At 58.0% G+C, this 112,733-nt stretch carries 106 protein-coding genes, 2 tRNA genes and 1 pseudogene (2 of these 109 cut by a window edge); 58 read left to right on the forward strand and 51 right to left on the reverse strand.

Going from position 1 to position 112,733, the window contains the following annotated elements; all coding sequences use genetic code 11:
* A protein-coding gene (locus BUB72_RS14360) for an FAD-binding oxidoreductase (RefSeq protein ID WP_073145097.1) crosses the window boundary here: on the reverse strand, positions 1–941 show its 5' portion. Its footprint begins 475 nt before the window's first position; the window shows 941 of its 1,416 coding nt (coding positions 1–941); it begins with the start codon at positions 939–941; the stop codon falls past the left edge of the window.
* Positions 942–1,052: 111 nt separating this feature from the next.
* Here BUB72_RS14360 and BUB72_RS14365 point away from each other — a divergent pair.
* Positions 1,053–1,129 (forward strand) — tRNA-Met (locus BUB72_RS14365).
* A gap of 47 nt (positions 1,130–1,176) precedes the next feature.
* Here the strand turns inward: BUB72_RS14365 and BUB72_RS14370 are convergent.
* Both BUB72_RS14370 and BUB72_RS14375 read right to left on the reverse strand, forming a co-directional pair.
* Complete coding sequence (locus BUB72_RS14370) at positions 1,177–2,028, reverse strand: SMP-30/gluconolactonase/LRE family protein (RefSeq protein ID WP_073145100.1); 852 nt, start codon at positions 2,026–2,028, stop codon at positions 1,177–1,179.
* Between the two features lie 58 nt (positions 2,029–2,086).
* Positions 2,087–2,995: a 2-dehydro-3-deoxygalactonokinase gene (locus BUB72_RS14375; RefSeq protein ID WP_073145103.1), complete on the reverse strand. Its 909-nt coding sequence runs from the start codon at positions 2,993–2,995 to the stop codon at positions 2,087–2,089.
* A gap of 203 nt (positions 2,996–3,198) precedes the next feature.
* On the opposite strand from BUB72_RS14375, the gene BUB72_RS14380 reads away from it, so the two are divergent.
* The 8 genes from BUB72_RS14380 (at position 3,199) to BUB72_RS14415 (ending at position 12,158) form a co-directional block, all read left to right on the forward strand.
* Positions 3,199–4,170, forward strand: coding sequence for an aldose epimerase family protein (locus BUB72_RS14380; RefSeq protein ID WP_073145105.1), 972 nt, complete (start codon positions 3,199–3,201; stop codon positions 4,168–4,170).
* A gap of 6 nt (positions 4,171–4,176) precedes the next feature.
* A complete protein-coding gene (locus tag BUB72_RS14385; RefSeq protein WP_073145107.1) occupies positions 4,177–5,619 on the forward strand; it encodes an NAD-dependent succinate-semialdehyde dehydrogenase in 1,443 nt (480 codons plus the stop codon).
* A 60-nt stretch (positions 5,620–5,679) separates the two neighbouring features.
* Complete coding sequence (locus BUB72_RS14390; RefSeq protein ID WP_073145109.1) at positions 5,680–6,663, forward strand: membrane dipeptidase; 984 nt, start codon at positions 5,680–5,682, stop codon at positions 6,661–6,663.
* The gene (locus tag BUB72_RS14395; protein ID WP_073145112.1) at positions 6,660–8,303 is read left to right on the forward strand and encodes a hypothetical protein; all 1,644 of its coding nucleotides are present in this window, start codon (positions 6,660–6,662) and stop codon (positions 8,301–8,303) included. Before BUB72_RS14390 ends, BUB72_RS14395 begins: the two co-directional genes overlap by 4 nt.
* Positions 8,300–8,893: a hypothetical protein gene (locus BUB72_RS14400; RefSeq protein ID WP_073145114.1), complete on the forward strand. Its 594-nt coding sequence runs from the start codon at positions 8,300–8,302 to the stop codon at positions 8,891–8,893. The genes BUB72_RS14395 and BUB72_RS14400 overlap by 4 nt, the downstream gene beginning before the upstream one ends.
* 117 nt (positions 8,894–9,010) lie before the next feature.
* The gene (gene hisD, locus BUB72_RS14405) at positions 9,011–10,318 is read left to right on the forward strand and encodes a histidinol dehydrogenase (protein WP_073145116.1); all 1,308 of its coding nucleotides are present in this window, start codon (positions 9,011–9,013) and stop codon (positions 10,316–10,318) included.
* A gap of 281 nt (positions 10,319–10,599) precedes the next feature.
* Positions 10,600–11,397, forward strand: a complete 798-nt coding sequence (locus tag BUB72_RS14410) for a CDP-alcohol phosphatidyltransferase family protein (protein ID WP_073145118.1) — start codon at positions 10,600–10,602, stop codon at positions 11,395–11,397.
* 68 nt (positions 11,398–11,465) lie between these two features.
* A complete protein-coding gene (locus tag BUB72_RS14415) occupies positions 11,466–12,158 on the forward strand; it encodes a phosphatidylserine decarboxylase (RefSeq protein WP_139250693.1) in 693 nt (230 codons plus the stop codon).
* 68 nt (positions 12,159–12,226) lie between these two features.
* Here BUB72_RS14415 and BUB72_RS14420 read toward each other — a convergent pair whose 3' ends face one another.
* The 6 genes from BUB72_RS14420 to pdxR all read right to left on the reverse strand — a co-directional run bounded on the left by BUB72_RS14420 (position 12,227) and on the right by pdxR (position 21,224).
* Positions 12,227–13,102, reverse strand: coding sequence for a dimethyl sulfoxide reductase anchor subunit family protein (locus BUB72_RS14420; protein ID WP_073145123.1), 876 nt, complete (start codon positions 13,100–13,102; stop codon positions 12,227–12,229).
* A complete protein-coding gene (locus BUB72_RS14425; RefSeq protein WP_073145125.1) occupies positions 13,102–13,845 on the reverse strand; it encodes a 4Fe-4S dicluster domain-containing protein in 744 nt (247 codons plus the stop codon). The genes BUB72_RS14420 and BUB72_RS14425 overlap by 1 nt, the downstream gene beginning before the upstream one ends.
* A gap of 82 nt (positions 13,846–13,927) precedes the next feature.
* Positions 13,928–16,744 carry a molybdopterin oxidoreductase family protein gene (locus BUB72_RS14430; protein WP_073145127.1) on the reverse strand — a complete coding sequence of 939 codons (2,817 nt, stop codon included), beginning with the start codon at positions 16,742–16,744 and terminating at the stop codon, positions 13,928–13,930.
* 13 nt (positions 16,745–16,757) lie between these two features.
* Positions 16,758–17,705, reverse strand: a complete 948-nt coding sequence (locus tag BUB72_RS14435; RefSeq protein ID WP_073145129.1) for a phosphate acyltransferase — start codon at positions 17,703–17,705, stop codon at positions 16,758–16,760.
* Between the two features lie 87 nt (positions 17,706–17,792).
* Entirely contained in the window at positions 17,793–19,562 is a 1,770-nt protein-coding gene (xsc, locus tag BUB72_RS14440) for a sulfoacetaldehyde acetyltransferase (protein WP_073145131.1), read from the reverse strand.
* Between the two features lie 198 nt (positions 19,563–19,760).
* Positions 19,761–21,224: a MocR-like pyridoxine biosynthesis transcription factor PdxR gene (gene pdxR, locus BUB72_RS14445; RefSeq protein WP_073145134.1), complete on the reverse strand. Its 1,464-nt coding sequence runs from the start codon at positions 21,222–21,224 to the stop codon at positions 19,761–19,763.
* A gap of 991 nt (positions 21,225–22,215) precedes the next feature.
* Between pdxR and glgB the strand changes: the two genes are divergently transcribed.
* From glgB to BUB72_RS14475, 6 genes are read left to right on the forward strand one after another with little or no spacing between them, the layout of a single operon-like run.
* On the forward strand, positions 22,216–24,417 hold the full coding sequence (gene glgB / locus BUB72_RS14450) for a 1,4-alpha-glucan branching protein GlgB (protein ID WP_073145136.1): 2,202 nt from the start codon (positions 22,216–22,218) through the stop codon (positions 24,415–24,417).
* Between the two features lie 24 nt (positions 24,418–24,441).
* Entirely contained in the window at positions 24,442–25,698 is a 1,257-nt protein-coding gene (glgC, locus tag BUB72_RS14455; RefSeq protein ID WP_073145138.1) for a glucose-1-phosphate adenylyltransferase, read from the forward strand.
* Positions 25,695–27,113, forward strand: coding sequence for a glycogen synthase GlgA (glgA, locus tag BUB72_RS14460; RefSeq protein ID WP_073145170.1), 1,419 nt, complete (start codon positions 25,695–25,697; stop codon positions 27,111–27,113). Before glgC ends, glgA begins: the two co-directional genes overlap by 4 nt.
* The gene (gene glgX, locus BUB72_RS14465; protein WP_073145179.1) at positions 27,110–29,191 is read left to right on the forward strand and encodes a glycogen debranching protein GlgX; all 2,082 of its coding nucleotides are present in this window, start codon (positions 27,110–27,112) and stop codon (positions 29,189–29,191) included. The genes glgA and glgX overlap by 4 nt, the downstream gene beginning before the upstream one ends.
* A gap of 26 nt (positions 29,192–29,217) precedes the next feature.
* Positions 29,218–30,849, forward strand: a complete 1,632-nt coding sequence (locus BUB72_RS14470; protein WP_073145181.1) for an alpha-D-glucose phosphate-specific phosphoglucomutase — start codon at positions 29,218–29,220, stop codon at positions 30,847–30,849.
* A gap of 48 nt (positions 30,850–30,897) precedes the next feature.
* Positions 30,898–33,282 carry a glycogen/starch/alpha-glucan phosphorylase gene (locus BUB72_RS14475; RefSeq protein ID WP_175549172.1) on the forward strand — a complete coding sequence of 795 codons (2,385 nt, stop codon included), beginning with the start codon at positions 30,898–30,900 and terminating at the stop codon, positions 33,280–33,282.
* On the opposite strand, the gene BUB72_RS14480 is transcribed toward BUB72_RS14475, so the two are convergent.
* The 8 genes from BUB72_RS14480 to BUB72_RS14515 all read right to left on the reverse strand — a co-directional run bounded on the left by BUB72_RS14480 (position 33,279) and on the right by BUB72_RS14515 (position 40,655).
* Positions 33,279–34,895 (reverse strand): alpha-glucosidase, encoded by a 1,617-nt coding sequence (locus tag BUB72_RS14480; RefSeq protein WP_073145186.1) that lies wholly within the window; start codon positions 34,893–34,895, stop codon positions 33,279–33,281. The genes BUB72_RS14475 and BUB72_RS14480 overlap by 4 nt on opposite strands.
* A gap of 978 nt (positions 34,896–35,873) precedes the next feature.
* On the reverse strand, positions 35,874–36,509 hold the full coding sequence (gene ureG, locus BUB72_RS14485; RefSeq protein ID WP_073145188.1) for an urease accessory protein UreG: 636 nt from the start codon (positions 36,507–36,509) through the stop codon (positions 35,874–35,876).
* On the reverse strand, positions 36,506–37,174 hold the full coding sequence (locus tag BUB72_RS14490; protein WP_245814864.1) for an urease accessory protein UreF: 669 nt from the start codon (positions 37,172–37,174) through the stop codon (positions 36,506–36,508). The genes ureG and BUB72_RS14490 overlap by 4 nt, the downstream gene beginning before the upstream one ends.
* A complete protein-coding gene (locus tag BUB72_RS14495; protein WP_073145190.1) occupies positions 37,143–37,616 on the reverse strand; it encodes an urease accessory protein UreE in 474 nt (157 codons plus the stop codon). Before BUB72_RS14495 ends, BUB72_RS14490 begins: the two co-directional genes overlap by 32 nt.
* Positions 37,617–37,626: 10 nt before the next feature.
* Positions 37,627–39,336, reverse strand: coding sequence for an urease subunit alpha (gene ureC / locus BUB72_RS14500; RefSeq protein WP_073145192.1), 1,710 nt, complete (start codon positions 39,334–39,336; stop codon positions 37,627–37,629).
* Positions 39,336–39,641 carry an urease subunit beta gene (locus BUB72_RS14505; RefSeq protein WP_073145194.1) on the reverse strand — a complete coding sequence of 102 codons (306 nt, stop codon included), beginning with the start codon at positions 39,639–39,641 and terminating at the stop codon, positions 39,336–39,338. Before BUB72_RS14505 ends, ureC begins: the two co-directional genes overlap by 1 nt.
* Before the next feature lie 9 nt (positions 39,642–39,650).
* Positions 39,651–39,953: an urease subunit gamma gene (locus tag BUB72_RS14510; RefSeq protein ID WP_073145196.1), complete on the reverse strand. Its 303-nt coding sequence runs from the start codon at positions 39,951–39,953 to the stop codon at positions 39,651–39,653.
* A 3-nt stretch (positions 39,954–39,956) separates the two neighbouring features.
* Positions 39,957–40,655 carry an urease accessory protein UreD gene (locus BUB72_RS14515; RefSeq protein ID WP_245814866.1) on the reverse strand — a complete coding sequence of 233 codons (699 nt, stop codon included), beginning with the start codon at positions 40,653–40,655 and terminating at the stop codon, positions 39,957–39,959.
* Between the two features lie 535 nt (positions 40,656–41,190).
* Between BUB72_RS14515 and urtA the strand changes: the two genes are divergently transcribed.
* From urtA to urtE, 5 genes are all read left to right on the forward strand, one after another.
* Complete coding sequence (urtA, locus tag BUB72_RS14520) at positions 41,191–42,465, forward strand: urea ABC transporter substrate-binding protein (protein ID WP_073145198.1); 1,275 nt, start codon at positions 41,191–41,193, stop codon at positions 42,463–42,465.
* A gap of 66 nt (positions 42,466–42,531) precedes the next feature.
* Positions 42,532–44,487: an urea ABC transporter permease subunit UrtB gene (gene urtB / locus BUB72_RS14525; protein ID WP_073145200.1), complete on the forward strand. Its 1,956-nt coding sequence runs from the start codon at positions 42,532–42,534 to the stop codon at positions 44,485–44,487.
* A gap of 4 nt (positions 44,488–44,491) precedes the next feature.
* Positions 44,492–45,667 (forward strand): urea ABC transporter permease subunit UrtC, encoded by a 1,176-nt coding sequence (urtC, locus tag BUB72_RS14530; RefSeq protein ID WP_073145202.1) that lies wholly within the window; start codon positions 44,492–44,494, stop codon positions 45,665–45,667.
* Complete coding sequence (urtD, locus tag BUB72_RS14535) at positions 45,664–46,404, forward strand: urea ABC transporter ATP-binding protein UrtD (RefSeq protein WP_073145204.1); 741 nt, start codon at positions 45,664–45,666, stop codon at positions 46,402–46,404. Before urtC ends, urtD begins: the two co-directional genes overlap by 4 nt.
* A gap of 3 nt (positions 46,405–46,407) precedes the next feature.
* On the forward strand, positions 46,408–47,103 hold the full coding sequence (gene urtE / locus BUB72_RS14540; protein ID WP_073145206.1) for an urea ABC transporter ATP-binding subunit UrtE: 696 nt from the start codon (positions 46,408–46,410) through the stop codon (positions 47,101–47,103).
* Between the two features lie 566 nt (positions 47,104–47,669).
* On the opposite strand, the gene BUB72_RS14545 is transcribed toward urtE, so the two are convergent.
* The gene (locus BUB72_RS14545; protein ID WP_073145208.1) at positions 47,670–49,082 is read right to left on the reverse strand and encodes an aminotransferase family protein; all 1,413 of its coding nucleotides are present in this window, start codon (positions 49,080–49,082) and stop codon (positions 47,670–47,672) included.
* Between the two features lie 501 nt (positions 49,083–49,583).
* Here BUB72_RS14545 and BUB72_RS14550 point away from each other — a divergent pair.
* The 5 genes from BUB72_RS14550 to BUB72_RS14570 all read left to right on the forward strand — a co-directional run bounded on the left by BUB72_RS14550 (position 49,584) and on the right by BUB72_RS14570 (position 55,082).
* Complete coding sequence (locus tag BUB72_RS14550) at positions 49,584–50,588, forward strand: taurine ABC transporter substrate-binding protein (protein ID WP_073145210.1); 1,005 nt, start codon at positions 49,584–49,586, stop codon at positions 50,586–50,588.
* A 78-nt stretch (positions 50,589–50,666) separates the two neighbouring features.
* A complete protein-coding gene (locus BUB72_RS14555) occupies positions 50,667–51,473 on the forward strand; it encodes a taurine ABC transporter ATP-binding protein (RefSeq protein WP_073145212.1) in 807 nt (268 codons plus the stop codon).
* Positions 51,470–52,735, forward strand: a complete 1,266-nt coding sequence (locus BUB72_RS14560) for an ABC transporter permease (RefSeq protein WP_073145214.1) — start codon at positions 51,470–51,472, stop codon at positions 52,733–52,735. The genes BUB72_RS14555 and BUB72_RS14560 overlap by 4 nt, the downstream gene beginning before the upstream one ends.
* Positions 52,736–52,816: 81 nt before the next feature.
* A complete protein-coding gene (locus BUB72_RS14565; protein WP_073145216.1) occupies positions 52,817–54,220 on the forward strand; it encodes an L-serine ammonia-lyase in 1,404 nt (467 codons plus the stop codon).
* 31 nt (positions 54,221–54,251) lie between these two features.
* Positions 54,252–55,082: an NAD-dependent epimerase/dehydratase family protein gene (locus tag BUB72_RS14570; protein WP_073145219.1), complete on the forward strand. Its 831-nt coding sequence runs from the start codon at positions 54,252–54,254 to the stop codon at positions 55,080–55,082.
* A 7-nt stretch (positions 55,083–55,089) separates the two neighbouring features.
* Here the strand turns inward: BUB72_RS14570 and BUB72_RS14575 are convergent, their stop codons facing one another.
* Positions 55,090–55,848 (reverse strand): DeoR/GlpR family DNA-binding transcription regulator, encoded by a 759-nt coding sequence (locus BUB72_RS14575; protein ID WP_073145221.1) that lies wholly within the window; start codon positions 55,846–55,848, stop codon positions 55,090–55,092.
* A 94-nt stretch (positions 55,849–55,942) separates the two neighbouring features.
* On the opposite strand from BUB72_RS14575, the gene glpD reads away from it, so the two are divergent.
* Positions 55,943–57,511, forward strand: coding sequence for a glycerol-3-phosphate dehydrogenase (glpD, locus tag BUB72_RS14580; RefSeq protein ID WP_073145224.1), 1,569 nt, complete (start codon positions 55,943–55,945; stop codon positions 57,509–57,511).
* Entirely contained in the window at positions 57,511–58,995 is a 1,485-nt protein-coding gene (gene glpK / locus BUB72_RS14585; protein ID WP_073145227.1) for a glycerol kinase GlpK, read from the forward strand. The genes glpD and glpK overlap by 1 nt, the downstream gene beginning before the upstream one ends.
* 6 nt (positions 58,996–59,001) lie before the next feature.
* Here glpK and BUB72_RS14590 read toward each other — a convergent pair whose 3' ends face one another.
* On the reverse strand, positions 59,002–59,568 hold the full coding sequence (locus BUB72_RS14590; protein WP_073145230.1) for a gamma-glutamylcyclotransferase family protein: 567 nt from the start codon (positions 59,566–59,568) through the stop codon (positions 59,002–59,004).
* A gap of 95 nt (positions 59,569–59,663) precedes the next feature.
* On the opposite strand from BUB72_RS14590, the gene BUB72_RS14595 reads away from it, so the two are divergent.
* The gene (locus tag BUB72_RS14595; RefSeq protein ID WP_073145481.1) at positions 59,664–59,867 is read left to right on the forward strand and encodes a dodecin family protein; all 204 of its coding nucleotides are present in this window, start codon (positions 59,664–59,666) and stop codon (positions 59,865–59,867) included.
* Here the strand turns inward: BUB72_RS14595 and BUB72_RS14600 are convergent.
* A complete protein-coding gene (locus BUB72_RS14600) occupies positions 59,864–61,030 on the reverse strand; it encodes a geranylgeranyl reductase family protein (RefSeq protein WP_073145233.1) in 1,167 nt (388 codons plus the stop codon). The genes BUB72_RS14595 and BUB72_RS14600 overlap by 4 nt on opposite strands.
* Positions 61,031–61,145: 115 nt before the next feature.
* On the opposite strand from BUB72_RS14600, the gene BUB72_RS14605 reads away from it, so the two are divergent.
* Positions 61,146–61,661, forward strand: coding sequence for a PhnA domain-containing protein (locus tag BUB72_RS14605; RefSeq protein WP_083588685.1), 516 nt, complete (start codon positions 61,146–61,148; stop codon positions 61,659–61,661).
* Between the two features lie 65 nt (positions 61,662–61,726).
* Here the strand turns inward: BUB72_RS14605 and BUB72_RS14610 are convergent, their stop codons facing one another.
* Entirely contained in the window at positions 61,727–61,933 is a 207-nt protein-coding gene (locus BUB72_RS14610) for a cold-shock protein (protein WP_021101227.1), read from the reverse strand.
* A gap of 165 nt (positions 61,934–62,098) precedes the next feature.
* Entirely contained in the window at positions 62,099–62,329 is a 231-nt protein-coding gene (locus tag BUB72_RS14615; RefSeq protein ID WP_073145237.1) for an HP1242/YdcH family protein, read from the reverse strand.
* Between the two features lie 452 nt (positions 62,330–62,781).
* On the opposite strand from BUB72_RS14615, the gene BUB72_RS18655 reads away from it, so the two are divergent.
* Complete coding sequence (locus BUB72_RS18655; protein ID WP_139250694.1) at positions 62,782–62,967, forward strand: hypothetical protein; 186 nt, start codon at positions 62,782–62,784, stop codon at positions 62,965–62,967.
* A gap of 238 nt (positions 62,968–63,205) precedes the next feature.
* Positions 63,206–63,607, forward strand: coding sequence for a BrnA antitoxin family protein (locus BUB72_RS14625; RefSeq protein ID WP_073145241.1), 402 nt, complete (start codon positions 63,206–63,208; stop codon positions 63,605–63,607).
* Positions 63,608–63,716: 109 nt separating this feature from the next.
* Here BUB72_RS14625 and BUB72_RS14630 read toward each other — a convergent pair whose 3' ends face one another.
* From BUB72_RS14630 to ettA, 3 genes are read right to left on the reverse strand one after another with little or no spacing between them, the layout of a single operon-like run.
* Positions 63,717–64,577 (reverse strand): tetratricopeptide repeat protein, encoded by an 861-nt coding sequence (locus BUB72_RS14630; protein WP_175549173.1) that lies wholly within the window; start codon positions 64,575–64,577, stop codon positions 63,717–63,719.
* Positions 64,578–64,579: 2 nt separating this feature from the next.
* Positions 64,580–65,092 carry a hypothetical protein gene (locus BUB72_RS14635; protein WP_073145244.1) on the reverse strand — a complete coding sequence of 171 codons (513 nt, stop codon included), beginning with the start codon at positions 65,090–65,092 and terminating at the stop codon, positions 64,580–64,582.
* A 53-nt stretch (positions 65,093–65,145) separates the two neighbouring features.
* A complete protein-coding gene (gene ettA / locus BUB72_RS14640) occupies positions 65,146–66,801 on the reverse strand; it encodes an energy-dependent translational throttle protein EttA (RefSeq protein WP_073145246.1) in 1,656 nt (551 codons plus the stop codon).
* 156 nt (positions 66,802–66,957) lie between these two features.
* Between ettA and mgrA the strand changes: the two genes are divergently transcribed.
* The gene (gene mgrA / locus BUB72_RS14645; RefSeq protein WP_073145482.1) at positions 66,958–67,989 is read left to right on the forward strand and encodes an L-glyceraldehyde 3-phosphate reductase; all 1,032 of its coding nucleotides are present in this window, start codon (positions 66,958–66,960) and stop codon (positions 67,987–67,989) included.
* Between the two features lie 4 nt (positions 67,990–67,993).
* The gene (locus tag BUB72_RS14650; protein ID WP_073145248.1) at positions 67,994–68,596 is read left to right on the forward strand and encodes a nicotinate-nucleotide adenylyltransferase; all 603 of its coding nucleotides are present in this window, start codon (positions 67,994–67,996) and stop codon (positions 68,594–68,596) included.
* Here BUB72_RS14650 and BUB72_RS14655 read toward each other — a convergent pair.
* On the reverse strand, positions 68,568–69,425 hold the full coding sequence (locus BUB72_RS14655) for a DMT family transporter (RefSeq protein ID WP_073145484.1): 858 nt from the start codon (positions 69,423–69,425) through the stop codon (positions 68,568–68,570). The two genes, BUB72_RS14650 and BUB72_RS14655, sit on opposite strands and share 29 nt — an antisense overlap.
* 82 nt (positions 69,426–69,507) lie before the next feature.
* On the opposite strand from BUB72_RS14655, the gene dacB reads away from it, so the two are divergent.
* A complete protein-coding gene (gene dacB / locus BUB72_RS14660) occupies positions 69,508–70,977 on the forward strand; it encodes a D-alanyl-D-alanine carboxypeptidase/D-alanyl-D-alanine endopeptidase (protein ID WP_342742168.1) in 1,470 nt (489 codons plus the stop codon).
* On the opposite strand, the gene BUB72_RS14665 is transcribed toward dacB, so the two are convergent.
* Complete coding sequence (locus BUB72_RS14665; protein WP_073145252.1) at positions 70,974–71,396, reverse strand: tellurite resistance TerB family protein; 423 nt, start codon at positions 71,394–71,396, stop codon at positions 70,974–70,976. The two genes, dacB and BUB72_RS14665, sit on opposite strands and share 4 nt — an antisense overlap.
* Positions 71,397–71,517: 121 nt before the next feature.
* On the opposite strand from BUB72_RS14665, the gene BUB72_RS14670 reads away from it, so the two are divergent.
* From BUB72_RS14670 to BUB72_RS14685, 4 genes are all read left to right on the forward strand, one after another.
* Positions 71,518–73,095: a lysine--tRNA ligase gene (locus tag BUB72_RS14670; protein WP_073145254.1), complete on the forward strand. Its 1,578-nt coding sequence runs from the start codon at positions 71,518–71,520 to the stop codon at positions 73,093–73,095.
* 61 nt (positions 73,096–73,156) lie between these two features.
* Positions 73,157–73,561 (forward strand): DUF4864 domain-containing protein, encoded by a 405-nt coding sequence (locus tag BUB72_RS14675; protein ID WP_073145256.1) that lies wholly within the window; start codon positions 73,157–73,159, stop codon positions 73,559–73,561.
* Positions 73,562–73,755: 194 nt separating this feature from the next.
* Positions 73,756–76,047, forward strand: coding sequence for a glycosyl hydrolase family 28-related protein (locus BUB72_RS14680; RefSeq protein ID WP_073145258.1), 2,292 nt, complete (start codon positions 73,756–73,758; stop codon positions 76,045–76,047).
* A gap of 120 nt (positions 76,048–76,167) precedes the next feature.
* Positions 76,168–76,575 carry a universal stress protein gene (locus BUB72_RS14685; RefSeq protein WP_073145260.1) on the forward strand — a complete coding sequence of 136 codons (408 nt, stop codon included), beginning with the start codon at positions 76,168–76,170 and terminating at the stop codon, positions 76,573–76,575.
* Between the two features lie 33 nt (positions 76,576–76,608).
* Here the strand turns inward: BUB72_RS14685 and BUB72_RS14690 are convergent, their stop codons facing one another.
* A complete protein-coding gene (locus tag BUB72_RS14690) occupies positions 76,609–76,938 on the reverse strand; it encodes a hypothetical protein (protein WP_073145262.1) in 330 nt (109 codons plus the stop codon).
* Positions 76,939–77,035: 97 nt separating this feature from the next.
* On the opposite strand from BUB72_RS14690, the gene BUB72_RS14695 reads away from it, so the two are divergent.
* Positions 77,036–77,353 (forward strand): antibiotic biosynthesis monooxygenase family protein, encoded by a 318-nt coding sequence (locus tag BUB72_RS14695; RefSeq protein ID WP_073145264.1) that lies wholly within the window; start codon positions 77,036–77,038, stop codon positions 77,351–77,353.
* A gap of 20 nt (positions 77,354–77,373) precedes the next feature.
* Here the strand turns inward: BUB72_RS14695 and BUB72_RS14700 are convergent, their stop codons facing one another.
* Complete coding sequence (locus tag BUB72_RS14700; RefSeq protein WP_073145267.1) at positions 77,374–77,712, reverse strand: hypothetical protein; 339 nt, start codon at positions 77,710–77,712, stop codon at positions 77,374–77,376.
* Between the two features lie 101 nt (positions 77,713–77,813).
* Between BUB72_RS14700 and BUB72_RS14705 the strand changes: the two are divergent.
* A pseudogene (locus BUB72_RS14705) lies at positions 77,814–77,912 on the forward strand (antibiotic biosynthesis monooxygenase family protein); the annotation flags it as partial.
* A gap of 117 nt (positions 77,913–78,029) precedes the next feature.
* Here the strand turns inward: BUB72_RS14705 and BUB72_RS14710 are convergent.
* Positions 78,030–78,800, reverse strand: a complete 771-nt coding sequence (locus BUB72_RS14710) for a hypothetical protein (RefSeq protein ID WP_073145269.1) — start codon at positions 78,798–78,800, stop codon at positions 78,030–78,032.
* Between the two features lie 2 nt (positions 78,801–78,802).
* Positions 78,803–81,010, reverse strand: coding sequence for an excinuclease ABC subunit UvrB (uvrB, locus tag BUB72_RS14715; RefSeq protein ID WP_073145486.1), 2,208 nt, complete (start codon positions 81,008–81,010; stop codon positions 78,803–78,805).
* A gap of 130 nt (positions 81,011–81,140) precedes the next feature.
* On the opposite strand from uvrB, the gene BUB72_RS14720 reads away from it, so the two are divergent.
* A complete protein-coding gene (locus BUB72_RS14720; RefSeq protein ID WP_073145272.1) occupies positions 81,141–81,452 on the forward strand; it encodes an ETC complex I subunit in 312 nt (103 codons plus the stop codon).
* On the opposite strand, the gene BUB72_RS14725 is transcribed toward BUB72_RS14720, so the two are convergent.
* The 5 genes from BUB72_RS14725 to BUB72_RS14745 all read right to left on the reverse strand — a co-directional run bounded on the left by BUB72_RS14725 (position 81,449) and on the right by BUB72_RS14745 (position 84,864).
* Positions 81,449–82,408 (reverse strand): phosphatidate cytidylyltransferase, encoded by a 960-nt coding sequence (locus tag BUB72_RS14725; RefSeq protein ID WP_342742169.1) that lies wholly within the window; start codon positions 82,406–82,408, stop codon positions 81,449–81,451. The two genes, BUB72_RS14720 and BUB72_RS14725, sit on opposite strands and share 4 nt — an antisense overlap.
* Positions 82,408–83,046, reverse strand: a complete 639-nt coding sequence (locus tag BUB72_RS14730) for a lysophospholipid acyltransferase family protein (protein WP_073145274.1) — start codon at positions 83,044–83,046, stop codon at positions 82,408–82,410. The genes BUB72_RS14725 and BUB72_RS14730 overlap by 1 nt, the downstream gene beginning before the upstream one ends.
* A 109-nt stretch (positions 83,047–83,155) precedes the next feature.
* Positions 83,156–83,443 carry a hypothetical protein gene (locus BUB72_RS14735; protein WP_073145277.1) on the reverse strand — a complete coding sequence of 96 codons (288 nt, stop codon included), beginning with the start codon at positions 83,441–83,443 and terminating at the stop codon, positions 83,156–83,158.
* A 39-nt stretch (positions 83,444–83,482) separates the two neighbouring features.
* On the reverse strand, positions 83,483–84,160 hold the full coding sequence (locus tag BUB72_RS14740; protein ID WP_073145279.1) for a PspA/IM30 family protein: 678 nt from the start codon (positions 84,158–84,160) through the stop codon (positions 83,483–83,485).
* A gap of 95 nt (positions 84,161–84,255) precedes the next feature.
* Entirely contained in the window at positions 84,256–84,864 is a 609-nt protein-coding gene (locus BUB72_RS14745; RefSeq protein ID WP_073145282.1) for a TetR/AcrR family transcriptional regulator, read from the reverse strand.
* Positions 84,865–84,958: 94 nt separating this feature from the next.
* Between BUB72_RS14745 and BUB72_RS14750 the strand changes: the two genes are divergently transcribed.
* Positions 84,959–85,035, forward strand: a tRNA-Arg gene (locus BUB72_RS14750).
* A 13-nt stretch (positions 85,036–85,048) separates the two neighbouring features.
* Here BUB72_RS14750 and BUB72_RS14755 read toward each other — a convergent pair.
* Genes BUB72_RS14755 through BUB72_RS14765 form a run of 3 tightly spaced genes read right to left on the reverse strand, consistent with a single transcriptional unit; the run spans position 85,049 to position 87,979 of the window.
* On the reverse strand, positions 85,049–86,305 hold the full coding sequence (locus BUB72_RS14755; RefSeq protein ID WP_073145284.1) for a phospholipase effector Tle1 domain-containing protein: 1,257 nt from the start codon (positions 86,303–86,305) through the stop codon (positions 85,049–85,051).
* Positions 86,306–86,315: 10 nt separating this feature from the next.
* The gene (locus BUB72_RS18875; RefSeq protein ID WP_175549174.1) at positions 86,316–86,975 is read right to left on the reverse strand and encodes a hypothetical protein; all 660 of its coding nucleotides are present in this window, start codon (positions 86,973–86,975) and stop codon (positions 86,316–86,318) included.
* A complete protein-coding gene (locus BUB72_RS14765; protein WP_217653864.1) occupies positions 86,972–87,979 on the reverse strand; it encodes a DUF4123 domain-containing protein in 1,008 nt (335 codons plus the stop codon). Before BUB72_RS14765 ends, BUB72_RS18875 begins: the two co-directional genes overlap by 4 nt.
* Before the next feature lie 446 nt (positions 87,980–88,425).
* On the opposite strand from BUB72_RS14765, the gene BUB72_RS14770 reads away from it, so the two are divergent.
* From BUB72_RS14770 to BUB72_RS14780, 3 genes are all read left to right on the forward strand, one after another.
* Positions 88,426–89,472, forward strand: coding sequence for a TRAP transporter substrate-binding protein (locus tag BUB72_RS14770; RefSeq protein ID WP_073145290.1), 1,047 nt, complete (start codon positions 88,426–88,428; stop codon positions 89,470–89,472).
* Between the two features lie 94 nt (positions 89,473–89,566).
* Entirely contained in the window at positions 89,567–90,361 is a 795-nt protein-coding gene (locus BUB72_RS14775) for a TRAP transporter small permease subunit (RefSeq protein ID WP_073145293.1), read from the forward strand.
* A gap of 4 nt (positions 90,362–90,365) precedes the next feature.
* Positions 90,366–91,811: a TRAP transporter large permease gene (locus BUB72_RS14780; RefSeq protein ID WP_175549175.1), complete on the forward strand. Its 1,446-nt coding sequence runs from the start codon at positions 90,366–90,368 to the stop codon at positions 91,809–91,811.
* Positions 91,812–91,840: 29 nt separating this feature from the next.
* On the opposite strand, the gene BUB72_RS14785 is transcribed toward BUB72_RS14780, so the two are convergent.
* The 3 genes from BUB72_RS14785 to irrA are packed head-to-tail and all read right to left on the reverse strand — an operon-like array spanning position 91,841 to position 93,852.
* Positions 91,841–92,752 carry a nickel/cobalt transporter gene (locus BUB72_RS14785; protein WP_073145295.1) on the reverse strand — a complete coding sequence of 304 codons (912 nt, stop codon included), beginning with the start codon at positions 92,750–92,752 and terminating at the stop codon, positions 91,841–91,843.
* On the reverse strand, positions 92,737–93,408 hold the full coding sequence (locus tag BUB72_RS14790) for a DUF1007 family protein (RefSeq protein ID WP_083588687.1): 672 nt from the start codon (positions 93,406–93,408) through the stop codon (positions 92,737–92,739). Before BUB72_RS14790 ends, BUB72_RS14785 begins: the two co-directional genes overlap by 16 nt.
* A gap of 27 nt (positions 93,409–93,435) precedes the next feature.
* The gene (gene irrA, locus BUB72_RS14795) at positions 93,436–93,852 is read right to left on the reverse strand and encodes an iron response transcriptional regulator IrrA (RefSeq protein ID WP_073145298.1); all 417 of its coding nucleotides are present in this window, start codon (positions 93,850–93,852) and stop codon (positions 93,436–93,438) included.
* Positions 93,853–94,013: 161 nt separating this feature from the next.
* Between irrA and fabA the strand changes: the two genes are divergently transcribed.
* The 8 genes from fabA (at position 94,014) to BUB72_RS14835 (ending at position 101,176) form a co-directional block, all read left to right on the forward strand.
* Entirely contained in the window at positions 94,014–94,523 is a 510-nt protein-coding gene (gene fabA / locus BUB72_RS14800; RefSeq protein ID WP_073145299.1) for a bifunctional 3-hydroxydecanoyl-ACP dehydratase/trans-2-decenoyl-ACP isomerase, read from the forward strand.
* Between the two features lie 21 nt (positions 94,524–94,544).
* Positions 94,545–95,774, forward strand: coding sequence for a beta-ketoacyl-ACP synthase I (gene fabB, locus BUB72_RS14805; RefSeq protein ID WP_073145301.1), 1,230 nt, complete (start codon positions 94,545–94,547; stop codon positions 95,772–95,774).
* Positions 95,775–95,777: 3 nt separating this feature from the next.
* On the forward strand, positions 95,778–96,566 hold the full coding sequence (locus BUB72_RS14810) for an enoyl-ACP reductase FabI (protein ID WP_073145303.1): 789 nt from the start codon (positions 95,778–95,780) through the stop codon (positions 96,564–96,566).
* 102 nt (positions 96,567–96,668) lie between these two features.
* Positions 96,669–97,451: a metalloprotease gene (locus BUB72_RS14815; protein ID WP_073145494.1), complete on the forward strand. Its 783-nt coding sequence runs from the start codon at positions 96,669–96,671 to the stop codon at positions 97,449–97,451.
* A 56-nt stretch (positions 97,452–97,507) separates the two neighbouring features.
* Complete coding sequence (locus BUB72_RS14820; protein WP_073145306.1) at positions 97,508–98,194, forward strand: haloacid dehalogenase type II; 687 nt, start codon at positions 97,508–97,510, stop codon at positions 98,192–98,194.
* Positions 98,191–99,012, forward strand: a complete 822-nt coding sequence (locus BUB72_RS14825; RefSeq protein WP_073145308.1) for an alpha/beta fold hydrolase — start codon at positions 98,191–98,193, stop codon at positions 99,010–99,012. The genes BUB72_RS14820 and BUB72_RS14825 overlap by 4 nt, the downstream gene beginning before the upstream one ends.
* Entirely contained in the window at positions 99,009–99,989 is a 981-nt protein-coding gene (locus tag BUB72_RS14830; RefSeq protein WP_073145310.1) for a threonine ammonia-lyase, read from the forward strand. Before BUB72_RS14825 ends, BUB72_RS14830 begins: the two co-directional genes overlap by 4 nt.
* Positions 99,986–101,176 (forward strand): endonuclease/exonuclease/phosphatase family protein, encoded by a 1,191-nt coding sequence (locus BUB72_RS14835; protein ID WP_073145313.1) that lies wholly within the window; start codon positions 99,986–99,988, stop codon positions 101,174–101,176. The genes BUB72_RS14830 and BUB72_RS14835 overlap by 4 nt, the downstream gene beginning before the upstream one ends.
* Here the strand turns inward: BUB72_RS14835 and BUB72_RS14840 are convergent.
* Positions 101,145–102,365 carry a TCR/Tet family MFS transporter gene (locus BUB72_RS14840; RefSeq protein WP_073145315.1) on the reverse strand — a complete coding sequence of 407 codons (1,221 nt, stop codon included), beginning with the start codon at positions 102,363–102,365 and terminating at the stop codon, positions 101,145–101,147. The genes BUB72_RS14835 and BUB72_RS14840 overlap by 32 nt on opposite strands.
* 39 nt (positions 102,366–102,404) lie before the next feature.
* A complete protein-coding gene (gene pcaD, locus BUB72_RS14845; RefSeq protein WP_073145317.1) occupies positions 102,405–103,190 on the reverse strand; it encodes a 3-oxoadipate enol-lactonase in 786 nt (261 codons plus the stop codon).
* Between the two features lie 128 nt (positions 103,191–103,318).
* Between pcaD and BUB72_RS14850 the strand changes: the two genes are divergently transcribed.
* Positions 103,319–104,407: an alcohol dehydrogenase catalytic domain-containing protein gene (locus tag BUB72_RS14850; protein WP_073145497.1), complete on the forward strand. Its 1,089-nt coding sequence runs from the start codon at positions 103,319–103,321 to the stop codon at positions 104,405–104,407.
* Positions 104,404–105,633 (forward strand): mandelate racemase/muconate lactonizing enzyme family protein, encoded by a 1,230-nt coding sequence (locus BUB72_RS14855; protein WP_073145318.1) that lies wholly within the window; start codon positions 104,404–104,406, stop codon positions 105,631–105,633. The genes BUB72_RS14850 and BUB72_RS14855 overlap by 4 nt, the downstream gene beginning before the upstream one ends.
* On the opposite strand, the gene BUB72_RS14860 is transcribed toward BUB72_RS14855, so the two are convergent.
* From BUB72_RS14860 to BUB72_RS14880, 5 genes are all read right to left on the reverse strand, one after another.
* The gene (locus BUB72_RS14860; RefSeq protein WP_073145319.1) at positions 105,623–106,393 is read right to left on the reverse strand and encodes a FadR/GntR family transcriptional regulator; all 771 of its coding nucleotides are present in this window, start codon (positions 106,391–106,393) and stop codon (positions 105,623–105,625) included. The two genes, BUB72_RS14855 and BUB72_RS14860, sit on opposite strands and share 11 nt — an antisense overlap.
* Positions 106,394–106,495: 102 nt before the next feature.
* A complete protein-coding gene (locus BUB72_RS14865) occupies positions 106,496–107,140 on the reverse strand; it encodes a YiaD family glycine zipper/OmpA-like lipoprotein (protein WP_073145321.1) in 645 nt (214 codons plus the stop codon).
* Between the two features lie 125 nt (positions 107,141–107,265).
* A complete protein-coding gene (locus tag BUB72_RS14870) occupies positions 107,266–107,898 on the reverse strand; it encodes a YiaD family glycine zipper/OmpA-like lipoprotein (RefSeq protein ID WP_073145323.1) in 633 nt (210 codons plus the stop codon).
* 160 nt (positions 107,899–108,058) lie between these two features.
* Positions 108,059–108,946, reverse strand: a complete 888-nt coding sequence (locus BUB72_RS14875; protein WP_073145325.1) for a methylated-DNA--[protein]-cysteine S-methyltransferase — start codon at positions 108,944–108,946, stop codon at positions 108,059–108,061.
* A gap of 70 nt (positions 108,947–109,016) precedes the next feature.
* Entirely contained in the window at positions 109,017–109,688 is a 672-nt protein-coding gene (locus BUB72_RS14880) for a Hint domain-containing protein (RefSeq protein ID WP_073145327.1), read from the reverse strand.
* 140 nt (positions 109,689–109,828) lie between these two features.
* Here BUB72_RS14880 and nth point away from each other — a divergent pair, with 140 nt between their 5' ends.
* The 3 genes from nth to BUB72_RS14895 are packed head-to-tail and all read left to right on the forward strand — an operon-like array spanning position 109,829 to position 112,398.
* Positions 109,829–110,485 carry an endonuclease III gene (nth, locus tag BUB72_RS14885; protein ID WP_073145329.1) on the forward strand — a complete coding sequence of 219 codons (657 nt, stop codon included), beginning with the start codon at positions 109,829–109,831 and terminating at the stop codon, positions 110,483–110,485.
* The gene (locus tag BUB72_RS14890) at positions 110,478–111,479 is read left to right on the forward strand and encodes an adenosine kinase (RefSeq protein ID WP_073145331.1); all 1,002 of its coding nucleotides are present in this window, start codon (positions 110,478–110,480) and stop codon (positions 111,477–111,479) included. The genes nth and BUB72_RS14890 overlap by 8 nt, the downstream gene beginning before the upstream one ends.
* A 52-nt stretch (positions 111,480–111,531) precedes the next feature.
* Positions 111,532–112,398, forward strand: a complete 867-nt coding sequence (locus tag BUB72_RS14895) for an urea carboxylase-associated family protein (protein WP_073145334.1) — start codon at positions 111,532–111,534, stop codon at positions 112,396–112,398.
* A 62-nt stretch (positions 112,399–112,460) separates the two neighbouring features.
* Here the strand turns inward: BUB72_RS14895 and BUB72_RS14900 are convergent, their stop codons facing one another.
* A protein-coding gene (locus tag BUB72_RS14900; RefSeq protein WP_073145336.1) for a sulfotransferase family protein crosses the window boundary here: on the reverse strand, positions 112,461–112,733 show its end. 546 nt of this gene lie beyond the right edge of the window; the window shows 273 of its 819 coding nt (coding positions 547–819); its start codon lies off the right edge, out of view; its stop codon occupies positions 112,461–112,463.

Genomic DNA, 112,733 nt, shown 5'->3' on the forward strand with positions numbered 1-112,733 from the left:
CGACCGTCTTCCATCATTTGCCCCAAGGTGTCTTCTAACAATGTGACTAGCGGGATCGTGCCGTCGGGTTGCAGGTCGGTCAGGTTTGGAGCGGTTGCGCCGACCTCGACCATGATGTTGATGTCGTGCTTGTCCTCAAACGGCGCGCGGGCTTTCGGGAACATGGTCAGGTGGTCAGCGACATACAACGCATCCATGTACTCGAACGCTTCGACAAGGCCACCGGTGGCGGCTTGTAGATCGTTGAGCAGTCTGAGCGCGTCTGAAAAGGCGGGAACCGCGACCATTGCGGTGGCGTATGCACGTGGTTTCGGGAACAGTTTCAAAACGGCAGAGGTGATGAGCCCAAGCGTACCTTCCGCGCCGATCATCAGGTTTTTCAGATCATAGCCGGAGTTGTCTTTGTGCAGCTCGCTCATAAGGTTCATAATCTGGCCGTCGGGCAACACGACCTCCAAGCCAAGGCACAAGCCGCGCGTCGAGCCGTAGCGCACCACGTTGGACCCGCCGGCATTGGTGCTAAGCGCCCCGCCGATCATCGCGGAGCCTTTTGCACCGAAAGTCAGCGGAAACACGAGATCATGCGCGTCGGCAGCATCGTGAATCGAGGAAAGCACGGCGCCCGCGCCAACAATCGCGATACGGGCATCGGGGCGGATATCGCGGATATCGTTCATGCGCTCCATAGAGATCATAACGGCGTCTTTGCCGTAAGTGCCGCCAGCAAGAGAGGTATTGCCTGAAACAGGAACGATCGCGGTTTTTGCGGCGGCGCAGATTTTAACGATGTCGCTGACTTCTTGGGTGGAGGCAGGGCGCACCACGGCAATCGGCGTGGCCTGATATTTGCCTGTCCAGTCGTGGTCATACTTGGCGGTTTCGATATCGGTCAAAACGTGGTTGTCACCTACGATTTCGCGCAATTGGGTCAGCAGTGTCATGGGTTCCTCCGTCTTCGGTGAGAAGTTCCTCTGCGCTGGCGGTGTTGGCAAGCCCCAAACCATCGATTCCCGCTTGACCCCGTCGCCGCGTTTTCATATCCCCCGCCCAGCGGCGTTATAGCTCAGTTGGTTAGAGCGAACGACTCATAATCGTTAGGTCCCTGGTTCAAGTCCAGGTAACGCCACCAAATAAGCCCGCGGATGCATGGATGCTTTCGCGGGTTTTTTGTTGCGGCTAAAGGATGATCCGTGGCGCGGGAAGCCCGCTTAGATCTGTTTTGACTGCAAACGTCTTGCCCGCATCCGGCTGGGCCTGCCGTTTTGCCGCAGATAGGCCCTGTTGTGCAGACGTCGCAAACAACGTGGCCATATCCGGACCACCCAAGGCGGGACAGGTTATGTGGTCTGTGGGCATGTCATAGCTGTCTTGGAAGTCGCCGAACTTATTGTACCGCGCGACACGGGCCGCCCCCCACAAGGCGATAAGAACGTCGCCATCCGCAGTGGTGACGGCCCCGTCGGGGTTCAACCCGTCCTTACTTAGGTCAAGGAACAACTGAGGCGCCGCGCGCGGCCACCCTTTTGCGTCCAAAGGGACGCTCATAACGCGGGAATAGTAGGTGTCGGTGAAATACGCGACGGTGCCATCGGGCGAAAAGCAGATGGCGTTGGAAATGGTGATCGGCGCGAACAGGCGGCGCAACTCGCCTTTGTAAAAGCGGTAGATTGCGCCGGATTCCAGTTCGGCCTGCTTGCCCATGGTGCCGATCCAGAAGCCTCCTTGTAGGTCCGCACGCCCGTCATTCGAACGGGTGGCTGGATTGTCGGCTTCCAGATCGCAAAGCTTCGTTTTGACATGTGTTCCAAGATCGAAACTGAACAAGGCGGTTTCGCTGGCGATGAAGAGCAGTGTTTCGCTGATCCATCCGATGGCGGAGATATGTTCGTCGAACATCCATTCGGTGCCGTCATCACACAGCAGCCGACGCCCCATAATATCGCACCAGAAAAGCTTGTTCAGTTCGGGATGCCAGAAAGCTCCCTCGCCCAATATGCAGGCGCGCTCATCGTGGACTTTTGCACTCATACTCATACCGCATCATATTTTGCGACCTTGGTGGCCGTGGTTGCTTACTTGCTCGCGCCTAGCACGTGAGCTCATTGTAGGCCGCTGTGAGCCCTCGGAGGGTCGTTGCGTCCGCATCATGTACCGATGGTTCGACGCCTTGCGCCATGAGCGCCTTTTTGTAGAGCGTGTTCAACGCTGGCGTCCCGATCAATGCCACAGGCTGACCCAGCCAGTAGGGCCGCGCCGCCGCCAGCTCCAACCCCATCAAAACGCCAGACAGGCGTGCGCGTGAAACCGCAGGGTCCGCCCCGTGCAAAAGATCGACGGCGCGAATTTTGAACAACTGGGTTGCAACGGCTTCCGGCCGGCTGATTGTATCTGCGATAGCGCCTGCGAATGCCTCTTGGTCAAGTGCGCTGCCTTCACCGATAGAATGGCGCAACACGGAGTCCCTTCCCAGAAGATCGAAGAGTTCTCCGGTCATGAAGGTCTGGAAGGAGACCACTTCGCCCGCGCTAATATGAGCCCACTTTGTGTGCGTTCCGGGAAGGCACAGGATGCCGTCAAAATCCGGCGCATCAGCCAGATAGCCCGCAATTTGGGTTTCCTCACCTCGCATGACATCTGCCGAGCGTTCTTGCTTGAGACCGGGAAGAATATGCATGGCGATGCGACTGTCTTTGCAAGGCGCAGCATGCGATTGCCCGAGCGGTGTCGTCGGAACAGCGCGATAAGGTGCTTCTGCCCAGCCTTGTCGTGACCCCACCATGCCGCACGCAATCACCGGTGTGGTATCACGCCCCAACCATGGCGCGATATGAGACAGCAGCGTGACCTCAAACTCGTCAGGCGCGAGGTCCGACATGCCATGTTCAGACCCGTTCCGGGCCAAAACTTCGCCATCCGAAGTCATAGCCCAAACCCGCAGGTTGGACGTGCCCCAATCGACTGCAATCCAGTCGGGATATGTGAGTTGGCTCGTCATGTGGCGGTTACTAGCACACTCTTGCCTGTGACCAAGCCCCGAGCGACACCAAACTGCGTGGTTATACTTAGCCAGAATTTGATCAATCCAGATCAGAACTGTTCTTGCAGGATGGCGATTGGTCAGGTTGTGTGTGCTGGGGCAGTCTTCGCAGCCCCTGAAGCCACAATGATTGTCGGAGTCACGCTTTGATTTTTGGAGAAATGCCAGATGGCAGCGCGGTTCTAAAGCACCGGATTTCGGGCGGCGGGCTTGTGGCCGATGTGCTGTCCTTTGGGGCGGTGTTGCAAAACTTGAGGTTAGACGGGCACGAAGCGCCGCTTGTGCTGGGGTTCGAGACCTTTGCACCATATCTGACTGATAGCCCCTATTTCGGGGCGATCGTAGGTCGATGCGCCAATCGCATCGGAAACGGGGCATTCGAGATTGACGGAACGCCTTTTCAGGTGGACCGAAACTTTAAGGCCCAACACCACCTGCATGGCGGGTCGGCGGGCGTTGGCAAGCGCAATTGGACGGTAGAGCATGTCGAAGCGGACCGTGTAACCCTGCGGATTGATTTGGCAGATGGCGAAATGGGCTATCCGGGAAACATGGTGGCGCGGTGCACCTACGCCTGTTTGGCGGGAGGAGTTTTCGATATGAGAATCGAAGCTGAAACAGATGCCCCGACCTTGTGCAATTTCGCGCATCACAGCTATTGGAACTTGGATGGCGGGCAGGATACGCGCGACCATGTCCTGCAAGTCGACGCCGACCGCATGACAGTCGTGGATGACGGCTTTATCCCGACCGGTGAAAGTCGCGATGTGTCGGGAACGCGATACGATTTTCGCACTGAACGACCGATCCATGACAAGGTGTTTATCGACCACAACCTGTGCCTGTCTGATGAACGGCAAGCAATTCGCCGTATCGGGTCGCTCAGGTCGCTTGCGTCGGGCGTGTCGATGGAGATGCGCTCGACGGAGCCGGGGCTGCACGTGTATGATGGCTTCAAGTTGTCGGTGAGACCGACGGGGCTTGGGGAGCGCGTATACGGTGCCAATTCCGGCGTAGCGCTGGAGCCGCAGATTTGGCCCGACGCAATCAATCACGAAGGGTTTCCCAACGCAGTGTTGCGTCCGGGGGAAACCTACAAACAACACGCGCAATTCGCATTTACCAAGGGGTGATCCGCTATGAGCTATAAGAAATACATGAAAGAGGCCAACTTCATCGGTGGTGAATGGATCGGTGCGGACAGCGGTGACACCATCGACGTGACCAACCCCGCAACGGGTGAAGTTATCGGCACCGTGCCTGCGTGCGGGGACGTGGAAACGCGCCGCGCCATCGACGCCGCCGCGGCTGCGTTTGACGGACTGGCTGGCATGGCCCTGATGGAGCGCGTCGGAATGCTGTGGAAGCTGCACGACGCCTTGATGGACAACCAGAAAACGCTGGCCGAGTTGCTGACCGTCGAGATGGGTAAACCACTGGCCGAGGCCATGGGTGAGATCGGCATCGGGGCGCAATATGTGCGTTGGTTTGCGGAGGAGGTCCGGCGCGCCAAGGGCGAGATTGTTCCAGCGCCGACGAATGGACGGCGCTTTTTGGTGACCAACCACCCGATTGGTGTCGTCGGTATGATTACGCCGTGGAATTTCCCGTCCTCAATGCTGGCGCGCAAGATCGCACCGGCACTGGCAGTAGGATGTACTGTGGTGGCAAAACCTGCAACCGCGACACCATATAGCGGGTTGGCTTGGGGCGCGTTGGCCGAAGAGGCCGGTTATCCCAAGGGTTCCGTCAATATCGTGACGGGGTCCGCGCGCAAGATTGGCGGCGCGATTATGGACGACCCGCGTGTGCGGAAGGTGACGTTCACAGGCTCGACCGAGGTTGGCAAAGAACTGATCCGCCAATCGGCGGATACGGTGAAGAAAGTTTCGATGGAGCTGGGTGGCAACGCGCCGTTCCTGGTCTTTGACGACGCGGATGTGGATGCGGCGGTGACGGGTGCGATGGTGTCCAAGTTCCGCAACTCTGGCCAAACCTGTGTCTGCGCGAACCGCATCTATGTGCAGTCGGGGGTCTATGACGAGTTCGTCTCAAAGCTGAAAACAGCCGTCGAAAAAATGAAAGTCGGCGATGGTCGGGAAGATGGCGTTGAGCAAGGGCCATTGATCGACATGGATGCGGTCGAAAAGGTCGAGGAATTCATCGCGGATGCGGCAGCCAAAGGTGGCAAGATTGTTACCGGCGGCGCGCGTCATGGAAACGGGCATAGCTTCTTCGAGCCGACAATTGTGACCGACGCCACGCAGGACATGAAATTCGCCAAAGAAGAAATCTTCGGGCCACTCGCGCCTGTGTTCCGCTTTACGGACGAAGATGACGCGATTGCGTGGGCCAATGATACCGATTTCGGATTGGCCTCTTACGCATATACGCGTGACGTCGGGCGGATTTTCAAGCTGAACGAGAAGCTGCAATATGGCATGATCGGCATCAACTCCGGCCTGATTACCACGGTTGAAGCGCCGTTCGGCGGGGTGAAAGAAAGCGGCCTTGGGAAAGAGGGTGGCAGCCAAGGGCTCGCCGACTATCAAGACGTTAAATACACGGCAGTCGACTTCTGAACAGGGGCGCTTCGGCGCCCTTTTTCTTGCGTTTGATTAGCTTTCTGGCAGGGTGAAGGTATGAAACCAGCTGTTATTGACAACCTGCAATATGTGAACTGGTCCGAGACCGCGTTTCGCCAGCTTCGGATCGGTGGCGTCGACGCTATCCATGTCACCATCGCCTATCACGAGAGCTTCCGCGAGGCCGTTTTGAACGTCTCGCGATGGAACCGTTGGTTCGAGCAATATCCTGATCTGATCGTGCGCGGTACGTCGGGGGATTGCGTGCGCAAGGCCATCGAGACGGGTCGCACGGCGGTGTTTTTCGGGTTTCAAAACCCGTCCCCGATTGAAGATGATATCGGGCTGATCGAGGTTTGGCACCAGCTTGGCATCCGGTTCATGCAACTGACCTACAACAACCAGTCGCTGCTCGCGACGGGGTGTTATGAGGACGACGACACCGGACTGACCCGCTTCGGGCGGCAAGCGGTAGACGAGATGAACCGCGTGGGCTTGGTAATTGATATGAGCCATTCCGGCGACCGCTCGACGCTTGAAGCGATAGAGCATTCCAGCCGGCCAATCGCGATCACCCATGCCAATCCGAAATGGTGGCATAATGCGTTGCGCAACAAGTCGGACGAGGTGCTGAAAGCGCTGACAGGGTCCGGCGGGATGCTTGGGTTTTCGATGTATCCGCATCACTTGAAAGATGGAACAGACTGCACCCTCGACAGCTTTTGCGAGATGATCGCCGAAGCCGCCACGCGCTACGGCGTGGAAAATCTGGGGATCGGGTCGGATCTGTGCCAAGATCAACCCGACAGCATTGTAACTTGGATGCGCAACGGTCGGTGGTCCAAGCAAATGGATTACGGCGAGGGGTCCGCCGATCAGGCGGGCTTCCCCCCTCAACCGGATTGGTTTGTCGACAATCGTGATATGCCAAACCTCAGTGCCGGACTGCTCGCAACGGGGTTTTCCCAGACCGAAGTTGACGCGATTATGGGGGAGAACTGGTTGCGGTTTTATGATCAATCCTTCGGAGGTGCGGAATGACAATAGCCCTGCCACCACAAGAGCCGCTCCGCAGCCCTGACGAGGTGATGCGGCTGGAACGCATGGGCTCGATGTTCCCCACGCGATTGAGCTTTTTACGTTCGCTGACCAGACGGCTGAGTGCCGACCAGGCCGTGGTGACGCGCCCCGTTTGGCAGATCAACAAGGACGGGTTCGGTCATGCCGTCTATTCGCTTGAACTGGGCGGACACGTTTATTCCCTAATCGCGTTTTCCAACGAGTTGGACGCCGATCAACGGACGGACCGCGTTATCGCGCAGGCTTGGGATGCGGCATTCGTTTTGTATGATGGTGTGCCGGATGCCGCTGAAATCGAGCGCTTGAGGGAGAACGCTCCAAAACAGGAAGCCGGACGGTTCACCGAACGGGACTTGGTCCTGAGCCGTGCAAACAAGTCGGTGCGGTTGTTTGCCGAGGTGACCAAGGCCCTGCGCGAAGGCCGTCAGCCTGACGCGAAGATGATCGGCGACATCGGGTACCTGATGCGCACGACAGCCGTGTATGGAAATGGCAAGTTTGGCATAGCGGATCGGGATGTAATTGCCGACCGGCCGGGATTGGAGGGTCCGTTCGCCGCGGAAATGCTCACGGTTTGGCTGATCCGCGGCTTCACGCATGATCTTGTGGAACATGTCGGCGGCGCTGAACTTGACCGCGGGTTGAAACGGCACTTGGGGATTGGAAACTCTACCGGCCTTGGAATGGCACCCTTCCTGGTGTCCCATCCGGAATTGCTGAACAACTGGATGATGGTGCGCGAGACCGCTTTGGCGCGGGTGCGTGCCGTGCCAATGCTAACACAGCCGCAACGCGAGAGGCTTCAACAGCTTGCCGCCCGCGCGACACAGCACCTGAGCCAATGGGATGTGCTCGACAGCGCGCAGCAAGCGCGCATCGAGCAGCTTCGACAGGATTGGGCGGACTTGGTGCCGCAGTTGCCTGAGTTGTTGGGCCAACCAAAACCGCTGGATCAGCTGGTTCGTGTGTCCCAAGTGTTTACGCTGGAGTGTCAGGAACTGGTTGTGTCCCTCGTGATCGAGCCGTTCGGCGATCTGCTTGATGGTTTGACGGAATGTATGGGCACCGCGGCCAGCGCACCGCTTGATCCGCGCACCGACGTTGCTGACTTGCGGATGGCACTCCAGCGCGACTGCGCTTGGGCTTTGGAATACGACTTCGGCGACCCTCAAGAGGATGCCCAGTTTTGGTATGTCAGCGAGGAGAAGCAAGAGCCGCGCTTGGGGTCCAGATACGAGGAACCCGGCGGCGAGCTCGAAAGCCCGCTGGATATTGCCCGCCAGATGCAGGGTCTAGCGCGTGATCTGATTGGGGCCACTGGTGATCTGGCCGCATTCCTGCGGGCGTTTCCGCAACATCGGAACGCAGCGTGTCGGGTCCAGCGGTTGGCGACATACCCCTATGCCGAAATACGCGAGAACCTGATCTGCGACCGCTGCAAACCGATTGATATGCTGCGCTGTAAGCTGGCGTTCTTTGGGGCGGCGAAATTTGATCCCAAATCGGACAGGTGGACCCGTATTACATTGGCACAGGGCGCGCCGTTGCATGACGAACTGGACGACGCGGATGATTGGTGGATGCCGGTTTTCAAGCAATGAGTTGGATTGACGCTTTCCTGGATGACGGTCCGGACTATCCGGCAGAACGACGTTCTGTCGCGGAAGTGCAGGCGTTGCTGCTGAAAGCGGGTTTGGGGGCAAAGCTCCCGTTGGGCCATTCTCAGGACGTCTCCGGCATGGCAGCGCTGTTGATGAGTGACCCGAAACTTTTTGCGATGGCTGCGGCGGCGCTGGAAGGTCCGCATGCCCCAGTGCGGTGTGAAGGTACGGCGGAGCATATGGTGATCGACGACGCGCGTATCGCGATGGCGGGGCCGGCATTGGCCGATGCTTTTATTTGCGGGGCTAAACGCGTGGTGCTGCACGATCTGGACTGGCCGCAACTGCTATGGCCGGTCTTGGTAAGAACAGAACAGGTGTACGGGATTTTGCTGGCTATTGATCGCCCGGATGCGCGGACGATTATGGTCTCGTCGGCGAGGCATGGGCTAAAGCCTCTCGGCCCTCCTCAGCCGGTTCCCCTGTTGCCGTTGGCGCGGTTGCAGGAACTGGCGGCGAAGACCTTCGTGCCTTCCTCCGAGGCATCTCGGCAGTCTGGTGCAGGGGCAGGGCTGCAAGACAACGACTAGCAGAAATCATACCTTCGGGTTTCCTGAAAGTGCCGCCAAGACCCCGAATATGATTTGCGCCATCCGCCCGCGTACAACATGCCTTTTACACAAGGCTGTAACAGTGAGGACGTTCTGATGAAGCATCTCAAGACCCCGCAAGTCGACAAGCTGGACTCGGATCGCAAGACCCGCGCGATTGTTGAAGGCATGCTCGCGAACATCCGTGAGAACGGTGAAGAGGCCGTGCGCGGTTACGCCAAGGATCTGGATGGCTGGACGCAGGACTTTGCGTTGTCGGACGAGAAGAAGGCGAAGCTGATTGCCCAAGTTTCCGATCAGGCAAAAGAGGACATCCAGTTCGCCCATACCCAGATCAAGCGCTTTGCCAAAGCACAGCGCGAAAGCCTCACGGATTTTCAAATCGAAACCGAGCCGGGGGTGACTCTTGGCCAGCGCTGCGTGCCTGTGGATTGCGCAGGCTGTTACGTGCCGGGCGGTCGCTATGCCCACGTGGCCTCCGCGTTGATGAGCGTTGCGACGGCCCGTGCGGCTGGCGTTCCGTTCGTCGTTGCGGCGTCACCGCCGCGTGGCGATGCGATTGACCCTGCCGTGGCCTATGCAATGGACCTTGCTGGCGCTGACGTCATTCTGGAGATGGGAGGCGTGCAGGCCGTTGCGTCTATGGCGATGGGACTGTTTGGTGCGAAACCAGCCGATATTTTGGTCGGCCCCGGCAACGCGTTTGTGGCCGAGGCTAAGTTGCAGCTGTTCGGTGGCGTTGGCATCGACCTGTTCGCAGGCCCCACCGAAAGCGCCGTTATTGCCGATACGACGGCTGACCCGATGACGGTAGCAATTGATTTGTTGTCACAGGCAGAGCACGGCACGACCTCGCCCGTTTGGTTGTTCACAACGTCGTCCGAGCTGGCCGAAACGGTTAACCGTATTCTTCCGATCATCGCGAAGGACTGGCCTACTGGCGAGGTCGCGGCGGAGGCTTGGGCCAACCACGGCGAAATCGTAATTTGCGACGATCGCGAGCAAATGGCCGAGGTGTCGGATAGATACGCGTGCGAACATTTGCAGGTTCAGGCCGAAGACCTTGAGTGGTGGAAAACCCGTTTACGCAACTACGGGTCGTTGTTTCTGGGCGAGGGGTCCACGGTGACCCATGGCGACAAATGCTCTGGCACCAACCACATTTTGCCGACCCGTCAGGCTGCGCGGTATACGGGGGGCTTGAACGTGATGAAGTTCCTGAAAATCCTGACTTGGCAGGAAATCCAGACAGACGCGGACCCGATGATGTCTTCGGTTGCCTCTCGCCTGTCGCGCACCGAAGGCATGGACGCCCATGCGCGGGCCTGCGACTGGCGCTTGCAGAAGTTCGGCAAAAAAGACGATTGGGGCTTTGAAGTCGCGCATCAGGAACGCATCGAGTAGGCTAGTTTCAAACACGATCCGTTCGGCATTAGATAATTGGCAATACATGTCGAATTATCTGTCCCGATCGGCCAGTTCCTTTTATTGGTCGCCGTTGAAGCCTAGAACGCTACCATTGCGTGTCATGTCGATTACTTCAATCCGGACTGGGCGGGGTTTGCTCGAAGTGCTAAAGACCTAAGGTCCTTGGCCGTGATTTGCATATCGCAGGGTGGAGGCGGCTTGTCGCTCTGGGTGTGACAAGGCACGGAATTGGGCATTGAGCCGTAAGGGTTAAGAATTTGGCTGACTTCAAGACAGACAAAAGCGAGCAAAAAAACACTCCGGTTGCACCATTGGCACCAGAGCGTCGCATCAAGTTGCGCCATATCGTGCCGAGCCTCGTCACGGTGTTTGCAATTTGCGCGGGCTTAACCTCGCTGCGAATGAGCATCGAAGGCAATATTCCGGCAGCGTTGTATCTGATCATGCTTGCCGTGTTTCTGGATGCGGCCGATGGCAAAATCGCAAGATATCTGGACACTGCCAGCCCCTTCGGCGCGGAGCTGGACACGCTCGCGGACTTTTTCAACTTTGGTATTGCGCCGGGTTTATTGATATACAACGCTTTTTACCACGCGTCGGAGTATCAAAATCTGGGCTGGCTGAGCTGTCTTGTTCTGGCGATTTGCTGCGCTTTGCGCCTTGCACGGTTCAATGTGGGCCTCTCCGTGCCACCGAAAGCAGGGCAACGCGATTACTTCACAGGCGTCCCTGCGCCGGCTCTGGCTTCACTGGCATTGATGCCCGTGTTCTTAAGCCTCGTAGGGTGGAGCAATCTGGGCAATCATTCGCATATTATCGCCGTCTACGAGATCGCAATCGCCCTGCTGGCCGTTAGCATGATCCCGACATTCTCGATCAAGCACGCGTCGGTGAACCGGAATCACCTACCTATGATCGCTATCGGGTCGGCAATCGTGGTGATCTGCTTGATGGTATATCCGTGGCACACCTTTATCTTTGCGAACCTGATGTATCTCGGCTCGCTGCCGGTTTCCTACATGCGAGAGCGCGAAACCCGATTGGCTGAAGGCTAGGCGCACTTGCCCTGCAACAGCTTTGCTGTCACTGAGCGTGCCAGCTTTGTTATGGACAGGACATACCTATGAACATGCTTAAGATTGTGGCGGTGCCAATGCATCCAGAAGGCCGCAAGTTTGTCGCGATTTTCGCTGGCATCGCTGTGCTGCTTGGGCTGATTTGGCAGCCCCTTTTCTGGCTGGGGCTCGGTGCCACGGTGTGGTGCTACTATTTCTTCCGCAATCCGGTGCGTACAGTGCCGCAACGCGCGGGCTTGATCCTGTCGCCGGCGGATGGCGTCGTGTCTTTGATTTCCGAAGTGGCCCCGCCGCCCGAACTTGGTCTTGGCGATGCTCCGGTCTATCGCGTGTCGGTGTTCATGAACGTGTTCAACTGCCACGTGAACCGCTCCCCGATGGATGGGACGATCACCCAGATTGTTTACCACGAAGGCAAGTTCGTGAACGCCTCTTTGGATAAGGCGAGCGAGCACAACGAGCGCAACGGGTTGGCCATCGAGTCCCCTGACGGCCACCGCATTGGGGTCGTCCAGATTGCTGGTTTAGTGGCGCGTCGTATCGTGTGCTTTGTCAAAACTGGCGACGCCCTAAAGGCGGGCGAGGTCTTTGGCCTTATCCGTTTTGGCAGCCGTTTGGACGTGTATTTGCCAGCAGGTATCCTGCCAGCGGTTTCGGTCGGGACAACTGCTGTTGCTGGTGAAACAACGTTGGCGGACCTGCATGCGGAACAGAAGGCGGTGCAAAGCGTCGACATCTAATCTTCGACTGCTGAAATCAAAAAGGCCCCGCCGTGATTGGCGGGGCCTTTTGCATTGAGGGGTTTGGCTTAGCGCTGACCGTAGTAAAGACCCACGGTGTGTTCGGCCTCCGCGAAGAAAAGCCAGCGAAGGATCAATGCGCCCCCGATGTGCAGCAGCAACGCCAGTAGCGATATCAGGTGATAGAACGGCGGCAGCACCAGCAGCAGGTAGGGCAGCAGCGACAGGCATAACACACCAATGATGCGCAGGGTGCGGGCGTGCTTGCGACCGACCACATGGACCATTTCCTTCATCAGGTAATTCTTGGAGCTATGCGGTGCTTCGAACATGCGGATCTTGCCCATGCTCCCCAATCCGGTAGCGGTCTCGATGGTGGAGCCGGAGGCCGAGAACAGCTTGTCGCCGATGATCCAATACACACATTGAAACACGCCAAGGAGCAGTAGCATGGGGGCCGCGATCGACGTCTGGCCCGCCAGAAATGCGCCACCCGTCAATGCGTATAAGATGAACAACACTGGTGTCGTCCAATGGCTCCAACGCGGCACGGTGGTGATCTGGGTGTAGATCATCGAGGTGCCGAACACGGTTGCAAGGCTTAGGGCCGCGCCGACCAGTCCAAGCAGGGTCCAGCGGGTGTCGAGGAAGACCACACCAATGGCATAGATCCCCATGACAGTCAGGGCCGCCACGGCCAAACACCCTTCGCGCGACAACCAGCTGCTGCGCCACTGCGAGAACGCTTTCAGCGCCCTTTGTGGGTTGCCGAGGTGGAAGGTCGAGGAGACCAAGCCACCGACTGCGAACACATAGGCGATGAGGAAGAAGATGAATGCGGTGAAGCCCGAATAGTCAGGTTTGCCGAAGCCAAGGAATGTCAGCAGGCCAAAGCCCAGCCCAGAGAAAACGGTGAAGAAGATAATGGATGGAGCGGGATGCATCAGCCGATCCTTTCGAGCGTTTTATCGAGCCAGCCAAGGAAACCCTGCGGCTCCTCCGCGACGGTCTCGAGGAAGGGGGCGAGGATGTCGATCTGGTCATCCTTGGGGCGCGGCGGAAGGTATTTGTTGACGGGTTTGGTCCCAAGCTCTGGCATCAGGTCCATGCCACCGCGTTCGGCCACCAGTTTGGACACGTCGGAGGTCTCGTCGCCCAGATCACCAAAGTGCCGTGCACCCGACGGGCAAGTGCGCACGCAGGCGGGCTCGCGGTCGATTTCCGGCAGGTTTTCGTTGTAGATACGGTCGACGCAGAGGGTGCATTTCTTCATCACTCCTTCGGCCTGATCCATCTCCCGCGCGCCATAGGGGCAGGCCCATGCGCACAGGCCGCAGCCGATGCAGTCGGACTCGTTCACCAGCACGATCCCGTCTTCCACACGCTTATAGGACGCCCCTGTGGGGCAGACGGTGACGCAGGGTGCATCTTCGCAATGCAGGCAGGATTTGGGGAAGTGGACCGTCATCGCGGCGCCTTCATCCGGCGTCACCTCGTAGGAGTGCACACGGTTCAGGAAGGTGCCGGACGGGTCCGCGCCATAGGGGTTTTGATCCGACAATGGCGCGCCGTAGTTTTCGGTGTTCCAGCCTTTGCAAGAGATCACGCAAGCATGGCAGCCGACGCAGGTGTCGAGGTCGATCACAAGCCCCAGCTTCTTTTCGGTGTGGGTCGGGAGTTGGGTCATTTCAGGCCCTTTTCGGCTGTCGGCAATGCGTCGGCATTGCGTCGGATTTCTGTATGGCACCTAAAACGATCAGGAATAGAGGTCATTTCCCCACCTTCCATGCCAGTTTCGACGGCCCTGTGCCGACTGGCGAATTCTGCGCCTCGACCTCTGGTTGCGACTGGTTGTGCGCGGGAGGTGCCGCTTTGGAGATGCGGACCTTCAAGTCGAACCAAGCGGCTTGGCCGGTGATCGGGTCGGAGTTGGCCCAGCGGAGACCGTCGCCTTTGGGAGGCAGCAGCTCGTGGATCAGGTGGTTGAGCAGGAAGCCTTTGGTGGCCTCCGGCGCGTCCTGTTCCAAGGCCCACGCGCCTTTGCGTTTGCCGATGGCGTTCCACGTCCAGACCGTGCTGTCGTTCAACGCTTTTTGCAACGCGACGGGGACGGTGATCTCGCCATGGGGGGAGGTGACGCGCGCCCAGTCGCCTTCCTTGAAGTTGTTGTCGTCCCAGATTTTCTGAGGAACGTAGAGCGGGTTGTGGCCATGGATCTGGCGCAGCCAAGCGTTTTGGCTGCCCCAAGAGTGGTACATCGCCATCGGGCGCTGGGTCAGGGCGGTGATGGGGTATTCGTCGGCCTTGTTCTCGTCCTCGTTCGAATACCAGATCGGTAGTGGGTCCATCGTTTGCTTGATCCGCTCGCGCAGGTGCTCTGGCGGCTGGCGGGTGCCGTGGCCTTCGGCGGCCAGCTGGAATTTGCGCATCGGCTCGACATAGAGGTTGAACAGGTAGGGCATGGTTTTATCAAAGAAGGACTTCTTCACGGCCCAGTCTTGATAGTTCATGTTCCACGGCTTGTAGAAAGCCGCGTCCTCGGGGACGTGCTCCATCCAGAAGCCGCCGTTTTCGATGTAGCGGTCAAGTTGGTCAGGATTGCTATCGCCTCGCCCGTGATCGTCACCGTCACCACGGAAGCCCGCCAGAGGGCCGACGCCGGGGCGGCGGATGTGGTTGGTGATGTAGTCGGCGTAGTCTTTGTATTTCTGGGAGCCGTCCTCGTTGACGAAACCCGGCAAGCCAAGACGCCCGCCAAGATCGCAAAGTGCCGATTGGAAGCCTTTGACGTCGCGGTCAGGCTCGACCACAGGCCAACGGATTGCGTCGGCGACGGCATCTGCCTCGCAGATCGGGCGATCCAGAAGGCTGATGCAGTCGTGGCGTTCAAGGTATGTGGTGTCGGGCAGGATCAGGTCGGCATAGGCCACCATTTCCGAGCTATAGGCGTCGGAATAGATGATGTTCGGGATCACGTAGTTCCCGTCGCTGTCTTGGTCGGTCAGCATCTCGATCACGCCGCGCGTGTTCATCGAGGAGTTCCACGACATGTTGGCCATATACATGAACAGCGTGTCGATCTTGTACGGGTTACCCGCGTGGGCGTTGGAGATGACCATATGCATCATACCGTGGCTCGACATCGGGTTTTCCCATGTGAAGGCCTTATCGATGCGAGCGGGGGTGCCGTCTTCTTTGAGACACAGGTCGTCGGGGCCGTGGGTGAAACCCAAGTGCGGGCCGTCGAGGGCTTGGCCGGGTGTGACGCCGTAATGCGGCTTCGGGTGGGCTTCCGGTGGCTTGGGGTAGGGCGGCTTGAAGCGCATGCCGCCGGGGGTCTCGACGCTGCCAAGGATGATCTGCAACACATGCAGCGCACGGCAGGTTTGGAAGCCGTTGGCGTGGGCGGAGATACCGCGCATGGCGTGGAAGGACACTGGACGCCCGACCATTTTGGTGTGTTTGTGGCCGCGGAAGTCGGTCCATTCGCGGTCCAGCTCGATGGATTGGTTGAACGCCACATCGGCAAGTTCCGCCGCGATGCGCTTGATGCGGTCGGCTGAAATGCCCGTGCGTTCGGCCACGGCTTCGGGGGCGTATTGCGGGTCGAGATATTTCTCGGCCATGTGTTGGAAGACCGAGCGGTGGCTGATGCCTGCGTCGCGCAGGGAGCCTGCCAGATCGGGTTTCACACCCTTGGCGTCGAAGGCCGCAGGCTTGCCGGTGGCGCGGTCCATCACCATCAGCCTGTTGTCTTTGTCGCGCAGGAGCAGGCCGAAATCCTCGGATTTCTCATCGCCATTCACCAGCACGGGCGCGTTGGTGAATTGCGCCAGATAGTCGAGGTCGAGCTTTCCGGCTTTGAACAGCTCATGGACCATGGACAGGATGAACAGCCCGTCTGTGCCGGGTGTGATGCCAACCCATTCGTCTGCAATGGCGTTGTAGCCGGAGCGGATGGGGTTCACGCCATAGACCTTGGCGCCGCGTGCCTTGACCTTGCCCAGACCCATTTTGATCGGGTTGCTGTCATGGTCTTCGGCGACGCCAAAGATCATAACCATTTTGGTGCGGTCCCAGTCGGGCTGGCCAAACTCCCAGAACGCGCCGCCCATGGTGTAGATGCCAGCGGCGGCCATGTTGACCGAGCAGAAGCCGCCATGTGCCGCGTAGTTCGGCGTGCCGAAACCTTGCGCCCAAAGCGAGGTGAAGCTTTGCGACTGGTCGCGGCCGGTGAAGAAGGCCAGCTTTTCGGGGGCGGACTCCCGGATCGGCTTCAGGATGCCCGTCGCGATGTCATAGGCTTCGTCCCACGTGATTGTCTCGAACTCGCCGGAGCCGCGCGGGCCTGTGCGTTTCATTGGGGCGGTCAGGCGGGATGGCGCGTTGTGCTGCATGATGCCCGCGCTGCCCTTGGCGCATAGAACGCCTTGGTTCACGGGGTGGTCGCGGTTGCCCTCGATATAGGCAACCTTGCCGTCCTTCATGTGCACGTCGATCCCGCAGCGGCAGGCACACATGTAGCAAGTTGTTTTGCGGATTTCGTCGCTGACCTTGGGGGAGAGGTCGATCACGGGTTGGTTCATGGGAAGACTCCGGTCAGCTGTTTTTGTTGGCGGCGTTGACGATCGCCGCGAGGCAGCAGGATGCCATGCGGGCAGCAGGCGGGTCGGCGCGAGAGGTCAGAAGGACGGGGACTTTGGCCCCCATGACGATACCCGCAGCACATCCACCCGAGAGATACACGAGCGATTTGAACAGGGAGTTGCCCGATACGATGTCCGGCACGATGATGGCATCCGCCTGACCAGCGACGGGATCGGCGGTCAGTTTTTTGGTGGCAACGGCGGCGGGGGACAGGATCAGGTCGAGCGCCAGCGGGCCGGAGAAGTCTGCGGTTTTGATCTCGGACTTGGCCCAAGTTTCCAATTCATCCGCCTCGACCGAGGAGGGGACGGCCGGCAGCACACTTTCGGTTGCGGACAGGAAGGCGACCTTGGGGCGATCGGTTCCAAGCATCTGGAGCAGTTTGACCACTTCGCGGGTGGCGTCTTTGCGGGTCTCAAGGTTCGGGGAGACGTTTACCGCCGCGTCCGAAATGGAGATCGACTTGCCACCATCAGGGTGGGTGATGTGGAAGATGTGCACCAGACGGTTGCCCGTCCGCAGCCCTGCATCACGCGCCAAGGCGGCGCGCATGAAGGTGTCGGAGTGCAGCTGGCCTTTCATCATCACGTCGGCGCGGCCCTCGCCGCAGGCCATGGCAGCGGCTTGGCCGCTTTCCTGCTCGCCGGTCGCTTCGATCAGTTGGAATTGCGAGATGTCCCAGCCCAGCCTTTCGGCCTCGGCCTCGATCATCGCGCGCTCACCGGTGAAGACCGGCTCCATGATGTTTGCCTCGGTGGCGTCACGGGCGGCTTCCATCGGCAGGGGCGCGCCAGCGCGGGCGATTGCAACGCGCGGGGTCGCGGCTTTCTGCGCCATGTCCAGAAGCCAGCTTGGGCATACGGCGTCGCGTTGGGATAGGAATGGATTGTCGGTGGTCATTGCGGTCTCTCCCAAAACGCGGCCTGTTCACCACGAAACCCGCCCCAATTTCTTGGGGCGGGTAAGGTTCGTAGTATGGCGCGAGAATTACTCGGCGGCCATATCCGATGCAGCTACACCAGCAACCGCAACAGGTTTCTTCATTGCGTCACGGCGGAACGGCTCTCCCAGTTCCTGGTTTAATAGAACCTCGATGAACGTGGTGACGTTGTCTTCCATTTGACCCTTGATCGCTGTGTTCAGCGCTTCGGTCAACTCTTCCATGGTGGCGACTTGAACACCTTTCAAACCACATGCGTCAGCGATTTTCGCGTAAGAGACGTTGTCGTTCAACTCGGTGCCAACAAAGTTGTCGTCATACCACAAGGTGGTGTTCCGCTTCTCGGCGCCCCACTGATAGTTGCGGAAAATGACCATGGTCATTGCAGGCCAGTCGCCGCGGCCAACGGAGACCATTTCGTTCATCGAAATACCGAACGCGCCGTCACCGGCGAAGCCGACAACCGGAACATCGGGGCGACCGATTTTTGCGCCAGTGATGGCAGGAAAGCCGTAGCCGCATGGGCCGAACAGGCCGGGGGCCAGATATTTGCGGCCTTCCTCAAATGACGGGTAAGCATTGCCGATTGCGCAGTTGTTGCCGATGTCCGACGAAATGATGGCATTCTTCGGCAGAGCAGCTTGAATGGCGCGCCAAGCCTGACGAGGTGCCATTTTTTGCGGCTCACGGGTGCGTGCACGCTCGTTCCATGTGGTGCCCGGATCGTCGTTCTCATGGTCAAGAGAGGTGAGTTCCTGCGCCCAAGCGGATTTGGTCTGTGCAATCAGGTTCTTGCGATCCGCGCGGCCAGCGTCGCCTGCGCTGTCTTTCAGACGATCAAGGATGCCTTCGGCCACTTTTTTGGCGTCTCCGACAATTCCGACGGTCACTTTCTTGGTCAGACCGATGCGGTCGGGGTTCAAATCAACCTGAATGACCTTCGCCTCTGTGGGCCAATAGTCGATGCCGTAGCCGGGCAAAGTGGAGAACGGGTTCAGACGCGTGCCAAGTGCCAGCACGACGTCCGCCTTGGAGATCAACTCCATGGCGGCTTTCGAGCCGTTGTACCCTAGTGGGCCTGCGAACAGCGGGTGATTGCCCGGGAAAGCATCGTTGTGTTGGTAACCAACGCAAACGGGCGCATCGAGTTTTTCCGCCAGCTTCATTGAAGCATCAATACCGCCTGCCAGCACAACGCCAGCGCCGTTCAGGATCACAGGGAACTTGGCCGAAGACAGCAAATCAGCGGCTTTGGCAACAGCGTCTTGACCGCCAGCAGGGCGTTCGAAGTCAACAGCGACAGGCAGTTCGATGTCGATCACTTGCGTCCAGAAGTCGCGCGGGATGTTCATCTGAACGGGGGCGGAAGCGCGGTGCGCTTGCATGATGCAGCGGTTTAGCGTTTCGGCGATGCGTGTCGGATCACGCACTTCTTCCTGATAAGCCACACAGTCTTTGAACAGGTTCATCTGTTCCATTTCCTGAAAACCACCTTGGCCGATGGTTTTGTTTGCGGCCTGAGGCGTGACCAACAGCAGCGGGGTGTGGTTCCAGTAGGCGGTTTTAACAGGCGTTACGAAGTTGGTGATGCCTGGCCCGTTTTGGGCGATCATCATCGACATCTCTCCGGTGGCGCGGGTGAAGCCGTCTGCCATCATACCGGCGGTCATTTCATGGGCGCAGTCCCAAAACTTGATGCCCGCGGCTGGAAAGAGGTCAGAGATTGGCATCATGGCGGAGCCGATAATGCCGAACGCATGGCGGATACCGTGCATTTGCAGGGTTTTAACGAAAGCTTCTTCGGTCGTCATCTTCATGGTGGCGATCTCCCAATGTAGGTAAAGGCGGGCGCAGGTGCCCGTTTGTATATGTCTGGATGGAAACTATGGTGTGGACGAGAGTCGCGTTATGACCAGTTGTTTCAGACTATAAGTCCAAAAATTGGCTCGCCGCGCTCGTTTTCCAGTCGATAAAAGCGTTTCAGAGCGTCGCGCACGGGAGGTGTAAACGCTAATTCAGCGCAGCATTTGTTCAATCTCGGCTGCGATTAATGCCACCCCGGGCGTGATCTGCGCGGCGCCGATAGAGGAATAGGCCAGACGGTAATGCTTGTATTCCCGCGATGTGCTTTCGCAAAAGGCGGCTCCGGGTTCAATCAGAACGGACTTGTGTCTTAAGCGGTCCCCCAGCTCTTTGGTGTCAACGCCGTCAGGGGCGCGCATCCAGTAGCTGGAGCCGCCAAATGCGCCGGCACCCGCCACGGTCAGCCCGTATTCCGCGAAGGCACTATCCATGATGCGGCGTCGGTCGTGGAAGGCGTTGCGCAAGCGGCGCACCAAGGCGTCGTAGTGCCCAAGGGACAGAAAATACGCCGCGGTGCGTTGCATGTGACCCGGAGGATGCCTGAGAACGGCTGAGCGAAGCGCGCGCGCCTCGCGAATAAATGGTTCAGGACCAACAAGATAGCCTAGACGGAGTCCGGGAAAAAGGGATTTGGAGAATGACCCGACATAGATCACCCGACCGTCGTCATCGAGCGATTTCAAGGCGGGTGACGGTGGTTTGAGGAAGGACATTTCGAATTCGTAGTCATCCTCGACAATCAGGAAATCGTCCTCTGACGCGCGGCGCAGAAGCTCTTTGCGGCGCGAAATCGGCATGGTGGAGGCTGTCGGGCATTGGTGGCTGGGCGTTGTGAAGACCACGTCCGTTTCGGGTGGAACAAGGTCGGGGGGCAACCCGTCGCCGTCCACGGGTATCTCGATCCGGTGGCAGCGCGACTGGTGCAAAATCGACCGCAGGCCGGGGTAGCACGGGTTTTCATGCGCTGCGGTCCGGCGCTGGGTGAGCAGCACCTGTGCTGCCAGCCACAGGGCGTTTTGCGCGCCGACGGTGATCAGAATCTCCTCGGGTTTTGCCAGAATACCGCGGCGGGGCAGGGTGTTCCGGGCGATAAATTCCAACAGTTGAGGATCGTCCCGATCAACCTGATCCGCCGTCAGGCTGTCAAAATCACGCTGCCCGAGGGCGCGGACAGCACAAAGACGCCAGTTCTGGCGATCAAATAGTGACGGGTCTACCTGACCGTAAATAAAGGGATATTTGTATTTTCGCCAATCGAGAGGTTTCTCGATTTGCAGGTTTCCGGAGAAACGGTTGCCGATGGCGCGCGTCCAGTCAACGGTGTCCGAAGATGAGCGCGGGCTGAGCTGCGGCGGCTCCGGCGCGTTCTCGGACACGAAGTAACCGGAGCGGCCAGCGGAGGACAGGTAGTCGTCGGCCATCAACTCGTTATAGGCCAGCGTGACGGTGATCCGGCTGACGCCCAGATGCGTGGCGAGCTTGCGCGAGGAGGGGAGTTTTTCGCCGGGGCGGAAGCGACCGGACAGGATGCCGCCTGCGACCAACTGCTGGATTTGCTGTTGAAGCGTGCCCTCGAAGGCGGGGTCCAGAAAGAAGGTTTCGAGGGCGATGGGCATGTGCGGCTGGCCTTAAATCGGTTGTAATTTGGCTATATCGGAAATCCGTGTCCGACGGAAGGGTTAACCCGTGGGACGGTGTCTGCGCGGTGCGCGACGCTTGGGGTGCGAATTGAGGGTTAACGTCTGCAAAACAAGGGTTTTGGGCGGTCGGCAAGCCGTCTGCAAAGCGTCGGCATTGCGTCGGCATTGCGTCGGGCATTGTGTCGGGATTTGGCGTGGTTAACACGGCGCGCGGTGAGGAAAGTTGAGATTTGGTGAATGCAGGGCGTGTTGAGGCGCGAACCGGTTGGTCGGCGGCTCTTGGATCGACAATCGCCTTCGACCTGATTCCGGGTGTGGCAAGATGCAAAGGTCTGCCTGGAGCCCACTGTGTACTTTGGATTTTCTCGCTGCTTGCGCTCGCAGCGTCAGAATTGCCGCGTGAGCAAAAAATGGCTCCGCCGCGCAGCGAAGAGTTCTGTCATCCTTGCAGACCGTAGCGAAAATCTTACCTCGAATTCACAGGTCGCGGACAGAAATGCCGGTTGGACCTTCCAACTTTATTAAGTGCAGAAAGCAGCGATGAGCTGCCGTCTGTCGCCAAAATGTCAGCGCATTGCAGCTTGCCCGAAGCAGACATTGGCCGACGAGCTTAGCAGTGGAGATGGCTGGATAGCGGATGTGCGAGGCAAAGGTAAATTCGCAGCGGTTAATCAAACGGTTGCTTTAGAAACGTTCCAGTTCTGAGTGGGTCTAAAGTGGATTTTATACTTGTTCCTTCTTCATCCTGAAGTATCAATCGGGTACCCCAAGATCAGCTCAATTCGCACAGGTTGGCGCGGAATGCAGGTATGACGGGCCGTAACGGTTTTCACTAACGCTGGTTCGCCGAGCATCAACCAGATGTTTCGTTGTCTGCACTGCGTTTGGTTGACGTGTATGGTGCGTACATGCTTCACTTTCACGCGAAAGCGCAGATGACCGCAATAGATCGACTGGAGTGTCTAGGATGTCCGAAAAATGCGCTGCGCGGAGCCCAAAGACCGTTAGTTCGGACGCATTGGCTGCGCTTAACAACGGCTCCCATTCCACGCCATTTGAAGTTCTTGGGCCGCACAAAGTCGGAAATAAGCGGTGGATCACGACATTTCAGCCAGACGCAGTCGAGGTTTTTGCGACCGTTGGCAATAAAAAGACAATTCTGCCACGCCTTGAAGGCGACGTGTTCTCAGGCCCTGTCCCGGGGAAAGCCTACTCCCTGACAATGCGTTACGCGGACGGGTCTGAACATACGACGCATGATCCGTTTGCCTTTGATCCCGTTCTTTCGGATTTCGATCAGTATCTGGTCGGCGAAGGCACTCACAAAGAGCTGTGGCGGGTTCTTGGAGCGCATGTGACCACACATCAAAAGGTGGCAGGTGTTCACTTCGCCGTCTGGGCACCCAATGCGCGTCGCGTCAGTGTTGTAGGAGATTTCAACCAATGGGATGGCCGCCGCCACCCGATGCGGCCTGCGGGGCAAACCGGTGTTTGGGAGATTTTCTTGCCGCAAGTCGGCGACGGGGCATTGTACAAGTACGAGGTTGTCGGTGCTGACGGATCAGTGGTGCTGAAAGCTGATCCGGTGGGGTTCGGGTCGCAGCACCCGCCAGAGAAAGCCTCGATTGTTCGCGATATTGGCGGATACGGCTGGAAAGACGACGCTTGGATGAAAGCCCGCGCAGCACGGGCAGATCGGTCGGCCCCCATTTCGATCTACGAGGTTCATCTTGGATCGTGGCGCCGCCGCTACGATGATGGCGGACGGCCCTTAAGTTACAAAGAGCTTGCCCGCGATCTTGTGGCATATACGAAGTTCATGGGCTTTACCCATATCGAATTGCTACCGGTGTCTGAATTCCCCTTTGACGGGTCGTGGGGCTATCAACCCGTTGGTATGTTTGCACCGACCATTCGGTTCGGCCCTCCACATGAATTTCGCGACCTTATAGAGGCCGCCCACGCCGCCGAGATCGGCGTATTGCTGGATTGGGTTCCGGGGCATTTCCCGGCGGATGAACATGGCCTCGCCAAATTTGACGGCACCGCGCTCTATGAGCATGCCGACCCGCGTGAGGGTTTTCATCAAGACTGGAACACGTTGATCCCTAATTACGGGCGGCGCGAAGTGAAGAATTACTTCGTTTCGAACGCACTCTATTGGATGGAGGAATACCATCTGGACGGGCTACGCGTGGATGCTGTGGCCTCGATGCTGTACCGCGACTATTCGCGAAACGATGGCGAATGGGTGCCCAACAAAGACGGCGGGCGCGAAAACTATGAAGCGATCGAGTTCCTGCAAGAGATGAACATCGCAGTGTACGGCGCGGACCCAAGCGTGATGACCGTGGCCGAGGAAAGCACGTCATTCCCTGCCGTGTCGCAGCCAGTACATTCAGGCGGACTTGGCTTTGGTTACAAGTGGAACATGGGCTGGATGAACGACACCCTGCGCTACATGGAAAAAGACCCCATTTACCGCCAGCACGATCACCACCTGATGACCTTTCCTATCGACTGGGCCTTCACGGAAAACTTCATCCTACCAATCAGCCATGATGAGGTTGTGCATGGCAAAGGCTCGATGATCGAAAAAATGCCGGGCACCGAGTGGGAGAAGTTCGCCAACCTGCGGGCCTACTACGCCTTCATGTGGACCCAGCCGGGCAAGAAGCTGCTCTTTATGGGCTGCGAATTTGCACAGCCTGAAGAATGGGACCACAATTCCGAGTTGAATTGGGGCGCGGCGGAGCAACCGGCCAACAAAGGCATGCAGCAACTCGTTCGGGACCTGAACACGCTTTACCGCGAGACGCCGGCACTGCACGTGAAAGATTGTGTGGCGGACGGATTTGCATGGTTGAGCAACGACCCTGCACAGTCAACAACAGGGTTTGTGCGCTACGGCAATGCAGGAGACGCGCCAGTGGTGGCGATATGCAACTTCACACCGGTTGAGCGGAACGGATTTCGAATTGGCGTTCCGGATCAGGGGTTCTGGGAAGAAGCTCTCAACACTGACGCTGCAATCTACGGGGGTGGGAACCGTGGCAATCTGGGTGGCGGTCACGCGGAAGACGTGGCGGCAGACGGGCATGCACAGTCAATGGTACTGACGTTGCCGCCGCTCTCCGTGGTGGTTCTGCGTCGACGCGACGAAAAGTAGAAACAACTGGTTGGAGGACTAGGAATGCCGACAAAGCGCTTAACACAGAGATCCATGGTGTTCGTACTGGCCGGAGGGCGCGGGAGCCGCTTAAAGGAGCTGACAGACCGGCGTGTGAAACCTGCCGTGCCTTTCGGCGGCAAGGCTCGCATTATCGACTTTGCTCTGTCCAACGCAGTAAATTCCGGCATCCGCAAGATGGCCATCGCCACTCAATACAAGGCGCACAGCCTGATCCGCCATACGCAGCGCGGTTGGAACTTCTTCCGCGCCGAACGCAACGAATTCATCGACGTGCTGCCGGCATCGCAACGTGGCGGCAATGAGAGCTGGTACAAAGGGACCGCGGACGCCGTGACCCAGAATATCGACATCGTGGACAGCTACGGAGTGGACCACGTGATCATTCTGGCAGGCGACCATATCTACAAAATGGACTACGAAATTATGCTGCGCCAGCATGTCGAGACTAAGGCGGACGTCACCGTTGGCTGCCTGACGGTACCACGCATGGAGGCCACAGCCTTTGGTGTCATGGACACTGACAAGGACGGACGCATTACCAGCTTTCTTGAAAAGCCCGCTGACCCACCCGGCATGCCCGAGGACCCCGACAAGGCATTGGCCTCTATGGGGATCTATGTGTTCGACTGGAAATTCCTGCGCGATCTTCTGTTGAAAGACGCCGAAGATCCCAATTCAACCAATGACTTCGGCAACGACCTGATCCCCGAGATCGTCAAAGGCGGTAAGGCCATGGCGCACCGGTTTGACGATAGCTGCGTGCGGGCGGACGATGCGCCGGCCTATTGGAAAGACGTGGGCACCGTCGATGCATTCTGGCAGGCGCATATAGACCTGACGAATTTTACCCCCGAGTTAGACCTGTGGGATCGCGACTGGCCGATCTGGACCTACAATGAAAGCGTACCTCCTGCGAAGTTCATTCATGACGAGCGCGACCGGCGCGGCATGGCGATCTCGTCAATGGTGTCGGGGGGGTGCATTGTTTCGGGGACCGAAGTTCGCAATTCCTGCCTGTTCACCAATGTGCATACCAACTCCTACGCTGTGCTCGATCATGCGGTGGTATTGCCGAATGTGACGGTTCATCGCTCGGCACGACTGCGGCGGGTGGTTGTCGATGGCGGTGTGATTATTCCCGAGGGTCTCGTGGTCGGCGAAGATCCCAGTGAGGACGCCAAATGGTTCCGTGTCACTGAGAGTGGCACGACATTGATCACCCAAGACATGCTGAACAAGAAGGCCGCGGCTTCATGACGAAGGTTCTCTTTGTCGTCTCGGAATGCGCTCCGTTGATCAAGACGGGAGGCTTGGCGGACGTCGCGGGCGCGCTACCACTTGCATTGGCGGCCTACGGCGACGAGGTGCGGGTATTGTTGCCCGGCTACAGAGCCGTTATGGAAAAGCTTGGTAAAACCAAGGTGCTCCAGACCTACAAAGATCTGTTCGGTGGGTCCGCGAAGTTGCGCAGCTGCACAGTGGCAGGTTTGGACCTTTTGGTGATCGACGCGCCGCATTTGTATGACCGCGACGGCGGCATCTACAGCGACGTGGCGGGTGAGGATTGGGATGATAATCCCGAACGGTTCGCGGCGCTGTCCTATGTTGCTGCAATAATCGCCGATAAGGGTGCAGGCACCTGGACGCCGGACATTGTGCATGGGCATGACTGGCAGGCCGGACTGACACCAGAGTATTTGCAAGCGGCGGGTGTGGACGTGCCGTTTGTCTTTACCGTTCACAACATCGCATTTCACGGAAATACTTCGGCGGATAGAATTGCCGCTTTGAAGCTGGACACGGCAAGGTTCAACGCAGAGCATTTTGAGTTCTGGGGACAGGTGTCGGCTTTGAAGGCCGCACTCATGGGCGCGGACAAGATCACAACTGTTTCGCGCACCTACGCCGAAGAACTGCTAACGCCGGAATTTGGCATTGGCATGGACGGTGTTCTGCGGCACCGTAAATCGGATCTGTCCGGGATCGTAAACGGCATAGACGAGGCCATCTGGAACCCCGCGACGGACCCGAATATCAAGCCTTACAAAACAGCCGCAGGAAAGGCTGCCAACAAAAAAGCTCTGCAGAAAACCTTTGGGCTTGGCACATCTAACGGCCCTCTGTGCGTGTTGGTCTCTCGGTTGACCGAACAAAAAGGCCTTGATCTGTTGCTGGAGGCACTCCCTGAGCTGCTGAAACAAGGAGGCCAACTGGCTCTGTTGGGATCCGGAGATCCGAGGCTGGAGGTCGCGTTGCTGGAGGTGGCAGCAGGGCAGGAAAACGTCTCCGTCAAGATCGGCTACGACGAAGCGCTGTCGCACCAGATGATGGCGGGCGGCGACGTTATCTTGGTGCCATCGCGGTTCGAGCCTTGCGGTCTGACCCAGCTTTACGGTCTGCGCTACGGCACCTTGCCGTTGGTCGCATTGACCGGTGGGCTTGCTGACACAGTGATCAACGCTTCGCCTGCCGCACTTGCCAGAGGGGTGGCGACGGGCCTGCAGTTCTTCCCTGTCACCTCCCAAGCGCTTGCGAACGCCTTTGCGCGGCTGGGCGGTCTCTACAAGCAACCTGAAGTTTGGAAATCAATGCAGCGGAATGCGATGGCGCAACCGGTGGGCTGGGAGACGTCCGCCGCCGAATATCACGCCATTTATGCCAGCCTGATATGAGCTCGCAGCCGTTTCAAATTCGCCCTGGGCAGCCGTCACCTTTGGGGGCAACTGCTGATGCCGAGGGGGTGAATTTCGCCGTCTTTTCGCAACATGCGACCAAGGTGATGCTGTGTTTGTTCGACGAGGACGGGGCCGAGCACCAAGTTGTGACCCTGCCCGAACGCGAAGGCCATGTGTGGCACGGCTACCTTCCGGGCCTGAAAGCAGGACAACAATACGGATACCGGATGGACGGGCCGTATGAGCCCCGCGAAGGACATCGTTTCAACCCGTTCAAACTGCTGATTGATCCCTATGCCAAGCGCCTGACCGGACACCCGATATGGAATGACGCGCTGTTTGGCTACAAGACGGATCACAAGGATAAGGACCTCAGTTTCGACAAAACCGACAGCGCGCCATACATGCCGCGCTGCGTGGTTGTGGATCCGCATTTCGATTGGAACGATACACCGCGACCGAACCACTCGTTGGAAAACTCGGTGATTTACGAGGCCCATGTGAAGGGGCTGACTGCGGGTCGTGAGGATATTGAAAATGCCGGCAGCTACCTTGCGATGGCATCTGATCCCATTCTTGAACATCTCAACAATCTGGGTGTCACCGCAGTCGAATTGTTGCCCGTACAGGCGTTCTTGAACGAAAAGTTCTTACTGGACCGCGGACTGACGAATTATTGGGGTTACATGACCTACGGGTTCTTCGCGCCGGACCCGCGTTACATGCAAGGCACTGATATCTCGGAGTTCCAGCAAATGGTGGAACGGTTCCATTCTGCGGGTATCGAGGTGATTTTGGACGTAGTCTACAATCACACCGCCGAAGGGTCGGAGATGGGGCCGACGCTGATGTTTCGCGGGCTGGACAATGCCAGCTACTACCGGCTCGCGGATGAGAAACGCTACTATATCGACGACGCGGGGTGCGGGAATACGTTGGATTTCGAAAATCCCTTTGTTATCCGGCTGGTGATGGACTCCCTGCGCTATTGGGTCGAAGTCATGCATGTAGACGGGTTCCGGTTCGATCTGTGCTCCGCACTGGGCCGGACGCGCCATGGGTTTGAAAGCGATGGGCCCTTCTTTCGCGCGATCGGGCAAGATCCGGTTTTGAACAAGGTGAAGCTTATCGCGGAGCCTTGGGATATTGGACCCGGGGGCTACCAGCTTGGAGCCTATCCGGCCCCGTTTGCGGAATGGAATGACAAGTTTCGGGACAACGTGAGAGAGTTCTGGCGTGGTGATCGCGGCAAGGTGTCGGACCTTGCCGGTCGGCTTACCGGCTCAGCCCAGTTCTTTGACCATGATGGCCGCTCCGCCACGTCGTCTTTGAATTTTTTAACTGCCCATGACGGCTTCACGCTGGAGGATACCGTCAGTTACTCGGACAAGAACAATCTGGCGAACGGCGAAGACAACCGCGATGGGCATTCCAATAACCACTCGGACAATATGGGTGTTGAGGGCGCGACGGATGATCCTGAGATCATGGCCGCTCGGATCAGGCGCAAACGCAACCTGATCGCGACATTGATGCTGTCCCAAGGCACTCCGATGATGCTGGCTGGCGACGAATTAAGCAATTCACAAGGCGGCAACAACAACGCCTATTGCCAAGACAACGAGATCGGATGGGTGAACTGGCCTGAAGAAAAAGACCCCTTCTTCACATTCTGCCAGCAAGCGATAGCGTTTCGGCGCATGCATCCCCTGTTGCGGCAACGACGGTTCCTGCATTCGCGCCAACGGCTGATCGACGGCGAACCTGATCTGTTCTGGCGGCGCTCAAATGGCAAGCCGATGCGGCAAAGCGACTGGGATGATCCGAATTTGGATATTTTGGTGGTCGAAATGCGCATGGCGTCAGGCTCGCCCGAATACGTGCATCGCGAGGGGGCGCTGCTGGTCGTTCTTAACCGGGGCGACACCGTGGACATCACGCCGCCCGCCCTACCTGATGGAGGGGCATGGGTGCGCCGTTTCGACACCAGCCAGGACGACGCCATCGAGGTGACCGCAGGGATGCAGGTGGCGGCGAACGCAGTCGTCGTGTTCTCGCACGAGACGCGAAACTAAAGGCTGAATTAAGGGGAGGATAGACTATGCCAATGCAAACAGTGCGCACGCACCCGATTGATGGCCAGAAGCCGGGGACCAGCGGGTTGCGCAAGAAAACTGCTGTCTTCAAACGGCCCCACTACCTCGAAAATTACGTCCAATCCATTTTCGACGGGATTGGCGGTGTTGAAGGCAAAACACTGGTGGTCGGTGGCGATGGCCGTTTTTTCAACGACGACGCGATACAAATCATCTTGAACATGGCAGCAGCAAATGACGCGGCCAAATGCATTGTCGGGCAGCGGGGCATTCTCTCGACGCCCGCCGTTTCCCACCTTATTCGCCTGCGCCGCGCCGATGGCGGATTAATCCTGTCGGCCAGCCACAACCCCGGTGGCCCAAACGCGGATTTCGGCTTGAAATATAACGGGCCGAACGGAGGGCCTGCGACCGAAGCTGTGACCGATAAGATATTCAAACGCACGACAAAGATTGAAATCTACAAGATCACTGCCTCGTGCGGAGTGGACATCGACAACTTAGGAACCCGTAACCATGAGGGCATGGAGGTAGAAGTCGTCGATCCGGTAGAAGACTACGCCGCATTGATGGAGACGATTTTCGACTTCGACAAAATTCGTGCATTGTTTGCGAGCGGCTTCTCCATGCGGTTTGACGCCATGCACGCGGTGACCGGCCCCTACGCCCATGCGATCCTCGAGCGCAAACTGGGTGCGGCTAAAGGCACAGTGATGAACGGCACGCCAAGCCCTGATTTTGGCGGCGGCCATCCTGACCCGAACCCGATCTGGGCGAAGGAGTTGATGGACGTGATGTACGGCGCAGGTGCACCCGATTTTGGAGCGGCCTCAGATGGTGACGGCGACCGCAATATGGTGGTCGGACGCGGTGCTTATGTGACGCCCTCAGACAGCCTTGCAGTGCTGTGCGCCAAGGCGCATCTGGCCCCCGGCTATAAAGACGGGCTGGCTGGGGTTGCACGGTCCATGCCGACCTCGCGCGCGGTCGACCGAGTGGCGGCGAGCCTTGGGATTGATTGTTTCGAGACCCCGACCGGTTGGAAGTTTTTTGGCAATCTTTTGGACGCGGGCAAGGTGACCTTGTGTGGCGAGGAAAGCGCCGGAACCGGGTCGGACCATGTTCGAGAAAAAGACGGGCTTTGGGCGGTCTTGCTGTGGTTGAACATTCTGGCGGAGACCAAACAATCCGTGGCCGATCTGATGGCAGATCTCTGGAAGGCCCATGGGCGGTGCTATTATTCGCGCCACGACTACGAGGATGTCGATAGCGATAAAGCCAATGCGATGATCGAGGCGTTGCGGGCCAAGCTGCCCTCGCTTGCCGGAACAGCTATCGCGGGCCTGACCGTCGAGACCGCGGACGAATTTGCATATGACGACCCTGTGGATGGTTCTCATTCCGCAGGGCAAGGTCTGCGCATCGCATTCGAAGGCGGGGCAAGGGCGGTGTTTCGTCTGTCGGGTACGGGGACCGAAGGGGCCACGATCCGTATTTATCTGGAGCAGCTTGAGACCGCTGCCGACAAACTGCACATGCAACCCGAAGAGGCTTTGGGAAGCGTGCTTGACGCTGCCCTGACCGTTTCGGATTTGTCTGCGAAGACAGGTCGGGTTGAACCTGATGTGATTACCTGACATCAGACAGGTCCGCTGAGCAGACAAAGGAAATCAGGGATGAATGTTATGAATGATCTGTCCGCAGATGCGCTGCGGGTCCGTATCACTCAGCACCTGACCTACACGCTGGGCAAGGATAAACCCAACGCGAGCCTTTACGACTGGCGCATGGCGGTCAGCTATTCCGTGCGCGATCTCATCATCGAGCCATGGTTCGCCGCCACGCGAAAGACATACGAGGCGCAAGGCAAGCGGGTCTATTATCTTTCGCTGGAGTTCCTGATCGGCCGCATCTTAGGCGACGCAATGATGAACCTTGGCCTGTTTCAGGCGGTTCAGGATGTGCTGGATGGCGAAGGAATCTCGCTGGCGGATGTAATCGAGGATGAGCCCGACGCGGCGCTTGGCAATGGCGGCTTGGGCCGTTTGGCCGCGTGTTTTCTGGAAAGCATGTCGACGCTTGCTTGCCCTGCCTATGGCTACGGCATCCGCTATGAGCATGGGCTGTTTCGTCAGGCGTTTGAAAGCGGGCGTCAGGTGGAGCATCCCGAAGACTGGCTGAACCAGCCGCACCCTTGGGAATTTGAACGCCCCGAGGCCCGCTATACTGTGCCGTTCAAAGGGCATGTCAGTGTTGTTGACGGGAAATCCGTTTGGCACCCCTCCGAGACGGTTTTTGCCCGTGCTTACGACATGCCCGTGGTGGGTTGGCAGGGGAAATGGGCGAACACGCTGCGCCTATGGGGCGCCCATCCGACGGAGCTGTTCGATCTGGAGCAGTTCAATTCGGGCGATCACACCGCAGCGGCCGCCCCGGAGGCTCTGGCGCGCACGCTATCACGGGTTCTGTACCCTGAAGACACGACCGATAGCGGCAAAGAGTTGCGGCTGAAGCAGGAGTATTTCCTGACCTCTGCCGCGCTACAGGACATCCTGCGCAGGTTCCTTAGCGAATATGATGACTTCGCCCTTCTTCCCGACAAGGTCGCAATCCAGATGAACGACACGCATCCGGCCTTGGCGGGACCAGAGCTGATCCGCCTGTTGATGGACGATCACGGCTTGCCATGGGACGCGGCAAAACGGATCGCCGAGGGGTGCTTGAATTACACCAACCACACCCTTTTACCTGAGGCGCTGGAGACGTGGTCGACATGGCTGATGGGTCGGGTATTGCCACGCCACATGCAGATCATCGAGCGGGTTGATAAAGAGCATCGGGCCGCCACCAAATGCGCGGCCGAGCTTGCGATCGTCAAACATGATCAGGTGCATATGGGTACATTGGCTTTCGTGATGGCATCCCATGTGAACGGTGTCTCGGCGCTGCATAGCGACCTGATGAAAGAGACCGTGTTTAAAGGGCTGAACGGGCTCTATCCTGCGCGGATCGTGAACCAAACCAACGGCGTCACTCCAAGACGCTGGTTGCGGCTTTCAAACCCGGCATTATCCAAGGTATTGACCGACACGATTGGCGCGGGGTGGGAAAGTGATCTGGCCCGTTTGTCCGATCTCGGTGCCCATGAGGATGACCGCGCCCTGCGGGACGCCATTGGGGCCGCCAAACGACACAACAAGGTAGCGTTGTCGAATTGGGCGTCGGATAAATTGGGCGTTTCCCTTAACCCCGACGCGATGTTCGACGTGCAGATCAAGCGTATACACGAATACAAACGCCAACTTCTGAACGTGTTCGAAACGATTGCCCGCTGGTCCGCCATTCGTGCCGACCCGAAGGCGAACTGGACGCCGCGCGTCAAGATTTTCGGGGGCAAGGCCGCGCCGGGTTACTTTGTGGCGAAAGAGATCATTCACCTGATCAATGACGTGGCCAAGACAGTGAACAATGATCCGGTCGTGGGCGACCTGCTGAAGGTCGTCTACCCGGCCAATTACAACGTCTCCATGGCAGAACGGCTGATCCCGGCAACGGACCTGTCCGAGCAAATCTCGACGGCAGGAAAAGAGGCATCCGGCACCGGTAATATGAAATTCACCATGAATGGCGCGCTGACGATTGGCACTCTGGACGGCGCCAACGTCGAAATTCGCGAGCACGTCGGCGCAGAAAATTTCTTCCTCTTCGGCATGACGGCGTCTGAGGTGCGAGCGCGGTATCTGATCGCGGACCACGCCCGCGAAGCGATCCTTGCCAGCCAAACCTTGCAAGATATTCTGCAAATGATCGTCGAGGGCCGGTTTAGCCCTGAAGAAACCGACCGCTACAACGGGTTGGTCGACGCCACATGGAACCACGACCCGTTTTTGGTAGCGTCAGATTTCGACAGCTACCTTGCGGCGCAAGCCAAGGTTGACGACGCCTTCGCCGACACTGACCACTGGAACACGCTGGCGCTACGCAACATTGCGGGGTCCGGGTATTTCTCGTCGGACCGCACAATCAAGGGGTACATGGACGAGATTTGGGATACCAAAAGCCTGCTCTAGCTGTGCTGAATGGAGAAGCCTGTCCCGTGTGACAGATAGGCAAACCCGTTGCCGTCCAAGGTCAACCCTGTTGCATCCAGAGTTGCCGCGTTGCCATGTATGATCTCCGCCTCGCCTTTTACCACAAAGGGATGGGGGTCCGGCGACAGGTTGAACACACAGGTGAGCGTCTCGTCCTCTGCGCTGCGGGTGAATGCCAGGATCGGCTCCGGCATAGGCAGAAACGATGTCTTTCCTCGGCTCAATGCGGGGCTTGCCTTGCGGCGGGCGATGGCATCTTTGTAATAGGCAAGAATGCTGCCATCGCCTTGGCTGTCCACCGCTTTTGCGGCCTGCGGCACCTTTACCGGCAACCAGGGCGCGCCCGTCGAGAACCCGGCATTTGGCGCATCTTTTTCCCAGACCATCGGCGTGCGGCAACCGTCGCGGCCCTTGACCGCTGGCCAAAAGCGGATGGCTGGCGGGTCGGTAAGCTCTTCGAACACCAGTTCTGTTTCGGTCTGCCCTAGTTCTTCGCCTTGATAAATGCCGATGGTGCCCTCGAATGACATCAGCATCGCGCAAGCAAGGCGTGCCATCGCGTCGTCCGAGACCGAATATTCGGCCCAGCGGGTAACTTGACGCGGAACGTCATGGTTGCTGAAGGACCAGTAGGGATGGCCGTCGGGTGCCCCGCGCTGAAATCCCTCAATGCAATTCTGGAAATGTTCGGCATTAAAGTCCGGTCCCAACATCGCGAAGCTGTAGGCCATATGCAGGCGGCTGGTACCTTCGGTGTATTTGCCCATGATCTCTATGGATTTGTGCCCCATCTCGCCGACCTCGCCGACCATCATGATATCTTCATACTGATCCGTCAGCGCGCGAAGCCGTTCAAGAAACGCGATATTTTCAGGTCGGGTCTTGTTGTAAATGTTGTCCTGCATTCCATAAAGGTCGGTCGCCATGACCTGCGATTTAGCTTGAGCAGGCGGATTGGAGCGCAGCTGCTGATCATGAAAATAGTAGTTCACCGTGTCCAGCCGAAAGCCGTCTAGCCCGCGATCGAGCCAGAATTTACAGGTCTCAAGTATCGCGTCGACCACATCCGGATTGTGGAAATTCAGGTCAGGCTGGGTGGCCAGAAAATTGTGCAGGTAATATTGGCCGCGTTGCGGGTCGAACTCCCATGCGGGGCCACCGAAATGGCTGTGCCAATTCGTGGGTGGCGACCCGTCAGGCAGCGGATCAGCCCAAACATACCAGTTGGCCTTATCATTGTCGCGGCTTAGGCGGGACTCCTTGAACCAGTCGTGCTGTTCAGACGTATGTGACAACACCTGATCCACTATGACTTTCAATCCACGCACGTGCGCTTCATTTATCAGCGTCTCAAACTCGGCAAGATCGCCAAATAGTGGATCAACGGCCAAATAGTCGGACACGTCGTAGCCCATGTCCGCTTGGGGTGAGGCAAAAATGGGGGATAACCAAATGCAATCAACACCAAGATCGGCGATGTAATCCAATCGGTTGGTGATACCTTTGAGGTCGCCAACACCGTCACCTGTGCTATCCTGATATGATCGAGGGTAAACCTGATAAATTACCGCGCTGCGCCACCATTCCTGCATCGGCCTTCTCCTTCGTTTTGACTACCCTAGCAGCCAAGTGATTGATGGAAAGGGTTTGGAGGCAGGTTGCTCGAGTTTCTATTCTAGCAGGATGCTAATCGAATAAAGAATAGAGCAAGCCTTGCAGCCAAAGCACCCGGCTTAGTGGACATCGCATGGCTGTAAGGGATGCTGTGGATTGAAAATTACCTGCATGTAAACATCCAAGACTAACACCCCTACCAATAGGTGGCACATATGCGGTTCTGAGCTTCGGTTCATCCTGAATTTGCACCTAATAATCGTTAGCTTACCACGCACTTACGAATACAACTTTGTTCAAAATATTGGTGTCCGAAGTCAGGTCTTCGGGACAGATTAAAGTGTGTGTCGGCTCGTCAAAGCGGAGCACAAGCACCGGCTCGATTAGAAACTTCTGAGGGAGTTAAAAACTGACACCATTGGCAGTTCTACATAAGCTAATTGCTGCGGACCCGTCTATTTGCATCGCACAAGGGCCGCGCGTGATGCTGAGACGCCAGCCACCTTACAGCGAATGACCAGTTTTGCCCAAAGCGCTAATTCGCTAGGGCGACGCAAATTTCTGGTTCACTAAAATAGTCTGTGAGCGTAGCCCTTGGATCTCTTTTACCACGGACGTCGGTGTTAGCGAGCAAGGATGGAGGACGGTTTCAATAGCATCCAGATCATTGTGCAACAGTGCATGGTGTTTTGCCGCGAGGTGCCTCATTCGGCTGTTTTTTCAGGCACACCATCTGAACGGTTCTCGGAACTGTCGATCACTACCTTTCGCAGCATCATCGCATAACCGCAATGGGTCCAGTTTCGTTGACGCTGTATATTGTTTGAGAGACGGCTTTGCTTTGGAAACAGGCAGTGACGTTGGGACTAGAAATATCTGGCGCGGGATCAGATCTCGCGCTTAGAAAAGTAGCACAGATAAAACTGGGGTTGGTCCTAGCAACGTAGTTCATGAGGCTAGTCTGACGCGGGATGATCGTCGCGAAGGCCGCCCATTTCGATGATCTTTTTAAGAACATCTTCAGCACCCTCTTCATTGCGGAGTGAGCAAAAGACATAAGGGCGCTGACTCCGCATCACGTCGCAATCTCGTCTCATCACATCTAGAGAAGCGCCGACATACGGGGCTAGATCGGTTTTGTTAATCACCAACAAATCAGATTTTGTAATTGCCGGTCCGCCCTTCCTAGGAATTTCCTCACCCGCTGCTACGTCGATTACGTAGATCGTTACATCGGCAAGCTCGGGGCTGAAAGTTGCTGACAAATTGTCCCCCCCACTTTCAATGAAGACGATTTCCAAGTCGGAGTGTCGCGCTTGCATCTCGGCGATAGCGGCGAGGTTGATCGACGCATCCTCGCGAATGGCCGTATGTGGGCAGCCACCGGTTTCAACGCCGATGATGCGGTTTTGCGGTAGAATCTGCATACGCATCAAGGCTTCTGCATCTTCTTGCGTGTAGATATCGTTGGTGATCACACCGATGGAAAACCTTGGGTGCAGTGCTTTGGCAAGAGACGCCGTAAGCGTGGTTTTCCCGGCACCAACTGGCCCGCCGATACCAATGCGCAGAGGTCCGTTGAGTTGGGTCATGATCGGAATATCCTCGGCTGGAGCGCCTCATGGCGCATGGCTGAAACATCGGACAAAAAAGCTGTGCTTTGTAGATCGTCCAATGTGGTCTGAGCGGTGTTCCTAGCGATATCCACGCAATCGGGCGAGAGGCCTGCAAGAACAGCCTGACCTTCGGTTTGGCCCAGCGGCACAGCACGCACCGCTGCCGAGACGAGGTTACTGATGAGCGACTGCAAATACATCGCCGCTGTTAAATCGACATCGATCCCCATACGTGCGGCGGTCGCACCGACCGCGACGGGGTAAGTTAGCTCCACCGCATCGCCGCCCCAAATTGCTGCAGTGGTTTTGCAAAACGCCGCCCCTTGTAGCCGGGTTTCAAGCAAGCGTTCCCGTGATGCCGCGAACGCCAATGCGGTGTCATTGACCACTTCCAAAGAAAGCGGGTCGTCGCAGTCATATGCCGCGCGCAGCAACATACAATCATTGCGACCACTGCCATGAGACAGGACTGAGCTGAGCCAGCCCTGTAGGTCGCCAGACGTGGCAATGACGCCGGTATGAATAGCCATCTCCAGCCCGTGCGAGTAGGCGAATGCACCAACGGGAAATGCTGGTGACAGCCATTGCGCAAGCGTGAGGGTATTCAGATCAGTGGTCATGCGCTGTTGCAACATGCTCATGCGAATGTGTACGGCCATGGCCATATGCGCCGCCTTCCGGAGTGAAGGCGGCACTCACCGTTTTGATCGATGCGCCGAGATGTTCCAACATGTGGCCAATAACAGGGTCCGCTTGGATCAGCAGGTGATCGGCGTTGATTTGACAAGGCGTGTGACGGTTTCCAATATGCCACGCCAAGCGCACGAGGTCAGAACCGGTCACTTGGTACAGCTCTTCCGCCGCCGCAACAATCTCAACCAGCGTGCCGTCAGTCAGTACAAGCGCATCCCCGTCATCAAGCGACGTGGTTTGGGCAAGGTCGACCAAAAACGAAACGCTAGTGCTTGTTGAAAGTCGCTTGCGGCGTAAAAAGCGCTCAGTGTAATCAAGTTCGCAGCGCGCTGCTTGCCCAGACCACTGCCCTTTGCGATGGAGTGTTTGGGCGATAGGAAGTGTGGTCATAGCCTGCTCCTCAAAACATGAAATAGCGCTGAGCCATCGGCAGCGACACTGCCGGTTGGCAGCTCAGAAGTACTCCGTCCGCGCGAACCTCGTAGGTCTCTGGATGCACTTCGATGTTTGGCGTTGCGTCGTTCAAGATCATGTCCACTTTACCAATATTGCGGGTATTACGAACCGCAACTGTTTGCTTAGCCAGCCCCAACGTCTCACCGATACCAGCCGCCTGCGCAGCGCCAGAGACGAAGCTGACTGACGAATGGCGCAGCGATGTGCCATACGCCCCGAACATGGGACGTGTATATACAGGTTGCGGCGTCGGGATTGATGCGTTGGGATCCCCCATTTGCGCCACAACGATGGTACCTGCCATCAAGACCATTTCGGGTTTCACACCAAAGAATGCGGGACTCCAAAGAACCAGATCAGCCCGCTTGCCGACGGCGATGTCGCCCAACACGTGGCTCACGCCTTGGGCGATTGCAGGGTTGATTGTGTATTTTGCGATGTAGCGACGAACGCGCATATTGTCGTTGTCGCCAGTCTCCTCCGGCAATGCACCGCGTTGCTTCTTCATCTTGTCAGCGGTTTGCCACGTGCGGATCAGCACCTCTCCCACGCGACCCATTGCCTGACTATCAGAGGCGATGATCGAGAATGCCCCCATGTCGTGCAATATATCCTCGGCAGCGATGGTTTCGCGACGGATGCGGCTTTCAGCGAATGCGATATCTTCTGGGATGGATTTATCGAGATGGTGGCACACCATCAACATGTCGAGGTGTTCCTCCAGCGTGTTCACCGTGAAGGGTCGCGTTGGGTTCGTGGAAGACGGGATCACGTTGGCGTCGCCACAGATTTTGATGATGTCCGGCGCATGGCCACCACCTGCACCTTCGGTGTGGAAGGCGTGGATTGTACGGCCTTTCATGGCGTTGACTGTGTGCTCAACAAAACCAGACTCGTTGAGTGTGTCAGTGTGGATCATCACCTGCACATCCATGTCGTCAGCCACCGAAAGGCAGCAGTCAATAGCTGCAGGTGTAGTGCCCCAATCTTCGTGAAGCTTGAGAGCACAGGCGCCAGCGTTGACCATTTCCACCAGCGCGTCCGGCTGGCTGGCGTTGCCTTTCCCTGCCAATCCGATGTTCATCGGAATGCCGTCGAAGGACTGAAGCATGCGCCCGATATGCCACGGCCCAGGTGTGCAGGTCGTGGCCAGTGTGCCATGCGCTGGACCTGTGCCACCGCCAAAACAGGTCGTCACGCCAGAGTGGAGGGAATCTTCCATCTGTTGCGGGCAAATGAAGTGGATGTGGCTGTCCATACCCCCCGCCGTCAGAATGCGCCCCTCACCTGCAATAACCTCGGTGCCCGGGCCCACAATGATATCGACGCCAGATTGAGTATCAGGATTTCCTGCCTTGCCAATGGCGTGAATTAGCCCGCTTTTCAGAGCCACGTCGGCTTTGTAGATGCCAGAATGATCCACGATCAATGCATTGGTGATCACCGTATCCACCGCTCCGCCTGCGCGGGTCACTTGGCTTTGGCCCATGCCATCGCGAATGACCTTGCCTCCGCCGAATTTAACCTCTTCACCATAGGTCGTCAGGTCCTGCTCGACCTCGATAATCAGATCGGTATCCGCAAGGCGAAGCTTGTCACCCGTCGTTGGGCCATACATCGCAGCATATTGTGCGCGGGAAATTTCGCGGGGCATTAGAGGTCTCCCATGACTTGTTGGTTGAACCCGAACACGCGACGTTTGCCGCCAATTGGGATCAGCTGAACTTCGCGGCGTTGACCGGGTTCAAAACGCACTGCGGTTCCTGACGCGATATCGAGACGCATACCGCGCGCAGTCTTGCGATCGAAATCAAGCGCAGGGTTGGTTTCAGCAAAGTGGTAATGGCTGCCAACTTGCACAGGGCGATCACCAGTATTTGCCACGATCATGGTCACGGCAATGGCGCCTTCATTCAGGGTCAACGTTCCGTCAGCGGGAAAGAGTTCTCCGGGGATCATTGCGTGCTCCTATCGGATCGGATTGTGAACGGTGACAAGCTTGGTGCCGTCGGGAAAAGTGGCCTCGACTTGCACTTCAGGGATCATCTCTGAGATGCCCTCCATACATTGATCGCGGGTAATGACATGACCGCCTGCCTCCATCATATCAGCCACCGAGCGGCCATCTCGCGCGCCTTCAACAACCACATCCGTGATCAGTGCAATCGCTTCTGGATGGTTCAACTTCACGCCGCGCGCCAAGCGCTTGCGCGCGACCTCGGCCGCCACGGCGATCAGTAGTTTGTCTTTTTCACGTGGTGTGAGTTGCATGCGTTACAGCCTCCATGATGTGGGCAAATTGTTTTGTGTAAGCTGCTCTAGAATGGGAACCAAGCTACGGCGCAGCTCGAAGCTATCTGAGGCGAGTTGCCGGATCACCAATACGTCCTCCGCGAGCATGCTTGCGCCCGCCGAAGAAGGCAGTGCAGCGCGCGCAGAACTCAAATGGCTACCTGCATCTGGGGCCACCAGCACAACGCTTGCCATTGCACCGGCCCCATTTGCGATAGCTGGGCTTGCGAGATGTGCTGCTGCATCACCAATCAGGTCCAAGCCATCAATATAACGAGGGGTGCCATTGCGTGTGATCTTGATCCGGTCCTGAAACATCACGCCACGCAGATCTTCGCGCATTGCGGCACGGCCAAACACAACCGGTTCGACCATCAAAAACCGCGCTTCTTCGTCCAAGCTGATATCTAACCGACGCCGCAAAGCGCAGCTGTCGTACAGGATCAATTCCTGAGGGAGCCAGTTAAGACGTGCACCGGTCTGAACCGACAGCTTCGTTGTCACGCGCCCTATCTCGCCGCTTTGAGCGCGGTACGCGCGCTCAGCCGCTTGGGTCGTAAGGGTCAATCCAGCGTTGGTCATGACACAGATATCAAGGTCAAATTGATCGCCGCCCGTTATCCCGCCCGCAGTGTTGACCAAGATCACCTCAGCATCCGGTCTGCGATTTTGCGGGAACACCAACTTGGTGGAACCGGATTGGCGCAAGTCCTTGATCCGCGTCTTTCCAGTGCCGTCGGCTTTCGCTGACAGCCTTGCAGTCCCAACTGCGCGAGGTTGCGCAACGGTATTTTTGCACAGATCGATTGGGGTGAACTGGTTGATGGCGGGCTCCTGCGGTCCAATGATGCGATGACTGTTCGAGCATAGCCAGCACCGAGGTGGCAGGATTTCCGGCATAAATGCCTTGCGTTGCGATGCCGGAGATTAAAATTTAAGCGATCCATTTGGATTGCGCTCATTAAACTAGCATCTCGATCTATAAGCCGAATTAGGTCGCAGTGGCATTTGCTCTTCGCGCTGCGGCGCAGCAACGATCATCCATCCTCAGACGTCGAATCAAGACACTTTGGGATTGGGGGTGTGTGACGACAGGTTGAATTGGACCTCACGCCAGCCGTCACACGATTTGCAACACTTACGTTGCAGGGAATAGCTAAAGCGCATGTGTTCTAAGAACAAGGCTTGAGCTGATGTCCCTGCTTGGAGAGATCACATGAGAACCACCACTGCTCTTGCTACCGCGCTCACGATGGGAGCCGCGCTGCCCGCAATTGCTGCTGATTGCACCATCAAAGTGGGTGTTCTGCACTCGCTGTCTGGCACAATGGCCATTTCCGAGACGACACTAAAAGACACAATGCTGACACTGATCGATCAACAAAACGCCAAGGGCGGCGTGCTTGGTTGCGAATTAGAAGCTGTGGTCGTCGACCCTGCCTCCGACTGGCCGCTGTTTGCTGAAAAAGCACGCGAACTGCTGACGGTTCATGACGTGGACGTAATCTTCGGCAACTGGACAAGCGTAAGCCGCAAATCCGTTCTGCCGGTGATCGAAGAGCTCAACGGGCTGCTGTTCTACCCTGTTCAATATGAAGGCGAAGAAAGCTCCAAGAACGTGTTTTACACCGGTGCTGCACCAAACCAGCAGGCCATTCCGGCAACAGATTACTTCTTGGAAGAACTGGGAATTGAGAAATTTGCGCTGCTCGGCACCGACTATGTGTACCCTCGCACCACCAACAATATTCTCGAAGCATACCTGCAATCCAAAGACATTGCCAAAGAAGATATCTTTGTGAACTACACCCCCTTTGGCCACTCTGACTGGTCAAAGATTGTCGCTGATGTTGTGGCCCTTGGCGCGGACGGAAAAAAGGTCGGCGTCATCTCCACGATCAACGGCGACGCGAACATTGGCTTCTATAAAGAATTGGCCGCCGCTGGAATCTCAGCTGACGATATTCCGGTTGTTGCCTTCTCCGTGGGTGAAGAAGAGCTCTCTGGTCTCGATACAAGTAACCTCGTTGGTCACCTTGCGGCATGGAACTACTTCCAGTCAGCAGAAACCGACGCGAACGCAGAGTGGGTCGCCGCGTGGAAAGAGCGCATGGGCACCGAGCGCGTGACCAACGATCCAATGGAAGCACATTACATCGGCTTTAACATGTGGGTGAACGCCGCCGAGGCAGCGGGCTCTGCTGACGTCGATGCGGTTCGCACCGCCATGTACGGTCAGGAGTTTCCGAACCTGACAGGCGGGACTGCGGTCATGCTGCCGAACCATCACTTAGCTAAGCCAGTGCTGATCGGTGAGATCACAGCAGATGGTCAATTCGACATCATCAGCCAGACCACTGAAGTCGCGGGTGATGCCTGGACCGACTTCCTGCCAGAGTCCGCCAAATTGGTCTCCGATTGGAAAGGCCTTGGCTGTGGTATGTACAATACCGAGACAAAGAGCTGCGTGCAGACTTTGTCCAACTACTAACCCTTCGACAATCGAGGGCGCGTTTCCGCGCGCCCTCACCCTTTGAATTCCCGAAAGCCTCCCTCCATGAAGAACTTTCTCCTTGTAGTGCTCGCGGCACTGCTACTGACTAATGCGGCCCCTGCGCAGACAAACCCAGTACAGGACGTTCTGCAAAGCCAGCGTGCGTTGATCGAAAAAAGCTCTCGCCGCTCCATCGGGCCAGCAATTGATGCAATTGTGAGCAGCGGTTTGCCGCAAATGCAGGAGGTTCTTGAGGCTTGGCGCGCAAAAGACATGTGGCAGCGCAAGTCGGACGGCTTCTTTTTTGCGGCGAAAAAAAACTCAGATGGCACCTATGCGCTTCAGAGTTTTGACAGCGGGGCATCTGTTGGCGACTTTGCCAAAAGCGACCTGAAACAACTCAAACCAAATAGCGGTATCCGCGCAATGATCGCGACCGCATTGGTGCAATTCCAGCTCACTGATCCCGACATATCAAAACGCAGCGAGGCGCTCGACTCCATTGCTCGCGACTCCGAGGCAGCTTTGCTAGCGCCATTGCGCGCGTCCATTGCGGCCGAAACCGACCCTGATCTTCTTGTCCGCAAAATTCGGCTGAACCACCTGATGACCATGACGTATGACGCAGATACGGCGTCTCGCGTCGAAGCCATCAACAACATGGCAGGTGACCTTGGCGTCGACTATCGCGGGACGTTGAACCCCTTGCTAAGCACCAAGATAGAGATCACCGATATCGGCGATGTCCCAGACGCGAATATTGCAACAGACCTTCGACCCGGTACCGAAAATTTCTCACGCCAAACTGCCTATGAGATTCTGGTCGCAGCGCAACTGGCACCGCCGGAAGTGACCGTAGATGCCCGCGACGCGGCGCTGGAAGCCAACATCGTCGCGGGTCGCGTCGGCGGGCTTCCGGTCGCGCAACTGTCTACCGAGATCAAACGCAACGCGGCATATGATACTTTGGTAACTGACGGATTAGCCGCCCCGCGCATTACCGCAACCGACATTGACGAGAGCCTTGCGAAACACCGCTTCTTTGAAGTTTACGCCGAACCCTCAGCTGAAGTTACAACTGCCGCGAAAGCCGCTCTCGCCAAGTCCCAGAGCCGCGTGGCGGTCAGTCAAGCGGTCGATCTGGGGCTAGATGCGCTGTCACTCGCCTCGATCTATTTTCTTGCCGCAATCGGCCTTGCGATTACCTTTGGTGTGATGGGCGTCATCAACATGGCCCACGGCGAATTCATCATGCTTGGTGCTTACACTGGTTATGTCGTTCAGCTGTTCATTCCCAATCATACGCTGTCGATTCTTGTCGCGGTCCCGCTGGCGTTTGCTGTGACCTTCGCGGCTGGCGTCGCACTGGAGCGGTTGGTTATCCGCTGGCTCTACCACCGACCACTTGAGACACTTCTTGCGACCTTCGGGGTCTCCATCGCGCTGCAACAACTGGCGAAAAACATCTTCGGCACGCAAGCGCGCCCGCTGACCTCTCCGGCTTGGCTTGATGGGGCTTGGGCCATCAACGACGTCATCGCAATCAGCTATATCCGCATCGCGATTTTCATCCTTGCGTTACTGTTCTTTTGCCTCTTCCTATTCATCATGAAGCGCACACGGCTTGGCTTGGAAACCCGCGCGGCTACGCAAAACCCGCGCATGGCCGCAAGCATGGGGATCAACACAGATCGCGTTAACATGCTGACATTCGGATTGGGTTCTGGCATCGCGGGTATCGCCGGTGTGGCTATTGGGTTGTTCGCCAAGGTCACCTCCGAGATGGGCGGCGACTACATCGTGCAAAGCTTTATGACCGTCGTTGTCGGCGGCGTCGGCAACATCTGGGGCACACTCGCCGGGGCCATGATGATCGGCGGCTTCCAGAAAGGCGTGGAGTGGCTGAACCCTTCCAACACGCTGGCTGCACAAACCTACATGATCATTTTCATCATCATTTTCATTCAATTCCGGCCAAGGGGCATCATTGCCCTCAAGGGCCGCGCAGCGGGGGATTGAAGCCATGAACAGATCATTCATTGCGCGCAATCCTTCCGTGTTAGTATTCCTAGCGCTGCTGGGGTTGTTTACCCTGGTTGTGTCAGTCTTATCGGAAGGTTTTGGAGTCGGCCTGATCTCCACCAGTTTCGTCAAAACGCTGGGAAAAACCTTGTGCCTATGTCTTATCGCCGTCGCGATGGACTTGATCTGGGGCTACGCGGGCATCTTGTCGCTCGGCCATTTCGCGTTCTTTGGCTTAGGTGGCTACATGGTCGGAATGTGGTTGATGTACGAGCGTACCCGCCAGATCGTCGTCAATTCATTGGCCGAAGGTGTCCTGCCTCCAACGCCGGAGGAAATCCAAGCCGCTATTGGCAATCAGATCTTCGGCGTCGTCGGCAGCAGTGAATTCCCTTTGATCTGGTTCTTCGCTGATAGCCTTGTGCTGCAATTGGCCTTTGTCGTTTTGGTCCCTGGTGTCCTTGCGCTGGTTTTCGGCTGGTTGGCGTTTCGCAGCCGCGTGACGGGTGTATACCTATCGATCCTGACACAAGCGATGACACTTGGCCTGTCGCTGTACCTATTCCAGAACGCCAGCGGTCTGCGCGGTAACAACGGGCTATCCGGCTTGCAAAACCTACCCGGTGTCACAGCCCCACAATCCGCCGTGTCGCTATGGTTCTTCTGGGCTTCGGCCTTGGCCCTTGGACTGGGCTATCTGCTGGTCGCATGGGTCGTATCGGGCAAATTCGGCTCGGTCATTCGTGGCATTCGGGACAACGAGGCGCGGGTGCGTTTCCTTGGATACTCAGTCGAGAGCTACAAGCTGGCCGTATTTACGCTGACCGCCTGCATCGCGGGTATCGCAGGCGCGCTTTATTACCCGCAGGCGGGTATCATCAATCCAGCGGAAGTCGCCCCTATCGCATCTATCTATCTGGCGGTTTGGGTAGCAATCGGTGGTCGTGGCAGGCTGTACGGCGCAGTCATCGGCACGGCCTTCGTCAGCCTAGTATCCAGTTGGTTTACCGGCGGGCAAGCCCCTGACGTCAATCTCGGGTTCTATACAATCAAATGGGTCGATTGGTGGCTGATCTTACTTGGTCTCAGCTTCGTGTTTGTCACGCTTTACGCCCCACGCGGGATGAGTGGCCTTATTGATTTACTCGTGCGCAAGTCAAGGGGAGAAGATACATGAGCACCCTTCTAGAAGTTTCCGGCGTAACGGTCAGTTTTGATGGGTTCCGGGCGATCAACAACCTTTCCTTCCAGATCGGGCCCGCCGAAATGCGCGCGGTGATTGGCCCGAATGGGGCGGGAAAAACGACGTTCATGGACATTGTCACCGGCAAAACGCGACCTGATGAAGGGCATGTTCTATGGGGCGAAAAAAGCATCTCGCTGATCGGTATGTCAGAGGCAAAGATCGTTCGGGCTGGAATCGGACGGAAGTTTCAAAAACCGACTGTGTTTGAGGAGCAGACCGTCCAAGAAAACCTGTTGATGGCCTTACGCAAAGATCGCGGGCCGCTGGCGGTCTTGATCTATAAGCCGTCCAAAGCAGATCTTGAGCATGTCGTGAAATTGGCCGAGGAGATCGGCCTTGCAGACGCATTGTTGCGCATATCAGGCGAGATGAGCCATGGTCAAAAGCAATGGCTAGAAATTGGAATGCTACTGGCACAGGACCCGCGCCTGTTGCTCGTAGACGAGCCCGCCGCCGGGATGACTCCCGCAGAACGTGAGAAAACAACAGCGATCCTCGTGGAGGCAGCGAAGACCCGAGCCGTTGTCGTTGTTGAGCATGACATGGAGTTCGTGCGCCGTTTGAATTGCAAGGTCACTGTACTGCACGGGGGAGCGGTTTTGGCCGAAGGCTCTTTGGACCATGTGACCAAAAACCAAGACGTTATTGACGTCTATCTGGGGCGATAAACTATGTTAAACGTTGAAAACCTGACGCTACACTATGGCAACTCGCAAATACTCTATGATATCTCCATGCGCGCCGATCAGGGCGCTATCACTTGCGTGATGGGCACAAATGGCGTGGGCAAAACGAGCTTATTGAAGGCGATCTCTGGCACGCATCCGCGCTCCGGTGGATCGGTGTCACTGGGTGAGCTGGATCTCGGGAAACTGCCCGCGCATAGTTTGGCAAAATTGGGTGTCGGCTACGTCCCGCAAGGGCGCGATGTGTTTCCCCTGATGACGGTACACGAGAACCTTCAGACGGGATTTTCGTGTTTGCCAAAGTCCGAGCACTTCATCCCTGACGATATCTACGACCTGTTTCCAGTCCTCAAAGTGATGGAAAGCCGTCGTGGCGGTGATCTTTCCGGGGGACAACAACAGCAATTGGCCATCGCCCGCGCGTTGATCACAAAACCTAAGCTGTTGCTTTTGGATGAGCCAACGGAAGGCATTCAGCCCAACATCATTCAACACATCGGAGAAGTCATAAGCCTGCTGCGTGACCGTGGGGATATGGCGATTGTCTTGGTTGAACAGTACTTCGACTTCGCATTCGAATTGGCTGATCAACTGGTTGTTCTAAAGCGTGGTGAGGTCATCACAAATGTGGCCAAGCACGATTTCGACCGTAATGAATTATTGCAGATGGTGTCGGTATAAAGAACAGATGCTCACGTGCCGAGATAGCACATTGCTTCCTCTGCGCTGTCATTTAATGAAACGATTCCGCAGCGAGTTGCCGGAATTAGCCATTGCCAGAATTTTCGTGAACAGCGGCAATCTTCGCGTCGCGACGGTTCGAGACGGTCGCTGCGAAAGAGCTGTTAAATTCAAAATAGATAGACCCTGTTGAATGTCTGCAATGGGAATTCTGTTGCGCCACCGAATGCCCATAGCAGCGGCAGCAAACGCGTCTTGGAACTTTCTGCACTTGCATTGGCTACACCAGCACAAGTCTGCTTTGTCCGCCGTTTCGATTGTCGAAGCCGTGCGCAGCGAGGGGGCAGATTTGAAGTACGCACGAATTGACGCCGTTGAAGGTCCGGCTCGGTGAAATATGCTGCATCACCGAAAAGATGCCGCTGCAACTGCGAACAATTGCTGCATCAGCACTGGCTGCGCATGAAAAAGTCGGCTTTGTTCGCATAGCAGCCAAAGCAGCCAAAACAAAAAGCCCGCAACATTATCAAGGTCACGGGCTTTTTCGTGTCATGTGGTCTGGACCCCTATCCCATCACCGTCGTCAACGCGCCGTCCACCGAGGTGATGATCGCGTCGATGTCGTCCTTGGTGGCGATCAATGCGGGGGAGAAGCAGAGCGTGTTGTTGAAACCCGGAACGGAGCGGTTGGTCATGCCGATGATAACCGCGTCCTTTGCCATGCAGTGGCCGGTGACTTGGGCGACCAGCTTTTCGGGCAATGGCGCGCGAGTTTCTCGGTCGGCGACCAGTTCTGCGCCGAGGAACAGACCCTTGCCGCGGACGTCGCCGATGCAGGTGTGCTTGCCTTTCAGCTCTTCGAGCTGTTCCAGCATGTAGCTGCCCATGGCGGTGGTGTTCTCGAGCAGGTTCTCGTCTTCGAGGATGCGCATGTTTTCCATTGCAGCCGCAGGGCCAGCGGTGCAGCCGCCGAAGGTGGAGATATCGCGGAAGTAGTTGAGGTGGTCGGAGGTGTCGTCCTTGAACATGTCGAACACGGCCTCGGTCGTCACGCAGCACGAGATCGCCGCGTAGCCGGAGGCGACGCCCTTAGCCATGGTCACGATGTCGGGCTGGACGCCGTAGTGCTGGTAGCCGAACCACGTGCCGGTGCGGCCCATGCCGCAGACGACCTCGTCGATATGCAGCAGGATGTCGTACTTTTTGCAGATTTCCTGCACGCGGGGCCAGTAGCCTTCGGGAGGCGTGATGACGCCGCCGCCTGCGGTGACAGGCTCAAGGCAGAGAGCGCCGACGGTGTCGGGGCCTTCGCGCAGGATGATCTCCTCGATCGCGTTGGCGCAGGCGATGCCATAGGCCTCGCCGGACAGATCGCCCAAGCCTTGGTCCATGGCACGGTATTCGAGGCAGTGCGGTACGCGCACGAAACCGGGCGTGAAGGGGCCGTATTGCGCGCCGCGCTCGTCCTGACCGCCAGCGGACAGGGCCGCGATGGTGGTGCCGTGGTAGTCGCGGTCGCGGTAGAGGATTTTGTGCTTCTTGCCGCCATAGCGTTTGTGGGCGATTTGGCGGACCATTTTGAAGCCCTTCTCGTTCGCCTCCGAGCCGGAGTTGGCGTAGTAGACGCGGCTCATGCCGGGCATTTTGGAGATCAGACGCTCGGAGAATTGCGCGGCGGGGATCGAGCCCATTGTGCCGCCGAAGAAGTTCATTTTCACCAGCTGGTCCCGCACGGCGTTGGCGATGCTTTCGCGGCCGTAGCCGACATTGACGGTCCAGACGCCACCGGACACGGCGTCGATATGCTCGCGGCCGTTTTGGTCCCAAACGCGCAGGCCCTTGCCTTCAACGATGATCTTGGGATCGGTGCGGTTTTCTTCGGCCATATAGCCGGCGTGTTGGCTGAGATGGTGCCAGACATGGGCGCGGTCGGCTTCGACAACGCCGGAGAGATCATTGCTTTGCAGATTACCGTCCATCGGCTTGCTCCAGATTTTGAGGGGGCCGGGTGAGAACGCCCGGCGATTCTATAATATCCTACGCCAAGAACGGCGCTATTCATAAAGCTGCATGTTATCCGTGCGCGGAATAGGGCCAGTAATCCACCACGCATATAGCCAGAATCGGGGCTCTAGAGGGGCGTTTCATGGGGTGTTCAAATGTGGTATCATTTGTTTTCATAAACTTAGAGACATGTCGGGTGGGTAAAAGAGCAAATAGGCAGCGCGGCCCGAGCTGATTAAATCCATTGACTGCATCCACCCCCCCACCGCCTAGTTTGCATGTGGAAAAGCAGGATGGAGACGTGCGAAAACATGAAACTTCGACTGCGAGGACAAACTGCACTGGCATCTTAGCGGCCTTGTGATTTGTTCAACCAGCCCCTTCAGGGTGCAGGAGACTCGGCCAACCGAGCTGGCGACACTGAGGGAAATATACGCGTCGAGAGGCGCACGCTGTTCAACATGGGAGATGAACATATGAAACTAACCACCAAATTGATGAGCGCCGTTGCAGGCGTTGCACTGCTGTCCGGCGCGCAAGCCGCTATGGCGGATGGCCACGGGCTGACTGTCGGCTATTTCCTTGAGTGGCCGATGCCATTCCAGTACGCCAAGGTAAACGGCACCTATGACGAAGCGCTGGGCGCGCCTGTGACTTGGGTTTCCTTCGACACTGGCACCGCGATGTCGGCTGCCATGGCCTCCGGCGACGTGGACATTTCCGTGTCCCAAGGTGTGCCACCGTTCGTGGTCGCGACCTCTGCGGGTCAGGACATCCAGATCCTTGACGTGGCCGTGTCCTATTCCGAGAACGACAACTGCGTTGTCGCTTCGGGCCTGGAAATTGACAAAGACTCCGCTGGCGAGCTGGCTGGCAAAAAGGTTGCGGTTCCACTGGGCACCGCCGCGCATTACGGCTTCCTGAGCCAGATGAACCACTTCGGCGTGGATATTTCGAGCATGAGCGTTGTGGACATGGCGCCTGCTGAAGGTGCTGCGGCGCTTTCACAAGGGTCTGTTGATATGGCCTGTGGTTGGGGTGGCGCGCTGCGTACGATGAAAGAGGCTGGCAACATCCTGTTGACTGGCGCTGAAAAAGAAGCGCTTGGCATTCTGGTGTTCGATGTGACCTCTGCACCGGCTGGTTTCGTGGCCGAGAATGGCGACATGGCTGCCAAATTCCTGAAGGTCACCGCAGACGCCAACGCAATGTGGGCTGATGAAGCCAACCACGCGAAGATGTTGCCAGTGATCGCAAAAGACGCGGGTATGGATGAAGCAGCAACGGCCTCCACGCTTGCAGGGTTTGCATTTCCGAACATGGAAGATCAGCTTGGCGGCACATGGCTTGGCGGTGGTGCACAGACCTTCATGAAGGGTGTGGCTGATGTTTTCGTAAACGCGAAATCCATCGACGCGGCGCTGGACAGCTATGAGGCGACTGTAAACACAGGCCCGCTGAAAGCTGCGTCTGAAATGTAGCACCGACTAGGGGTGGCGCGGGATTTCCGCGCCACCCTTTTCACTTCCGAATCCGAATAAACAAGGAGTGGGGCAGCCATGTCGGGCCTAACAATCGAGAATATTTCCATGCGCTTCGATCTGCCCAACGGCGGATCAGTGCAGGCGTTGAAGGACGTCACGCTTGAGTTGAAACCGGGCGAGTTGATGAGCGTTCTGGGCCCGTCAGGCTGCGGTAAAACCACGTTGCTGAACATCGTTGCGGGCTTTCTGGCCCCGACCGAAGGGCGCATCGCGATGAACGGACACACCGTCCAAGGGCCGGATGCGGAACGCGGCATGGTCTTTCAGCAGGGCGCGTTGTTCGAGTGGATGAACGTGCGTGAGAACGTGGCGTTCGGACCGCGCATGAAAGGCGAGAGGGAAGCGCAGTACGGGGCCAATGTAGACCACCTGCTGGACGTTGTCGGCCTCGGGGACTTCAAGGACAAAGCAATTTACGAACTGTCTGGCGGGATGCAGCAGCGTGTGGCACTTGCCCGCTGCCTTGCCAACGACCCGGACGTGATCTTGATGGACGAGCCGCTGGGCGCGCTGGACGCGCTGACCCGCGAGAAGATGCAAAGCCTTGTGCTGAAACTGTGGAAAGAGACGGGCAAGACGATCATTCTGATCACCCACTCGGTCGAGGAAGCGCTGCTTTTGGGCGAGCGCCTGCTGGTCATGGCCCCGCGCCCCGGCCGCATCCACAAGGAATACCGTTTGCCGTTTGCCGATCTTGGCGTCGACCAAGACCTACGGGAGGTGAAGAAACACCCTGACTACAACAAAACCCGTGAGGAGATCCTCGCCATGATCTGGGACATGGAAGAGGAGATTATGGGCCGCACGGAGGAAAGCGCATGACCATTCTTGCAATCTACGTCGCCATCTTCATCGGCGGTTTCTTTGCGGTAAAATACATCACCGCCTCGGCACGCCCGAATGACTACACATCGCTTAAAACCGTGACCTTCGGGGATGAGAGTGCAGTGCGGCCAAACCGCGCCGCGTCGATCATTTCCATCGTGACGATATTTTTGCTGTGGGCGTCGTTCACCGGCTCCAACCTGATCCCGTCGTTTCTGCATGCGCCTGCGCCGTTCACCGGCACAGGTGTGTTTACCTACACGGTTGATGTGGGCGGGAAGACCGACGAAGGGACTGTCACGGTCAACGTGCATGAGGCGGACGGCGACGCGACTGTTCCCGAGGTTGCGCCAGGGGACGGGTTCGCCAAGAACGATTCTGTGTCGATTGTGAAATATCGCTCCAAGCTGCTGCGAGTGGACGCGAATGACGAGGTGGGCCGCGACGACGGCGCGCAGATCGTGGCCGTGAACGGCAAGCCGATTGCGCCCGGTGGTGAGGTGATGACTGACTTCGCCCGTGTCGCCATGACGCCCAAGGGCACGCTGAACATCGAGCCGAAGACCGGCTGGCAGATGCAGCCATTGTATTTGCCGCCACCTGAAAAGGTCGCGAGCCGGTTGGTGGAGATTTCCAGCACGGGGTTCCGCAACTCGACGCTTTGGGAACACCTTGGCTACTCGCTGTTCCGCGTGATCGTGGGCTTCCTGATCGGCGCTGCCGTGGGCATCCCGCTGGGCTACGCCATGGGCCTGTCCAACTGGTTCCGCGGCTGGTTCGACCCGGTGGTCGAGTTTATGCGTCCTGTGCCGCCCTTGGCGCTGATCCCGCTGGTCATTATCTGGGCTGGCATCGGAGAGGTCGGCAAAATCGTGCTGCTGTTCCTTGCGGCGCTGTGGATCATGGCGATTGCCGCGCGGTCCGGCGTGTCGGGGGTCAACATCACCAAGGTACATGCCGCCTACTCGCTGGGCGCGTCCAAGTGGCAGATCATGCGGCATGTCATCATCCCGAATTCGCTGCCGGAGATATTCACCGGCGCGCGGGTGGCGATGGGCGTCTGTTGGGGCACCGTGGTGGCCGCCGAACTTGTGGCCGCCGAGAAGGGCGCGGGCATGATGATCATGGTGGCGTCGAAGTTCCAGAACACGGACATCGTGCTGATGGGGATTATCCTGATCGGCGTGATCGGGTTCTCCATCGACGTGCTGATGCGCTGGGCGGAGCGGTTGCTGGTGCCCTGGAAGGGCCGCAGCTAAAATTTCACCCATGTCGTGAATTCACCGCCGCCTGTCTTGTTTCGATAGGCGGCGGTTTTCGTTTGGGCCGTATATGCCCGTATGTTTCTAAGTATCTTCGACATATTCAAAGTGGGCATCGGCCCGTCTTCGTCCCACACCATGGGGCCGATGACGGCTGCGGGGCGCTTCCTGGACGACCTGCGTGGCGGGCGTGAAAAAGAACCCGGTGCGGGGGAGTTGGGCGGCGTGTCGGCGTCGCTGCATGGCTCGCTGGCGTTTACCGGCAAGGGCCACGCGACCGACCGCGCGGTGATGCTGGGGCTGATGGGGTATCTGCCTGCGACGATGGACCCTGATGCGGTGGACGGGTTGATTGAGACCTTGGCGATTGAGAAGCTTGTGCGGCCTGACGGGCTGCCCGAGTTGTCCCTTGATCCGGCGAAAGACGTGGTTTTCGACTATGATGTGACGCTGCCGGGACATGCCAACGGGATGATCCTGAAAGCGTGGGACACGGCGGGCAACCTGTATATGCAGGAGACCTATTATTCGGTCGGTGGCGGCTTCGTGATGACCGAGGCGGAACTGGCGAATGAAGAGCCGGACCTGCATGTGCAGAAGGAACAAGCGGGGTTCCCGTATCCGTTCGGCTCGGCGGTTGAGATGCTGGAGATGGGCGCGGCCCATGGCAAAACCATCGCGCAGATGAAAGAGGCCAACGAATTGGCCACGATGTCGCGTGCGGAGTTGGACCGGAACCTGACGGCGATCCGTGATGCGATGTTTGACTGCGTTGATCGCGGGTTGCGCATGGACGGGATCTTGCCGGGCGGGCTGAACGTGAAGCGCCGCGCCAAGCGTATCCACGACCAGTTGCTGGCCGAACAAGGCATGAACCGCAGCCAGCCGCATACGATCAACGACTGGATGAGCGTCTACGCCATGGCCGTGAACGAGGAAAACGCGGCGGGGGGCAAGGTCGTGACCTCGCCCACCAACGGGGCTGCGGGGGTGCTGCCTTCCGTGCTGCGTTATTACCGCGAGCATTGCATTGGTGCCACCGAAGAAGGGCAGCGCAAGTTCCTGCTGACGGCGGCGGCTATTGGCGGGTTGATCAAGCATAACGCCTCGATTTCGGGCGCAGAAGTTGGCTGTCAGGGCGAGGTCGGGTCGGCGTCTTCCATGGCAGCCGCAGGCTTGTGCGCGGCGTTGGGTGGTTCAAACGAGCAGGTCGAGAATGCCGCCGAGATTGCGCTGGAGCATCATCTGGGCATGACCTGCGATCCGGTCGCGGGGCTGGTGCAGGTGCCGTGCATCGAGCGCAACGGGTTGGGTGCTATCAAGGCTGTTTCTGCGGCGTCCTTGGCGTTACGGGGCGATGGCACGCATTTCATGCCGCTGGACAATTGCATCGAAGCAATGCGCCAGACCGGCATTGATATGAGCACGAAATACAAGGAAACCTCGCAAGGGGGGCTTGCGGTCAACATTCCGGAGTGTTGAGGTCATCCCGATTGATTTGGGAGATATCACCATGAAGAAGATCGTGTTGACCGGCGCCGCCGGAAACCTTGGGAAAATCCTGCGTGGGCCGCTGGCCGCGATGTGCGACGAATTGCTATCCACCGACATTTCTGAGAGCGTAGGCGATCTGGCCGCGAACGAGACATTCGTACAGGCCGATCTGGCGAAGATGGACGATATCCGCCCGCTGCTGGAAGGTGCGGATATGGTGGTGCATTTCGGTGCGCTGGTTGATGAGGTGCCGTTCGAGGACATCTGGGGTCCGAATTTCGTCGGCTCCTACAATATCTGGCAATCCGCAAAAGAGCATGGTGTGCATCGCGTGGTCTACGCGTCGTCTATTCATGCGATGGGGATGTATCCCAAGACCGTGGCGATCACGCCGGATATGCCGCACCGGCCTGATACTTACTATGGGTTGGCCAAGTGCTTTACCGAGGATCTGGGGCGGATGTTCTGGGAGAAGGAGGGGCTGGAATCGGTCCATATCCGCATCCTGTCCGCGACCTCGCGGCCCGGGAACGCGCGGGCGCTGGGGTCATGGCTGAGCCCCGATGATCTGGTGCAGGTCGTGACGCGCGCGATTGATACGCCCGTCGTTGGCTTCACGGTAATTTATGGCGTTTCAAACAATGACCGCTCGCCTGTCGATAATTCGTCGGCATCGCATCTGGGCTACCGCCCGAAGGACAATGCCGAGGATTATGCGGTGGAGATACTGGCGGATACGCCGCCTGCGGATTTGAACGATCTGGGGCTCACCTGCCACGGTGGACCCTTCGCGTCCGCCACGCTGGGCGTCAGCCCGATGGCGTTGATGGGCATTCCAGACGACGATTGATTTGGCCTTAGCACTGAACCAGTTCAGTGCCCCATGCAGTGCAGCTTTGCCCCAAGGACCGGGGCAGAGGGGCGTCGGTGTAGAAGCGGTCGATGTTTTCCAGCGAGGCGATTTTAACCGGCGCGGTGCGCTGGAGCTTCGATGTGTCTGACACGAGGAACGTGTTGCGGGACCGTGCGATGATGGTTTGGCTGACATCGACCTCTTGAATGTCGAAGTCGAGGATATCGCCGTCATTGTCCAAGGCCGAGCAGCCGATGACCGCGTAGTCGAACTTGAACTGGGCGATGAGTTTGGTGGTCATGGCCCCGACCAGCCCACCATCGGAGCGGCGCAAAGTGCCGCCAGCAACCATCACGTCGATCTGCGGGCTGGCGGATAGAATATTTGCCACGTTCAGGTTGTTGGTCACCACCATCAGCGCGGTGTGATTGAGCAGTTCGCGGGCCACGGCTTCGGTTGTCGTGCCGATATTCAGGAACACGCAAGCGCCTTCAGGGATATCATCGGCGCAGGCCTTGGCGATGCGGGTCTTGGCGGTGTGGTTCAGCTTCCGCCGGTCCTCGTAGCCGATGACCGACGCGTTTTCGGGCAGGATGGCCCCGCCATGGACCCGCTTCAGGTGCCCGTTATCAGACAGGTCGGACAGGTCTTTGCGGATGGTTTGTGCGGAGGTCTGAAAGCGCCGCGCCAACTTTTCGACGCTGACCCGACCCTTGCGGCGCGCAATGTCCAGAATTTCGGATTGTCTGAAGTTTTCGGCCATAACCAGCTCCGATTGACGCAAAAGCGAAAGTAAACCTTGACCAAACGAAAGTAAACTTGTGATTACTGGTCATGAACGCAAGGGGAGTCGCGAGATGGCGCAGGACGACATTGTTGACCTATTTATCATTGGCGGTGGCATTAACGGCGTCGGGATCGCCCGTGATGCGGCGGGTCGTGGCTTGTCGGTATCCTTGGCGGAAATGAACGACCTTGGCTGGGCCACGTCCAGCGCCTCGACCAAGCTATTTCACGGCGGATTGCGCTATCTGGAGTATTTCGAGATCGGGCTGGTGCGGAAGGCCTTGATCGAGCGCGAAACTTTGCTGCGCGCGATGCCGCATATCAGCTGGCCGATGCGGTTTGTGTTGCCGTACCACAAGGACATGCGCTTTGAGGGGGACACGCCGACGTCGAAGCTGTTGAGTGTTTTCATGCCGTGGATGAAGGGTCGGCGACCCGCATGGCTGATCCGGTTGGGGCTGTTTTTATACGACAATTTGGGGGGGCGTGAAATTTTGCCCGCGACCCGCAAGGTTGATCTGACCACCGACGAGGTGGGGCAGGGCATCGAGGACCGCTTTACCTTTGGCTATGAATACTCCGATTGCTGGGTCGAGGATGCGCGTTTGGTGGTTCTGAACGCCCGCGATGCCGAGGCGCGCGGTGCGGAGATTATGGTGCAAACCAAGGTGACCTCGGCCGAACGCGCGGATGAGCATTGGGTGATTTCGCTGACTGATGGGGAGACGGGCGAGACCTTTGAGCGACGCGCCAAGATGCTGGTCAATGCAGGCGGCCCGTGGGTGGAAGACGTAATCCGGCAGGTGTCGCGGACCAATTCAAGCGAGGGCGTTCGGTTGGTTCGGGGCAGCCATATCGTGACCAAGCGGTTGTTTCAGCACGACAAAGCCTACTTCTTTCAAGGTGAAGACGGGCGGATCATATTCGCGATCCCCTACGAGACCGACTTTACCCTGATCGGCACCACCGACGCGGAGCACACGGATGTGTCGTCCAAGCCGGTTTGCACGGAGGAAGAGCGCGACTACCTGATCAAATTCGCCAACGGCTATTTCAAGCACGATATCACCAAGGACGACGTGGTTTGGACCTATTCGGGGGTTCGGCCACTTTATGACGATGGCGCGAAATCCGCGACGGCGGCGACGCGGGATTATGTATTGAGCGTCTATGATGACGGTGCACCGATGCTGAACGTGTTCGGCGGCAAGATCACGACCTACCGCAAGCTGGCAGAAAACGCGCTGGCCAAGATCGCACCGTTTATTGGAGACTTTGCGGACAACTGGACTGCTGGTGTGGCCTTGCCGGGGGGCGATTTTCCGGTCGACGGGGTGCAAGACCTGATTGAGGGGCTGGTCGTCGACTACCCGTTTTTGGATGATGCGTGGGCAAAGCGTTTGGTGCGGGCCTACGGCACCGACGCGCGGCGAATGCTGGGGGATGCGGGTGCCCCGTCTGATCTGGGGCGGCACTTCGGGGCCAACCTGACGGAGCGCGAGGTGCGCTGGCTTATGGCGAAGGAATTTGCGCGACACGGGGATGATATCGTCTGGCGGCGCTCCAAACTGGGGTTGCGGATGAGCGTAGCTGAGATCAATCTGCTGGACGAGTGGATGCAGACGGAGCGGGGGCGCTAATGACACATATTCTGGCAATTGATCAGGGGACGACGTCGAGCAGAGCGATCATCTTTGACGGTGACATGAAGATCGTCGCGTCGGCACAGGAAGAGTTCAAGCAGCACTTCCCGCAATCCGGTTGGGTCGAGCATGATCCTGACGACCTGTGGTCTACGACCGCAGGGACGTGCCGCGCGGCGATCGAACGCGCAGGGATCACGGCTGAAGAGATTGCGGCGATCGGCATCACCAACCAGCGCGAGACGACCTTGGTTTGGGACAAAGCCACCGGTAAGCCTGTTCACAACGCGATTGTCTGGCAGGACCGCCGGACATCGGACTATTGCCGCGAACTGCGCGATGCGGGGCATGAGGCGATGTTCACCGAGCGGACGGGGCTGCTTCTGGACCCTTATTTCTCTGGCACCAAGTTGCGCTGGATATTGGAGAACGTGGACGGCGTTCGGGAGCGGGCGGAGGCGGGGGAGCTGCTGTTCGGGACCGTCGACAGCTTTCTGATCTGGAAAATGACCGGCGGTGCGGCGCATGTAACGGACGCGACCAACGCGGCGCGGACATTGCTTTACGACATCCGTAAAGGGCGTTGGAGCAGCACGATTTGCGAGATGCTGGGCATCCCGATGCAGATGCTGCCGGAGGTAAAGGATTGTGCCGCCGATTTCGGCATGTGCCGCGCGGATTTGTTTGGCAAGTCCCTGCCTATCTTGGGTGTTGCGGGGGATCAGCAGGCGGCAACTGTCGGGCAGGCCTGCTTCCAGCCGGGGATGATGAAATCGACCTATGGTACGGGTTGTTTTGCGTTGCTGAACACGGGCGATACGCCCGTCGCGTCGAAGAACCGGCTACTGACGACGATTGCCTATCAGTTTGACGGGGTGCCGACCTATGCCTTGGAGGGGTCCATTTTCATTGCGGGCGCTGTGGTTCAGTGGCTGCGCGACGGGATCAAGATCATTCGCGATGCCAGTGAAACGCAGCCTTTGGCCGAAAAAGCGGACCAGAGCCAAGAGGTCATTTTGGTGCCTGCCTTCACGGGATTGGGTGCGCCGTACTGGGATGCGGATTGCCGTGGTGCGATTTTCGGCCTGACGCGTGGGACCGGGCCGGAAGAGTTTGCCCGCGCCGCGCTGGAAAGCGTGGGCTACCAAACGCGCGACTTGCTGGAAGCGATGAAGGCGGATTGGGACGCGGACGGCGAAGACGTCTTGCGCGTCGATGGCGGGATGACGGCCAGTGATTGGGCGATGCAATTCCTGAGCGACATTATCGGTGCGCAGGTGGATCGCCCGGAAGTGCTGGAAACAACGGCCTTGGGGGCTGCATGGCTCGCCGGATCGCGGGCGGGGATTTACCCCGACATGGACGGTTTCGCGAAAAACTGGGCGCTAGAGCGCCGGTTCGAGCCGGATATGGACGACGCGACGCGGAACCGGAAATATGCCGGCTGGAAGAAAGCCGTTAAGGCCACGATGTCGGTTTAGGCGCGTTCAAGTTGAGATGAGCTGCGCCTTCAGGGCGGCGAGGTGGTGATCAACCAGTTCGGTTTCTGTACGGGATAGGGACTGGCTGCGCGGATAGCGTGGATTTGAACGGTCGTTCAATATCGGAGTGTCCCAGCCTGCGGTGGTCTTGAAGAACTGCTCTACCCCGTCCTCGCCAAATACGTTGTGAAAGCCCTGCACGACCACATCAACATAACTGAGCAGAATCGCATGCTGCATCGCGGGTGAGGCGTCTTGATTGGGGTGCGTTTGATACATCTGCACCTCTACAGGCCCTGCTTGATGGGTGAGGGAGGTCTTGGGCAGTTGGCTGCGGAAGTAGCCTGTTTCGCGCAGGTCCAGCGCATTCCAATCGGCGTTTGGCACCTCGGCAATAAGCCCGTCGATCTGGACGCCCTCAGCCGGTTCCACGCTGAGAAAGGCGAGATCACGCATTGATGTATGCCGCCACACCCGCCGCCACCCCGCCAGTTTGGCAGGATGTGTGGAGGTGTAGTTGTGGGTCGCGGCGTTAACTAAGGAGCCGTAGCCGAAGAAAAATGGATCACGCATTGCCGGATGTGACCGGATTTTCCCCGCAGGCACAAGTTGAGTTCTTGTCGAAACAGCGTAGCGTAGGTGTTCATACTCAAACCGGAGAAATCAAAATGTCAGTTGCACGCGTTACCGAAATCATCTCGTCCTCTACAAAAAGCTTTGAAGACGCCATCGAAAGTGGTGTCGAGCGGGCGTCCAAGACGCTGAAAAACGTCGAAGGTGCTTGGGTTCAGGACCAAAAATGCACCGTCAAGAACGGCAAGATCTCTGAATACCGTGTGATCTTGAAAGTGACTTTCGTTCTGGAAGACTAAGCCGGGCCTTTAAACCCGAGGCGGTGCTTGAGAAGCCGCCAACCAAGCTTTGGAATACGCCGTAGCAGCGCACCGCGCAGATCGGCGTATTCCGCTTCCCCTGCCAGAAGCTCCAGATACTTCATTTGCAGGGAACTCCCCCGCTCGAAGGCTTTCCTGAAATAGCCCTCGGTCGCCTTGGGGAACATGATCATCCGCCACATCTTCGCCTGATCAAGGGACTTCTGAATGGGTTTCACCAGTTTCATGTAGTGACCCAAAGCGGCTTCGGGCTGCCCGTCTTTCAGAGCCTTGGCCACAGCGACAGCAGCGTGTTGGCCGCTTTCCATGGCAAGAGCGATGCCTTCACCCGTGATCGGATCAACCAAGCCCGCCGCGTCGCCAGCCAGCAGGATATGCGCGCGACCGGGTTTCTTTTTGTAGTCACCGAAGGGCAGGTACTGCCCCTTGTAGCGAAGGCTTGCGTCACTGCCGGTTTGGTCGACATAGGTCGCCATGTTGGCTTTCATATCGTAATTGCGAGAATTGATCCCGCCGACCCCGACGGTCACGGTTTTGCGCTTTGGGAACGACCAGCCGTAGCCCCAGCTTGCGGCGTCGAAATCCACCTCGACCGCGTCGTCGCGGGATGTGGTGCGGGGGGACTCGATCTCTAGGCCGAACCCGATGGTGTCAGGGTTGAAGGGCCTGCCAAATAGCGTGCGCGCCACGAAGGAATTTACCCCGTCCGCTCCGATGAGCGCTTTGAAGCCGAGCGTGGTGCCATCCTTGAGCGTGAGCGTGTTGTCCCCAAGCTCTGTGATCGGCTGGCCCAGATAGGGGGTCGCCCCTGCGGCGATAGCCTCGGCATGGAGCATGGCGTCGAAGTCACGGCGCATTGTCAGGTGGACGGGCGGGGCATTGGGGATATCCGCCAGCACGCGGCCTTTGGACAGGAACCGCATGTGGTTGGTGGTCACAAACAGATCGTTACTGATTTCGCGGCCAAATATCGCGCGCATCGCTTTTTCGCTGCGTCCGGTGAACAACCCGCCGCATAACTTGTCGCGCGGGAACCTGGCCTTATCAATGACGGCGACCGACAGTCCTGCCTTCACCGCAGAGGTTGCGGCGGCAGAGCCTGCGGGGCCGGAGCCTACGATGATCAGATCAAATTCCAACATGGGTGGCTTTTAGGGGATCGGGGCGGTGCTGCCAATGCGCGACTGCATCCGTGGGCGCGATGGTATTCCGCGCCTGTTCAGGATAGATCACGTCTCAGCAAAATAGGAACATTTGATGATACCAGAGACAGTAATGGCGCGCAGCAACGGGGCGTGTGAGTTTTGCGGTGCTGAGGCATCTGTCGGCATGGCAGTGACGCCACGCGAAGACGTTGTTGCGCTATGTGCGACCTGTGCCTCCGGGGATGCGGATGACAGCCATTGGCGGTGCCTTCAGAGCGCCGTGTGGTCCGAGGTTCCTGCCGTCCAGGTGCATGCCGTGCGCCAGCTTCGCAAGCTTGAGGCGTCTTGGGCGCAAGAAACCTTGGACATGGTTTATCTTGATGATGACCTGGCGGCTTGGGCGGCGGACGTGCCGTTGGAGCACCGCGATGCCAATGGCGCGCTGCTGGTGGCGGGCGACAATGTGGTGCTGATCAAGGATTTGCCGGTGAAGGGCGGCGGGTTTACCGCCAAGCGTGGTACTGCCGTGCGGAGCATTTCGCTGGTGGCGGACAATGCCGGTCATATAGAGGGCCGCGTCGAGGGGCAGCGGATCGTGATCCTGACCGAGTTTGTGAAGAAAAAGTAGCGGGCAAAGAAGAAGGGCGCGCGAGGTTGCCCTCGCACGCCCTTACAAATCGTTATCGCGGTGGCTTAGGCCAGAGCGATGTTCACGGCGCTTTCGCGGCCGTCACGGCCTGCTTCAACGTCGAAAGTAACTGCTTGGTTGTCGTCCAGAGTGGACAGGCCGGAGCGTTCCAGTGCGGAGATGTGCACGAACACGTCCTTGGAGCCACCTTCTGGTGCGATGAAGCCGAAGCCTTTAGTAGAGTTAAACCATTTCACGGTGCCATTAGCCATCGTGTTATTCCTTAATTTATGCTGCCCGCAGAATGCGGCAACCCGGCTCGATTGGTCTGTGACGATAGACTGGCGGCCGTATTAGGGAAGACAGTGGGTCGAAAGAGGCAAACGTTGCAGGGCGCTATTTGGCAGAGTTCGCCCTGCAAGTAAAGCTCTTTCCGTTTACAGCATTGCGGCGATCTGATCCTTCAGAGCCATGCGTTGCTTGCGCAAGGTCGCCTCGTGGGCCTCGTCTGTCGGCTCCACATTGGTCTCGGCGCGGTGCACGGCGCGGTTTACCTCGTGGTACTCGTCGAACAGCTTGCGGAAGTGGGCGTCTGATTCCTTGAGGTCGTGCATCTGCGCGACCTTGTCGGGGAATTCTTCTGCGAGTTCGTGTGGGGTGTGAGACATGTTCTGCTCCCTAAGCAAGTTTCTTCGTTGCGAGTATGAGTGGCAGCGAAAGCGGGGCATTGATGTGGGTCAAAGGCGCCAACGATTTCCTCTATGGATTTCTTATTCGGTAAATCTTCGGGATGGAGATTGTGTTTCGACGGTCAAATTCCGGGTCGTGAGGTGTCGATTAGAGGCGATTCTGGGTAGGAAATCTGACGGTAAGCGCAAATGGTAAACTTTTTGTTGAAATTTTTTGCTTCCAAATTTTGCACTTTCTGACACGTCTTTGCCTTAAATGGCCGAAGTTGCCCGAGAACCGGGCGGAAATGTGTTATCGACAAGCGCAAAATGTGGAAATTATGTGTCAAATCAAATCAGTAAGGAGAAACTTACTTGCGAGAAATGGCCGCGTTTCGCCTTATTGTTGCGTAATCAGTTCTTCACCGCCAAACAAATTTCAGGAGACTGCCATGTCCGTATCACTCATCGAAAAAGCCCGCCACAACCGCCTTGTTGCATTGCGCGCCCTTCAAATCCGCAAGTCCGGTTCGGACCGCGTAACACTCTTCCCGTGCGCCGATCGGGAAGCTGATAGGATCATGTTTTCGTCTCGCAGAACGCAAAACCCCATGCATCACCTGTTCATCGCTGCGTAAGCCGCGATAGGAGCGTCGCTCGCTACACGTAACGCGCTCCGCCAAGGGCCGACTTGTCGGTCCCTTCCCCCAGAAAACGCTCAGGATCGCCTGAGCGTTTTTTGCGTTTTTCGGAGGGTCTGCACCCCGTCGGCAAAGCGTCGGCGATGTGTCGGGCAGCTGCGCGCGCTGGGTTTGCGCGGATTTAACGGCTGGCGCGGTAGGTCTGGCCACCCGCACAGCCAAAGGACCGCCCGCCATGTCGTACCCGCCGAGTTCCCGCTCGAAGACCCAGCGTATCGCGAAGGAGAGGTTGAACCACTACCTGCAGCTGATGCGGCTGGATGATGATCTGACCGATCTGGTCCGCGAGGTGGTCCCGCAGGCGTGGCACCGGCTGGAGCACGACATTGATGTGGAGGAGCCGAAGGTGAAGATCACCCTGCGCGTCGACCGCAGCGTGGCGAAGTTCTACCGCGCTTGGGGCAACGGCTATCAGGCGCGGATCAACCGGATACTGGCGACCTACGCACAGACCAAAATCGCGGAGTACCTGAAAATGGAGAAAGACTTCCACGCGTATGTGGAGCTATCGCTGGACAAGTACAACGGTCCGGTGCCGGACGATATTGAGGAGGGGCCGGAGGAGGGGGAGGTTTGAGGGTGGGGAGAGAACTCTCCACCCAGACGATCAAACCTTGAAGTCCGCGACAGTAGACACCGCTAGCTTCATCAGTTCTAGAATTTCCGTTTCTCGTTTCTTCTTATCGTCATTCTGAAAAATCTATCTGCTCCCACTCCGCGAGCCATCCGACATAAGCATCACTGAAACCCTCATTCAGGAATGGCTCCAGATCGGAGGTTGCCGCAGAGTAGCTTCGATAGGAGCCAACAGTAACAGAAAAAACGCCATTCTTCATTCTGAATACCGATAAGGGTTCATGGTCAAAGCCGGTTTGAGTATCGAGTTTTTTCGTTAACTTCACCGCACTTGATCTTGAAGCGGCGCTTGCTATCACGGCTGCAAACGCACCTGGCTCATTTGGATCGGAACTTTCTAGAGTTGAAACCAAAGAATCCAGAGCAGCTAGGTTTCGTGATGCCTTGCTACTGCCCAAAGTTTGCGCATCGAAAAGATATTCCCTTGCCTCATTGTAGCGACCTAGCTGCATCAACGTGTAACCAAGGTTGTTCAGAATTTTTACTTTTAGAGAACTCTTGCGAAGGTCAAAATCTGCAAAATCTTTTGCTTTTTTAAATTCTACGATCGCCGCATCAAAGTTCTTTTCTGCCAAATAGGTAAATCCAAGGACATTATGAGGCGAAACACCCGTCAACTCTTTATTTGTGGCAAGTTTAATCGAAACCAACAGTTCTTTTTGGGCTTCTAGGTAGAGGCTCTGTCGCACTAGATGCCTTCCATAAGAATATCTAAGGCAAAAAGAATCATCTTCGCTGGCCTCGATCTCGGACTCGAAATACTCGTTTATTGTTGCGGGGGAACGTGTGGAGCTCCAGCTATTAAAATTCTGATCAAGGTCTTCTTTATCAGAAACTGGGCATAGAACCTGTGATGAAGATTCAGTAGTGAAGATCGAAGTGAGAAAAAGTAACAAGAAAAAATTTTTCACAATCAAAAGCTTTCCTCCGGATTGTCAATTGGGCTGTCAACAGCAATATCCTTCAAGGTAGAGGCCGTTTTCCCTAAGCCTATATTTGCTTTGCTCAGCAATTCAATATCACGCTCTAGTAGCTCTATCCGCTGTTCTATCCTTGCCAGATTTATAACAAGTGGATTGCCTTTCAATATCTTAATCTTGTTTCGTTTTGGGTCATAAATTTCGACGCGCCCATCTGTTCTCACAATTTCAACGCCGTTGGGGATGTCTTCTGACTGAGATAGGATTGATAGCGAGATATTCATTTCATCTGTAGGTTCAAAAAAAGAGAAGAAAATTCCCATTAGCAGCACTGAAGCTGAAAGGACAAGAAACATCATAATCGCTCGAGTTCTCTGTTTCAAAATGGCCGGTGTGCCAGGGTTCTCCGCAGTCACAAGTTCGGTCAGAAGGCGATATGCAAGATACATAATCGCTACCGCGAATCCCAAAAATCCTGTAGCGACCAGCTCCGGTATAAAATCCATCCAATAATCCACTAATATTGAGAACTAATGGAAACGATGGTAGCAGAAATTGCCTATCTCGTAAATTTCTTATATTTCACCCGCTTTGGCTCGACGGCATCCGGTCCCAAACGGCGGATTTTGTCTTCTTCGTAGGCTTCGAAGTTGCCCTCGAACCATTCCACATGGGCCTCGCCCTCAAAAGCGAGGATGTGGGTGCAGAGGCGGTCGAGGAAGAAGCGGTCGTGGGAGATGACGACGGCGCAACCGGCGAAATCTTCGATGGCATCTTCAAGCGCCCTTAACGTTTCCACGTCTAGATCGTTCGTAGGTTCATCGAGCAGCAACACGTTGCCGCCGGATTTGAGGAGTTTCGCCATGTGCACTCGGTTGCGTTCACCACCAGACAGCAGGCCCACCTTTTTCTGCTGGTCACCGCCTTTGAAGTTGAAGGCGGAGCAGTAGGCGCGGGAGTTCATCTGGGCGTCGCCCAACTGGATGATTTCCCCGCCGTCGGAGATTTCTTCCCAGACATTGGCGTCGGCTTTCAGCGCGTCGCGGGACTGGTCGACATAGGACAGCTGCACGGTCTCGCCAAAGGTCACAGTGCCGGAATCGGGCTGTTCCTGGCCCGTGAGCATCCGGAACAGTGTGGATTTACCCGCGCCGTTGGGGCCGATCACGCCGACGATCCCGCCCGCAGGCAGGGAGAAGCTGAGGTCTTCGACCAGCAGCTTGTCGCCGTATGCCTTGGTGAGGTTTTCGACCTCGATCACCTTGTTGCCAAGGCGGGGGCCGTTGGGAATGATGATCTGGGCTTTGCCGAGCTTTTCACGCTCTGACTGGTTGGCCATTTCGTTATAGGAGTTGATGCGGGCCTTGGACTTGGCTTGGCGGGCTTTGGCACCGGCGCGTATCCATTGGAGTTCCTTTTCCAGCGTCTTTTGCTTGGATTTGTCGTCCTTGGCCTCACGCTCCAGCCGTTTGGCCTTTTGCTCCAGCCACGCGGAATAGTTGCCCTCGTAAGGAATGCCGCGGCCGCGGTCGAGCTCGAGAATCCAGCCGGTGATGCTATCGAGGAAGTAACGGTCGTGGGTGACGATCAGGATCGTGCCTTTGTAGTCGATCAGGTGCTTTTGCAGCCATGCGATGGTTTCGGCGTCAAGGTGGTTGGTCGGCTCGTCAAGGAGCAGCATGTCAGGGGCTTCGAGCAGCAGCTTGCACAAGGCCACGCGGCGTTTTTCACCGCCGGACAGGGTGTCGACCGATGCGTCGTCGGGTGGGCAGCGCAGGGCTTCCATGGACACGTCGACTTGCGCGTCGAGATCCCACAGGTTCTGGGCGTCGATTTCGTCTTGCAGCTTGGCCATCTCGTCGGCGGTCTCGTCGGAGTAGTTCATCGCCAGTTCGTTATAGCGGTCGAGGATGTCCTTCTTGGCCTTCACGCCCAGCATCACGTTGCCGCGCACGTCAAGGGTTTCGTCCAAAGCGGGCTCTTGGGGCAGGTAGCCCACATGCGCGCCCTCGGCGGCCCACGCCTCGCCGGTGAAGTCCTTGTCGGTGCCGGCCATGATGCGCATCAGCGACGACTTACCGGAACCGTTGACGCCGACGACGCCGATTTTGACGCCGGGGAGGAAGTTCAGACGGATGTTTTCGAACACCTTCTTGCCACCGGGATACTGCTTTGAGACGCCGTCCATAAAATAGACGAATTGATTGGCTGCCATGGGATGAGCTCCGGACTAGAATGAGAATGCTTTGGGGCCGTGTTTAGTCGGGCTTGCGGCCAAGGGCAATCGTAGCGCTTTGATTTGACGGCGGGTCGGATACAGCGCAGATTGCGCGGCATGACAAAACCCAGCCGCCCCGCAAAGCCCCGCCCCGTGACCTACCGCCCCGCCGACGACCGTTATGACCGTATGGTATACCGTCGCTGCGGGAAATCCGGTGTGAAACTGCCTGCCATCAGCCTTGGGCTGTGGCACAACTTTGGCGGGGATACCCCGCATGAAGTGAAGCGTGGTTTGTGCCGGACGGCGTTTGATCACGGGATCACGCATTTTGATCTGGCGAACAACTATGGGCCGCCTCCGGGAAGTGCGGAGAGCGCGTTTGGCGAGATTTTGCAGACCGATTTTGCAGGGCATCGGGACGAGCTGATTGTCTCCAGCAAGGCGGGTTACGACATGTGGCCGGGGCCATATGGCGAATGGGGCAGCCGGAAGTATCTGGTGGCGTCCTGTGACCAGTCGTTGAAGCGGCTGGGGTTGGACTACATCGATATTTTCTACTCGCACCGCTTTGATCCCGCTACGCCTTTGGAGGAGACCATGGGCGCGCTGGATTATATCGTGCGGTCCGGGCGCGCGCTGTATGTGGGGATTTCATCGTATAACTCGCAGCGAACCCGTGAGGCCGTGGCGATCCTGAAAGACCTTGGCACGCCGATGCTGATCCACCAGCCGTCGTATAACTTGCTGAACCGTTGGGTGGAGCATGACGGGTTGCTGGATACTTTGGATGATCTGGGTATTGGGTCGATCGCGTTTACGCCTTTGGCGCAGGGAATTCTGACGAAGAAATATCTGGGCGGCATTCCCGAAGGAAGCCGCGCCACGCAAGGCAAATCGTTGCTGGATGGCATGATTAACGAGCGGTCTTTGGCGAGCGTTCGTGCGTTGAATGATCTGGCGGAGGCCCGTGGGCAGACCTTGGCGCAGATGGCGCTGGCTTGGGTGTTGCGTGGCGGGCGGGTGACGACCGCGCTGATTGGCGCGTCGAAGCCGAGCCAGATCGAGGATTGCGCGGGGGCGGTGGCCAATCTTGAGTTCACCGCGGATGAGTTGGCGGAGATTGACCGCATTTCGTCTGAGGAGGAGATCAACCTTTGGGCAAAATCCTCTGAAACCGACTGATCCCATGAGGGCGGGCTGGCCTGTGGCGCAAGCGGGGCAAACTGTTGGCTTGCTGGGCGGATCGTTTGATCCTGCGCATTCGGGGCATGCGCATATCACGCGTGAAGCGTTGAAGCGGTTCGATCTGGATTTTGTCTGGTGGCTTGTCACGCCGGGTAACCCGTTGAAAGAGCGCGGGCCTGCCCCGCTGGGCGCGCGGCTGATGCGGGCGCGCAAGGTGATGCAGCATCCCAGAGTGAAGGTCACCGATCTGGAGACGAAACTCGGGACGCGGTATACCGCACAAACCCTCAAAGCCCTGCAAGACCGATACCCGAGGGTGAATTTCGTGTGGCTGATGGGGGCGGACAACCTTGCAAGCTTTCACCGCTGGCAGGACTGGGACTGGATTATGGAGAACGTGCCGGTGGGCGTTCTGGCGCGCCCGGGAGACCGGATTTCGGCCCGCCGATCCGTCGCGGCGCAGCGGTATGCAAATGACCAGTTACCGGGTGTGGCGTCGCAGCTTCTGGCGAGGGGCCCGGCCCCGCGTTGGTGCTACATCAACCTGCCGCTAAGCGATGCGTCTTCGAGCGCGATCAGAGCGTCCGGGGCTTGGATTTCCTGAGAAACAGCGTGGCGAAGCCCGATACGAAAATTACCACGAGACCAAGCGCGGACAGGCCGTCGGGCCAGTTGTCAAACACCAGCCAGCCATAGGCCGTGGCACCGACCAGCTGGACATAGACGAAAGGCGCCAGCACCGACGCGCCGGCACGGGCATAGGCGAACACCAGCAGCAGATTTCCAAGCATCGACGCGATGGCGGACCATACCACGAGGCCCGAAAGCGTTGGCGTGATCGGCGGGAGGTTCAGCAGACCCAGCGGGGTCAGCAACAGCGCCCCGATGAAAAGCTGTGTGATCAACAGATGCACGGGCTTGCCCAGTGGGGAAACCCAACGGGAGGCGGTCAGGAACATGCCGTAGCAACAGCCTGAAAACGCCGCCCAAGCAAGGCCGGGGGTCATGCCGAAGCCGGGCTTCACCACAAGCATCACCCCGCCAAGCCCGATGGCCAGCAGGATGATCCGCATGGCGCTGGCCTGCTCTTTCAGGAGCGTGACGGACAGGATGTAGCTGACCATGGGGCCAAGGAAGAAGGCGGCGAAGACGTTGGCAATCGGCTCTGTTTGCAGGGCGGTGAGGATTGTGGTGATCGTGACCACCTGAATGGCGCTGCGCAACCAGATGCGCCAGTTTGACAGCAGCCGAACGGCGTCTTTGTGCATGGCAAAGGGGAGCAGCACAGCTAGCCCGATCAGGTAGCGGGTCCACGCCACGAAGAACGGCGCGATGCCAGACGAGGTCATCAATTTTCCAGCCGTATCCCCCAAGGGGATCAGCAACATGCCCACCGACATAATGGTGACTGCTAAAAGAATTGAACGCTCCATCACAGCTGCGTAACAGGGCGCAACGGCGCTTGCCACCATCATCCGCATAGGCGATTAAGTTTAGGACGAGGAGGGCGCTGCCGTGGCAAGATTTGGTCGACGTACCGTTTTGGGGTTCTTGATGTTCGGTGTGGCTGACGCGGCGCTGGCGGGCGCTCCGACTGTTTCGTTGCGTCCGGTGCGCAAGCCGTCTGACGCGGTCAAGCGTGCGGTCAAAGGCGTTGAGGCGCTGATCTCGGACGCCAAACTGGGCGGCAAGGTCAGCTTTGTTGTGGCCGACGCGCGAACGGGGCAGGTTTTGGAAGCGCATAACCCGCTTGCCGGACAGCCGCCTGCCAGCGTGGCGAAGGCAATCACGACCCTGTTTGCGCTGGACCGATTGGGCAGCGGCAAACGGTTCAAGACGCAGCTGATCGCAACCGGGCCGGTGCAGAAAGGCGCATTGGCCGGAGATTTGGTGTTGAGAGGCGGCGGTGACCCGACGCTGAGCACGGACGATCTGTTCAAAATGGCGGGCAGGTTGAAGACCGCGGGCGTGACCTCGGTCAAAGGTAAGCTGCGTGTATATGGCGGGGCGTCCGTGATCGACCGCATTGACGCCGACCAGCCGGACCATGTGGGGTATAACCCTGCCGTGGCGGGGCTGAACCTGAATTTCAACCGCGTCTATCTGGAATGGAAGCGAAACGGGGGCGGGTATGCCGTCACGATGGACGCGCGGTCCGACAAGATCCGGCCCGGTGTCGGGTTTGCGAAAACGACGGTCGAGGCGCGGAGTTTGCCGATTTTCAAATACTCGGGCAGCGGCGGGCGCGACAATTGGAGCGTCGCCAGCAAGGCGCTGGGCAAAGGCGGCGGGCGCTGGCTTCCGGTGCGTCGCCCCGAGATTTACGCAGGCGATGTGTTGCAAACGGTTGCGCGCTCGCATGGGATAAAACTGCCGTTTCCTGTACGGGCCTCTACCGCGCCGCGCGGAACGGTGCTGGTCGAGCATCTGAGCCAAGACGTGCGGGTGATTGCCCGGGACATGTTGAGGTTTTCAACGAACCTGACCGCGGAAGTGCTGGGGTTGCAATCGAGCGGGGCGGGAAGCCTGAGAGCGTCCGCACGTGCGATGACGGATTGGCTGAAAACCAAGCACGGGGTGAGGAAGGCAAAGTTTGTTGACCACTCCGGCCTTGGGGATGCGTCGCAGATCAGTGCTCAGGAAATGGTCAAAGCGCTTGTGGGTGCGGGTGCGAAGGGCGAACTCCGGTCCATTCTGAAGCCGATTGCGGTGCGCGATGAGAACAACAAAGTTGTCCAGAACAGCCCGACCAAGGTGGTCGCGAAGACGGGGACGTTGAACTTTGTCAGCGCGCTGGCCGGATATGTGCGCACGCCCGATGGGCGCGATCTGGCGTTCGCGATTTTCATGGCGGATGTGCCGCGCCGCAGGGCGTTGAAAAAGTCGGAACGGGAAGCGCCGCGCGGGTCGCGGTCATGGAACGGGCGGGCGAAGAAACTACAGGCGCAGTTGATCAACCGTTGGGCCGCGCTGCACGGAACCTAGCCTTTCAGGTGCCGCGCCCGCGACCCGCGTTCAATTGCCGCCGCGTGGAGGCGGTCGATTTTCAGCTCGTAGCGGATTTCTTCCAAGAGACGGAGTTCGGGTTGGTACAACGCCCCGTCGGCGGCTGCGACGTCGCATGCGAAGGCGTAGGCCGTTTCGTAGAGATGTTCAGGCAATGCTGCGCGGACCATACCGAACAGGGCATCGAGCCCTTCTTCTTCTTCAAAAAGCTCGGTTGTAATCTGCGAGATTTCTTTGATGCGATCGACATCATAGCCGGCAAATATCGGCAAATAGTTCACCGCTTGCTGGATGGCGACCAGTTCTGACGTGCGGACGTTCTCGTCGGACATGGAGACCGCAATCATCATGGCGACGAGGGCGTCTTGAGGGGTCAGGTTTGCTGTGTCGAGTGTCATCGCGGCCTCCGGCCAATTGTATTGTTGCAGCGCAGAATATTGACCTGAGCCATAGCACACAATAGGTAGCGACACTGCTGCGGCATATGGTGTGCCGTGCGATAAAACTGGATGTGCTCCGATGACGGATATGCGTGACGCTGGAATGACCTCGAAAGCCTGGCCCTTTGTGGAGGCGCGCACGTTGCTCAAACGCTATGAAAAGGGCGCGCCGGAGAAGGGGTATGTGCTGTTCGAGACTGGCTACGGTCCGTCTGGCTTGCCGCATATCGGTACGTTTGGCGAGGTTGCGCGGACGACGATGATCCGCCGCGCGTTCGAGGTGATCTCGGATATTCCGACGCGGCTGATCTGCTTTTCGGACGATGTGGACGGGATGCGCAAAGTGCCGGGGAATGTGCCGAACCCCGAGCAACTGACGCAATATTTGCAGATGCCGCTGACGAAAGTGCCGGACCCGTTTGGCGAATTCGAGAGCTTTGGCCACCACAACAACGCCATGCTGCGCCGGTTCCTTGATACGTTCGGGTTTGAATACGAGTTTATCTCGGCCACGGAATTTTACGCGTCGGGCCAGTTCGACGAGGTGCTGCTGCGTGCCTGCGAGAAATACGACGACATCATGAAAGTGATGCTGAAATCCCTGCGCGAAGAGCGTCAGGGGACCTATTCGATTTTCCTGCCGATCCATCCTGAAACCGGACGCGTCATGTATGTGCCGATGAAGAATGTGGATGCCGAGAAGGGTGAGATCACGTTTGACGACGAGGATGGCCGCGAGTGGACGCTGCCCGTGACCGGTGGCAACGTGAAGCTGCAATGGAAGCCGGATTTCGGCGCGCGCTGGGCCGCGCTGGACGTGGATTTCGAGATGTATGGCAAGGACCACTCGACCAACACGCCGATTTATGACCGGATTTGCGAAATTCTGGGTGGGCGCAAGCCGGAGCATTTCACGTATGAGCTGTTTCTGGATGCCGATGGCCACAAAATCTCAAAATCGTCCGGCAATGGCGTGTCGATTGATGAATGGCTGACCTATGCGTCCTCGGAATCGCTGTCCTATTTCATGTACGCAAAGCCGAAGACGGCGAAGCGGATGCATTTTGATGTGATCCCGAAAGCGATGGACGAGTATCACCAGCAGTTGCGGGCCTATGTGGATCAGGATGCGGTGGCGCGGGCGAATAACCCCGTGTTCCACATTCATGGCGCGGATGTGCCTGTGTCGAAGATGGTCGTGCCGTTCTCGATGTTGCTGAACTTGGCCTCGGTCGCGAATGCCGAGGAGAAGGGCCAGCTTTGGGGCTTCATTCAACGCTATGCGCCGGATGCGACGCCCGAGACGCATGGCGATCTGGATCAGGCGGCGGGGTATGCCGTGCGATATTACAACGACTTCGTGAAGCCGAACAAAGTGTTCCGCCTGCCCAGCGATCTGGAGCGCGAGGCGCTGCTGGATTTGCGTGGCCAGTTGTCGGACTGGGATGGCGGTTTGGACGCGGAGGCGTTGCAATCGGTGGTGTTTGCGTGCGGTCGCGAGCGGTTTGATCCGCTGCGCGACTGGTTCAAGGCGCTGTATGAAGTGCTGCTTGGAGCGTCCCAAGGGCCACGTTTTGGCGGGTTCATCGCGCTGTATGGCGTGGATGAAACCATTGCGCTGATTGATGATGCGTTGGCTGGCAAGCTGGTAAGCTGACAGTCGTGTGATTTGACTAAACCCGCGTCGCATCTACCTTGATAGGTACAAGGAGAATGCGATGCGGATTTTGTTTGCGATAGTAGCGGCGGTGTTTGTGGCGAGTTCGGCACTGGCCGAAGAGCCGTCGGCAGGCATCGAGAACACCATACAAAGCCAAGTGGATGCCTTCTTGGCGGAAGACACTGCGACGGCATTTTCCTACGCCTCCCCAAATTTGAAGCGGTTATTCGGCACGCCGGAGCGGTTTGGCACGATGGTGCAGAACGGCTACCCGATGGTGTGGGCACCGTCCGAAGTGAGGTTTCTGGAGCTGCGCCGCCAAGGCGAATTGCTGTTCCAGAAGGTGTTGTTCGTGGACAAGAACGGCGCACCGCATGTGCTGGAATACAACATGATGCAGACCGCGCAGGGCTGGGTGATCGACGGCGTGCAATACCTTGTCGCACCCCCCGTTGGTGCGTGATTGCCCGACCTGCGCACGGTGCTTTTTAAGCCAGCCTTAACTGTTCAGAGTTAAACCGCCCCCGTCAGGACGGCGTGTCCGACACTTCCTATTCAGAGCAAATTTAATACCCCCTGCCAAAGGGGCGCTTGGTCTGTGCCTTGCGCGCCTATTCGTCGACACGCCCGCTCCAACCAAGTTGAAAAGGGCTACCGATGAACAAGGCGATTACTGACGGGCTGGTGTTGACGCCGCCCCCATTTGCAAACGGTCTGGACGTGTGGTCTCGCGGTGACGGGACGCCGGGAACCGCGACCTATGACGGCTATGCCACGGCGGCCTTTGTGCCTGCGGATCAGGATTTCGGTGGCTGTCTTGAGGTTCTGAAAACCGAGAACACGCAGCGCCTGCGCTACATGGGCGAGACGCCATTGCTGCCGGGCTGCTACTTACAGATCAAGGTGCGGATCAAGGCGATATCCGGCAACCTGCCAACGGTGCGGGTCGGTGCCTTTGCCGGTGGTGCGGGCGGTGCTGCGATCAGTGGTGTGCAGACGCAAGGGCCGAGCGTGGCCCTGACAAGTTACGGGAATGTGGTCGAAGTCACCGCGATTGTTGGCGGTGGTGCGCGCAATGGTGTTGACCTCAGCTGGGGGCGTGACGCGCTTTACGGGCATTTCGGCATTGATTTGACTGGCCCCAATGGCGGTGTCGTTCGCATTGATGATGTGCAGATCGAGGATGTCACGGGGGCCTTCCTGCGCACCATGATGGACTGGGTCGATGTTAAAGACTTTGGCGCTGTGGGCGACGGAACCACGGATAACACCGCCGCGTTCGAGGCAGCTGACGCGGCTGCCGACGGGCGCGAGGTGCTGGTTTCTGACGGGGTTTTCCACTTGGCGGACAATGTGACCTTCGACAACCGCGTCCGGTTCCAAGGCACGGTGACGATGCCCGCCGACAAGTATCTGGCGCTGTCGCAAAATTTCGATTTCGACCATTATGCTGCGGCCTTCGGGGATGAAGAACTGGCGTTTCGCAAGGCGTTTCAGGCGCTTTTGAAGCAGTCGAGCCATGACAGTCTTGACCTGTGCGGACGCTCCATCGGGTTGCGGGGGCCGGTGGATATGCGTGCGGCGGTGCCTGATGTGTCGTCATTCACATCGCGGCGGGTGATCCGCAATGGCCAGCTTGACGCGATCAGCGATCCGGCCTGGACCACGGGTACGGCGACGTCGAGCGGCACCTATTCGACCTCCCAGCCCTACCGGCTGAGCAACGTAACTAATGTCGCCAATATCGAGATCGGCAGTCTGGTCAGCGGCAATGGTGTCGGGCGCGAGGTCTACGTGACCAGCAAAAATGTCGGTGCCCAGACATTGACCCTTAGCCAGCAGCTTTATGATGCGGTGGGGACGCAATCCTATAGCTTCAAGCGCTTCCGCTACATGTTGGACTTCAGCGGGTTCCAGAAGCTGTCGCAGTTCAACATCGCGGATGTCGATCTGAAGGCGGATGGCGTGGCCAGCTGCGTGATGCTGCCACCTGCGGGGTTGATCTGGCACCTGCGTGACTGCTTCTTTAACCAGCCGTTGGACCGCGCGGTGACGTCTATTGGCTTGGCATGTCAGGGCATGATGATCGACCGCTGCCAGTTCATCTCGAACGAGCAATCGCTGGCGGCGACTGCACGGACGTCTATCGGCTTCAACATCAACGCGAATGACGCCAAAATTCGCGACAACAGGTGCATTCGGATGGGGGCCTTCGCGGTCATTCACGGGTCCGGTCATATGTTGTTGGGCAATCATTGGTTCCACGGTGACAACCTGAACGGCGCCCCGCGCGTGGCGGGGCTGATCCTGACGAAGCCGTCGTCGAAGATCGTGATTAACGGGAATTACAGCGACAACAACTACATAGAATGGAACAACGAGCATGACGCTTTGCCGGACTTTTCCAGCGAGCTGAGCTTTGGGGCGTTGTCGATTGTCGGCAATATCTTCACCGCAATCGGGGCTGCGTCCTACTTCCGTTTCATCGTTATCAAGCCATATGGAAGCGGCCATTTCATCAACGGGCTGAATGTGTCTGGCAATACCTTCAAGGTCACCAACGGCAATATCGGTCGGGTGGACAAGGTGGATGACAGCGTGGCGTCGCTGGATACCGGGCGGTTCCGCAACATCAATTGGTCCGACAACAGTTATCACGCGATCAACCAGTGGACGCAAAGCCCGGTGATGCTGTCCTTTAGCGAAAGTAGCCCTGTCGAGACCTGGCGTTGCGACTTCTCGGACTGGCTGCCGTTTGGCGGGCGGGCGCGCAACGTGACGGATGTGACGCCGGTGGGCGCGCTGCGCAACGCCAATAATGTGAAGCAGTTTGTGACCCATTATACCGACCCCGAGGAAGGGGCTGGCGGCGGTTCCGTCGATATTATCTGGCCAAGCGCGGTGAAGGGAAAGGTCAACGTCACTGCACGGGTTGATAATCCGTACTAGAATAGGCGTGGCCAGTCGGCGTACCGGCTGGCCGCAGCCCTGACGTCCTTGCTTGACGTGGATCAAGGCGCGCGGGCTTTGACTAAGTGTAGGAACGGGACAACAAAAGGAGAGCTTCTTATGTATTCCAGAATTCTAGTTCCCGTGGTGTTCGATCCCGAGCATACCCCCGATGCGGCCCTTGAAGTGGCCAAGGCCATCGCAGCCGATGATGCGCGGGTGACCATATTGCACGTTATCGAGGAGCTGCCGAGCTACGCGACACGCTATGTGTCCGGCGATTTCATCGAGAAAAGCCGCGAAGATGTGAAGGCGCGCCTGAACGAGATCGCCGCGATGGTTCCCGGCGGGGAGGCCATGGTGGTTACGGGTCACTCTGCAAGGACCATTCTGGAATGGGCCGACACCCATGGCAACGACTGCATTATCGTGTCGTCGCATAAACCCGGCGTGCAGGATTACTTTCTGGGCGGCACGGCGGCCCGTGTTGTGCGGTATGCGCAATGCGCGGTGCATGTGGTGCGCTAGGGCGCGTTGGGTTTTGCAAATTGGCCGTCGCAGTCATCTGGCTGCGGCGGTTTTTTGGTTTTGGGCCAGCGCTGTGGCCGCGAGATGCGCCGCGAAATGGGCCTCCGCGCGGTCCAGCGTTGAGGTCACGGGCTGGAACCAGCCGTCGATGGCGGGCGTGGACGCGTCGTGGCGCGTCATTTCCAGCTTGTGGGCCGTCAGAACCTGCCGTCGCAGATGGCGGATGCGGCGCAGCCAGAAGGTGGCGCGGTCTTGGGTCGGGCTTTGGCGTGCTGCGTTGCGAGCTTCCGCGATCTGGCCCCAGATTTGGGCGATCAGCGGGCCGTGGCGCAGGGCCAAAGGGTCTGTTGTGCGGTCTGTCATAGGCCAAGGCTGGGCGGATTCGGGTTGCGGTTTCGTTAAATGCACCGCTCCCATCTGGAAATTGATATGTTAGAGTTAACCACAGGAGGGTCCTTCAATGACTGAAATCTCAAAACAAACGCAATGCCAGACGGTGATCACCACCTTCGAAATGACGCCGGGGACGTGTCAGGATTTGCTGGACGAGCTGACGACTGCCTATGCGGAATTTATCTCGAAGCAGGAGGGGTTCATCTCGGCGGCGTTGCATGTGAACGACGCGCAGACGCGGATCGCGAACTACTCCCAATGGGCGCGGCGCGAGGATTTTCAAGCGATGCTGCGCACCGACGAGATGCGTAAGCGCAACCGCGTGATCAGCGGGCTGTGCAAGAGCTTCGAGCCGGTGATGTATGAGGTGGTCGAGGGGTTTTGACGGCGCGGCGCTGTGCCTTCTCAGGTGACACGCACCAGTAGGACCATAGCAGCCAAGGCACAGCCGACACCGGCATATTCGCGCAGGTAGAACCGCTCCCCGAAGGCGTAGTATCCGATCAGGCACAGTGCCAGCAGGGTAAGCATGGAGAACACCACACCCGCCTGCGCCAAGGTCATATAGCGCATGGCGAAGTACCACATGATGGCCGAACTGGCATAGAGCAGGCCGCCCGCAATGACGTGGCGCGAGTTGAGAGCCATGTCACCGTCCGCGGCGACTTTCAGCAGGTAATCACCGGTGATGACGATCAGCGCGGTGAGCAGGCAAAATCCGTATCCAAGTGTAATATTGAGCATCGGGGCACCCCCGTGGGCTGACAAAAGGACTTGTTAATATGTCTGGGAGTGTAGCCGATTTGGCCGCTCACGGCGCGTGAGGAATGTGTGAGGGGATTGGGATGCTGAGGACCGACGAGATGCGCAAACGCAACCGCGTGATCAGCGGGCTGTGCAAGAGCTTCGAGCCGGTGATGTATGACGTTGTTGAGGGGTTTTGAGAGGGGGAAATAAGTTGCACGTCCAGTGCAATTGAGTACGTCGTTCTAAAAGACCTCGCCTTTGTGAGGTTTTTAGGGGTTGATATCTGACATCACGCACCCTGCATTCGCTAAGTCTTACTGTGTGTGTTTGGCGTTCTCGTACAATGAGGTCACAAAAGAAAGTGAGATTTCTTCAAGAGTAAGAAAGTCTGAGATTAATTGGGCGTGAAATCCAATTGGTGGAGACTTGTTTAGATCGTAAATCAAAAAAGCTTTGAAATGTGCCAGCTCGATTATCTCAGCGTCAATTTGTTCTCGTTCGCCGGGATTCAGAGAGTTATACCAACGAAAATTCAACTCATTGTATTTCTCTTCATTCGAGGGGTCCACCATGTAGGGTGGGATATAGGGCGGTATTTGGTGGGCCAGCGCATGTCTTAAGTCAGAGAACCTAGTGAGCCAATCGTCACGCTCGCATAGTAGTGAGTCTAAGCGCTTCGGAAGGCTCTGCCTAAGCTCACTATATTTTTTTCCAATCCCAACTCGGGAGGGGAGAAGAGGCTTTCCTTTCTTGTTTTGGACTCCCAGCTCTGTCGCCCAAACATGCGCCCAACAGTCAAGCGCCCCAAACGTATTAAATATCTGAGCATGAATCTGAATAGTAACTAGGCCGAGAATATCGCGAGTGGGAATCTTTCGGGTCTCAGGTGGCAGGATTTCGAATACTTGTTGTGTGGCCAGTGAAATTAGTTTCAGTCGCCTAAGAAATCCTTGTTCAAGGAAGTTTCTAGCCCTCGAGTTTTTTAATGGTGCATTGAATGCGGCGTGAACAAGTGAATCTTCCCTTTGTTTAAATTTCGCGAGTTCGCTGTAAAGTGCCTCAACATCCAGGTCTTCATAGGTCAATTTTATTTCCGCCCCCGCCCCTTAACGCCGCCCCGTTGCCCCGGCCTGCCAGCCGTAGACCGTCCGCTCATTTTCTGACCGTCTGCCACGGCCTTCTCCACCGCATACTGTCGCGCCAGTGGGTCGTCGGAGATCACCAGATCGACGGTCTCCAGCCGCTTTACCTCGTCACGTAAACGCGCGGCCTCTTCGAACTCCAGGTTCTCGGCGGCCTTGCGCATGTCGGTGCGCAGGCCGTCGAGGACGGCTTGCAAGTTGGCGCCGGCCAAAGGCGCGTCGATGGTGGCGGTGACGCGGTTCATGTCGACGTCGCCTTTGTAGAGACCGGCGAGGATGTCCTCGACGTTCTTCTTCACCGTGGCAGGCGTGATGTTGTGCTTTTCGTTATAGGCGATCTGCTTGGCGCGGCGGCGGTCGGTTTCGCCCATCGCGCGCTCCATGCTGCCGGTGATACGGTCGGCATACATGATGACGCGGCCGTCGGCGTTGCGCGCGGCGCGGCCGATGGTCTGGATGAGGGAGGTCTCGGAGCGCAGGAAGCCCTCCTTGTCGGCGTCCAGAATGGCGACGAGGCCACATTCGGGGATGTCGAGCCCCTCGCGCAACAGGTTGATGCCGATCAGCACGTCGAAGGCGCCAAGGCGCAGGTCGCGCAGGATTTCGATCCGCTCGATCGTGTCGATGTCGGAGTGCATGTAGCGGACCTTGATGCCGTTTTCATGCAGGAACTCGGTGAGGTCCTCGGCCATGCGTTTGGTCAAGGTGGTGACGAGCGTGCGCATGCCCTTGGCGGTGACGCGGCGGATTTCATCCATGACATCATCGACTTGGGTCTCGACGGGACGGATTTCGATCATCGGATCCAGAAGGCCGGTGGGGCGGATCACCTGCTCGACGAAGACGCCGCCGGATTGCTCGATCTCCCACGCGGCGGGGGTGGCAGAGACGAAGACGGATTGCGGGCGCATGGCGTCCCATTCCTCGAACTTCAGCGGGCGGTTGTCCATACAAGACGGCAGGCGGAAGCCGTGTTCCGCCAGCGTGAATTTGCGTCGGTAGTCACCTTTGTACATGCCGCCGATTTGCGGGACGGAGACGTGGCTCTCGTCGGCGAACACAATGGCGTTGTCGGGGATGAACTCGAACAGGGTGGGGGGCGGCTCGCCCGGTGCGCGGCCTGTGAGGTAGCGGGAGTAGTTTTCGATGCCGTTGCACACGCCTGTGGCTTCCAGCATTTCGAGGTCGAAGTTGACGCGTTGTTCCAGCCGCTGGGCTTCGAGCAGTTTGCCCTCGCCCGTCAGTTGCGGCAGGCGCAGCGCCAGCTCTTTTTTGATGCCCTTGATGGCCTGCTGCATCGTGGGGCGGGGAGTCACGTAATGGGAGTTCGCGTAGATGCGGACGCGGTCGAAATTGTCGGTTTTGGTGCCGGTGAGCGGGTCGAATTCGGCAATGGTTTCCAGCTCCTCGCCGAAGAAGGACAGCCGCCATGCGCGATCATCGAGGTGGGCGGGCCAGACCTCTAGGCTATCGCCGCGCACGCGGAAGGTACCGCGCTGGAAGGCTTGGTCGTTGCGCTTGTAGGCCTGCGCGATCAGGTCGGCCATGACCTTGCGCTGGTCATATTCCTGGCCGACATGCAGGTCTTGGGTCATGGCACCATAGGTCTCCACCGAGCCGATGCCGTAGATGCACGAAACCGAGGCGACGATGATCACATCGTCACGTTCCAGAAGGGCGCGAGTGGCGGAGTGGCGCATGCGGTCGATTTGCTCGTTGATCTGGGATTCCTTCTCGATGAAGGTATCCGAGCGGGCGACATAGGCCTCGGGCTGGTAGTAGTCGTAGTAGCTGACAAAATATTCCACGGCGTTGTCGGGGAAGAAGCCTTTGAACTCGCCATAGAGCTGCGCCGCGAGGGTCTTGTTCGGGGCAAGGATGATCGCGGGGCGGTTGGTTTCCTCGATGAGTTTAGCCATCGTAAAGGTTTTACCGGTACCTGTGGCCCCGAGGAGGACTTGATCACGGTCGCCGTTCAATATGCCCGCTTTAAGCTCACGGATCGCCGTCGGCTGGTCACCGGCGGGTTCGAATTCTGTTTCCAGCCGGAACTTGATGCCGCCTTCCAGCTTGCCACGGGTTTTCACGTCCGGTGCCGGATTGGACAGGATCGGAAGTTGATCCGGCATCTGTTCGGGGGAGTTGTTGTGCATGTCGCGCGATTCCTCGGAGGTTGCCCCTAAGATGATGCTTTTGGCAGCAGCTTCAACCCGTGCTGTTTTGTGCTCTTGCCATAGGGTGTCAGGAGCGCGATATATACACAGAGTTTTTGGAGACCATCCCATGCGCGCACGTATTTTCCAGCCGACCAGAACCGCCATGCAATCGGGCACGGCCAAGACCAAGAATTGGGTTTTGGAGTTTGTGAACGAAACGGCCCGTGAAGTGGACCCGTTGATGGGCTGGACCTCGTCGACTGACACGCAATCGCAGGTGAAGCTGACATTCGACAGCAAGGAAGCCGCGTTGGATTATGCCAAAGACAAGGGCATCGTTGCGGTCGTCACTGACCCCAAGAAACGCAAACCGGTGATCCGTCCGGGCGGATACGGCGAGAACTTCGCGACGAACCGTCGTGGGGTTTGGACGCACTAGCCTCCGTAATAATAGCGCGTGACGTGGAAAAACACTGGCGCGGCAAATACCACTGAATCGAGTTGATCGACGAAACCGCCTTGGCCGGGGATCAGGTGGCCCCAGTTCTTGATGCCGCGATCTGACTTGATTGCCGCCAGAACCAAAGACCCGCCGACGCCGACCATGTATGCCATCACCGCCATCGCCATGGATGCGAGCGGCGAGAATGGCGTCATCCATGTGAGCAGCAGGCCAAGACCCGCAGCGAGCGCCGCGCCGCAGGTGATCCCTTCGAGGGTTTTTGGCGAAACGGCTGGCGCCACCTTGCGTCTGCCGATGCGGCGGCCAGCGAAGTACTCCATCAGATCACCCATCTGGATGACAAACACCAAGTAGGCGATGAGTAGGGGCGCGCGGTCGCCGTAGTCGGGAATGTCGAGTGTGACCAAGGCGGGGATGTAGCTTGCGCAGAACACGCAAATCATCAGGCCCCATTGGGTTTCGGATATCCGCGCAAGGAAGTTTTTGTCGGCCCCTTCGCCGCCTCGCAGGACGCTGAGGATGGGCAACAGGAGGAAGGCGTAAATCGGGATCAGTGTTGAAAAAAGCCCGACCGCGCCCCACCAGATCAGCACGTATTGCAGCGGCAGGATGAGATAGAAACTGGCGATTAGCGACCAATGGTCGGCGTTGGTTTTGGTCGTCAGCGTCAGGAACTCGCGCAATGCGGCGAGGGAGCAAAAGGCGAATAGGGTGATGATGCCTGCGGGGCCGAGCAGCAATGCTATGGAGAACAAAAACACCATGCCCCACCAGCTGTGGACCCGCGTCAGGTAAGTCTCCACCGTGAGGTTCGCATGAGTTTTGTGCAGGCGTGCGCGCAGCACTTCTCCGATCAGCGTCGCAATGACGAGGAGGCCGCAGCAGGCGGCCAACAGAAGCAGGAGGTCGGAATTGGTTTGGGTCATTTCCATCACGCATGCCCCCGCGCCGGAATCAGGTCTCGCAATGCGTCAGAGGCGCGTTTGAGGAAGGCGTTTTTGGCCTCTTCTTCGCGCACATGAACCGGGGCACCAAAGGTGACGGTGCAGGCAAGCGGGACGGGGATCACCTCGCCCGTCGGCATGATGTGAGAGATGTTGTCGATCCAGCAGGGGACTAGATCAATCTCGGGCCGTTGTCGGGCGATATTGTAGAGGCCGGCCTTGAACGGCATCAGCGGGTCCTCGGTTCGGTTGCGGCCACCCTCGGGGAAGATGATGATCGACGCGCCTTCGTCCAAGGCTTCGACGATCTTGGCAATCGGATCCTCTGTGCGGTGCTCGGCGCGGCGGTCGATCAGGATGCCTTGGAATACGTCGCGACCGATGAAAGCGCGCAGCTTGTTCTTCAGCCAGTAATCCGCCGCGGCGACGGCGCGGGTGTCGCGGCGCAAGGCGGCGGGCAGGACTGTCCAGATCAGGGGGAGGTCCGCATTGGAAGAATGGTTGGCGTAGTAGATGCGTTGACGGCGAACGGGCTCGATCCCGCGCCAGTCGGCGCGCGCGGCGGTGATGAACTGCGCGAAGAAGATCAGCAATTGCCCAACGATGGAGGCGGCGAAACGGCGCATACGGAGGTCTCTTTTTACTTGGTCCACCCAAGGGACAAGGTTTGCGTGCTTTAATCAAGAAAAACCGCGCCCACGGGGAGGAGGGCGCGGTCGCTATCGTGAGGGTCGGTTAAGCAGCTTTGTCGACCGTCACGTAGTCCTCGAGGATTTTCTCGTTTTTGGCGCGTTCGATCTGCTGGATGCGGTCTTCGTTGATCCGCTCGTCAAAGCGGTATTTCACGAAGTTCACCAAGCTGAGCGACAGCATCAGGATACCGATACCCCAGTAACCTTTGGTGGCCAGCGGCACGTCAGGGGACATGTAGAGCGACAGGGCCAGCATGCCATAGGCGATAAAAACACCAGCCAAGTTCACCATCATGATCAGGGCGTTGTCGGATTTGAATGCATTGTTCATTGGATTATTCCTTGTCTTAGATATTGGGTTTGAATGCGTTTATTTCTTGGACTTCAGGCGCTTGAGGACATCTGCCCCCGTGGCCCGTGTTGCGGCACCGTATCCGGCATCCGACATGCGATCGGCGAGCGTCTCGTGGCTCAGGTCGCGGTCGATATCGGCGAGGATTTCTGCCTGCTCGAACGGGTCGTCCTTCTTCAAGACGTTGGCGATCAGCTCTTCCGCCTCGGCCACGCTGGATTGCCCTTGCAGGGTCGTGTTCAACTTGGCTTGTATCGCCTGCTCGTAGCGCACGGCCTTGGCTGTGATGGCCCCTTGCTTCAGGTCAATGATGCGTCGATGGCCGGTCTCGATGCTTTGACGCAGACGCATAATGCGCTGGTCAAGGCGGGCGAGGGTTTGGCGGCGAACCTCCAGCTCGTTTTTAAGCTGGGCGATCGCGTTGGCTGCCTCGGAGGCCATGGCTTCGTTGTCATCGTCCAGCGCCTTTGTGGCACGATCTGTAAGGTCAGATACGCGGGCCTCAATCGAGCGAACCTGGCGATCCTCGCCGCGGTGGCGTTGGATCAGACTGGCAAGCGTCGCCTTTGCAGCGGCGAGGCTGTTCGAGGCTTCGCGGGTCTTTTGTTCAATTAATTCGATGGCATAGACGTCGCGGACCTTTTCTTCGGCCCGGGCGTTCGCACCGGTCATAAGGGTCTTCAAAGTCAAAAACATCTCGGTCTCTCCTACATGGTAGCGTTTCGTGAACGCTGTTCATGAATTCAAGATACGTGTTTCTGAACATTGTTCAAGAATTATTTGAACAATGTTCACTTTTCTGACGGAGTTGAGGTTAAGTGACTGAAAACAAGGGTAATCATATGTTCTAGCTGATCAATAGGGACGCCTGAAATACGCTTCTCCAACCCCAAAAGCACGATTCCATGCACCGAGGAGAACAGCCCACGGGTCATAAGACTCACATCTTCGGGCGACATATCGGGGAAGATTCGCTTGAGCGGATCAGCAATCAGGGAGAACACCTTTTGCAGTTCCTCAAGATACCATTTCGGCACGGATTCCTCGGTCGAGACCTCTAGATCGAAAAGGGTGCGCCATGCGGGTGTGTTGTCGCGCGCGAAGTGCAAGTAGGCATGGGACATGGCGATCATGGTTTTGACGGGATGGCCGGGTGGTTCTGCCGCGACCGCAGCCGAGACCTGAGCACCAACGCGCTTGAACGTACGTGCATTCACGGCCATCACCAGGTCATTCATATCGCCAAAGACATTGTAGATGGCCCCGACAGCGCAGCCAGCTTCCTTGGCAAGGTCGCGGGCGCGGACTGCCGAGATGCCGCCGACCTTGATCCGCTCCTCAGCAAGATCAATGAGCTTCGCGCGCAAATCTTCGCGCTTCTTTTGAACTTTACCCGCCATATGGCCCCCTTGAACTACGTTCACGTTTAACCAGTGACGATAAAGAAGCAAAGCCCTTGCGTTTCGATGCCGCCTTTCGCAATAAGCGGGCAGCGGTCCCTTAGCTCAACTGGATAGAGCAGCTGACTTCTAATCAGCAGGTTGAGGGTTCGAGTCCTTCAGGGATCGCCATTAGCCAAAAAAGCTACATCGTCGCAACGACACGCCGTCCGTTGGTTTGCGGCAGGTTGGGGCTTTGTCCCCACGTGCTGTAGTTGTTGGACGAGAAATGCGCGTAGCGGCGGCGGATCGATTTCTCAAGTTCCGGCCGGACTGCCCCTGACTTGAGGGCCTCGTAATAGGCGGTCAAGTTTGCATCCATACTCACCTGAGACCCTTCGATAGTGTCTGGTAAGCTGTCGCCGATCGGCACACCTGCATCCTTCGCGTGGTCGAACATCAGGTTGAGTGACACAAATTGCAGGCCGTGATGCGACGAGGTGGAGATAACCCGCTCGGTGGTATCCCAGATGTAGCCTTCATCGACGGTGGTCGAAACGCTGTCATTGTCACCTGTGCCGGGGGAATTGTTCGTGACGCCCCAACGGTCCTGATAGAACGCGGTAACGCCAGGATAGTCTTCGGGGTCGTAGGTGAACGTGTCCTGATCCGGCGTGCCATTGGTGGGCCAGTACCCACCACCGATGTCGGAATGCGCGCCAACCATCTGAATTCGCCTGCCGTGGCTTGCGAGGGTGAGCGGGAAGTACTCCCGAATTTCATCTTTGGCGGTGATGTGGAAGATTACTTCCGCAGTCGCGATGGACGTGTTCAGGGTCACTCCTTCATAGTTGCCGGTGTTGCCTGCATTGCCCACCGAGGACACGGTGTCGAACAAACCCATGAACTTAACCTTCATGGTGGAGGCGCCATAGGTGATCTCGCCGTCATTCACGCCATTTGCGAAGTCACGGGCAGCGGCCGAGCCGCGAGAGAAGCCGAATGTGTCAAACCAGATGTCGCAGGGCTCCATGCCGGACGCGTTGGTCCGGATGTCGTTCAGCAACTCGTCAATCGTGTTGGCTACGCGGGTCTCCACTCCTTCGTCTCCGGTGCCCCATGCAAGGCCACGGGTGGTGGTTCCGCCGTCTGCTTCCACGCCGATCCCGCGTGCGTAGCGGCTAAAGAATTTGGCCTGTCTGCGTTCCCCATTGACCGTGATCCATTCGGGCCCGCCTTGGGTTTCCAGATAAAGGTGTTCCAGCAGGTCGACATTGGTGTGCCATGCTTCAACCGCTGCGGTGTGGTCTCGCGAGTTTTTGGTGCCGTCGAAGAACACGCCAATTCGCAGCAGGTCGCAGGCCACCGCAATGGTATCGGCCGGATCGGTGCCCACTTCGTTGCCCGCACTTCGGGCGGCGTCGTTTGCTTCGCCCGGATCTTGGTTTTCAGAGGTGCCCATTGAATGCTCCTTACGATGCGCAGCGCGAACGAGGCGCCGGATTTGATGCAAGATACCGTTTACGTTGATCAAGGGCGCGGTCCCGTGACCAGTCCTCGACCCCGGCGGCCAGTTCTTGAGCGAGTGGCTGAGATGCCGCGACCGGCTTGGCACAGAGTTCAAGAAGCACAACAGGTGCATCCATTTCAGGTGTGATCTTGTCGGTTTGCCGCAAGCCGACCAAACGCAGCGCTTCGGGATTGGGGGTGGTCACCCTCACATCCGCGCCGGGGCCGGACACAATGTCGATTGAAGCGTGATCTTTGTCATCCCCGAATGTCGACAGCTTCTTGGCGGGCAGCTCGAACTGTGCGGAGTAGGTTTGTTTGGCGACAATGTCGTACCAGCTCAACTCGAACTGCAACAGATCGTCGGAGCGGTCGCCATAGGTGGTCGGCCCGCCTTCGTTGCGCCCCTTGGTCGACAGCTCGACAACCGTGCGGCCGTTCTGGATCAATCGTTTTACGGCGGGTGCCGCCACGTGAGAATGCACCGACAAGCTGAGCGATTTCGGGCGCGATTGGCCAAACCCGAAGATCATCGCAGCACCCGCAAGAAACGCGACGCAGGCGCCAAGCACCACCACAAGGGCGCGTCGTGATCGTCTTGGGGAAGGGTGCGCACTGTTCATATCTCCGTCCATATATCGGTATCTCCATGTGCCGCGTCGCCGCGGATGTGTTGAAGACCCTCGCGTTGGGCTTCGGCTTGGGCATCCAGAAACTTCTCGATGTCCTGAATCGCATAATGGGCCGCTTCTGCTCCCATCAGGATAGACCGAATGGCGCCGTTCGCATATTCCGAAATGAAATTAGGCCCGAGGATCAGCTCCCAGCAACAAATCTTGGCAATGTGGTCGCGCCGCCAGAAGCCCATTTCAAAAACCTTGTGCCGCAGGTGTTCTAACTCCGAAAGGCTTTCGTCGAGGGTAAGTCCGGTTTGGGGCGCGCTATGCCGGTGCGCGACGACCGAGATGTCGTCGAATTCCTGCTCGCGCCTGATCTGGCGCAAAATCGCACGTATTTCGGGGGTGAGTATTACTCGGGTTCCGCGTCGCGGGGCGACAGTTCCCGGAGCGCGCGACAGCATTGCCGCCTGTCTCGGGGCGGTCACGACCATCGACAGCGCTTCGGTCCCAGAGGGGAACATTGCGGAGACCAGCGGGGCGACGTCGGGGTGATTGCCCATGGCCATCAGCCGCGTGCAAATCGGTGGGGACCAGTACCGGAAGAAGTACCATTTTCCGGTTTCGTCGCGCAGACGTGTGAACCGCCGCAAGTGTTTCCACAGGCTGTTCATATCCACGCGCGAGCGTAGGAAGATGCCCAGCTGCTTCTCCCACAACCCACCCGGGGCGGTGTCGGTCGTCATCAGCTTACGCGTCAGGCTGTGGTCTGGCTCCAGCTCGACAAGCCAGGGGGCCGCCTCGCCAAGCTCTTCGAGCGCCTTGCCGGTGAACAGGCATTTGTGGTTCAGATCCGACGTGTCCAGAATATCGGGCAGCGCCGGATGGCAGGCTGCATCAAGCAATGCATAGGTTTTCAGGGGCGGCAGATTTTCTTCACCACCCCATGCCTCGAAATCTGCCTTGGGGTCGGGATCGCCGAATAACGGCTCACACAGCTCCTCTGGCATCTGCAGCGCAGGCGACCCGATTTGAGCGTCAAGGGGCGCAGAATCCTTCAGCGTTTTCACCAACAACCAAGGATCATGTGAGGCAGCCACGGCACTATTCACCGGATATCAATTCGCATTTTAAGTCTGGGCCAAATTCTTAGATTCAATGTCTGTTAGGTATATAGAGCAAAAACATCATGGCAATAGTATAGCGGAATCTCGCTTTTTCGGACGTCAGGCTTGCCCGAATCGGCCGGCGCGGCTGTTGCGCGAAGGTGGTGCCAGTTGTTTCTGAACCGTCAGAAAGCTGAATTAATTCGCTGTTTTCCCACTAAGGGGCTGCCAACATCGCTGTTTTGGCTCTAGTCTACCTAATTCTGGGTATTGCTGGCAGGGCACTTCTGCCGCAAAACCCCAACGTGGTAAAAAAAGATTACCAATTTAGCTCTCTGGGAGGAGATACTATGAAAACCAACCTAATTGCAGCCGCGCTTGGCCTATCGGTCGCAGCTGGCTCAGCTCAAGCACAAGACGTGCTGGAAATGACATCTGCCTTCGGCAAAAACCTTCCGATCCTTGGCACTGCCGCGACGGACTTTGTTGAAAAGCTAAACTCGATTTCGACCGAAGTCGAATTCGAGCACTTTGACCCCGGTAAGCTGGTCCCGACTTTGGAAGCGCTGGACGCCGTATCGAACGGCTCTGTGGACGCGGCTTTCACAACCTCCGGTTACTGGCAGGGTAAAATCACGTCAGCCTCGCTGTTCGCTGCTGTGCCGTTCGGCCCGGAAGCTGGCGAATTCCTTGGCTGGATCCTGTATGATGACGGCAAAGAACTTTGGCAGCGTATGTACGACGAAGCCGGCTATGACGTGCACGTCACGCCTTGCGGTGTGATCGCGCCGGAAACCTCCGGTTGGTTCAAGAACGAAATCAACTCCGCTGAAGACCTGCAAGGTCTGAACATGCGCTTCTTTGGCCTTGGCGCTGAAGTGATGCAGAAGATTGGCGTCTCGACTTCGCTGCTTGGCGCGTCGGATATCTTCCCGGCACTGGAGCGTGGCGCAATCGACGCGACCGAATTCTCCATGCCACGCATCGACTCGCGCTTGGGCTTCCACAAAATCGCGAAGTTCAACTACTTCCCTGGCTGGCACCAGCCGTCCACTTTGTTTGAACTCCTAGTCAACAAAGACGCGTGGGAGGGTCTTGGCGAAATGGCACAGGCACAAATCGAAGTGGCGTGCTTGGCCAACATCACGACCAACCTAGCCGAAGGCGAAGCGACCAACTTTGAGGCCATGGTAGAGAACACCGAAAAGAACGGCGTTCAAATCCGTCAGTGGTCGCCAGAACTTCTTGACCTGTTCGAGAGCACTTGGAACGAAGTTGCTGCTGATCTGGCAAAAGAAGACCCGCTCTTCGCTGAAGTCTGGGCTGACTTGGCCGAGTACCGTGCCGGCTACAAAGTCTGGAACGACAACATCTACCTGCCACGCCCCCGCAACTAAGGCGCGCAGTTAGAGATTGAAACTTTGAGGGCGGCCCAGTCGGCCGCCCTTTTCCAAAGATTTGGACGTTCCGAGCGGGGCGGGGGAGAACAACATGTCGGGTGAAACTGTAAAACTGGCCGGAGGGCTGGATGAGGTATCCATTGCCATCACCGATCCCGGTGACGTCGATCGCGAGCATCACGGTTGGCCTGACCGCCTGATGATCAACGTCGGTAATGTCGTTGCGTGGCTGTTTCCGCTCTTGATGGTGGGCATCGTGGCTCAGGTCATCTTACGCCAAAGTGGTGTGAACCAAGCATGGCTTGATGATGCGCAATGGTGGATTTACGGCTTTGCGATGCTCACCGGCTTCGCCTATGCCATCACCACTCAAAGCCATGTGCGCGTCGACATTCTGCACCAAAACTATTCACCTGCCAAAAGGGCGAGGATCGAGGTCTTCGCAATTGGCTGGCTGCTGCTGCCTTTTCTGGTCATCATGACCGACATTCTGCTGCATTACGCGTGGTCGTCCATCGTGGCGCTTGAAGGGTCGAGTAGCCCCAACGGGTTGCACCACCTGTACCTTCTGAAATCTTCGTTGCCCGTGATGTTCGTCATTGCAATTATTGCCGCGTGGGGCGTGTTCAGACGTAACCTTCAGGTCTTCTCCGCAGTTAAGCTGCACACTGTGATTTTGTGGATGCTTCCGGCGGCTTTGTTCTTCCTGACCCGCGTGATCCATTACGGCTTTTATTGGTTCTACGCGCTGACGACGGACATGAAATCACGCGCGATCAGCAAAGAACCCGTGTTCTCGCAGGTGGGGCTGATTGCCATTGCCTTACTGGCGCTCCTGATCGTGATCGGCTTCGTGCTGTCGCGCAATACATCCAAGGAAGCATAAGGTCATGCAAATCCTATCTCTTCTCGACTTCATGTCGCTGAACCAATGGTCGGTTCTGGCCATGTTCGCCATCTTCATAGTGATGCTATTCCGCGGCGTCCCTGTGGCTTACGCCCTTGTAGGTGTCTCGTTGGTATTTATCGTTCTGGGTGAGTTTGTGCTCGACCCGAACCGCAAATACATTAACGAATTCATCGAATTCGACCGCACGGGGATCACTTATACCAAGCTCTTTGCCAATGGCAGCCGCTTCTTTGGCGGGATCATCAACAACCCTGTTTTGGTCGCTTTGCCTATGTTCATCTTCATGGGGTTGATGCTGGACCAATCCGGCGTTGCCCAACGCATGATGAAGGCCATGCAGGTTCTGTTCGGCGCGCTGAAAGGCGGGCTGGCGCTGTCAGTCATGCTGATCGGCATCATCCTCGCGGCCTCAACCGGAGTGATCGGCGCATCGGTGGTGCTGCTGGGCGTCATGGGTATCCCGACAATGATGGCGCAGAATTACTCCAAACCTATCGCCACGGGTACGATTGCTGCATCGGGCACATTGGGCATTCTGATCCCGCCGTCCATCATGCTGGTGATCATGTCGGACCAATTGGCCATCTCGCTTGGTGACCTGTTCATGGGCGCGCTGTTTCCCGGCCTGCTTCTTGGGGTGCTCTACATCGTCTTTCTGGTCGTCTACGGCCTTGTTAACCCCAAAGCGATGCCGGTACCTGAAAACCGCCCTCCGGTCGACATGACGATTATCAAGGAAACCGCCCTGTCGGTAATGCCGCCAATGGCGTTGATCCTGCTGGTGCTCGGCTCGATCTTCTTCGGCTTCGCGACGCCAACCGAGGCCTCTGGCCTAGGGGCCATGGGCGCGACCATTCTGGCGTTCCTGAACCGCAAGCTGAACATGACCGTGTTCAAAGACGTGATGCGCCAGACGCTGAACACCTCGGGCTATATCGTCGGTATCTTCATCGCGGCGAACTTCTTTGCCTTCATCCTGCGCCGTTTTGGGGGCGATGAAATCATCGAGCATCTGGTGCTGTCCTCCTTCGACGACAAGTATATGGTTGTGCTGTTCATCCTGTTCATCATCTTCCTGCTGGGTTTCCTGCTGGACTGGATCGAGATCACGCTGATCATTATGCCGCTGATGTTGCCAGTTGTTTTGGCTTTGGACATCCCTGTCGACGGCTTTGGGGTGGTGGATAATCCGTCTATCGTCTGGTTCGCCATTCTAGTGGCGGTGACGTTGCAGACGTCATTCCTGACGCCGCCTGTGGGCTTTGCGCTGTTCTATCTCAAAGGCGTTTGCCCGCCTGAGATCACGCTTGGTCATATTTATAAAGGCGTTATCCCATTTGTGTTGCTTCAGCTCACCGGGCTCGGGATTGTGTTTGCCTTCCCCAGTATCGTGACGTGGCTACCTGCCATCGCATACGGAAACTAACCTGAAAGGCCCCCCTCGGGGCGGCCTTTTCATATGGCGCGCAGCAAAAGGCCCGACGCGATCACAAGGACCAGCAGCCCCGCAATCAATTCAATGGCTGGCACGATCTGGGTCGTTACGCGCGACGATGCGAACGATCCGATCACCCCCGCCCGCATCGTCACGGCTGCAACCCCGACGCCAATGGTGACCACAGCGGTGCCAAGCGCCATGGCGAAGGCTCCGGCAATCCCCGCCATCGCTATGCCCATCTGCCATGTGATGATTAAAACAAACAGCGCACCAGTGCAGGGTCGGATGGCGATCCCCGCAATCAGGATCAGCGCGTCGCGCAGCGAGCTGGCATTCTCTACCTCTTCCATGCTGGGACCGTGTTTGTGCCCGCATTCCGAGCAGGTGCCGTCCTCCCCGTGGGGATGATGTGCGTGGTCATGCGTGGCTGCTTGGTGACGGCGCAGGAATTTCCGCAACGCGCGCACTGTGAGCCACACCCCGATCGCCCCGATCGCAGCATAACTGAACGGGGCCATGTAGTCCTCGGCCGCGCCGACCATCTGGGTGCGGCTCAGGTTGAACACAAGCACACCTGCATAGACCAACAGGGTGGCGGTGACCGCTTGCCCAAGGCTCGAAACCAACGAAATCAGGGACAAACGCATCCATGGCACCTGACGCCCCAAACCGTACCCGCCGATCAAAACCTTGCCATGTCCCGGCCCGACGGCGTGGAAAACCCCGTAAGCAAAGCAAAGCGTCATCAGCAAGGTAAGCGCGCCCGCGTCGCCGCTGCGCAACGCGCGCAGGGTGCGGGCGATTTGGTTTTGAAAGTCGCGCTGCTCCCCCGCCGCAAAAGCGGCAAGGCTGTCAAATCCACCGCTGCTCCACAGCCAGATCAGCGCGCCGATGGCGATGGCAACAGGGACAACTACAATGCGGGGCATGTGACGCGGATGTCGGTGGCGAAGTCCCCGCCGATCAGCGGGATGTCGTTCTCTTCAAGGTCGGCATTCGCGTCCAGCGTTAAAAGCTGCGCCTGCATCTGTGCAAGCTGGCCGTCGATATCGGGTTCGATACGCAGGATCTGGCAGTCTTCACGCCCTGTGATCGTGACCGGAAGCGTCATGTCGTAAGCGGTGTAGTAGGTCGGATCAAACGCCTTGAACGATATGGGATCGCCGGACAGGATTGGCGTCCCGACAACCTCGCGCAGATGTGTCGAAATGATACGGCCGTCCACCATATCCGCGGTCGGCTCAATTGGTCGTGACAGCTTCAATATCTGGCCGTCCAGTACCGCTTCCAGATCGCCCGCGTAGCCTTGCACCCAATCCGCGTCGAAACCCGTCAGTTCTTTGCGCTCTTCGGGGGTGAGCATCCCGTCGCCATCTGCGTCGACCTTGTAGTCCTCGGCCAAAAGCAGCGAATAAAGATCGTCGTAGTTCCACGTCACCTTTACATGTGTCAGCCGACCCTCGGCGTCGAAAATAATCTCGAGACCGGTATCAATGAAGACATGAGGGTGGGCGGCGACAGGTGCGGGTCCAGTGGCCAGCATCGCGGCAAGCACAGCGGCGATACCTTTTCGGGCGTTCAGCATCGGGTCAGGTTCCCTTAACGCGGCGGTTCAGGTGCGGCGTAGTCGGATGACGACGTCGACTTTGGCAATTTCTGTACCCGCTGGTGCGTCGGGCAAAGAGGCGATTTCCAACTGTTCTTTCGGGGCGTCGGTCAGATGGCCTTCGTCTTCCCAGAAGAAATGCGGGTGGTCGTCAACGCGCGTGTCAAAGTAGCTTTTGGTGCCGTCGACCATGATCTCGCGGATCAGTCCGGCCTCGGAGAATGCTTTGAGCGTGTTGTAAACCGTCGCCAGCGACACACCGTCGGTTTGGTCGGTGGCTGCCGCGTGCAAGCTTTCGGCGGTGATGTGGCGATGCTGGCCGTCGCCAACCAAAAGTTCCGCCAAAGCCACGCGCTGACGCGTCGGGCGCAATCCTGCACCCGCCAGCCATTCCGTTCCACGCTTGGTTTCTATCGACAACATTCGCCAAATTCCCTTTGCTCGCCTTACATATAGGGCCTGCACCCCCCATGTTTCAAATGAAAATCAGTCGCAGCTTGCCCGATGGCGGCCCTTGCACGCGATAAAGCGCCAATGCTAGGTGTAACATAAGGTAACAAAACGAGATATGGGGGCAGGGTGGCATGAGCGATTACCCAACGAGCTTTGACAAGGACGCACTTCTGAAATGCGCGCGCGGCGAGCTGTTTGGCGAGGGCAACGCCCAGCTTCCGGCCCCGCCCATGTTGATGATGGACCGCATCACCGAAGTCTCCGGCGACGGTGGCGCACATGGCAAAGGCCACATCCTGGCCGAGTTCGACATCACCCCTGACCTGTGGTTCTTCGAGTGCCACTTCCCCGGCAACCCGATCATGCCCGGCTGCCTTGGCCTTGATGGCCTGTGGCAACTGACCGGCTTCAACCTTGGCTGGCGCGGCTGGCAGGGGCGTGGCTACGCGCTGGGTGTGGGTGAAGTGAAGCTCAAAGGCATGGTGCGTCCTGACCGCAAAATGCTGACCTACAAGATCGATTTCACCAAAGCGATCCAAACCCGCCGCCTGACTATGGGCGTGGCCGATGGTATTGTGGAAGCCGATGGTGAAGTGATTTACGAAGTCAAAGATATGAAAGTGGCTCTCTCCGAGAGCTAAAGCCCAAAGAGGAGCACGCCCATGCGTCGCGTCGTCGTTACAGGTCTGGGGATCGTATCCCCCATCGGCAACTCAGCCGAAGAAGTCACCGCTGCCTTGAAATCCGGCACCTCAGGCATTGTCGCTTCGCCGGAGATGGCGGAGCACGGGTTTCGCAGCCAGATTGCTGGCACGTTAAAGATCGACGTGGCCGATCATGTCGACAAACGTCGCCTGCGCTTTATGGGGCCGGGTGCGGCTTACGCGCATATCGCGATGGAACAGGCGATTGCCGATGCGGGGCTTGAGGAAAGTGATGTGGTTAACCCGCGCACAGGCTTGATTGCAGGCTCCGGTGGGCCGTCTACGTCCGCCATGTTCGCGGCACACCAGTCGGTGCTGAAAACGGGGGCGACCAAGCGGATCGGGCCGTTTGCGGTGCCGAAATGCATGGGCTCCACCATTTCCGCCAACTTGGCGACAGCGTATCAGATCAAAGGTATCAACTACTCTATCACCTCCGCCTGCTCGACCTCGCTGCACTGCATTGGTGCCGCGTCCGAACAGATCATGATGGGCAAGCAAGACATCATGTTCGCAGGCGGTGGCGAGGAACTGGACTGGACGCTGTCCTGCCTGTTCGACGCGATGGGTGCGATGAGCAGCAAGTATAACGACACGCCGACCAAAGCCTCCCGCGCGTTTGACGCGGACCGCGACGGCTTCGTCATCGCGGGTGGCGGTGGCATTGTGGTGCTGGAAGATTTGGAGCACGCCAAAGCACGCGGCGCTAAAATCTATGCCGAGGTCACCGGCTTCGGTGCAACCTCCGACGGCGCCGACATGGTTGCCCCTTCGGGCGAAGGCGGCGAGCGGGCGATGCGCTTGGCGTTGGATACGATCCCCGAGGGCCGCAAAGTCAGCTACATCAACGCGCATGGCACCTCCACGCCCGTGGGCGACGTGGGCGAGGTCGAAGCCGTCCGCCGTGTGTTCGGCGAGGGCAGCACCCCGCCGATCAGCTCCACCAAGTCGATGACCGGCCACTCCCAAGGCGCAACCGGTGCGCAGGAGGCTGTCTACTGCCTTTTGATGCTGAAGGACGACTTCATCGTTCCCTCGATCAATGTCGAGACGCTGGATCCGGCCCTGAAGCCGGAAGAAATTGCCACCAAGCTGGTGGAAAACGCAGGTCTGGATACGGTGATGACGAACTCCTTCGGGTTCGGCGGGACCAACGGGTCCATGTTGCTTTCAAAGTTCAAGGAATAAGAAATGGCTGGATTGATGGACGGCAAGCGCGGCCTGATCATGGGGGTCGCCAACGAGCGGTCCATCGCGTGGGGAATAGCCAAGGCCATGGCCGCCGAGGGCGCGGAACTGGCATTTTCCTACCAAGGCGATGCTTTTGGTAAACGTGTAGAGCCTTTGGCGGCGTCGGTAGGGTCTGACATCTTGGTGGATGTGGACGTGACCGACGACGACTCGCTCGACGCTTGCTTCAAAACGCTTGAAGACAAGTGGGGCAGTCTTGATTTCGTGGTCCACGCCATCGCGTTCTCCGACAAGAACGAGTTGGCGGGCCGGTTCATCAACACCTCCCGCGAGAATTTCAAGAATTCGATGGTTATCAGTTGCTACTCGCTGATTGACGTCGCCCGCCGTGCGGCCCCGTTGATGAAGGACGGCGGCACCTTGCTTACGCTTACCTATCAGGGCTCCAACCGCGTGACACCGTTCTACAACGTCATGGGCGTCGCCAAGGCGGCGTTGGAATCAACCGTGCGCTATCTGGCGAACGACCTTGGCCCGGACGGCATCCGCGTCAACGCGATCTCCCCCGGCCCGATGAAAACCCTTGCAGGTGCAGCCATAGGCGGCGCGCGCAAGACCTTTCGCCAGACCGAGGCGAACGCCCCCATGCGGGCCAATGCGACGCTGGAGGCCGTGGGCGGCACTGCCGTCTACCTTGCCAGCGATCACGGCAACTGCACGACTGGTGAAATCATCCGCGTCGATGGTGGCTATCACGTGCTGGGCATGCCTCAACCAGAGAACCTGTAGGACCAAAGCCACGCGTCATTGCCCATAATTGGGCCAATATGACGTCCTTCTTTGGCCATCTTGGCAGTGTTCCATGCCGTCAGGTCTGACAAAGGTTTTGCAATGTTCGTGTTATTCGCTGCAATCGTGCTGTGCACATTAATGCTCTACACCCTTCGCGGAGGGATGGTATCCAATCGCGGCCTGACGGTCGTTGGCATGGACATCCAAGGCCTCGGCATGGGCGTGCTCGCTTTTGTGGCAGCCGCTTGGTATTTTGGTCCGCTTTATGGCGTGGCAATCGTTCTGTCCGTGATGATCCATGAATTCGGTCACGTTGCCGCGTATCGCATCGCAGGCCATGACGACGCGCGTTTTCGCCTGATCCCGCTGATGGGGGGCGTGGCGATATCAGACCGCGCACCAGAAACGCAAGCCCACGACTTTTTCATCACCCTGATGGGGCCGGGTATCTGCCTCGCCCCGATGGCGCTGGCTTACGCCTTGTCGGAGGTCATCACGCCATACTCCGCCGAGGCGGCGCATTTCTTGTGGGTGTTTGCCATCGTCACCGGTGCATTGAACTTCTTCAACCTGTTGCCGTTCTGGCCCCTTGATGGCGGGCGCTGCGTGCGCATCCTGATCGACACATTCGCCCCTGGTGCCACAAATTTCGTCACCTTGGGGATGAGCGCAGCTTTGGCCGCCGCTGCCGTGGCGATGCACTCCATGGCACTGTTCTTTTTCGCCATACTCGGCGCGCAATCGCTGTTCAGCTGGTCGGAGGCTTGGGTGCACAGAACGCCGCTGACCAAGCCGCAAGGCGTGTTGGCACTGGCGGCCTATCTGTTCACGGCGGGCGCGCATTTTTGGGGCGGGCTCACGATGTTGATGCGCTACCTTTAGGCGTTTTCCTCGGTCTCGGGCTGTGCCACTCTGCCTGCACAGCCGGAGGAACCCCTATGCCAATCACCACCTGTGTTTTCGATGCCTATGGCACCTTGTTTGACGTGTCCGCTGCCGCCCGTATCGCGGCCGACGAGCCGGGCCGCGACGAACTTGCCGCTTGCTGGCATAAGGTCGCGAATGACTGGCGTCTCAAGCAGCTGCAATACACATGGCTCCGCGCGGTAACCGGTGACCACGCCGATTTCTGGGACGTGACCCAAAACGGGTTGGACTGGGCCATGGAAGCCAACGGTCTGGACGATCCGGAGCTTCGGGAACGCCTGCTTGCGCTGTATTGGGAACTGCGCGCTTACAAGGAAGTGCCGTTCATGCTCGCCCATTTGAAGGCGGCCGGAATGAACACAGCGATCTTGTCGAACGGCTCCCCGAACATGCTTGATGGTGCAGTGTCGTCAGCGGGCATTGGCGAACATCTGGACGATGTCCTGTCGGTAGAAGATGTGGGCGTTTTCAAACCTCATGCTTCGGTTTACGACTTGGTCGGCAAACGTTTCGGCTGCGCGAAGGACGAAGTGCTGTTCGTGTCCTCCAACGGCTGGGACGCGGCTTGTGCGACAGGCTACGGATTTGCGACCGCATGGGTGAACCGTGCCGGCGAGCCGGTCGATCGCTTGCCATGGACACCTGCCCACATCCTCAGCGACCTGACAACAATTCCGGAACTGGCGGCATCCCTATGAGCAAGTTCACCACCAACGACGGAATCTCCCTGCACTACACTGACGAAGGCGAGGGGCTTCCGGTCCTGTGTCTTGCAGGCTTAACCCGCAACAGCTCTGACTTCGACTACGTCGCGCCGCACCTGAATGACGTGCGCCTGATCCGCATGGATTATCGCGGGCGCGGGCAGTCGGACTGGGCGGACCCGTCGACCTACACCTTGCCGCAGGAAGGGCAGGACGCGCTGGCTTTGCTGGATCATCTGGACATCCCGAAAGCTGCAATTTTAGGCACCTCGCGTGGCGGCATCATTGCCATGGGGGTGGCGGCAAGCGTTAAAGACCGGCTTCTGGGCGTTTGCCTGAACGACATCGGGCCGGACATCGCGGAGCCGGGTTTGGACGCGATCAAAAACTATCTTGGCCGCCGCCCGACGTTCAAAACATATGAAGAAGCAACGGCCCAACGCGCCAAACTGATGGCAGGGTTTGAGGATGTTCCCGAAAGCCGCTGGCGCGAAGAGGCAGAGAAACACTATGTCGAAAAGCCCGACGGGTTGGACATCAATTATGATCCCAAATTGCGTGACGGGGTGCTGTCAGGGCCGCAAAACCTGAACCCTGATCTGTGGCCCTTTTTCGATGCTTGGGAGGGCTTGCCATTGGCGCTCCTACGCGGGGCGAATTCAGACCTTCTGACACGTGAAACCACCGCGGAGATGGAGCGACGCCGACCGGACATGCTGTCCGTCGAGGTGCAAGGGCGGGGCCATGTTCCATTCCTTGACGAGCCGGAATCCCTGCTGACGATCAAAGCGTGGTTGGGGGAAATGCAATGAACATCGAAATGATAGAAGCCGCCGCAAAGCGGATTGACGGCCATGCACGACGCACACCGCTTCTGACCTCCCCGTTTGTTGACGAGATTGCTGGTCGCCGTGTTTTCGTGAAGCCCGAGGCATTGCAACACACCGGGTCGTTCAAATTTCGCGGCGCGTGGTCGGCGGTCTCGGCGCTTACCGACAATGCACTCAAGGCTGGTGTCATTGCCTTTTCGTCAGGCAATCATGCGCAAGGTGTGGCGCTGGCAGCCCGCGAGCACGGGACGAGTGCGGTGATCGTCATGCCAGCGGACGCCCCCCAGATGAAAATCGAGAACACGCGCGCGTTGGGTGCGGAGGTGGTTTTGTATGACCGAGCAACCGAGGATCGCGACGAAATTGGCGCGCGCCTCGCAACGGAACGGGGTCTGACCCTGATCAAGCCATTCGACGAGCCCTTGGTGATTGCAGGCCAAGGCACTGTCGGTCTGGAAATTGCGGAGCAGGCGGCAGAGCTTGGTGCAAATGCGCGAGAGGTTCTGGTCTGCTGTGGCGGTGGCGGGCTGACCTCTGGCATCGCATTGGCGCTGGAGGCCAAAGCGCCGGAGTTGCGTGTCCGCCCCGTTGAACCGGAAAACTTCGACGACGTGACCCGTTCGCTGGAAGCGGGGGAGATCAAGCGCAACAAAAGCCTGTCGGGCTCGATATGTGACGCGATCATTACTCCGCAGCCGGGCGATGTTACCTTCCCGATCCTCAAGCGCTTGTGTGGCCCTGGCCTAGTGGTGCCCGAGGAGGATTGCCTGCGCGCCATGGCAGTAGCCTTTGCCCGCCTCAAGGTGGTGCTGGAGCCGGGCGGGGCAATCGCGCTTGCCGCGGCGCTATATCACGGGGACAAATTCGACGGCGATGACGTCATCGCCGTGGCCTCTGGCGGCAATGTCGATGCTGAAGTGTTCCAGATGGCGTTGGCCAAATACGGGGATGACGTATGACCGATTTCACCATTGCCAGCTTCAACGTCAAAAACCTGATCGCCGCCGATCAGGAGTATTATCGCTTCGAAAAATACACACCCGAGGAGCACGCGTGGAAGGAGGACTGGCTGGCCGATCAGGTCTTCACGCTGAACGCCGACATCGTGGGGTTTCAGGAGATTTTCGACAAAGCTCCACTGCAAGAGGTGATCGCGGAGGCGGACCGTCGCGGCAAAGCCTCCAACGAAGACGCGGTGCCCGATCGCAACAAGCGCTACGCCCGCAAGGCAATTTTCCGCAAGCTCGCTTATAAGGACTATACCAGCGCGCAGCTGGCCTTCGCGCCGAACCTGAATGACGGGGAGCCGGGGGAACGTCGACCCGGTCTGGCCATCCTGTCGCGCTATGGCTTCGTCGGCAAGCCAGAGGTGATTCAGGAAGTTGACCCCGATTTGGTGATCCCCTTCGCCATGATGAGCGGCGGAGATGGCGGCTCGTTCCGTCTCGACCGCCTGTCGCGCCCGATCCTGAAGGCACGGATTCCAGTGGGAAATCAGATCATCACGGTCTTCAACTGCCACCTGAAGTCTAAACTGGGCGAGTTCACGCGCCCCGACGGGGGCGGTCAGCCGCCCGAAATTGACCTGGTCAATTATGATCCGGTTGGTCGCGCGCTTGGGTCCCTACGTGCCGCAACCCGCCGGATGGCCGAAGCTTGGGTGCTGCGCCAGCTGGTTGTCGAAGAGATCAACAAAGGGAACCCTGTTATCGTGCTGGGCGATCTTAACGACAGCGACAACGCCGTTAGCTCCGAAATTATCGCCGGTGAACGTCCATTCAAAAACTACGCGTGGATGCGCCGGCACGATGCCAAGAAGGCAAATGACCGGTACTCCGACGCTGAGAACGAGATCATTCAGGAAAAGATCAAAGCGGTTCGACTGGAAAGCTGCGAAAAGCTGTTCGTCCGCAAGTCACTGCGTGACATGGTTTACACCTCTGCGTTTGGTGGGGTCTTCGAGAGCATCGATCAAATCCTGCTGTCGCGCCACTTCACAGGCGGCACCAATCAGATCGGCGAAATGTCGTACTTCTCGGTGTTCAACGACCACCTGACAGATGGCTCGCATGACGAGGCACCCTATAACAAGCTGGCCTCGGACCACGGGCAAATCATGGCGCATCTGCGCTTATGGGACGCGTAAGAGCGCGGGCGACCATTCCCCACGCGACAAGCATCAATCCCATCGCCAGCAAGAAGGCCGCACCCGGTAGGAAAAACAGCGCGTCCTCGCCTGTGAAATAGGAAAAGACACGGGTGAACACCAGTGGCGCGAAAATCATGCCAAGTGCGTTGATCGAGGACATCACCCCTAGCAGTTCACCTTGCTGGTTGTCGGCAGCGCGGCCCGACATCACGGCTTGTAACGCAGGGCCGACGACCGCCCCGAATGCCGCAAACGGGGTAAGCATCAGCAACACCCATCCGTCGGAAATAAACGCCATCATCGCCAACGTGCAGGCGTTGTAGATCAAGCCCCAATAGACGGTTTTCACCTCTCCCAGTTTCGCAATTACCCAGCGGATCAGCACGGCCTGAGTGATCGCCATGGACACACCGTAGATCGCAAGTGATGCACCGATCACGCCGGGGGACCATCCGAAGCTGGCGGCGGTGTAATAAGCCCATATTGCTGGATAAACCATATTGGCGATCTGGTAGAAGAAATAGACCGAAAGCAAAGCGCCAAGTCCAGGGAGGGCGGTGACCGCTTTAAGCCCGCCCACCGGATTGGCCCGCGCCCATTGGAACGGGCGTTGCTTTTCTGGCGTGACAGTTTCCGGCAACACGAAATAGCCAAGCACGAAATTCGCACCTGCCAGTATCGCCGCCGCCCAGAACGGCGCACGCGGTCCAAGCTCTGCCAGCAAGCCGCCGATCACGGGGCCAAGGACGAAGCCGACGCCGAAGGCGGCACCGATCAGGCCGAAGTTCTGGGATTTCTTCTCGCGCGGGGACACATCCGCCATGAAGGCGTTGGCCGTCGCATGGGTGGCCGCTGTGACGCCGCCGATGATACGCCCGATCAACAGCAACCAGATGGTACCGGCCAAAGCCATCAACACATAGTCAAAGGCCATGGCGGCATTAGATGTCAGCAACACCGGACGCCGCCCGAACCTGTCTGACAAAGAGCCGACCATGGGCGAGAACATGAACTGCATGAAGGCAAACACCGCCGACAGGATACCCCCCCAAACAGCCGCGCCCGAGATGTCGGTATGTCCTACATCCTGAATAAGTTGCGGCATCACGGGCAGGATTAGACCGATGCCCATCGCGTCGATCAGCACGGTGATCAGAATGAAGGTGATGGGCAGGTTGCGGGTCATAGCGGCCTAAATGGCTGCGACCGCTGTGTAAGGCAAGGTTTACGTATGGCCAATGTCGCTCAGGAATTGTGTCAGCAAGGCCGCAAAAATGTCGGGCTGCTCCACGCAAGGTAGGTGGCCCGCACGCCGGATCAGCTCGAACCGGCTGCCTTTGATCAGGTCGGCCGTCTCGCGGATCAGGTCCGGCGGAGAGGCCCAGTCCTCGCTGCCCGCTATTGCCAGCGTTGGAAGCGTCAACGCTGCTGTGGTCGAGTAGAAGTCGGTTCCTGCGATTGCAGCACACGCTCCAAGGTAGCCTTGCTTCGGCGTGCTCGTCAGCATGTCGCGCCAACAGGCCAGCTCCGGCGTTTTCAGGAACGCGCGCGAGAACCAGCGTTCCGTAACCTCGTCGGCGATGCTCTCGATCCCGCCTAGCTCAACCGCCGCAATGCGGTCCTTCCACATCTGGGGATGGCCCATCTTGGCGGCACTGTTCGACAGCACCATGGCACGTATCTGGTCCAGCCGTTTCGTGGCCAAACCTTGCGCGATCATGCCGCCAACCGATAGCCCGACGAACACGCAGTCTCGCACCTTCAGGTGATCCAGCAATGCCTCGGCGTCGCGTATCAACATCCCCATGGAATAGGGCGCATCCGGCACATCCGACGCCCCATGGCCACGCATATCATAGCGGATTAGCCGCAGGTTTTGCGGGAGCAGGGGGATCACTTTGTCCCACAACTCCAGCGACGTCCCGAGCGAGTTGGAGAACGCAACCGGCGCGCCGGACGGGTCACCGTCCTCAACGACGTTCAGGGTGATATGCCCAAGGTCTAGCTTCACAGTGACGGCCTCATGATCCGTGTTGGGTGCTAAAATGCGGGCCCATGGCAGAAATATTGCATATCGCCCTTGCGATGTGCCAGCTTCGCGGGTTGTCTTCAAACACAACATATCGCGAGGGCCGAGCCATGACCAAAATCAAAGCCGCCGTGTGCCACGAATTCGGCGCACCTCTAAGCATCGAAGAGGTGGAACTTCGAGCCCCGCAGACGGGCGAGGTCGAGGTGGACCTTGAAGCCTGCGCGATCTGTTTCTCGGACATTTCGTTTCTGGATGGCGGTTGGGGCGGTGACTTGCCCGCGGTTTACGGCCATGAGGCTGCGGGACGCGTGTCGGCTTTGGGCGATGGCGTCAGCGGGCTGGAAATTGGCGACGCGGTCTTGGTCACCCTGATCCGCTCCTGCGCCACCTGCACGCCGTGTGCGTCCGGCGTGCCGACGCAATGCGCGACGCCCTATGACCGGATGGCTGGCCCGCTCTCCATGCCCGACGGAAGCGCGTTGGAACACGGCCTTGCCTGCGGTGCCTTCGCGGAACGCGCGGTGGTTGACCAAAGCCAGATCGCGCGCATCCCTGACACCATCCCGATGGACGCGGCATCGCTGTTGTCTTGCGGGGTTGTCACAGGCGTCGGCGCGGTGGTGAACACCGCCAAGGTGCGCCCCGGTCAAAACGTGGTGGTCATCGGCGCGGGCGGCGTTGGTCTGAACGCCATTCAAGGCGCCGCAATCTCGGGTGCGGCGCGGATCATCGCGATTGATATGGTTCCTGAAAAGCTGGAAGCGGCGAAGGAGTTCGGCGCGACGGACGGCGTGCTGGCGAGCGATCCCAAGCCATGGAAGAAAGTGGCCGAGATCACTGGCGGGCGCATGGCAGATGCTGTCATGGTCACCGTCGGTGCGATCCCTGCGTTCGAATCTGCGCCGCGGTTCCTTGGCTCTGGCGGCAATATGTATCTGGTTGGGATGCCCCACTCGGGCGACAAGGCGGCCTATGAGCCGGTTATTTTCGGCGCCATGGCGCAAGGTATGAAGGGGACGAAAATGGGTGATGTGGTATTGAAGCGCGACATTCCTTGGCTGGTTGACCTGTACGGACAAGGCCGTCTGAAGCTCGACGAATTGGTGTCGGGGCGTTGGCGTCTGGATCAGATCAACGAGGCCATTGCCGACACGCGCTCAGGCGCTGCGCGCCGCAATGTGATTATTTTCAAATGAAACTCCAGAACCTACAGATCATTGTAACGTCGCCCCCCGCACCCGGCTGGGGCGGGCAGTATTGGATATTCGTGAAGCTGACGACCGCTTGCGGGATCGAAGGGATCGGAGAGGTCTACGCCTCCGCCGTTGGTCCCGATGCCATGAGCGCCGTGATCGAAGACGTCTTCGCGCGCCATATCGAAGGCGAAAACCCCGAGAATATCGAGCTGATGTTTCGGCGTGTCTATTCCTCGGGTTTCACGCAACGGCCAGACCCGACCGTTATGGGCGCGTTTTCCGGCTTGGAAATGGCCTGCTGGGATATCCTCGGCAAAGCGCGGGATCGCCCCGTCTGGGCAATGTTGGGCGGGAAGATGAACCCGAAAATTCGGGCCTATACGTATCTTTACCCGCTGCCTCACCATGATCTGACAGAATTTTGGACATCTCCGGAAATGGCCGCCGAAGCAGCGCTTGATGCGGTGGATCGCGGCTACACGGCGGTCAAATTCGACCCTGCGGGACCCTACACAATCCATTCAGGCCACCAGCCCGCGATGTTCGATATCTCCATGTCTGTGGCGTTCTGCAAGGCAATCCGCGAGGCCGTGGGCGACCGCGCAGACCTGCTGTTCGGCACGCATGGCCAGTTCAACACATCCGGCGCGATCCGCTTGGGGCAGGCGATAGAGCCGTACTTCCCTCTGTGGTTCGAAGAACCTCTGCCGCCGGATAACCCGCTTGAATTCGCCGAGGTTGCCAAAGCCGTGCGCATCCCGATCGCGGCGGGCGAACGGCTGACCACTAAGGCGGAGTTCGCGACCTTGCTGCGCACGGGCGGGGTGAAAATCCTACAGCCCGCACTGGGCCGCGCTGGTGGTATCTGGGAGATGAAGAAGCTGGCCGGGCTGGCCGAGGTTTTCAACGCTGAAATGGCCCCGCACCTATACGCAGGTCCGGTCGAATGGGCCGCGAATATCCATCTGGCGACCTCCATCCCCAACCTGCTGATGTGCGAAACCATCGAGACGGATTTCCACGCCGATTTGATCGGCGGGGCAATCAAGGTTGAAGACGGCTACATCACACCGCCGGAAACACCGGGTCTAGGTGTTACGCTGGACGAGGATCTAGCGCGCGCAAATCCCTTCACCGGCACGGGCCTTCACCTGCAAATGCGGGAAGAGCCGTGCGACTACCAAAATGGCAATTCCTTTGCCGGTGGCGCGCCGCTCAAGACCTAGAGGTTTCGTGCTCCAGCCGGAGCTTGGCGATCGTCTCGTTATGCTCCGCCTTGAGGCTGTCTTTCAGGCTGTCTTCGACGTAGTTCAGATGCGCCTCCACGGCGGCGCGGGCACCGTCCTCGTCACGGGCAAGCAACGCTGTGTTGATCGCGCGATGCTGCTCCAGCAATGTGTCGCGGGTGATGCGCTGTTTGAACATCTTTTGACGATTGTAGAATACACCTTCGCGTAGCATTTGAAACATTGCGCGCATCATATGCAGCATGATGACGTTGTGGCTGGCTTCGATGATCGCTAGGTGAAACTCGGCGTCCAACTGTGCCTCTTCGGAGGGATTTCGTTTTGAATGGGCCGCTTCCATCTTGCGGTAAATGGTGTCGACGACCTTCAGGTCGGTATCCGAGCCCAGCCGCGCGGCACGGGCGGCGGCCAGCCCTTCTAGATCGCGGCGGAAGGAAATGTAGTCAAAGACGGCCTCATCATGATCCGCAAACAGCTGCACCAAGGCATCCGAAAATGCTGCGCCGACCACTTCGGCGACGTAAATTCCGGCCCCCGCCTTGGTTGCCAGAAGCCCGCGGTCTTGCAGGTTCGCAACGGCTTCACGCAAGGAGGGGCGCGAGACGCCCAGTTTTTCTGCCAGTTCGCGCTCGGATGGCAGCCGTTCCCCCGGTTTGAGTATACCGCGTAAGATCAGCAACTCGATCTGCCGCACAACGGCGTTGGAGAGTTTCTCGGCCTCGATCTTCTTGAATGGCATCGTCTTACCCCGCTAATTGGTAAAAATATATGACCAGTCATCGCGTTAGACAACAAAAAACGGCCCCGACTTGGGGGCCGTTTTGAACAGTTCTAAACCGGATTAAGCCGCGTTTGGCCGGATAACGATATCGACGCGGCGGTTCTGGGCGCGGCCTTCTTCGGTCACGTTGGATGCCACGGGGCGTGTCTCGCCCTGCCCATAGGACCGGATGCGCGACGGGGTGACGCCCGCGTCTTCCAGCGTGAAGGCCACGGCCTGCGCACGGCGCTCCGATAGCTCGTAATTGTAGCTGTCAGAACCCGTGTCATCGGTATGCCCGACAATGTTGACTGTCGTGTCCGGATAGTCGCGCAAGTTGCCAGCCAAGGCGCGCAGGTCAGCCTGCAAATCATAGCGTAAATCAGAACTGTTGACCGCAAACAGCAAGTCTTGCGGCATGGTGACCCGCAGTTCCTCGCCTGTATTTACGATATCGATGTTCTCGTTGGGGATGTCGCGGCGCAAATCTTCGGCCTGCTTGTCCAACTGATGACCGATTACGCCACCAGCGGCGGCACCAATGCCGGCGCCTACGATGCCTTTGATCACTTTGTTGTCGTCGCTTGACGCACCTATAAGCCCACCAAGGGCTCCGCCGATAATGGCGCCGGTTTGCGATTTGTTGGCTTGGGAAACGCTGTCGGTTGTACACGCGCTGACAGCAAGCGTGGCAGCCGCAAGGGCCGCGATAGGTTTGATCGTCATGGTACCTGCCTCGGTATATGGGTCCCGCCTTTGCGGCGTGGGTTATGGGCAGATATTAGGCCAATTCGGCGCGTCTGTTAAGGGGGAAGCGTAGGCCGGCGGAAACATGCCGCCGGCCCGATAGTTCAGGAGTAAGGGCGAATGATGATTTCGACCCGACGGTTCTGTGCGCGGCCAGAGCTGCTGTCATTCGACGCAACTGGTTGGCTTTCGCCCTTGCCGATTGTGCGCAAGCGGGAGCTCGACACTCCTGCATCACGCAAAACGTAGGAAACGGCCTGCGCGCGGCGCTCGGACAGGTTCTGGTTGTAGTTCGCGTCACCCGTGCTGTCGGTGTGGCCGACTACGATCACTTCGCTGTTGGGATAATCGTTCAGGTTGTTGGCAACGGCACGCAAGTCGGCCTGCAGGTCAGGGCGCAAATTGGTACTGTCAGTCGAGAACAACAAGTCTTGCGGCAGGGTCACCCGCAGTTCGGAGCCGGTGTTGACCACGCCAACATTGTTGCCCAGATCACCGCGCAACTCTTCGGCCTGCTTGTCCAGGCTGTTGCCAATGGCACCACCCACGGCACCACCGACGGCAGCACCGATAATGCCGCGCTCAAGCTTGTTGTCGGATGTGGAGTTCGCGCCCAATGCGCCACCAATGGCTGCACCGATCAGGGCGCCGTTCTTGGTACGTTGGTTCGGAGTGGATGCGTCACAACCCGCCAAAATCATGGCGGCAGCGGGAAGGGCCAAAAGAATAGGTTTCATGGTTTCAGTTCCTCGTTGAGCCGCGACAGCGCGGCGCTTGTTCTATTAACTGGCAAGCGGCCAAAAAGTTTCAAGTGGCAGCAAGAAACTGTTCAGGCGCGTTCCCGCCTGCGAGGTCAATTCATTGAAACACTTGGAATTCCGGCGGCAATCCGCCAGATCATAAGCCGGTTTTCGCCGCCTCGTAGGCCAGCATCGCCCGCTTGACCGGCAATCCCCAGTGATAGCCGCCCAAACCACCCGATTTGCGCAACGCGCGGTGGCACGGGATCAGCCAGCTGATCGGGTTGCGCCCCACGGCAGTGCCCACAGCGCGCACCGCTTTCTTGTGGCCTACCGTATTGGCGATCTCGGAATAAGTGGTGACATGCCCCGTTGGCACCGCCAGCAAAGCCTCCCAAACCTTGATCTGGAACGGGGCGCCAATCAGGTAAAGGGGCGCATGCTCGGTTCCCGCCGCATCCGCGCCAAACGCGGCCAGCACCCAAGGGCGCAACATCGCCGGATCTTCGACATAGTTGGCCCTAGGCCAACGGCCAACCAAATCGCCCATCGCCGCCGCTTCGCCCGTTTCCGCACCGAACCCGATGCCGCAAATCCCCTTTTCGGTGCCCATCACCAAGGCCGGTCCAAACGGGCTTTCAAACCAGCCCCAATAGATCGTCAGGCCTTCGCCTTTGCGGGCAAACTCGCCGGGGCTCATGGCTTCCCATTTCACGAACAGATCATGCAATCGCCCGCTGCCCGACAGACCAACTGAATCCGAGGTTTCCAGCATGGTGAACCGCTCTTCCAGTAGGGCCTTGGCATGACCCAGCCGTAAGTATTGTTGCAGCCTCCCGGGCGACACGCCTGCCCATTTACTGAAGACCCGTTGGAAATGCGCGGGGCTCATCTGCATCTCTTGCGCCAGTTGTTCTAGCGACAGCGGGCCATCCTTGTGCTGGTCAATCGCCGCGATGGCGCGCTTCACCAGCCCGTAGTGATAGCTGCCCTCCGCGCGGGCGGCGTGGTCATGATTGGCGATATTGTCGGTTCGATGTTCCATGCAGTCAATCTATGCTGCAAACCCCGCCGTATCGACCCGCTTTTTGCGCTTTCTTGGTTTGAAACGCCGGTCATCGCGGGTCCGTCGCGCGGAGGGAGCGTAGATCCAGACCCAGCGTACGGGCCTCCCATGGCTGCATGCATCCGGTTGCCGAACGCGCATGGTTTGTTGGGTTGAGACCAAGTTCATCAATCTTCGATGTCGCGGTTTCAGTCAGACACGCTTGGGCGGCAGATGTTAGTTGCAGACTTTCCACCCAGCATCCGTTTGCCAGAATAATTTGAGGACGATCGAGCAAAACCAAAGAGCAAGCCGTGCGCTCCGGCGCGGTAGGGCGGAAGTGATCTAACGGGAACCCAAAATCGTGCGCCTCTGCAAAAATTGTGTCCATGCCAAAATGTAGCTCGACCTGCCAACCAGTCAGAAGCACGCGGTGGCGGGCGGCCAAAAGCGTGCCATGTGCGTTCGGTTTTTCAGGAACCTCGCCGGCTGGCAACTTCACCGCGGCAGTGTTTCGAGGCCGCTCGATTAGGCAATCCCGACCGATCCACCGCACCTTCTGAAACCCGTCTTGATAGGTCAGCACATGGTCACCGGGGCGCAACCAGTCCACGGGCACATACCCGTCATCGGTGGCAATGAGTGTGCCACCGCCAAATCCCGACACCGGCAGATGCCGTAACTCCGATGGCTGGAACAAGCCGGATTGCTCAATCAGTTTGCTTTTGTGCAAAATCGCCATTCTGCCCCTACTCATGTCGCTCTGCGTAAGAGTGCCGTCCATAGGTAAAGCGTCGCTGAACCTGTCTTGGGCGAGTTTGTAAAACTTGAAACACTTGGCAGCCTCTTGCCCGCGCGCAGGTGACGGGGCATACCGCGCACATGACCAAGCCTGCCAAACAACTCGACTACCACAAGATCCACGAGATTTTTTCGCGTTTTGCCGCGTCTGACCCCGAACCCAAGGGGGAGTTGAACCACGTCAACGCCTACACTTTGGTGGTCGCCGTGGCGCTGTCGGCGCAGGCCACTGATGTTGGGGTGAACAAGGCGACGGAGAAGCTGTTCCAGATTGCTGACACGCCGCAAAAAATGCTGGACCTTGGCCTTGAGGGCGTGATCGAGCATATCAAGACCATTGGCCTGTTCCGCAACAAGGCCAAGAACGTCATCAAGCTGAGCCAGATTTTGGTGGACGAGTACGGTGGGGTGGTTCCGTCCTCCCGTGCGGCGCTGATCTCGTTGCCTGGTGTTGGCCGCAAGACGGCCAATGTGGTCCTGAACATGTGGTGGCAGTATCCGGCGCAGGCCGTCGACACCCACATCTTCCGCGTTGGCAACCGCACTGGCATCTGCCCCGGAAAAAACGTGGACGTGGTCGAACGCGCCATCGAGGACAACATCCCCGTCGAATTCCAACACCACGCGCATCACTGGCTGATCTTGCACGGCCGGTATGTCTGCAAGGCGCGTAAGCCGGTCTGCGCCAACTGTATCATCCGTGATCTCTGCACTTTTGAGGACAAGAACTATGACTAAGAAATTCCAAGTCGTCGGCATCGGCAACGCTATGGTCGACGTGCTGGCCTCCACAACGGATGCGTTTTTGTCCGACAACGGCATCGACAAAGGCATCATGCAACTGACCGACCGCGCCCGCGGTGTGGAGCTGTACGGCCTGATCGGCCCCGCCAAGGAAATCTCTGGTGGTTCTGCTGCCAACACCATCGCGGGTATTGCGCATCTGGGTGGCTCGACTGCTTATGTCGGCAAGGTGAAAGATGACCAGCTCGGCGCGATCTTCGCGCATGACCTGCGTGCGCAGGGCGCGGTTTATGAGACACCGCTGGCCCCCAGCACCCACGAGGCCGAAACGGGTCGTTGCATCGTGCTGGTCACCCCCGACGGGGAGCGGTCGATGAACACCTATCTGGGCGTGACCGAATTCCTTGGCCCCGAAGACATCGACGAGGCGCAGATGGCGCAGGCCGAGTGGATTTATCTGGAAGGCTACCGCTTCGACGGTCCGCAATCTGTTGCGGCCTTTGATAAGGCAATCACGGCGTGCACCAGTTCCGGCGGGCGAGTGTCGCTCACATTGTCGGACCCGTTCTGCGTTGGTCGCCACCGCGATGCCTTCCGAGCTTTGATTCAGGATCATGTCGACTTGCTGTTCTGCAACCGCGCCGAAATGCTGTCGATGTACGAGACAGATGATTTTGACGCAGCCCTTGCTATGGCCGCATCCGAGGTTGAGATCGTCGCTTGCACCGATAGTGAAAACGGCGCGCATATTCTGTCCCACGGGCAACGCTGGCATGCCCCCGCAATGCCTGTGCAGATCGTCGACGCAACAGGTGCGGGCGATCTGTTCGCAGGCGCGTTCCTCTGGGCGCTGACCAATGGGCACGATCTTGAATCGAGTGGGCGCATGGGATGCATCGCGGCCTCCGAAGTCATCTCCCACATTGGCGCACGGCCTGAAGCGGATTTGAACGCGTTGTTTGAGAAGCAGGGGTTACTCAAGACCTGAGGATGATCGACGCGCAGCTTCCGAGAAACTGAATGCGACGAAGGGGGACGCCATGAAGCCAAAGACACCGGAATTTGCCGCACCAAGCGATGCCGCTGAACGGCGCGCTGTTGTACCGGTTGTGTGCTACCCTCCCGAAACGCTCACCCCGCCTAACCTTAAGGGGTTGGCCCGCCTTAGACAAAGCGCCAAGAAAACCGACGAAGTGACCGTCGCCCCTCGCGATGGCGCATGCATTGACGTGCCTGCGGGGTGCTTTTTTCGGATCGTGTCGGTTGAAGGCGCGCAGGTCGGTGACCTGAATATCTGGAACAGCGCTGACCTGACCGAGCGGTTTTATTCAGGCAAGACCCGAGCGCTCCATGGCACGCACCTGTCCACGGGTGATCGCATGTGGTCGAGCTTCCCGACGCTCCGGCCAATGGCCACGATTACCGCTGATACGCTTGACTGGTACGGGTTTGATGCGTTTGGCGGCTCGGTCCATGACGTGATCGGGACGCGCTGCGACCCTTACACCGGACAACTGTTGTCAGGCACTTCTTACCATCATTGCTGCCACTCGAACCTGACACGGGCCTTGGCTGATCATTGTAACCTGACCTTATCCGACGCCGAGGCTCACGTGCATGATGTGCTGAACGTATTTATGTGTACCGGCTTCACCCGCGATACGGGGCAATATTTTATGAAGGCAAGCCCGGTTCGCCCAGGTGACTATCTGGAATTTCATGCGGAGATTGACCTGACCGTCGGCCTCTCGGCTTGTCCCGGAGGCGATTGCTCGCAGGAGCATTCTTCGGATGCGACAACCTGCTATCCGCTCCTGATTGAGGTTTTTGACCCCGGAAAGGCAGCCCGCGCCGCGCACAGCCCACCGGCTCCATCATCTTACGACCGAACTCACGGCGTAGGTTAGGGGAGTGCACGGTCGTCGGTCGCGTCATCCTGGCTTTGCAGCCTAACGCGACCTTCTACCCATCAATCCCCCAGCTTGGCGTGCACCTCGTCCAGATCAATCTCCCCGATGGGCATCTTGTTGCCCGGGTTGGCGAAGTCGTATTTGAACAGGTTGAAATCGCGTTTGTAGATTTCATAGACAAGATGCATCGACAAATCGTCGAAATATTCCTCGATCGGATGCGCGCGCTTGGGGCCGTGCCCCTCGCTTTCGTTGAAGCGCGGGATCGTCGCAACGTCCACCTTATGCTTGGTGTCCACCGCATCCATCACCGATTGCATGCCGTCGTTGAA

It is taken from the genome of Litoreibacter ascidiaceicola, assembly GCF_900129235.1.
GTDB classification, from domain to species: Bacteria; Pseudomonadota; Alphaproteobacteria; order Rhodobacterales; family Rhodobacteraceae; genus Litoreibacter; species Litoreibacter ascidiaceicola.

Excerpts from the sequence above, each read along its gene's own strand:
- BUB72_RS14370 (WP_073145100.1), bottom strand. The coding sequence starts at position 2,028 with ATGAGTGCAAAAGTCCACGATGAGCGCGCCTGCATATTGGGCGAGGGA.
- BUB72_RS14375 (WP_073145103.1), bottom strand. The coding sequence starts at position 2,995 with ATGACGAGCCAACTCACATATCCCGACTGGATTGCAGTCGATTGGGGC.
- BUB72_RS14380 (WP_073145105.1), top strand. The coding sequence starts at position 3,199 with ATGCCAGATGGCAGCGCGGTTCTAAAGCACCGGATTTCGGGCGGCGGG.
- BUB72_RS14385 (WP_073145107.1), top strand. The coding sequence starts at position 4,177 with ATGAGCTATAAGAAATACATGAAAGAGGCCAACTTCATCGGTGGTGAA.
- BUB72_RS14390 (WP_073145109.1), top strand. The coding sequence starts at position 5,680 with ATGAAACCAGCTGTTATTGACAACCTGCAATATGTGAACTGGTCCGAG.
- BUB72_RS14395 (WP_073145112.1), top strand. The coding sequence starts at position 6,660 with ATGACAATAGCCCTGCCACCACAAGAGCCGCTCCGCAGCCCTGACGAG.
- BUB72_RS14400 (WP_073145114.1), top strand. The coding sequence starts at position 8,300 with ATGAGTTGGATTGACGCTTTCCTGGATGACGGTCCGGACTATCCGGCA.
- hisD (WP_073145116.1), top strand. The coding sequence starts at position 9,011 with ATGAAGCATCTCAAGACCCCGCAAGTCGACAAGCTGGACTCGGATCGC.
- BUB72_RS14415 (WP_139250693.1), top strand. The coding sequence starts at position 11,466 with ATGAACATGCTTAAGATTGTGGCGGTGCCAATGCATCCAGAAGGCCGC.
- BUB72_RS14420 (WP_073145123.1), bottom strand. The coding sequence starts at position 13,102 with ATGCATCCCGCTCCATCCATTATCTTCTTCACCGTTTTCTCTGGGCTG.
- BUB72_RS14425 (WP_073145125.1), bottom strand. The coding sequence starts at position 13,845 with ATGACCCAACTCCCGACCCACACCGAAAAGAAGCTGGGGCTTGTGATC.
- BUB72_RS14430 (WP_073145127.1), bottom strand. The coding sequence starts at position 16,744 with ATGAACCAACCCGTGATCGACCTCTCCCCCAAGGTCAGCGACGAAATC.
- BUB72_RS14435 (WP_073145129.1), bottom strand. The coding sequence starts at position 17,705 with ATGACCACCGACAATCCATTCCTATCCCAACGCGACGCCGTATGCCCA.
- xsc (WP_073145131.1), bottom strand. The coding sequence starts at position 19,562 with ATGAAGATGACGACCGAAGAAGCTTTCGTTAAAACCCTGCAAATGCAC.
- pdxR (WP_073145134.1), bottom strand. The coding sequence starts at position 21,224 with ATGCCCATCGCCCTCGAAACCTTCTTTCTGGACCCCGCCTTCGAGGGC.
- glgB (WP_073145136.1), top strand. The coding sequence starts at position 22,216 with ATGTCCGAAAAATGCGCTGCGCGGAGCCCAAAGACCGTTAGTTCGGAC.
- glgC (WP_073145138.1), top strand. The coding sequence starts at position 24,442 with ATGCCGACAAAGCGCTTAACACAGAGATCCATGGTGTTCGTACTGGCC.
- glgA (WP_073145170.1), top strand. The coding sequence starts at position 25,695 with ATGACGAAGGTTCTCTTTGTCGTCTCGGAATGCGCTCCGTTGATCAAG.
- glgX (WP_073145179.1), top strand. The coding sequence starts at position 27,110 with ATGAGCTCGCAGCCGTTTCAAATTCGCCCTGGGCAGCCGTCACCTTTG.
- BUB72_RS14470 (WP_073145181.1), top strand. The coding sequence starts at position 29,218 with ATGCCAATGCAAACAGTGCGCACGCACCCGATTGATGGCCAGAAGCCG.
- BUB72_RS14475 (WP_175549172.1), top strand. The coding sequence starts at position 30,898 with ATGAATGATCTGTCCGCAGATGCGCTGCGGGTCCGTATCACTCAGCAC.
- BUB72_RS14480 (WP_073145186.1), bottom strand. The coding sequence starts at position 34,895 with ATGCAGGAATGGTGGCGCAGCGCGGTAATTTATCAGGTTTACCCTCGA.
- ureG (WP_073145188.1), bottom strand. The coding sequence starts at position 36,509 with ATGACCCAACTCAACGGACCTCTGCGCATTGGTATCGGCGGGCCAGTT.
- BUB72_RS14490 (WP_245814864.1), bottom strand. The coding sequence starts at position 37,174 with ATGAGCATGTTGCAACAGCGCATGACCACTGATCTGAATACCCTCACG.
- BUB72_RS14495 (WP_073145190.1), bottom strand. The coding sequence starts at position 37,616 with ATGACCACACTTCCTATCGCCCAAACACTCCATCGCAAAGGGCAGTGG.
- ureC (WP_073145192.1), bottom strand. The coding sequence starts at position 39,336 with ATGCCCCGCGAAATTTCCCGCGCACAATATGCTGCGATGTATGGCCCA.
- BUB72_RS14505 (WP_073145194.1), bottom strand. The coding sequence starts at position 39,641 with ATGATCCCCGGAGAACTCTTTCCCGCTGACGGAACGTTGACCCTGAAT.
- BUB72_RS14510 (WP_073145196.1), bottom strand. The coding sequence starts at position 39,953 with ATGCAACTCACACCACGTGAAAAAGACAAACTACTGATCGCCGTGGCG.
- urtA (WP_073145198.1), top strand. The coding sequence starts at position 41,191 with ATGAGAACCACCACTGCTCTTGCTACCGCGCTCACGATGGGAGCCGCG.
- urtB (WP_073145200.1), top strand. The coding sequence starts at position 42,532 with ATGAAGAACTTTCTCCTTGTAGTGCTCGCGGCACTGCTACTGACTAAT.
- urtC (WP_073145202.1), top strand. The coding sequence starts at position 44,492 with ATGAACAGATCATTCATTGCGCGCAATCCTTCCGTGTTAGTATTCCTA.
- urtD (WP_073145204.1), top strand. The coding sequence starts at position 45,664 with ATGAGCACCCTTCTAGAAGTTTCCGGCGTAACGGTCAGTTTTGATGGG.
- urtE (WP_073145206.1), top strand. The coding sequence starts at position 46,408 with ATGTTAAACGTTGAAAACCTGACGCTACACTATGGCAACTCGCAAATA.
- BUB72_RS14545 (WP_073145208.1), bottom strand. The coding sequence starts at position 49,082 with ATGGACGGTAATCTGCAAAGCAATGATCTCTCCGGCGTTGTCGAAGCC.
- BUB72_RS14550 (WP_073145210.1), top strand. The coding sequence starts at position 49,584 with ATGAAACTAACCACCAAATTGATGAGCGCCGTTGCAGGCGTTGCACTG.
- BUB72_RS14555 (WP_073145212.1), top strand. The coding sequence starts at position 50,667 with ATGTCGGGCCTAACAATCGAGAATATTTCCATGCGCTTCGATCTGCCC.
- BUB72_RS14560 (WP_073145214.1), top strand. The coding sequence starts at position 51,470 with ATGACCATTCTTGCAATCTACGTCGCCATCTTCATCGGCGGTTTCTTT.
- BUB72_RS14565 (WP_073145216.1), top strand. The coding sequence starts at position 52,817 with ATGTTTCTAAGTATCTTCGACATATTCAAAGTGGGCATCGGCCCGTCT.
- BUB72_RS14570 (WP_073145219.1), top strand. The coding sequence starts at position 54,252 with ATGAAGAAGATCGTGTTGACCGGCGCCGCCGGAAACCTTGGGAAAATC.
- BUB72_RS14575 (WP_073145221.1), bottom strand. The coding sequence starts at position 55,848 with ATGGCCGAAAACTTCAGACAATCCGAAATTCTGGACATTGCGCGCCGC.
- glpD (WP_073145224.1), top strand. The coding sequence starts at position 55,943 with ATGGCGCAGGACGACATTGTTGACCTATTTATCATTGGCGGTGGCATT.
- glpK (WP_073145227.1), top strand. The coding sequence starts at position 57,511 with ATGACACATATTCTGGCAATTGATCAGGGGACGACGTCGAGCAGAGCG.
- BUB72_RS14590 (WP_073145230.1), bottom strand. The coding sequence starts at position 59,568 with ATGCGTGATCCATTTTTCTTCGGCTACGGCTCCTTAGTTAACGCCGCG.
- BUB72_RS14595 (WP_073145481.1), top strand. The coding sequence starts at position 59,664 with ATGTCAGTTGCACGCGTTACCGAAATCATCTCGTCCTCTACAAAAAGC.
- BUB72_RS14600 (WP_073145233.1), bottom strand. The coding sequence starts at position 61,030 with ATGTTGGAATTTGATCTGATCATCGTAGGCTCCGGCCCCGCAGGCTCT.
- BUB72_RS14605 (WP_083588685.1), top strand. The coding sequence starts at position 61,146 with ATGATACCAGAGACAGTAATGGCGCGCAGCAACGGGGCGTGTGAGTTT.
- BUB72_RS14610 (WP_021101227.1), bottom strand. The coding sequence starts at position 61,933 with ATGGCTAATGGCACCGTGAAATGGTTTAACTCTACTAAAGGCTTCGGC.
- BUB72_RS14615 (WP_073145237.1), bottom strand. The coding sequence starts at position 62,329 with ATGTCTCACACCCCACACGAACTCGCAGAAGAATTCCCCGACAAGGTC.
- BUB72_RS18655 (WP_139250694.1), top strand. The coding sequence starts at position 62,782 with ATGTCCGTATCACTCATCGAAAAAGCCCGCCACAACCGCCTTGTTGCA.
- BUB72_RS14625 (WP_073145241.1), top strand. The coding sequence starts at position 63,206 with ATGTCGTACCCGCCGAGTTCCCGCTCGAAGACCCAGCGTATCGCGAAG.
- BUB72_RS14635 (WP_073145244.1), bottom strand. The coding sequence starts at position 65,092 with ATGGATTTTATACCGGAGCTGGTCGCTACAGGATTTTTGGGATTCGCG.
- ettA (WP_073145246.1), bottom strand. The coding sequence starts at position 66,801 with ATGGCAGCCAATCAATTCGTCTATTTTATGGACGGCGTCTCAAAGCAG.
- BUB72_RS14650 (WP_073145248.1), top strand. The coding sequence starts at position 67,994 with ATGAGGGCGGGCTGGCCTGTGGCGCAAGCGGGGCAAACTGTTGGCTTG.
- BUB72_RS14655 (WP_073145484.1), bottom strand. The coding sequence starts at position 69,425 with ATGGAGCGTTCAATTCTTTTAGCAGTCACCATTATGTCGGTGGGCATG.
- BUB72_RS14665 (WP_073145252.1), bottom strand. The coding sequence starts at position 71,396 with ATGACACTCGACACAGCAAACCTGACCCCTCAAGACGCCCTCGTCGCC.
- BUB72_RS14670 (WP_073145254.1), top strand. The coding sequence starts at position 71,518 with ATGACGGATATGCGTGACGCTGGAATGACCTCGAAAGCCTGGCCCTTT.
- BUB72_RS14675 (WP_073145256.1), top strand. The coding sequence starts at position 73,157 with ATGCGGATTTTGTTTGCGATAGTAGCGGCGGTGTTTGTGGCGAGTTCG.
- BUB72_RS14680 (WP_073145258.1), top strand. The coding sequence starts at position 73,756 with ATGAACAAGGCGATTACTGACGGGCTGGTGTTGACGCCGCCCCCATTT.
- BUB72_RS14685 (WP_073145260.1), top strand. The coding sequence starts at position 76,168 with ATGTATTCCAGAATTCTAGTTCCCGTGGTGTTCGATCCCGAGCATACC.
- BUB72_RS14690 (WP_073145262.1), bottom strand. The coding sequence starts at position 76,938 with ATGACAGACCGCACAACAGACCCTTTGGCCCTGCGCCACGGCCCGCTG.
- BUB72_RS14695 (WP_073145264.1), top strand. The coding sequence starts at position 77,036 with ATGACTGAAATCTCAAAACAAACGCAATGCCAGACGGTGATCACCACC.
- BUB72_RS14700 (WP_073145267.1), bottom strand. The coding sequence starts at position 77,712 with ATGCTCAATATTACACTTGGATACGGATTTTGCCTGCTCACCGCGCTG.
- uvrB (WP_073145486.1), bottom strand. The coding sequence starts at position 81,010 with ATGCACAACAACTCCCCCGAACAGATGCCGGATCAACTTCCGATCCTG.
- BUB72_RS14720 (WP_073145272.1), top strand. The coding sequence starts at position 81,141 with ATGCGCGCACGTATTTTCCAGCCGACCAGAACCGCCATGCAATCGGGC.
- BUB72_RS14725 (WP_342742169.1), bottom strand. The coding sequence starts at position 82,408 with ATGGAAATGACCCAAACCAATTCCGACCTCCTGCTTCTGTTGGCCGCC.
- BUB72_RS14730 (WP_073145274.1), bottom strand. The coding sequence starts at position 83,046 with ATGCGCCGTTTCGCCGCCTCCATCGTTGGGCAATTGCTGATCTTCTTC.
- BUB72_RS14735 (WP_073145277.1), bottom strand. The coding sequence starts at position 83,443 with ATGAACAATGCATTCAAATCCGACAACGCCCTGATCATGATGGTGAAC.
- BUB72_RS14740 (WP_073145279.1), bottom strand. The coding sequence starts at position 84,160 with ATGTTTTTGACTTTGAAGACCCTTATGACCGGTGCGAACGCCCGGGCC.
- BUB72_RS14745 (WP_073145282.1), bottom strand. The coding sequence starts at position 84,864 with ATGGCGGGTAAAGTTCAAAAGAAGCGCGAAGATTTGCGCGCGAAGCTC.
- BUB72_RS14755 (WP_073145284.1), bottom strand. The coding sequence starts at position 86,305 with ATGGGCACCTCTGAAAACCAAGATCCGGGCGAAGCAAACGACGCCGCC.
- BUB72_RS18875 (WP_175549174.1), bottom strand. The coding sequence starts at position 86,975 with ATGAACAGTGCGCACCCTTCCCCAAGACGATCACGACGCGCCCTTGTG.
- BUB72_RS14765 (WP_217653864.1), bottom strand. The coding sequence starts at position 87,979 with ATGCCAGAGGAGCTGTGTGAGCCGTTATTCGGCGATCCCGACCCCAAG.
- BUB72_RS14770 (WP_073145290.1), top strand. The coding sequence starts at position 88,426 with ATGAAAACCAACCTAATTGCAGCCGCGCTTGGCCTATCGGTCGCAGCT.
- BUB72_RS14775 (WP_073145293.1), top strand. The coding sequence starts at position 89,567 with ATGTCGGGTGAAACTGTAAAACTGGCCGGAGGGCTGGATGAGGTATCC.
- BUB72_RS14780 (WP_175549175.1), top strand. The coding sequence starts at position 90,366 with ATGCAAATCCTATCTCTTCTCGACTTCATGTCGCTGAACCAATGGTCG.
- BUB72_RS14785 (WP_073145295.1), bottom strand. The coding sequence starts at position 92,752 with ATGCCCCGCATTGTAGTTGTCCCTGTTGCCATCGCCATCGGCGCGCTG.
- BUB72_RS14790 (WP_083588687.1), bottom strand. The coding sequence starts at position 93,408 with ATGCTGAACGCCCGAAAAGGTATCGCCGCTGTGCTTGCCGCGATGCTG.
- irrA (WP_073145298.1), bottom strand. The coding sequence starts at position 93,852 with ATGTTGTCGATAGAAACCAAGCGTGGAACGGAATGGCTGGCGGGTGCA.
- fabA (WP_073145299.1), top strand. The coding sequence starts at position 94,014 with ATGAGCGATTACCCAACGAGCTTTGACAAGGACGCACTTCTGAAATGC.
- fabB (WP_073145301.1), top strand. The coding sequence starts at position 94,545 with ATGCGTCGCGTCGTCGTTACAGGTCTGGGGATCGTATCCCCCATCGGC.
- BUB72_RS14810 (WP_073145303.1), top strand. The coding sequence starts at position 95,778 with ATGGCTGGATTGATGGACGGCAAGCGCGGCCTGATCATGGGGGTCGCC.
- BUB72_RS14815 (WP_073145494.1), top strand. The coding sequence starts at position 96,669 with ATGTTCGTGTTATTCGCTGCAATCGTGCTGTGCACATTAATGCTCTAC.
- BUB72_RS14820 (WP_073145306.1), top strand. The coding sequence starts at position 97,508 with ATGCCAATCACCACCTGTGTTTTCGATGCCTATGGCACCTTGTTTGAC.
- BUB72_RS14825 (WP_073145308.1), top strand. The coding sequence starts at position 98,191 with ATGAGCAAGTTCACCACCAACGACGGAATCTCCCTGCACTACACTGAC.
- BUB72_RS14830 (WP_073145310.1), top strand. The coding sequence starts at position 99,009 with ATGAACATCGAAATGATAGAAGCCGCCGCAAAGCGGATTGACGGCCAT.
- BUB72_RS14835 (WP_073145313.1), top strand. The coding sequence starts at position 99,986 with ATGACCGATTTCACCATTGCCAGCTTCAACGTCAAAAACCTGATCGCC.
- BUB72_RS14840 (WP_073145315.1), bottom strand. The coding sequence starts at position 102,365 with ATGACCCGCAACCTGCCCATCACCTTCATTCTGATCACCGTGCTGATC.
- BUB72_RS14850 (WP_073145497.1), top strand. The coding sequence starts at position 103,319 with ATGACCAAAATCAAAGCCGCCGTGTGCCACGAATTCGGCGCACCTCTA.
- BUB72_RS14855 (WP_073145318.1), top strand. The coding sequence starts at position 104,404 with ATGAAACTCCAGAACCTACAGATCATTGTAACGTCGCCCCCCGCACCC.
- BUB72_RS14860 (WP_073145319.1), bottom strand. The coding sequence starts at position 106,393 with ATGCCATTCAAGAAGATCGAGGCCGAGAAACTCTCCAACGCCGTTGTG.
- BUB72_RS14865 (WP_073145321.1), bottom strand. The coding sequence starts at position 107,140 with ATGACGATCAAACCTATCGCGGCCCTTGCGGCTGCCACGCTTGCTGTC.
- BUB72_RS14870 (WP_073145323.1), bottom strand. The coding sequence starts at position 107,898 with ATGAAACCTATTCTTTTGGCCCTTCCCGCTGCCGCCATGATTTTGGCG.
- BUB72_RS14875 (WP_073145325.1), bottom strand. The coding sequence starts at position 108,946 with ATGGAACATCGAACCGACAATATCGCCAATCATGACCACGCCGCCCGC.
- BUB72_RS14880 (WP_073145327.1), bottom strand. The coding sequence starts at position 109,688 with ATGGCGATTTTGCACAAAAGCAAACTGATTGAGCAATCCGGCTTGTTC.
- nth (WP_073145329.1), top strand. The coding sequence starts at position 109,829 with ATGACCAAGCCTGCCAAACAACTCGACTACCACAAGATCCACGAGATT.
- BUB72_RS14890 (WP_073145331.1), top strand. The coding sequence starts at position 110,478 with ATGACTAAGAAATTCCAAGTCGTCGGCATCGGCAACGCTATGGTCGAC.
- BUB72_RS14895 (WP_073145334.1), top strand. The coding sequence starts at position 111,532 with ATGAAGCCAAAGACACCGGAATTTGCCGCACCAAGCGATGCCGCTGAA.